This window comes from Brevundimonas sp. DW-iso22, from assembly GCF_058725425.1.
The window spans coordinates 557584-670028 of sequence record NZ_JBZXEB010000002.1 but is presented as its reverse complement, the minus strand read 5'-3'; the positions used below and the strand labels follow the sequence as shown (position 1 = coordinate 670028).

Below are 112445 nucleotides of genomic sequence, written 5' to 3'. Positions count from 1 at the left end.
CGGTCGCAGCGGGCCGGGTCAACAAGAACGACGCCATGACTTTCGGCGTCGTCCTGTCGATCTTCTCGGTCATGTTGCTGGGGATGACGACCAACTGGCTGGCGAGCGGTCTGCTGGCCATGACCATCGTCTATTATGCCGGCTTCTACACCCTGCTGCTGAAGCGGCGGACGCCCCAGAACATCGTCATCGGCGGGGCGGCAGGGGCCTTCCCGCCCGTGATCGGCTGGGCGGCGGCGACGGGTCAGATGCCTTGGCAGGCGTGGCTGCTGTTCGCCATCATCTTCCTGTGGACGCCGCCGCACAGCTGGGCGCTGGCGCTGTATTCGGCGGGCGATTACGCCAAGGCGGGCATTCCGATGATGCCGGTGGCGCGCGGTGCGAAATCGACCCGACTACAGATCCTGATCTATTCGCTGGTCTTCGTGCCCGTGGCGATCGCGCCGGGCTTCACCGGTCTGGGCGGGCCGGTCTATCTGGCGGTGTCCATCCTGGGTGGGTTGGGCTTTCTGCTTCTGGCTTTCCGCCTGTGGAAGTCTCGCGCAGGGGATGCGCCCGACAAGGCCGAGGCCGTGGGGCGAGAGGCCGCATTGTATGATGTGCGTGCAGAGGCCAAACCGGCACGAAACCTGTTCGCCTTTTCGATCCTGTATCTGATGGCGCTGTTCGCCGCCCTTCTGGTCGAGCGCCTGACCACCTTCGTGAGCCTGTGAGATGATGACCCTGCGTCTGACCCCCGAAGAGATGAGCGCCCGCAAGAAGCGCAACCTGGCCATCGCCGGCGTGCTGGTCGGCTTCATCATCCTGGTGTTCGGCGTGACGGTGCTGAACCTCAAGCGCAACATCGACGCGCGCAAGGAGGCCATCGCGGCCGGCCAGCCCGTCGGCTACGCGGGCTAGGGCGATGGAACGCAAGAACCTCATTGCCATCGCCTGTGCGGGCGGCGTCATGTTCATGACCGGGGCGGCCTTTGCGGCCGTGCCCCTGTATCAGATGTTCTGTCAGGTCACCGGCTTCGACGGCACGGTGAAGAAGGCGGACAAGGCCCCTGACGCCGACCAGGTGCTGGACGACACGGTCCTGATTCGCTTCGACACCAATGTGCGCGGTCTGCCGATGACGTTCCGGGCCGAACAGGTCAGCCAGCGGGTGCGCATCGGCGAGACGGGCATGGCCTTTTTCGACGTGACCAACACTTCTGACCAGCCGATTCAGGCGACCGCATCCTATAACGTCGTTCCCGAGACTGCCGGGCCCTATTTCCAGAAGCTGCAATGCTTCTGTTTCGACAGCCAGACGATCCAGCCGGGGCAGACGATGAAATTCCCGGTCAACTATTTCGTCGCGCCCGAGATCGCGACCGATGCCGAGAGCAGGGGGATCAGCGAAATCACCCTCAGCTACACCTTCTATCCGACCAAGGGTGCCGAAGTGGCGGCCGTGACGCCTTCTGCCTCTGGCGCAGCCGGATAGCGGGCGCTATAGCCCACCCTTACGATTTCGACCGTACAAGAGACCCTAGATGGCCGACGCCCACGCCGCTCCGCATCACGACTACCACCTGGTAAACCCCAGCCCGTGGCCGCTGGTCTCGTCCATGGCCACCGTGGTCATGATGATCGGGGCTGTCGTCTGGATGAAGGGCCTGGTCACCGTGGCCCCCGACGCAGAGATCACCCTGGCCGGGGCCCTGTTCGGCAAGGGCGAGATGGCGCTGTTCTTTGCCGGTCTGGCCGGCGTTCTGGTCGCCGCCTTTGCCTGGTGGGCCGATGTGATCAAGGAAAGCCGTCAGGGCGACCACACCCCGGTCGTGTCACTGGGCCTTCGCTACGGCATGGTGCTGTTCATCGCCTCGGAGGTGATGTTCTTTGCGGCCTTCTTCTGGATTTTCTTCGAGATGTCGCTGTTCAATGCGGCGCGCGAGAACGTGCCGGAAATCGGCAACTGGGCCGATACCGCCGCCGCCTGGTCGACCTGGCCGCCGCAGGGCATCGAGACCCTGGACGCCTGGCAGTTGCCGCTGCTGAACACCGTCATCCTGCTGCTCAGCGGCACGACCGTCACCTGGGCGCACCATGCGCTGCAACAGGGCGACCGCAACGCCACCAAGATCGGCCTGGCCATCACCGTGGCCTTGGGCATCCTGTTCACCGGCGTGCAGGTCTATGAATACGAACACATCATCCACGAGAACCTGTTCTTCAACGATGCCGCCGCCAACTCGGGCCTGTACGGCTCCATCTTCTTCATGGCGACGGGCTTCCACGGGTTCCACGTGCTGCTGGGCACCATCTTCCTGATCGTCTGCCTGTTGCGTCTTCTGGCCGGGCAGATGAGCCCGGAGAAGCATTTCGGCTTCGAGGCCGCCGCCTGGTACTGGCATTTCGTGGACGTGGTGTGGCTGTTCCTGTTCGCCTTCGTCTACGTGGTCTTCGGTTGAACCCAGACCCACAGTCTGTGACGCCAGCGCCGGCCCGGATCGATGCGATCCGGGCCGGACTGCTTTGCCGCTGCCCTCACTGCACCAAGGGGCCGCTGTTCGCAGGGTTCCTGAAGGTCGTCGACAGGTGCTCGGTCTGCGGGTTCGACTTCACCCGTCTGAATACCGGTGACGGCGCGGCCATCTTCATCATGCAGATCGCAGGCGGGATCGTGGTGTTCGGGGCCCTGTTCGTTCAGATCGCCTATGATCCGCCGATCTGGGCCATGCTGATCGTCTCCCTGCCGCTGGTGGCGGGACTGTCCCTGGGTCTGATGCGGCCGGGCAAGGGGTTGATGGTGGCCCTGCAGATGAACCATTCCTCTCCCAACGGGGGAGGGGGACCGCGAAGCGGTGGAGGAGGCAAGCCTCAAGCTCTGACATCTGCGGTCAGCCCCCTCCACCACCCTTCGGGCGGTCCCCCTCCCCCGACGGGGGAGGAATAGATGCGGCGACGCTTCCCCTTCGGGTTGACGATCGTCTGCGTCGTGGCCTTCGGCCTGCTGATCAGCCTGGGCAGTTGGCAGGTTCAGCGGTTGCAGTGGAAACAGCGACTGATCGCGCGGTCGGAGGCGGCGACGACATTGCCGCCCGTGTCTTTGGGAGCGCTGTCCCGACTGCCGGACCCTGAGTTCCGCAAGGCTGTCCTGACGTGCGACTTTCAGAACCAGCCCTTCGTCGAGCTTCAGTCCATTCATGACGGCCAGGCCGGGGTGCGTCTGATCTCTGCCTGCGAGGGTTGGCTGGTCGATCTGGGCTTCGTGGCCGACACGGTCAGTGCGCGTCCTGTCCGTCAGCCCGCCGCCATCCCTGCCATCGTCGCGGAGGCGCGCCGGGTAGAGGCCCCCAATGGCTTCGCTCCGCCGCCCGAAGGCAACCGCTTCTACGCCCGAGACACCGCCGCCATGAGCCGCGCCCTGGGCGTGCAGGGGGCGGTACGGCCCTATGTCCTGTTCGCTACCGGCTCGGCCTGGCCGCAATGGCAGGCCATCGAGCCTTCTGCTCCCCCAGCCGCCTTTTCGAACAACCACCTGGGCTATGCCCTGACCTGGTTCGGCCTGGCGCTGGCGGTGATCGCTTTCTACATCGTGCTGCTGAGGCGCAGACTGCGTACTGGCACCCCTGCCAAAGACATCGAAGAGAGTTCCACCTGACCACCCTTCACACCCTGTCCAATGGCGTCCGCGTCGTCTGCGACCCCATGCCGGGCCTGCGCACCCTGGCCCTGACCGTGGCCGTGCGCGGCGGGGCGCGGTGGGAGGACGAGGGGCGTTCGGGGTGGTCGCATTGCCTGGAGCATCTGGTGTTCAAGGGCGCGGGCGACATGGGTGCGCGCGACATCGTCGAGCGGGTCGAGGCCGAAGGTGGCTCCATCAACGCCTCGACCGGCTATGAGCGGACCAGTTTCGACATCCGGGCGCTGGACGGGTCTCTGCCTCTGGCCATGCAGGTCCTGTCCGACCTGGTGTTCCGCCCGACGCTGGATCCCGCCGAGATCGAACGCGAAAAGGATGTGGTCGCCCAGGAGATCGCAGAGGCCTTCGACACGCCCGACGACCATGTGTTCGAAATGGCCCAGACGCGGGCCTGGGCCGGTCAGCCGCTGGGCCGGCCGATTCTGGGGTCGGTCGAAAGCCTGAAGCCGCTGGATCGCGACAGCATCGGCCACTGGCGAGCCCAACTGTATTCGCCCGACCGCATGGTGGTGGTGGTGTCGGGGGCGGTGGACGAGACCGAACTGCTGGCCTTGGCCGAGCGCTGGTTCGGTGACCAGGCGGCGACGCCTGCCCAGATTCCGGATGCGCCGCGGTTCATCGGCGGCGACGCGGCCCTGACCCGGCGGATCGAGCAGGCCAATATCGTGTTTCAGCTGCCCGCCCCCTCGGCGCGGGATGCGACCTATACGGCCGCACGCCTGATGACCGAAATTCTCGGCGGCGGCATGGCGTCTCGCCTGTTCCAGAGCGCGCGCGAGCAACGCGGCCTGGCCTATGCCATCGATGCCTATCATGAGCCGTATGAGGACGCGGGCATTCTGGGGATCTATTCCGGAGCTTCCGCCGACCGCGCCGTCGAACTGGCCCAGGTGTGTGCCGCCGAGTTGAAGATGCTGGCAACAGAGGGGCCGACGGCCGTCGAGCTGTCGCGGGCCAAGGCCGTGCTGAATGCAGGCCTGTGGATGTCGGACGAAAGCCCGGCATCGCGCGCGGGACGGCTGGCGGCCCAGGTTCTGATCTTCGGCCAGCCCATTGCGTCCCAGACCATGGCCGACCGGACCCTGGCCCAAACCGTCGAGGACGTGCGGATGGCGGCAGCCACAACACTGAGTGCCGGCCTGGCCGCGACGGCCGTGCTGGGGCCGAAGGCGGCGGCTCCAGCGGGCCGGGCATTCCGGGACGCCCTTTTCGCCTGATCGTTCGCAGGTTAGTCTTTTCTCATGGCCCTGCTGGACTGGATCACCGAAGCGAGCGGGCCTGTGGTCAAGGGGCAGGGAGTCATCCTGCGCATGCCGAGGGGCTCGGACTATGAGGCCTGGGCCGAACTGCGTCACGCATCCCAGGCCTATCTCCAGCCGTGGGAGCCCTTGTGGCCCGATGACGACCTGACGCGCGGGGCCTATCGGCGGCGGATGTCGGTCTATCAGCGCGAGATGGAGGCCGGGAACGCCTGGCCGTTCTTCGTCTTCGCGGAGCGGGATCGCCAGTTGCTGGGGGCGATTACCCTGTCCAATGTCCGCCGCGGTGTGGCCGAGATGGCGACGCTGGGTTACTGGATCGGCCAGCGGCATGCGGGGCGGGGCTTCGGCACCGCCGCGGTACGAGCCGCCATCGACTATGCCTTCGACGGTTTGCGGCTGCATCGGGTCGAGGCGGCCTGTGTCCCGCATAACCACGCCTCGCGCCGTGCGCTGGAAAAGGCGGGGTTTGCACTCGAAGGACGTGCGAAGGCTTATTTGAAAATTAACGGCGATTGGGCAGATCATCTCCTGTTCGGCGTCGTGAATGACGGCACCAAACGCGGCGGCTGATTCCCGGCTGCCCAGTCAGGACCGGATTTTGCGTTGAACACTCGTTCCAGAAGTCTGGCCTGGGATGCGACGACGGCGATCGAGGCGCTGGCCGCCGCCGATACGGCGCTGTGGATCTGGACGCCCTCCGATGACCAGATGCGCTTCACCGGGGCGACGCGGGCGCTGGGTCTGGGGCCGCTGGCGCCGGATTGCACCGGCGCGGCCTTCTGTGCGGTGGCCATGCCTCAGGACCGGACCCTGGCCGAGCGGATACTGAAGCCGCAGGAGGAAGGCACCGAAGTCGCCGTACGCCTGCGCATGCGCGATGCCCAGACCTGTATCTGGCGCGGCGTCTGGCTGGAGGATGGCCTGCGGGCGGCGGGCGTCGTGGCGCTGGAAACGAAGTTCGCTGCGTCGGAGCGGGATGTCCTGACCGGCTTGCTGGACCGCAGGGCGTTCATCGCGCGGCTGGGCGAAACCCTGACGCAGAACGGCGAGTACGAGATCGTGGTGGCGGATGTGGATCGCCTTCGCCGGCTGAACGAGGCGCTGGGCCATGACCGTGCCGACATGGTGCTGGCGGCTCTGGGCTCACGCCTGGCCGCCGCCTTCGTCCAGAATGCCCACTGTGCCCGCATCGGCGAGGACGAGTTCGCCGTCGTCGTGCCGCGCGGCAACGGCAGTGCCTCGGAGCGGATGCGCGAGGCGCTGGAGCAGCCGCTGCGCATCGCAGGCTTCGACATCTATCCGACCGTGTCGATCGGGGCAGCGGCGGCCGAGGGCGGGCCCGATGCGGCGGATCCGTCCGAACTGCTGCGCCGGGTCGAACTGGCGGTCGAACAGGCCAAGAGCGTGGGGCGCGGCGGTATTGCCGCCTATGGCCGGGCGTTGGAGACCGACAGCCTGTCGCGCCTCGCGCTGGAATCCGACCTGCGTAACGCCTTCTTGCGCGGCGAGATCGAGCCCTTTTATCAGCCTGTCGTGAACCTTCAGACCGGGGCCGTGGCGGGCTTCGAGGCCCTGTGCCGGTGGCGGCATCCGACGCGCGGCCTGGTGCCGCCGGACGCCTTCCTGGGGCTGGCGGCCGAAATGGGGCTGATGAACGACCTAGGCCTGCTGATGATGACACAGGCGTCGCGGCAACTGGCCGAATGGCTGGCGCGGCATCCGTCGGCGGGCAAGCTGTTCTGCAGCGTCAACCTGTCGGTCGGAGAGATCGAGCGGCCGCGTCTGGTCGAGGATGTGACGCGCATCATCGCCGAGGCCAAGCTGCCGGCCGGCGCGCTGAAGCTGGAGGTTACCGAAGGCGACATCATGCGCGACACCAGCCGCGCCGCCGAGGTGTTGCAGCAGCTGAAGGATGCCGGTGCATCGCTGGCGCTGGACGATTTCGGGACCGGGTTCTCGTCCCTGACATGGTTGGCGAAGCTGCCGTTCGATACGCTGAAGATCGACCGCTATTTCGTTCTGACGATGGACAAGGACGAGGGCTCGGCCAAGATCGTCAAGTCGGTCGTCAACCTGGGCCGCGACCTGTCGCTGGAAGTCGTGGCCGAGGGGGTTGAGAACGCCGGCCTGGCCGCTCTGCTGCTGGACGCGCAATGCCACTACGGTCAGGGCTTCGGTTACGCACCGGCGCTGCCGGCTCAGGAAGCCGAGGTCTATCTGAACGAATCGCTGGCTGATGGCTCAGCGCCGATCAAGGCGCGGTCGGCTTGAAGCCGGTTCTGCCGCCGCTGCCACACAGAAACATTCACTGGGTCTATGCCGCACTCACTATTCTGATTGCGGTTGGTGTTTCATACGCGAGTAGTCAGAGGCAGCCGGGCTCTGTCAGGACGGCGCTGATCGAAAGCGATCCGACCCTGTCACGGCATACGATCGATCTCGAAAATACAGGTTCGTTCCGTGAGAGCGATGGCACCGTCCCCCGCAGGCAGCGACTGTGGTGCGGTACTGTTCGCGGACGCGAGAACGGAAGGGTCGCTGCCGTGGTGTACAAGGGCCGACGGTCACAGAGAGCGGAAGTTCTGGAACTGGCAGAAGAATGGGAAGCCCGGCTGGACGAACGCGAACTTTGGCTTCTCGCGGAATGTCGCCGACTGACCTAGGCCCGCCCGCTCTGTCCTGACAGTCGAGCCGGGTCGATGCCGAGAGTGCCTAAAGCCTTGGACCATTTGGCGTCGTAGTCGGTGTCGAAGATGAGATCAGCGTCGGCCTCGGTCGTGATCCAGACATTCTCGCCCAGTTCATCGTCCAGTTGACCCTCGCCCCAGCCGGCATAGCCCAGCAGAAGAACAGACCGGCGCGGACCTGTGATCGGGTCGGTCATGGCGATCAGGGCCTCTCGCGTGCCGGTCATGGCCAGACCCTGGCCGAACGCCAGCGAGGCGTCGTCGATCAGCCAGTCGTCCGTATGCAGCACGAAGCCGCGCTCGCGCTCGACGGGGCCACCAATCAGGACGGCGCGTTGGGCGCTGGCGTCGGGCGCGTCAGTCTTCAGCTTGGTCAGCACTTCCTTCAGGTCGATCCCCGGCGCGGGACGATCCAGCCGCAGGCCCATGGCATGGTCGGGCTCGTGCGCACAGACCAGGATGACGGCGTGCTCGAACCGCGGGTCGCTTATGCCGGGCATGGCCACCAGCAGCCGTCCGACAAGGGATTGGAAATCGTCCATCTGCTTATCATCGGGGGCACGGCGCGAAGGCGCAAGGTGTGCCGCCGCAGCATTCGCAAGCGTGGCCGCTTGGCGTGTGGACCCTGCGGGCCTATCTGGGCGTTGAGACCTCTCTCACCCCTACATCGGAGCCTGCCCATGACCATCCAGATCGGCGATCGCATCCCCTCGGCGACCCTGACCCGTGCCACGGACGACGGCCCCAAGCCGATTTCGACCGACGAGCTGTTCGGCGGCAAGACGGTCGCCCTGTTTGCGGTGCCAGGGGCCTTCACCCCGACGTGCTCGGCGCGTCACCTGCCGGGCTTCAAGGACCATCGCGGCGACCTGTCGGCGAAGGGCGTGGACACCATCGCCTGCCTGTCGGTCAACGACGGTTTCGTCATGGGCGCCTGGGCCGACAGCCAGGGCATCGGCAAGGATGACATCCTTATGCTGGGCGATGGCAATGGCGACTTCACCCGCCAGATCGGCCTGTCCATGGACGCCAAGGGCTTTGGCATGGGCGAGCGGTCGCAACGCTATTCGATGATCGTCAAGGACGGCGTCGTCGAGCAGTTGAATGTCGAGCAGGGCGGCGAGTTCAAGGTGTCGTCGGCCGAGCACCTGCTGGGCCAGCTCTAGTCCTGATCAGGCGGCGGCGCTGGTTTCCAGCGTCGCCTGCTCCATCGTCATCACATGGGTGATGGCCCCGATCAGCATGGGCGGCGTGATCGGCTTGGGCACGAAATAGGTCATGCCGGCGTCAGTGCAGTCCTGAATGTCGCGCGGCGAGGTGTCGGCGGTGACCGCGATGATCGGAGTACGGGCATTGGGGCCGTTGCCCGCCCGGATGCGTCGCGTGGTCTCGCGCCCGTCGAGTTCCGGCATCCTCACATCCATGAAGATGAGGTCGAAGGGGCTGGTCCGGCAGATGTTCAGTGCAGCCATGCCGTCGGCAGCCGTATCGATATCGCAGCCCAGCGGTTGCAGGATCAGCTGGATAGCACGGCGGTTGATGTCGTGGTCGTCCACGACCAGCACCCGCATAGGGCGGCCCTCTTCCTCTTCGACAGGAGAGGGTTCGGACGAGGTAGTTTCAGTTTCAGGCGCGGCAGGCACCGGCTCGGGAGCGCATGAGGCGGTCGCCGGTGCCGAGAATGCCGGCTGGGTCCTGTCAGCCAGTCCCTGGGCGATGACGTCGCGGCTGGCCTGATCCAGTACGGCTGAAATGGCCTGCGCGGTTTCGGCCGCCTCCAGATGCAAGGCGAGCGTGAAGGCTGCGCCCTGGCCGGGCCGACTGCGTGCCGTCAGTCGGCCGCCCATCAGATCGGCCAGTTGACGGCTGATAGCCAGGCCGAGCCCGGTGCCGCCGTGCGTCGCACTGATGCCGTCGATGGTCTGATCGAAAGGGGTGAACAGGCGCGATAGCTGGTCCACCGTCATGCCTGGTCCAGTGTCGGCAATCTCGATCAGGATCGCATGGCCGCTGGGCTCCTCGGCCCAGGCATTGAGACGAAGCGTGATCGCGCCGGTCTGGGTGAACTTCATCGCGTTGGAGACGAGGTTGTTCAGGATCTGGCGCAGGCGCATCGGGTCGCCGCGCACCATGGCCGGAACTGTCGCTGCACCTTCGACCCTCAACCGCAGGCCCTCGGCGCGAACGGGCCCGTCCCACAGACGGACGGTTTGGGTCAGAAGGTCACGCAGGTTGAAGTCGACCGCCTCCACGGTCATGTGGCCCGCATCCAGCTTGGCGTGGTCCAGCAAATCGTCCAGCAGCGCCTTCATCATGTAGCCGGCATCGCTGATCAGCCGCGCCTGGCCGCGTGCCGTGCCATCCGGCGCGCCTTGTTCCAGTTGCGATGCGCCGGTCAGGATCGCGCTGATGGGCGTGCGCAGGTCATGGCCGATGGCGGCCAGGAAGGCGCTGCGGCCTTCCATGATGCGTTCGGCCTGAAGCCGTTTTTCCTCGGCCTCGATGCGTGCACGGCTCTCGGAAGTCTGGGCGGCGTTCAACCGGGTCCAGACGGAAAAGGCGAAGCCCATGAAGACCGCGACAGAGATGGCGGCGGCTGCAACCAGGGCTGATGATGCCCCGTAGACGTACATGAACACCGGCGTCAGGATCATATAGATCGATTGGGGAACCATCGTCAGTGTCAGGACAGCGATAGAGCGCGGGGAATTGATGATCGAATATGTCGCCGCTCCGGTCAGCATGATGACCGCACAGATACCGCCCATGGGGCCGCCGACCAGCCATAAGGGGATTGTCAGGCTGCCGTAGTAGCTAGAATTGATCGTCAGGGTCAGCCAGCCGAGGGCGCGGCGCGCACCGGCGAGGTGAGGAGCTTCTTCCTTCAGGACGGGACGAAAGGTCCAGAGGTCCAGGCCCTGGATCGCAAAGTAGCCCAGCAGCCAGGCAAGACTGAAGGTGCCACCAAGGATAGGGCTGAACACCATGGCGGTGACGGCAGCGATGCTGAGCCGCTGCGTCAACGCCTTGCGGCGCTGGCGGATCGCGGCGGTCCATCCGTGGGTCGGCGCAGAGGATTTTTTGGCCGTGGCGAGCGCCATTCGAAGTCCCGGTTCAGGCAATGTCGCCCATCACCCGAACAATGGCAGACCTGCCCTAACGCTCCGTCAACGGGCGGTTCCCACGGCCTCGTTGACGCATGTGAAGCCATCGGCTCGGAGCCGTTCGGTCAGATCGCGCTTGATGCGCCCGACCAATCCAGGACCACCGTAAATCAGCGCGGAATACAGCTGAACCGCGCAGGCCCCGGCCCGGATACGAGCATAGGCCTCTGCCCCTGAATCGATGCCCCCGACGGCGATGAGGGGCAGTCGACCCGTCGACGCTGCGGCGGCGGCGGTCACAGCCGCACGGGCGCGGACCTGCAAGGGGCGACCCGATAGACCGCCCGCCTCCTCTCGGTCGCGTGACCGCAGGGTGTCGGGGCGATCAAGCGTGGTGTTGGACACGATCAGGGCGTCGATCCCGTGGTCGAGCGACGCCTCGACGATCAGGGCGATCTCGTCCGATGTCAGGTCGGGTGCGATCTTCAGGAAGACCGGCGTGCGGTCGCCACTCCGCGCCTCGGCCAGACGTCCCAGCAGATCGTCCAGGGCGGCGCGGCCCTGGAGCGCGCGCAGGCCCGGCGTATTGGGTGAGGAGACATTGACGGTGACATAGTCGGCCAGGCCCCTGAGCCGTTTCAGGCCGGCGACATAGTCCGCCGCCTTGTCCTCGGTATCCTTGTTGGCCCCCAGATTGGCCCCGACGACGGTGCCGGCCGGCCGGGTCTTCAGGTGCTTGGCGAACACCTCCAGCCCGGCATTGTTGAAGCCCATGCGGTTGATGATGGCCTGATCCTCGGTCAGGCGGAACAGGCGTGGCCGGGGGTTTCCGGGTTGGGCCCGCGGCGTTACGGAACCGCATTCCACGAAGCCGAAACCCAGACGCGACAGGCCCCGCAAGGCCTCGCCATTCTTGTCGAGGCCAGCCGCCAGCCCGACCGGATTGGACAGGTTGAGGCCGGCCAGCCGAGTACGCAGAACGGGATCGTCCGCACCAGGAGCAAGTAAGGGCAGTGTCTTCAGCGCCCGGATGGCCAGGCCATGGGCGGTTTCAGGATCAATCAGGCGAAGGGCGGCGGCCCCCATGTCGGACAGGCTCATCGCGCAGTTTCCCCACTGGGCCAGTCGGTCGAGCCATCAGCGAATCGAGGCTGGCCCTTATCGTCGACCGCCAGTCCGCGCACGGGCCCAGCGGCCGTCAGGGGCAGGTCACCATAGATGTGCGGGAACAGATCGCCGCCACGCGACGGCTCCCAGCGGACGCTGTCACCAAGGGCGGCAAGATCGACCGCGACCAGCCGCAGGTCACTGCGCCCCGCATAGTGTCTGGTTGCGGTGCCTGGCAGTTGCTCTGCCGTAGACAGGTGAATGAAGCCGTCGGCGCGATCCAGGACAGAGCCGCAGTAGACCCCTTCGGCACGGGCCGCCTGCCATTCCCGGCCATCGACCAGCTTGTAGGCGATCGGGGTCATAAGCCGCCCAGATCGCGGGGCTGGATGAAGCCCTCGAACGTGCAGCGCCCGGCCACATCCACGGTAAAGATGGCGGCGGCACCGGGCGGAAAGCCTCCGCTCATCCGGTCAAGAATGGCGGGAGAGGCCGCGCTTTCGATCAGATACTCGACTGCCAGCTGGTGCACGCCGGGATTGTGCGCCAGCAGCAGCAGGCAGCCGGCCTCGTCTTCGGCTGCCTCGACGGCCTGGCGCAGGGTGTTCGCACCGGCGTTGTATAGAGCCTCCTGTTCGCGCACATCGACGTCGCCGAATGCGTTGTGCGCCAGCTCCCAGGTCTGGCAGGTGCGGACCGCTGACGAGACCAGCGCTAGGTCAGGCCGCAGGCCTCTGGCCGCCAACTCTCGGCCCATGGCCACGGCGTCCGTCTGGCCCCGTGCGGAAAGGGCGCGGTCGCGGTCGTCGCCCGAGGCGGCGGCGCGCTGGGCCTCGGCATGGCGCATCAGGATCAGTCTTTGCATGGACAGCCCTTTACGGGCGTTCGGGCGGTACCGCCAGATCGCGCCGTGACCGCGAGGCGGGTTGAGGTTGAAGCGACGGTGTCTGGATCGGCACGGTGGCCACGGCCCCGCCTGGCCGCGCGCGTGCATAGGCTTGTCGTGTAGCCTCCAGCAGGATCACGCCAGCGGCATTCGGCATGACGTGGCGACCGATCTGCTCCAGCCCATCGGCCAGCGGCAAGAGCGGCCCCCAGGGCGGGACATAAAGGGTCTGTGACCAGGCGGTGGGCTCCAGTCCGGCTCCACGCACCAGGCCCTCCAGTTGCCGACGCGTGAAAGGGCGACCGTGACCAAAGGGTGTGCTCTCCGCCCGAGCCCACATACCGCCCCGCGCAGCGGTCACCAGAATGACACGCCCGGCTGGGGCGAGCGCGCGTACGGCCTCTGCCATCAGCGCCTGCGCATCGTCGGCCTCTTCAAGGGCATGGACCATCAGAATGCGGTCGAACGATCCCGCCGCGAAGGGCAGGGCGCGGTCGTCGATCAGGACGGTGCGGTTCTTTCCGACCGAAGGCCAATGTTCGACACCTTGCCCCCCCGGCATGGCCGCGACCAGTCGGCGTGCGCCAACGAAGGCATCCAGCCAGGGTGTGGCATAGCCTATACCCAATACATCGCTGTTGACCGCCTCGCCCCAGGCGTCGTCGAGCCGACGCGCCAACAGGCGACGGACAAGCGCCCCGGCTGGCTCGCCGTAGAAGGTTCGGAGTTCTTCGATACTGCGCCGCATGACCACACCATAGGCTGGACCGGATGGCGCTGCTAGGATGAGGCATGACCCTGGATGTTCGCCTGTTTCCTTGCCTGACCGACAACTATGGCCTGCTGGTACGAGACTCGCAGACCGGAGTTGTAGCCACGATCGACACACCTGATGCGGAGGCCATTCTGGCCGATCTGGAGGCCTCGGGCTGGGGGCGGCTGGATATGATCCTGAACACTCACTGGCATCCCGATCACACGCAAGGAAACGCGCGACTGAAGTCCGAGACGGGCTGCGAGATCGTGGGACCGGAGGAGGTGCGCAAGGTGGCACCGCTGGATCGCGTGATCAGGGGCGGCGACACGGTCATGCTGGGCGAAGTGGTTCTGGAGGTATCGGATGCGCCGGGCCACACCCTGGGCCACATCGTCTATCGTGCCGCGGATGAGGGACAGGCGTTCGTCGGTGACGTGCTGTTTCCGCTGGGCTGCGGGCGGTTGTTCGAAGGCACGCCCGAGCAGATGTGGGCCAGTTTGCAGGTCCTGGCGGCCTGGCCGGACGAGACGGTGATATGGTCGGCGCACGAATATACAGCGGCCAATGCTCGGTTTGCGATGAGTGTGGATAAGCGGACTCAGATGTCCGATCACGCGGCCAGCCTCTTTGCGGCGCGGAAGGCGGGTCAGCCCACTGTGCCGACGACGCTGGCCAGCGAGAAAGCCTTCAATCCATTCCTGAGAGTGACAAGTGCTGCCGAGTTTGCCGCACTCAGGGCAGCCAAGGACAGCTTCAGCGGCTAGCGACGCGGGGTTCAGGCAGCAGGGCGCGGATGACCCGCGACGAGGACGGGCGGCCTGCCTGACCCTGGCGGGGGTCGACGGTGACGACCAGGCGGCCCCGGCTATAGCTCACATTGGAGCGTACGCCCTCGTTGATGGTGATGCTGCGCAGGTCATTCAGTCTGGACCGCGCACTGGGCGAGCGGGCGATGCGGGCCACGGCGTCGGTGGTCACGATCAGAGCTTCGACGCATAGCGCCTCCGATTCGTCGCCGTCGAGATTGATCTCGACCAGCCGACCCAGGGCCTGGCTGAGCATGACGCTGCGACGTGCCATCAGATCGAACAGTCGCACGGGACCCAGCGACGGTGGAGCCAGGCTCTGTCCCGCGCCGGTATAGGAGGCAGGCGAGCCGCCGGGCGATCGGGGAGTAAAGACGGTGATGGCTCCCCCCTGAGTCACGCGCAGGACCTGCTCACCCGCGTCGTTGCGATAGATGACGTCGCCTCTCGGAGCCGCCATGGGGCGCAGAACCCAGGTCTCCTCGCGCCGGTCAAACCGCAGCAGGGGGCGCGATCCCGACCGGTCGATCATGAAGCCTTCGCCGGACTCCGACACATAGCGGCCGCTGGGGGGAAGCGTCGGAGAAGGCGCGCCCTGATTGCGCAGGCGGGCGCTCTGTTCGGCCTGGGCATTGCTGCGGGTCTGGGCAGACGCGGGCTCGACTATGGCCAGCAGGGACAGGGCCCCCGCCACGATGGCGAGCGCCATCGTGGTCGGAAGCGGCCTTCGCGCCCTTCTGACACTCGCCGAGTTCATGACGCGATTGGTGAAACCCCCCCGCGGCGGATTTTGGGCAGGTACGGGGTCAGCCGACCAGATACTGACCGCCGTTCAGCGACAAGGTGCAGCCTGTGACATATCCAGCACGCTCGCCGGACAGCCAGGACACCATATCGGCGATTTCTTCGCCTTTTCCGAGCCTTCCGACAGGGATCTGGGCGATGATGCCAGCCAGGACCTTTTCATCCATGGCCCCCACCATTTCGGTGTCGATGTAGCCGGGCGCGATACAGTTGACGGTGACGCCCTTGCGCGCGTTCTCCAGGGCAAGGGCCTTGGTGAAACCGATCATTCCGGCCTTGGCGGCGGAATAGTTGGTCTGGCCGATCTGACCCTTCTGGCCGTTGATCGAGGAGATGTTGACGATCCGGCCAAAGCCCCTGTCGCGCATGCCGGTGATCACCTGGCGCGTCATATTGAAGACGCTGTCCATGTTGACGCGGATCACGTCGGACCACTGGTCATGGCTCATCTTGTGGAAGAAGCCGTCGCGGGTGATGCCGGCATTGTTGATCAGGACGTCGACGGGGCCCAGTTCGGCCTCTACGTCAGCGACGGCCCGGGCACAGTCGTCGAAGCTGCCGACATTACCCTTGACGACCATGACGCCGAGCTCGCGCGCTGTGGCCTCGGCGGCTTCCGCATTGCCGGAATAGCCGGCGGCGACGGACATGCCGTCTTCCTTCAATCGCTGAACGATCGCCTTGCCGATGCCGCGGGTTCCACCCGTGACCAGAGCCACTCGTGCCATATGCATTTCCTGTCCTCGGGCGGGGGCCTCTGAAGCGGGCCCCCTGCCGTTGGACAACCCTAGACCGGCCTCGTCGCAGGCATCAACCGCAGCGGGGCAAAAAGCCGATGGGGATCAGGCCGCCAGTTTTTCGATATCCAGGACGAAGCGATAGCGGACGTCGGACTTCTCCATCCGCTCATAGGCCTCATTGATGCGGTCGGGCGCGATCAGTTCGATGTCGCAGGCAATGTTGTTGGCGGCGCAGAAATCCAGCATCTCCTGCGTCTCGCGGATGCCGCCGATCAGCGACCCGGCCACGCGCCGACGACGCCACAACAGGGGCATGGCGAACACCGGCATCCCATCCGTCGACAGGCCCAGCATGACCATGGTGCCGTCCTTGGCCAGCAGGTTCAGATGGCCCGCGATCTCGTGCGTGGCCGAAACGGTGTTGATGATCAGGTCGAACTTCTCGGCCGCCGCCTTCATCGCATCCTTGTCGGAGTTGATCAGGAAATGCTTGGCCCCCATCCGCTCGGCATCGGCCTTCTTGCGGTCGGAGGTGGACAGCACGGTGACCTCGGCCCCCATGGCCGCCGCCTGTTTGACCGCCATATGGCCCAGACCGCCCAGGCCGACGACGGCGACCTTCGAGCCCGGTCCGACATTCCAGGTCTTCAAGGGTGAATAGGTCGTGATGCCCGCGCACAGCAACGGTGCGGCGGCGTCCAGCGGAATGCTGTCGGGGATGTTCAGCACATAGTTCTGATCCACCACGATGGCGTCGGAATAGCCGCCTTGGGTAATCGTCTGGCCCACCTCGCTGCCCTTGGGATCGGGCGAGCCATAGGTCTGGGTCATGCCGGGGACGCAGTACTGCTCCTCGCCTTCCTTGCAGGGTGCGCACTGCCGGCAGCTATCGACCATGCAGCCAACGCCGACCCGGTCACCTTTCTTGAAGCGGGTGACGTTGGCCCCGACCGCAGTGACGATGCCGGCGATCTCGTGACCCGGCACGATGGGATAGCGGGTATTGCCTAGGTCGTTCTTCACGATGTGCAGGTCGGAGTGGCAGACGCCCGCGAACTTGATCGCGATGGCCACATCATCCGGACCCGGATCGCGCCGCTCGAAACTGTACGGAGCCAGCGGCTTGTCTGAAGCGGTAGCGGCAAAGGCGCGGGTGGCGATGGGCATGGGTGGACCTCCGTGATCTGTGGTTCAGGTGAGGCTGGCGGACCCGCTTCGCAACGCCATCAGCCCAGTTTCTTTATCAGCGCCTGCGCCGCCGCCGGGTTGCGCACCTTTGCGCCCGAGATGAAATAGGCGAAGACATCACCGCGTTTCGCCCAGGCCTTCGTTTGTTTCGCCACCGCATCCAGTTCGTCCGAGGTCATGCCCGTGGGCTCATCCTCGCGGCTGGACATCAGCCGGGCATAGGTGAAGTCGGCTGTCGGCTGGTCGATCCGGGGCCATTCGGGCGCTTCGTCATCGACGGCATAGACGATGGCTGCACCGTATTTTGCGGCTAAGTCGTAGAACTGCTGCGTGTCGAACGTCGGGCTGCGGACCTCCAAAGCGTGGCGCAGACGCAGGCCGTCCTTCTCGGTCGGCAATAGTTTCAGGAAGCCCTCGAAGTCCTCGGCATCGAACTTTTTGGTGGCCATGAACTGCCAGTTGATCGGCCCCAGCTTGTCGCCCAGCGCCGTCAGCCCCTGGTCCAGAAACCGGTCGAAACTCTCCTTGCCGTCGCTCAGCACCTTGCGATTGGTGCAGTAGCGGCTGGCCTTGACCGAGAAGACGAACCCTTCGGGCGTCTCGTCTCGCCATTTCATCCAGCTGTCGGGCTTGAAGGTGGAATAGTAGGTGCCGTTGATCTCGATGCTCGTCACCGCCCGGCTGGCGAACTCCAGCTCGCGTTTCTGGACCAGATCGGACGGATAGAAGACGCCTCGCCAGGGCTCATAGGTCCAGCCGCCGATGCCTGCGTAAATCTGACCGCTCATGTCCCGCCTCTTGTCCAGGAGACAGATTACGCATCGTCGATGGCACACGCCAGCGGATAGCGGTGTGGTTTCTCAGCCCGCGATCGCCGCCTGCATCCCGGCCAGCAGGCTGGCCGCGGTGATGGGTTTGGGGACGTGGTGATCGGCACCGGCGGCGAAGGCTTGATCCCGATGTTCGGCCATGGCGTTGGCGCTGAGCATGACGACGGGCGTACGCGGGCGGGCAGGGCTGCCGGCTTCGAGATCGCGGATCGCGCGCGTGGCGGTCAGGCCGTCCATCACCGGCATCTGCATGTCCATCAGGACGATGTCGAACAGGCCGCGCTGGAATGCCGCCAGGGCCTGCGCACCGTCGTCCACGGTGACTACCTCCGCCCCGTGTGTGCCCAGGATGAGCTGGACCACACGCTGATTGGTGGGATGGTCCTCGGCCAGCAGGACGCGTAGGGCGGGCAGGGGGACATCCGCGACCTCGGGCTGGCGAGGTTCGGCCCTGGCAAGGCCAGTCTCCAGGCGCACGAGCGGCAGCTCGACTATGAACCGGCTCCCGACACCGGGGGTTGAGGTCGCCGAGATGTGCCCGCCCATCAGCTCCACCAGGGCCAGGCAGATCGACAGTCCCAGACCCGAGCCGCCGAACCGCCGGGTGATGCTGCTGTCGGCCTGGCTGAAACGGTCGAACAGGCGTCGGGCGTGATCCGGACCGAAGCCCACCCCGGTATCCTCGACTTCGAAACGCAGCAGAGCGTGGCCGTCCTCGTCATCCGAGACGGCGAAGCGGACGGTGACCGAGCCGGTCGCGGTAAACTTGACGGCATTGGACAGCAGATTACCCAGCACCTGGCGGATACGGGTGCTGTCGCCGATGAAGGTGCCGTGAGCATCGGCCGGGCGCTCGACGATGAAGGCCAACTCGCGATCTTCGGCGCGCAGTCGCATCAGATCGAGGGGTGCGGCGATGGCTTCGTCCAGATCGAAGGCGCGGGCCTCGATGTCCAGCTGTCCGGCCTCGATCTTGGAGACGTCCAGGATGTCGGAGACCAGCCGTTCCAGTGTGCCGCCGGAGGCCGAAATCAGCGAGACCATCTCGGCCTGTTCGGGGCTGAGGGCGGTGCGGGACAGTGCGTCGACGATGCCGATGACACCGTTGAGGGGGGTGCGAATCTCGTGGCTCATATTGGCCAGAAAGTCGGACTTGGCGCGGTTGGCTGTTTCGGCGGCGGTCTTGGCCTCGATCAGGGCGCGTTCGGCAGCGACCTTCTCGGTGACATCGCGGGCCACGCCATAGATGCGGTCGCCAAAACGGTGGGCGCGCCATTCAAGGGTGACGTCGTGGCCGTCCCTGTGGCGATAGCGGTTCACGTGACCGACGACGGGGTCGCCTGGTCGGCGGTTTTCCACCTCGACGACGCTGTCCAGGGTGCCCGCCTCGTCCTCGGGATTGAGCAGGTCCAGCAGGCGCCGACCCTCGATCTCATGCGGGTGGTAACCCAGGACGGTGAACCAGGACGCGCTGGCCTTGACCACCAGACCGTCCAGATCGCGAACGACCAGCAGGTCGAGCGAGACGTCAAAGAAGGTGTCCAGATCGACCCGCGCAACGTCACCGGTACCGACGACGTCGGGCGAGGTGGCGAGGGTCAGACAGGTCATCGGCAACGCTTCCTACTGGGAACACCACTCATCTACCTGCGAGGGGTTAAGGTCACCTTTGCGGTGACAGATCAGTAGGCGAAATCACGGTAGATTCGCTCGACGTCGCCCTGCCAGTCGCCGTGATACAGCTCCAGCAGGCGTTCCGCCGGGGTGATGCCGCTGTCGGCGATGTCTTCCAGTTCGGACAGATAGCCGCGCTCGTCGACCATGCCGCCGCTGAAGCGGGCGCGGTTCTTGAGGCCCTGTTTGGCGATATTGACCAGGTCGACGGCGATGTCGCGCACACTGCGGCCCGCGACTTCGGCCTTGAGGCCCAGGCGGGTAACGTCGCGGCGCAGGCGTTCGTGGTCGGCGATGTCCCAGTCCTTGACCAGATCCCAGGCGGCAGCCAGCGATGGCGCATCATAAAGGATGCCGGCCCACAGCGCCTGCAGCGCGCAGATCCGACTCCACGGACCGCCGTCGGCCCCGCGCATCTCCAGATAGGCCTTCAGCCGGACCTCCGGGAAAAGGGTCGTCAGGTGGTCGTTCCAGTCCTTCAGCGTCGCGCGCTCGCCGGGCAGGGCGGGCAGGCCATCGGTCATGAAGCTGCGGAACGACTGTCCCGACAGGTCGACATAGGTCTCGCCGCGCTTGGCGAAATACATCGGCACGTCCAGCGCATAGTCGGCGTAGCGCTCGAAGCCGAACCCGTCCTGAAACACGAAGTCCAGCATGCCGGTGCGGTCTGGATCGGTGTCGGTCCAGACATTGGCGCGGGCGCTGAGGAAGCCGTTCGGCTTGCCCTCGGTGAAGGGCGAACAGGCGAACAGGGCGGTGGCGATCGGCTGCAGCGCCAGGGAGGTGCGGAACTTGGCCACCATGTCGGCTTCGCTGTCGAAGTCCAGGTTCGACTGAATTGTGCAGGTGCGCAGCATCATGTCCAGGCCCAGCGTGCCCTTCTTGGGCATATAGGCGCGCATGATGCCATAGCGGCCCTTGGGCATGATGGGCACGTCCTCGCGCCGCCACATCGGGTCGAAGCCTGCGCCCAGAAAGCCCAGGTTCAGCTGATCCGCGACCTGTTTGACCTCCATCAGGTGGCGGCCGGTCTCATCGCAGATTTCGTGCACATCCTTCAGTGGAGCACCGGACAGTTCGAACTGGCCGCCGGGCTCCAGGCTGATGGAGGCGGTCATGCCCTCTGAATTCTTGCGCTCCAGGGCGATGACGTGGCCAGCCTCCTCGACGGGGGTCCAGCCGAAGCGCTGCAGGCCGGTCAGCATGGCCAGTATGCCGCTGTCGCCCTCATAGGTCGGGCGCCGCAGGGTGGTGCGGTCAAAACCGAACTTCTCGTGCTCGGCCCCGATACGCCACTGGTCGCGGGGCTTGATGCCCTTCGACATGGCCCCGATCAGATCATCTCTGGAAAGCGGCGCGTGATCGGCCATCTGTAACCCCTGCTGTCGCGGCTAGATGGTGGGAAACGGCGGTTTCCTCAAGAGGGAGGATGCTGTTTGCCCTATCTCTCCCAATCGCCTGCCGCCGCCTGCCACAGGGTCATAGCCGCGATGGCGGCGGTGTCGGCGCGCAGGATACGCGGACCCAGCGATACGGCGGTGGTGAAGGGCAGGGCGCGGAGACGGTCTCGCTCTTCCGGTGAGAAGCCACCTTCAGGACCAATCAAGATGGCCCAAGGACCCGGCGCGGTGTCTTTGAGAGCCGTCATCACGGGCGCGCCGCCCGTTTCGTCGCAGAACATCAGGCGGCGGCCGTCCTCCCAGCCGTCGAGAATGTCCGACAGTTTCACCGGGTCGTCGATGACCGGCACGTCCAGACGACCCGTCTGTTCGGCGGCCTCTTCGGCGATGGCGTCCAGACGGTCCAGGCGGATGCGGTCGGTATTGGTGCGCTGGGTAAGCGTCAGCCGGACGCGGCGCGCCCCCAGTTCGGCGGCCTTCTCGACAATGGTTTCGACCCGCGCCTTCTTGACCACGGCCACGATCAGGTCGAGGTCGGGGCCGAAGGTCTGGGGCCGCACAAGTTCCTGCGCCTTCAGGATGACGCCCTTCTTGAGCACCTCGGCGACCACGCAGCGCCACTCGCCGTCCTGCCCATTGAAGACCAGCAGGTCGTCACCTGTCTTCAGCCGCATCACCTGGGTCAGGTAGCGCGACTGGTCGAGCGTCGGCGCGACTGCGGCACCGGCAGACACAGGCTGGGGGACGTGGAGGCGGATCATGACCGGCTCTGTGCCGTCAGAGCGTCCGTGCGATCAAGAGCTTCATGATCTCGTTGGTGCCGCCATAGATGCGCTGGACGCGGGCGTCCTTGTACAGCTGGGCGATCGGGTATTCGTTCATATAGCCGTAGCCGCCGTGAAGCTGGAGCATCTCGTCGATGGTCTCGCCCTGGATGTCGGTGACCCAGTATTTGGCCATGGAGGCGGTGGCGGCGTCGAGCTGACCCTTCAGGTGCAGACCGATGCAGTGGTCGGTGAAGACCTTGGCGACGGTCAGCTTGGTCTTGACCTCGGCCAGTTTGAACTGGGTGTTCTGGAAGTCGAGGATGCGTTTGCCGAAGGCCTTGCGCTCTTTCACATAGGCGATGGTCTCGGTCAGGCCACGCTCGGCGGCGGCGACGCCCTGGACGGCGATGTTCAGCCGCTCCTGCGGCAGTTGCTGCATCAACTGGACGAAGCCCTGGCCCTCGTTGCCGCCGATGATGTTCTCGGCCGGGATCTTCACATCGTTGAAGAACAGCTCGGAGGTATCGTTGGCCTCCATACCGATCTTGTGCAGGTTCCGGCCGCGTTCGAACCCTTCTGCACCGTCGGTTTCGACCACGATCAGGCTGGTGCCCTTGGCCCCTTCGGCGGGGTCGGTCTTGGCTACCACGATGATGAAATTGGCCAGTTGGCCGTTGGTGATGAAGGTCTTGGAGCCGTTCAGGACGTAGCCGTTGCCGATCTTGACCGCAGTGGTCTTGATGCCCTGCAGGTCCGAGCCTGCGCCCGGCTCGGTCATGGCGATGGCCCCGACCAGCTCGCCCGAGACCAGCTTCGGCAGCCAGCGCTGCTTCTGTTCCTCGGTGCCGTAGTGCCAGATGTAGGGCATCACGATCGCATTGTGCAGGCTGATGCCGAAGTGGTCGGCTCCCTTCCAGCCCAGCTGACGCATCAGCACGACTTCGTGGCGATAGTCGCCGCCCATGCCGCCGTCTTCCTCGGGCATGGAAATCCCCAGCAGGCCCGCGTCGCCCGCGTCGTTCCAGAGCTGGCGCGGGACGGAGCTGTCGGCGATCCACTGCGCGAACTTCTCGGGCGGTGCGTGCTCGTCGATCCATTTTCCTACGCTGTCGGAGAAGAGGGTGATCTCCTCATCCTGCATGAAGTCGGGGTCGGGGCTGTTGAGGATGTTCATGGCGTTTCCGGAGACTTCGAATTGAGTTGTTGCTCTGCGTTCCAGTTTTTTGGCGGCCGCTCGGTTTGTGACAACCAAGGTGCACCCGCCGCGATCCAGCGCCGGCGCAATTCCGCATGACTAACGGTTGCATCGTCGTATCCGGTCTGCGTCCCGCAACAGGCACATATCTCCTGATAACGTTCGCTTGAGCTTAGTACGTCAGGCAAGAGACAGACCGGACAACAATCGTCAGTCATTCGCTCAGAACGCCTCCGCCGGCAGCGCCATCAGCACGTCCGCGCCGGTCTTCATCTTTGTCAAATGGGCATGGGCGTCGGGCAGGATGCGTTCGACGAAATAGCGGCCGGTGGCGATCTTGTTGGCATAGAAGGGATCGTCGGAACCGGCGTCGATCTTGGCCTGGGCGGCCTTGGCCATCTGGGCCCAGAGGTAGGCCAGGGCCGTGATGCCGAACAGGTTCAGGTAATCGGTCGAAGCGGCGCCGGCATTGTCGGGATTGGCCATGCCGTTCTGCATCAGCCACATGGTCGCTTCCTGCAGCTTCTTCTTGGCATCGGCCAGACCCTCGACGAACGGCTGGACGGGGCCTTCGCCGCCATTTTCAGCCACGAAGGCGTCGATGTCGGCGAACCAGCTCATGATCGCACGACCGCCCTGCGACGGCAGTTTGCGGCCGACCAGGTCCAGCGCCTGAATGCCGTTGGTGCCTTCGTAGATCATGGTGATCCGCGCATCGCGCAGATACTGCGAGGCCTGGAAATGCTCGGTATAGCCGGACCCGCCGTGGACCTGCATGGCCAGGCTGGCGACGTGGAAGCCCTTGTCGGTCAGATAGGCCTTCAGCACCGGGGTGATCAGGCCCATGTAGTCATTGGCCTTCTGCGCTTCGGCGGCGTCTTCGGAGCGTTGCAGGTCGGCCTGGAGTGCGGTCCACAGAATGAAGGCCTGGCCCCCTTCGACGAAGGCCTTGGCCTCCATCAGCATGCGGCGCACGTCGGGGTGGACCATGATGCTGTCGGCGGGGCCGTCGGGGTTCTTTGGTCCAGTCAGGCTGCGGCCTTGCAGGCGGTCCTTGGCGAACTCGACGGCGGCCTGATAGGCGGCGTCGCCGATGGCCAGGCCTTGCAGGCCGGTGCCCAGGCGGGCCTCGTTCATGACCACGAACATGTTGTTCATGCCCCGGCCTTCCTCGCCGATCAGCCAGCCGGTGGCCTCGTCATATTGCATGACGGCCGTGGCGTTGCCGTGGATGCCCATCTTGTGCTCCAGGCCCGCGCACATCAGGCTGTTGCGCTCACCCAGGCTGCCGTCGTCGTTGACCATGACCTTGGGCACCAGGAACAGCGACAGGCCCTTGATCCCGGCGGGCGCACCTTCGACGCGGGCCAGGACGGTGTGGATGATGTTGTCGGTGAAGTCGTGCTCGCCGGCCGAGATCCAGATCTTCTGGCCGGTGATCTTGTAGGTGCCATCACCCTGCGGGACCGCCTTGGTCCGCACCATGCCCAGATCCGTGCCGCACTGGGGCTCGGTCAGGTTCATCGTGCCGCCCCACTCGCCGGTGGCCATTTTGGGCAGGTATTTGGTCTTTAGCTCTTCCGAGGCGTTGGCATGGATGCCGGCATAGGCCCCGGCGGTCAGGCCCGGATACATGGAGAAGGCGGCGGAGGCGGCGGCGGTGAACTGACCGAAGGCCATCGACACCACGGCGGGCATGCCCTGTCCGCCATAGGCCGGATCGGCGGCCAGCGCCGGCCAGCCAGCCTCGACCATGGCCTTGTAGGCCTCCTTCCAGCCCTTGGGACCGGTGACCACGCCATTGTCCCAATGGCAGCCTTCCTTGTCGCCCGAGTGGTTGATCGGGGCGATGACTTCCTCGGCGAATTTGGCCCCTTCTTCCAGGATCTGACCGACCAGATCGGACGAGACGTCGGCAAAGCCGGGCTGGTTGGCGTAGCGATCGATCTCCAGAACCTCGTTCAGGATGAAGGTCAGGTCGCGGACGGGGGCCTTGTAAGCCATGGGTCAGGCTCTCGCTTTGAAGGGGTGAAAGGTGTGGTCGGGGTTCATGCGGGCCTGAAGCAGGCTGGCATATTCTTCGGCACCGGGCAGCAGGTCGGGACGGTATTCGCCCAGCTTGCGCTCCATGACAGCGCAGGCTTCCTCGGCGGTCTCGATAGCGGCATCCAGGTCTTCGCGCTGCTGTTTCAGGGCGGCGATCTGGGCGCGGTGGCGACGCAGCGCCACGGCCATCTGATGGGTGTTGTGATCGTCATGATCGTAGAGATCGAGCATCTGCTGGATCTCGACCAGGGAAAAGCCGATGCGGCGTCCGCGCAGGATCAGCTTCAGCCGGGCGCGGTCGCGGGCGTCATAGACGCGGGTCTGGCCCTTGCGCGCAGGGGTAAGCAGGCCCTTGTCTTCGTAGAAACGCAGGGCCCTGGCCGTCGCGCCGAACTCTCGGCACAACTGGCGGATGGAGTAGGTGCGATGATCGTCGGCGGTCGCCATGGGCAACGTCATAACTTGACGTGCACGTAAAGGGAAGCCTTGGCGCGCTCAGGATGGTAGGGATGCGACAATGGCCCGCAAACACGTCAACGATGCCGGTACCGCCAAGCGCGATCTGCCCAGCAAGGTATGCGCGGTCTGCGGCCTGCCGTTTAGCTGGCGGCGCAAATGGGCGCGCGACTGGGACCAAGTGAAGGTCTGCTCGGACCGATGCCGCGCGGCGAAGCCGAAGGCCTAGCGGACCTCGCGGCCCCGGAACCACAGCACCGGCACGGTCATGGCGATCAGGATGGCATTGGTGATGGCCGGTCCGGCTTCCAGACCCAAGGCATGGACAACCAGCATGATGGTTTCCAGCGCCAGCAGGCCTGCGGCGGCGGTCAGCATCAGCGGACGGCCGTGCTTCCAGGACACGACCGGGGCCAGCAGCAGGATGGCCAGCACGATCTCGGCGACACCCAGGCCGCGCACCATGTTGGCGGGCATCAGGGCGGGCCAGCTCATCAGCTGGACCAGATTGGTCATCGGCTCGGTCAGCTTGGCATAGCCGGCGGCGGCGAAGAACATCGCCAGCCAGCCCTGCAGCGTCCACAGGGTGAGGTTGCGATAGCTCGCGAACAGGCGCGAACGTGCGGGGGTCAGAACCTGAGAGGTCATGTGATTATACGCCGGGGAGGGCGCTCGCTTCTTGATTGGTAACAGTCGCGATATCGGATTGAGCCCACCGGTTCGCAAGGGTCTTATAGCTGCGCTTGTGCGATTTGTCATCAGCAGATGACATCAGCTGATGACTTATTGTTTCGGGCGGCGGAAATGCCACACGGACCTGGCGGTCAGAGGCGTGACTGGCGGGCCTGTTCGATCCGATCCAGCTTGGCGTACAGAGCTGACCAGTCGTCACGATCGGCGATGTCGGCCCAAATCGTCTCGACCTCGTCGATCAGCATCTCTTCCGGCTCGGGCTGGGCGAAGACGGGGTGTTCCAGACGTTCGGGTCGGTCCGGCGTGTGTTCGAACAGAGCAAAGCGGAAGGCGTCAAAGGCTTCGCCCTGGTACAGCTTGCCGCGCGGCCCGCCGAGCGCCCGGGCCGAAGAGGCGAAGCCGGCGAACCAGTCGTGGAACAGTGGCTCCCAGCGCAGGGCCTCGCCGCCCTCCTTGAGCAGGGCCAGGGTCGCGTCCAGTAGCCGCTGGTCCGCCGCCTCGCCGAGGCTGAGCACGCCGAGGCGGGACAGGAAGGCCGCGCGCAGTTCGCGGATATAGGCGGGACCAAAGCCATTAAGGGCGTCGGTCAGGGGTTCGGCCTCGGCGACCAGTTTCAGCGCGCCGCCCAACTGGGTCAGAGCCCAGAACACGGCTTCGGGCTGGCGGGCGAAGGCATACAGGCCGGTCTGGTCGAAATAGGCGGCGGTGAACTCGGGCTGGTATGAGGGCAGGAAGCGCCACGGGCCGTAGTCGAAGCTTTCGCCCGTGACGTTCAGATTGTCGGTGTTCAGGACGCCGTGAACGAAGCCTGCCGCGACCCACCGCGCCGCCAGCCGGGCCGAGGCCTGAACGACGGCAGCATAGAAGGCCGGGGTGTCTCCCGCCGTGACGCCGGGATGGTAGAGAGCGCGCGCATGCTCGACCAGGGTCTCGACCAGGTCCGGCCGGTTCAGATAGGCCGCTCGCTGGAAGGTGCCGAACCGGATGTGGCTGTGCGACAGTCGCACCAGGACGGCGGACCGGGTCGGTGACGGCTCGTCACCGCGCTCCAGCGCCTCGCCCGTTTCGACCAGCGACAGGGCGCGACTGGTGGGCACGCCTTGCGCCTCCAGCATGGCGGCGGCCAGTACCTCGCGCATGCCGCCCTTCAGCGTCAGTCGCCCATCACCGCCTCGCGACCAGGGGGTAATGCCCGAGCCTTTGGTGCCGAGGTCGAGCAATCTCTGTTCTGGGGCGCTATCGTTCGCGACGCGATCGCTCTCTGCTGGAGCGCAGGATGTTTCGCGCATCTGGGCCGCCAGGAACCCGCGTCCGTCGCCAAGGTCGGCATTGTAGTGACGGAACTGGTGGCCGTGATAGCGCATGGCGATGGGGCCGGGCTGGCCGGGCAGGGGCTCGAACCGCCCGAAATGGGTGATCCATGCGGCATCGGTCAGTGTGTCCAGCCCGACCGTCGCAGCGGCCCGGTCGTTGCGAATACGCAGAATCGTTTGCGGAAAATCCGCCGGCTTCACGGCATCGCCAAACTCATCGCCTAGGGCAAAGAATTGTGGATCAGGGCGATAGGCGGACGAAACGGGCATCAGGCGCAGATGCGACCTGTATCCGTCCTGCGCAACCGTCCGTGGCCCGGATCGTACCCGAACCTGTGCTGCAGGGGCGTCTGCTTGGTGTCGATGCAGTTCCAGATCGGGCGGACGCTACTGTTGCGGGCGCGATCACGCCGGGATCCCCGGAGGGCGACGCAAGAAAGTGGTCGTCGCAGATGCGGATACTGAGGTCAGTCAGGCGAATATTGACCTAAGGTCATCGTTTTTTGTCGCTTTTGCGTCACAGTTTGGCGTCTCGGACGGTTGAAATGTGTCGTGATGTTGTGCGGCTCCTTGTCGCTGACTCTGGCTTGCCTTACCCAAAAGGTTGGACTTTCCGCGCTCCATCAGAAGAGGGCGGTCCAAGGGATCAGGAAACGCCGCGGTGACCGCTCAATGCGGGGCCCCGGCATAACGTCGGGGAAGCCATATGCGCCTTACCAATCTGCTTCGTTCCACAGCCTCGGTCGCCGTCGTCGGTGCCGTGGCCTTCGGCTTCGCCGGTGTCGCTTCGGCCCAGTCCGTGCCGCAGGACGGCCCTACCACCATCGACGACATCATCGTCACCGCCCAGAAGCGCGAACAGAACCTTCAGGACGTGCCGATCGTGGTCACCAGCCTGTCAGCCGAAACGCTGCAGGACGCGGGTGTGCGCGACATCAAGGACCTGCAGATCCTGACGCCGGGCCTGACCGTCACCTCGACGTCTTCGGAAGCTTCAACGACTGCGCGCATCCGTGGCGTCGGGACGGTGGGCGACAATCCTGGCTTGGAAAGCTCTGTCGGTGTCGTCATCGACGGCGTCTATCGCTCGCGTAACTCGGTTGGCTTCGGCGATCTGGGCGAGCTGAGCCGCATCGAGGTTCTGAAGGGACCGCAAGGCACCCTGTTCGGCAAGAACACCTCGGCCGGCGTCATCAACATCATCTCGGAAGCGCCCTCTTTCACGCCGGGCTTCAACGCCGAAATCGGCGTCGGCAACTATGGAGCGATGAATGCCTCGGGTTCGGTGACCGGCCCTATCAGCGATCAGCTGGCCTTCCGCGTGTATGCAGGTCGTCGTGTTCGTGATGGCTTTATGAATATCGACGTAGGTGACGGACCGCGTCCCGAGACTGACGACAACAACCAGGATTTTTCGACTGTCCGCGGCCAACTGCTCTGGCTGCCCAACGATAACACCTCCTTCCGCCTGATTGCCGACTACTCCAGCCGCGACGAGTATTGCTGCGTAGGCACCCAGATCCGGACCGGTCCAACCTATCCGTTCGTCGATGGTCTTTCGAACGGCACGGGCCAGCGTCCGCCCGCGACGGGCTTTGGACCCCTGCCGTTCTCGCGTACCGGCTACGCAAACCGCTCCAGCGGCCAGGAAGTCGAGGACAAGGGCGTGTCGCTTGAAGCCAACTTCGACATGCCGTCGCTGTTCGGCGGTGCCACCCTGACGTCGGTTACGTCGTGGCGTAAATGGACGTCGTCGCTGGGTCAGGATGTAGACTACACGGGCGCTGACCTGCTGTACCGCGTACAGGATGGCGATTATGGTTATTCCGTCGAGAACCTCACCCAGGAGTTCCGTCTCGCTGGCCAGACCGATCGATTCGACTGGCTGGTCGGCGTGTTTGCCACCAAGGAGGACATCGGTCGTACCGACAGCTACTACTTTGGCTCGGACTATACCCCCTACCTCTCGTTTATTCTCAGCGCGGCCTTAAACCGTGCCAACCCCGCGCTGCCGGTCAGCCCCAATGATATTGGCTGCTTCACCGCTGTGGGTCAGACGCCCGCTGGTCTGGGCGGCTGCCTGGCTACGGGCGGAGCGGCCGGCGGTGGTGGCATCGGCTTCATCACCGGCCAGGGCGTCGAGGACAACTACGATCAGGAATCGACCTCGATCGCACTGTTCACCAACAACAGCTGGCACGTCACCGACGCCTTCGACATCACCCTGGGCCTTCGGTACACCATGGATGACAAGAGCCTCGACGCGCAGCAGCGCAATGTGAACGGAAACGGCAACACCTGTAATGCCACTCTGGCCAACGCAGCATCGATCGGTGCCGTTCTGGGAGCGAGCGCACCGACGATCATTGGCAACATCTGCCTGCCGTGGGCCAATTCGGCCTACAATAACCGCGACATTTCGGAGAGCTTCGACGATACCGAATTGAGCGGTACCATCAAGGCAGCCTATCGCCTGAATGAGTCAGTTCTGGCCTATGTATCCTATGCTCGTGGCTACAAGAGCTTTGGCTATAACCTAGATCGCGTGCAGTCGGGCATCACCCCCTCCGCTTCGCTGCTCTTCGATTCCGAAGTCGTGGACAGCTACGAAGCTGGCGTGAAGATGACGCTGCTGGATCGTACCCTGCTGCTGAACGCCACCTACTTCGACCAGACGTTCGAGAACTTCCAGCTCAACACCTTCCTGGGTACCGCCTTCGTGGTGGAATCCATTCCTGAGCTGACCTCGCGCGGCGTCGATGCCGATTTCGTGTGGTTCTCGCCGGTCGAAGGTTTGAGCTTCCAGGGTGGTGTCACCTACACGGACGCCAAGTACGGCAACTTCACCGCCGCAGATCTGACTGCTCCGGGTAACTTCCCGCAACTGTCGCTGCTCCCGGGCGCACGCGCTTCGTTCGCTCCGGAATGGTCAGGTACTCTGTCGATCAATTACGATCGGAACCTGGGCAATGGCCTGCGCGGCGGGTTCAGCCTGGCCGGCAAGTATGTGACCGACTACAACACCGGCTCCGATCTTCTGCCCTACAAGCAGCAAGATGGCTTTGCTACCGTCAATGGTCGCATCATGCTGGGCACCGAGGACGAGCGTTGGACGGCCGAGTTCTGGGTCCAGAACCTGACCGACGAAGAGTATGTCCAGGTCGCGTACAACGCTCCGCTGCAAGGCTCGGCATTCCAGACCACGATCCAGCCTAACGGGACCTTCTATAACCCGGCGCTGGACACCCAGACCTATGATGCGTTCCTGGGTGCACCGCGGACCTACGGCGCGACCTTGCGCTTCAAATACTGATCCCGCCGGATTACGAGGAACAAGCTGGGCCGATCGGGAAACCGGTCGGCCCTTTTTGCTTCGCGGATGACGCAGCGCACCGGAGGCACCTGAGCGACTAGGCCGCCATTATTGGTCTTTGAAGGCCGCATCCCACCAGAGAAAGGCCCGCCGGTCTGACCGGCGGGCCTTGCAGTTCTTGGTCCGGAACGCTCTTGGCCTATTCGGCCGGCTGTGCTGTCGGCGCGCCAGTGCTGACCTTGCGCTGGCCCGCGAACATCCGGCCCAGGCGTCTACGGCCCCAACCCGCGACGTCATCCACGATGGTGAAGATGGCCGGGATATAGAGCAGCGAAAGGAAGGTCGAGGAGATCAACCCGCCGACCACGGCTATGGCCATGGGCTGGCGAAACTCGACATCAGCACCCCAGCCGATGGCGACAGGCAGCATGCCCGCGCCCATGGCGAAGGTGGTCATCAGGATGGGGCGTGCCCGCTTGTGTGCGGCATCCAGGATGGCCTCATGACGGGTCATGCCATCCTTCTCGGCGATGATCACATAGTCGACCAGCAGGATGGAGTTCTTGGCTGCGATCCCCATCAGCATCAGCACCCCGATCAGCGAGGAGATCGAGAAACTGGACCCGCCCAGCAGCAGGGCCAGGAAGGCCCCTCCGATGGCGAGTGGAAGGGCCGCCATGATGGTAATCGGATAGGCGAAGCTTTTGAACAGCAGGACCAGAACGGCATACATGAGCAGAATGCCGGTCAGGAAGGCGATGGAAAAGCCGGAGACCATCTCCTGAATGAACTCTTCGTCGCCGGCGGCGACCTGACGAACGCCCTCGGGCAGATTCTGTACGGACGGCAGTTCCAGGACCGCAGCCGAGGCCTCGCCAGACCGTATGCCGTTCAGTTCTGCAGTGATTGAGGCGATGCGTGAGCGATCCTGGCGCAGGACCTGTGACGGTCCGGAGCCGAACTGAATGTCCGCTACCGCACTGAGGGGAACTGTCGCGCCTGAAGCGGTGGGAACGCGAAGGTTCTCAATAACCGACAGGTCCTCTCGTGCCTCCGGGCTGAGAAGAATCCGGATTGGAATCTGACGATCGCCGAGATTGAATTTGGCCAGGGCCTGGTCAACGTCGCCGAGAGTAGCGACGCGCACGGCCTGGCTGATCGCCTGGGCCGAGACACCCGCCAATGCCGCCTGATCGGGTCGGGGTGTGACCACGATCTCGGGTCGGGCGATGGCAGCTGTATTGATGACGTTGGCCAGGCCAGGCACGCCGCGCATCTCGGTTTCAACCGCTCGGGCAGCATTGGCCAGTGTCTCCGGGTCGTCGCCCAGGAGGGCGAAGGTATAGGTGGTGCCGTCGCTGGGCCCACCGCCCGCGATGACGACGCCGGCCCCGATGCGGGCCCCTGGAATGGACTTCCAGCCGTCAACCATTTCGCGGGCGAAGGCCTGCTGGCTGAGGTCACGATCGCCCTTGCCCACCATGTCGGCATAGACGGTGGCCTGATTGACGTCCTGGCCGCCGATCGCGGCATAGACGGACACCACCTCGTCGCGGGCCTGAAGATCGCGGGTCAGGCGCTGAACGATAGCGTCCGTTTCACGCAGGGTCGATCCGGGTGGGGTCTCGATCGAGAAGGCCGCACGGCCTTGATCGCCGGAGGGCTGGAACTCAAACGGCACCCGCGTGGCGATGAAGCCTGAAAACAGGAACAGTCCGATGCCCATGGCGAACACCTTCCAGCGGTTCCCCAGGCACCACTTCAGCATCTTGAGATAGCGCGGCATCCACGACGGGTCGCGGTCTTCGTGGTTGGTGTGACGCAGCAGATAGGCCGCCATCAGTGGCGTCAGCGTCCGCGCGACCACCAGCGAGAAGGCCACCGAGATACAGGCCGCCAGGGCAAAGGCCTTGAAGAACTGCCCGATGATGCCGGGCATGAATCCGACGGGAGCGAAGACCGCGATGATGGTGGCCGTGGTGGCCACGACGGCCAGACCGATCTCGTCGGCCGCCTCCATCGACGCGTCATAGGGCGATTTCCCGTCCCGCATGTGCCGGACGATGTTCTCGATCTCCACGATGGCGTCATCGACCAGAATGCCGATGGTCAGCGACAGGGCCAGCAGGGTGACCACGTTCAGCGACTGGTTCAGTGGCTCCAGAATCAGGAAGGTGGGGATCAGCGACAACGGCATGGCCGTGGCCGCGATCAGGGTCGCCCGCCAGTCCCGCAGGAAAATGAAGACCACGACCACGGCCAGGGCCGCACCCAGCAGCAGGGCTTCCAGCGAGGCGAGGTAGCTCTCCTCGATATATTCCACGCTGGCCGTGACCTGTTCGATCTCCAGCTGGGGGTTGGCCTCGTCCAGTTCGGCGACGCGTTCGCGCACGCGCTCGGCGACCTGAACCTCCGACGCCTCACGCGACCGCAGGAAGCTGAAGGTGACGGCCTCCTGACCGTTGAGACGCGCCAGACGGCGTGGCTCGGTCCAGCTGTCGCTGACGGTGCCCAGTTGATCCAGGCGGATGGTTCGGCCACCCGACAGGGGAATCAGCGTCCCGGCCAGCTGGTCCACCGAACCGGCCGAGCCCAGGGTGCGAATGGCCCGCTCGGAGCCCGCCACGGTCACACGGCCGCCCGGCAGGTTGTTGTTGACCGCGGTCAGGGCCTGACTGACCTGGGCCGCCGTGACGCCGTAGGCACCAAGACGGCTGGGATCGAGTTCGACCCTGATCTCGCGATCCACGCCCCCGGAGCGATTGACCTCTCCGACGCCGGGAATAGCCAGAAGCTCTCGAGCAGCCGTATTGTCGATGAACCAGCTGATCTGCTCCGGGCTCATGGAACCCGAGCGAACGACATAGGTGATCAGGGCGTCGCCGGTGATGTCGATACGCGCGACCGTCGGCTCCTGCATGTCCTGAGGCAGGTCGGCGCGCAGTTGGCTGACTGCGTTTCGGGTATCGTTTGTCGCGCGCTCGACGTCGGTTTCCAGCTCGAACTGGACCGTGGTGATCGAGACGCCGTCCAGGATCTGGGAGCTGATCTGGCGCACGCCCGATTGGCCGGCCAGGGCGTCCTCGATCAGGCGGGTGACTTGTGTTTCCATCTCGGCCGGGGCTGCGCCGGGGCGTGCGGCTGTGATCGAGACCAGCGGGAAGGCGATGTCTGGGTTGTTGTTGATCCGCATCCCCATAAAGCCGACGATCCCGCCGACGGTCAGCAGGATGAACATCAGGATGATCGGGATGGGGTTCTTGATCGACCAGGACGAAATGTTGTTCATGACGTCACTTCCGAGCAGGCGCGGTCGTCTGTTGAGCCGGGGCGGCAGGACGTTGGGCGGCCTGGACGGTCACACGGTCCCCTTCATTCAGGAAGCCCGCGCCTGACACAACGATACGCGCGCCCGGCTGGACATTGGCCACGGCAGTTCGATCTGCGGAACGATTGACGACCGTCACGGGAATGAAGCGGACCGTGTTATTGGTCTGCAGGATGAACACGCCTGCGCGGTTGTCGCGGTACAGCACCGAGGCGGTGGGCACGGTCACCCCGGGTTGGGAGCCGACGTCGATCCGGGCGCTCGCAAACATGCCGGGCTTGAGCCCGCTGTTGGACGCCAGGGCGATGCGGGCGATGCCCAGCCGGGTCTCGGGATTGACTTCGGACGTCACGATGCGGACCGTCCCGCTGGTTTCGCCGGCCTGATCAGATGTAATTGCGGCCGTCATACCGGCCCGGATAAGGGGCAGGTCGGTCTCCGGCACCTGGGCATCCAGCTCCAGACGTCCGTCGCGGACCATGCGGAACAGCTCGGTGCCCGCGGCGACGATCTGGCCGCGGGTCACACTGCGGCTGATGATGAGGCCGGACACGGGCGCGCGTATGGTCGCCTGGCTGAGCTGGGTCTGGGATTGCGCCAGGGTGGCGCGGGCCTGGGCCACTCCGGCCTGTGAGCTGCGCTGGTTGGCCAGGGCCGTGTCCAGCGAGGCCTGGCTGAGGAAGCCGCGGTCCTTCAACTGCTGGGCGCGATCCAGGGCCGCGTCGTCACGGGCGGCATTGGCCTGGGCCGTCTGGAGAGCAGCCTGCTGCTGGCGCACGGCAGCCGAAAGGAGCGCGGTATTCAACTGCACCAGGGGCTGGCCCTGGCGCACATAGCTGCCTTCATCGACCAGGACGGCCGTGGCGACCAGTCCGCCGGTCTCGGCCCCGATCGGCACTTCTTCCCAGGCCGAAACGCTGCCCGACGCGGTCACGACGCGAGGCAAGGCGGTTTCGGTGGCGGTGGCGACGGTCACGGTCTGGCTGGACGCCCCGGCCCCGTCCTTCTTTTCGGCCTCGCCATGTCCGCCGCAGGCGGCGACAGTCAGTCCGAGGGCTACGACAAGGCCCAGGGCGCGGAGGGTTTGGGTTGAGCGCACGAGAAATCCCCTGAGATGCGGCATTGGGAGCCCGCAGCCCGTGTAGAAACAGAAGGCTTAAGTCATCAAGCGTTGATTACCCTGTTCATGGGCCGATCTCAAACGCTGACGCACACTCTTACAGCGAAGTAATCCGCAAGGCGGGATGGCGGCGGACGCCGTGCCGCTTTGGCGAACGGCACAGGCCGTGCTAACCGCGCCCCAGCATGACGACACCTCCTATCGACCGAATCCGCAACTTCTCCGTGGTGGCTCATATCGACCACGGCAAATCGACCCTTTCCGACCGCCTGATCCAGGTGACCGGCGGCCTGACGGCGCGCGAGATGTCGTCGCAAGTCCTTGATAACATGGACATCGAGAAGGAGCGGGGGATCACGATCAAGGCGCAGACGGTGCGCCTCAACTATCGGGCCCAGGATGGGCTGGACTACGTCCTGAACCTGATGGACACGCCGGGGCATGTGGACTTTGCCTATGAGGTCAGCCGGTCGCTGGCGGCGTGCGAGGGCAGTCTGCTGGTGGTCGATGCGTCGCAGGGGGTCGAGGCCCAGACCTTGGCCAACGTCTATCAGGCCATCGACAACAACCACGAGATCGTGCCGGTCCTGAACAAGATCGACCTGCCGGCGGCAGAGCCCGAGCGCGTGCGCCAGCAGATCGAGGACGTCATCGGCATCGACGCCAGCGACGCCGTCATGTGCAGCGCCAAGTCCGGCATCGGCATCGAGGATGTGCTGGAGGCCATCGTCACCCGCCTGCCGGCGCCCAAGGGCGACCCCAATGCGCCGCTGAAGGCCCTGCTGGTCGACGCCTGGTACGACGCCTATCTGGGCGTGGTCGTGCTGGTGCGCGTGTTCGACGGCACGCTGAAGGCGGGCCAGCGCGTCAAGATGATGCAGAACGGCTCGACCCACCTGATCGACCGGGTCGGCGTCTTCCTGCCCAAGAACACCCCGGTCGAGAGCCTTGGGCCCGGCGAGGTCGGCTTCATCACCGCCCAGATCAAGGAGGTCGCCCACGCCGCCGTCGGCGACACCATCACGGACGAGAAGAAGCCCACGGCCGAGCCGCTGAAGGGGTTCAAGGAAGTCCAGTCCGTCGTCTTCTGCGGTCTGTTCCCCGTCGATGCCGCCGATTTCGAGGACCTGCGCGCCGCCATCGGCCGCCTGCGCCTGAACGACGCCAGCTTCACCTATGAGATGGAAAGCTCGGCCGCCCTCGGCTTCGGCTTCCGCTGCGGCTTCCTGGGTCTGCTGCATCTGGAGATCATCCAGGAGCGCCTGAGCCGCGAGTTCAACCTGGACCTGATCGCGACGGCCCCCTCGGTCGTCTACAAGATCCAGAAACGTGACGGCACAGAGATCGACCTGCACAACCCCGCCGACCTGCCCGACGTGATGCAGATCGAGACGATCAGCGAGCCCTGGATCAAGGCCACCATCCTGACCCCCGACGAATATCTGGGCGGCGTCATCAAGCTGTGTCAGGACCGCCGCGGCAGCCAGATCGAACTGTCCTACGTCGGCACCCGCGCCCTGGTGGTCTATGAGCTGCCGCTGAACGAGGTGGTCTTCGACTTCTACGACCGGCTGAAATCCATCTCCAAGGGCTATGCCTCGTTCGACTACGAGATCACGGACTACAAGGTCGGCGACCTGGTCAAGATGAGCATCCTGGTCAATGCCGAGCCGGTCGACGCCCTGTCCATGCTGGTCCACCGCGGCCGGGCCGAGACGCGCGGACGCGGCATGGTCGAGAAGATGAAGGAGCTGATCCCGCCCCACATGTTCGTCATCCCGATCCAGGCGGCCATCGGCGGCAAGATCATCGCCCGCGAAACCGTCCGCGCCCTGCGCAAGGACGTGACGTCGAAATGCTACGGCGGCGACGCCACCCGCAAGAAGAAGCTGCTGGAGAAGCAGAAGGCCGGCAAGAAGCGCATGCGCCAGTTCGGCAAGGTGGAGATCCCGCAGGAAGCGTTCATCGCCGCGCTGAAGATGGATGAGGATTGACCGCCGACCGGCGGCGGGATCATTTTGGTGACGTCACCGAAATGATCACAGTGCTGCTGAAAAGACCATTTTGCCGACTACGGGAAATTGGTTGGCGACCATTTCAGTGGGGGCACGGAAAGGTGGTCCTCAAAAGATGTTCCTGACTTGTTCTCCTGGCATTAACCTGGCAATCTGCCACCTTGGACTGCCGGGGAATCGTCTATGTCGGAGTATGCCATCATGGTGAAGCAGGCAGGCCAGGCGGTGGCGGACAAGGCTGTCAGCCTTGGCTATATCGACGGGCCTGCGGAGCCAGCGGTCACCCAACCCAAGCTCAAGCTCGTGCGTGGTGACGAGGATTCCGCGCCAGCGGACTTCACATTCATCGACCTGTTCGCCGGTATCGGAGGATTACGTCGCGGCTTTGAATCCATCGGTGGCAAATGCGTTTTCACGTCCGAGTGGGACAAGTACAGCCAGAAGACCTACGCCGCTAACTTTCCGAACGACGATCACGAGATCAACGGCGACATTACCAAGATCGATGTCGAGGATATCCCTTCCCACGACGTTCTGCTGGCCGGATTTCCGTGTCAGCCGTTCTCGATTGCTGGTGTTTCCAAGAAGAACGCGCTCGGGCGCGCGCATGGTTTTGAAGACAAGACGCAGGGGACGCTGTTTTTCGACGTGGCGCGGATCATCGCCCATCACCGACCCGCGGCCTTCCTGCTAGAAAACGTTCGAAACCTGATCGGCCACGACAAGGGGAAGACGTTCCAGACGATCAAGGATGTTCTGACCGAAGAGCTAGGCTACACGATCGACTGGCGCGTTATCGACGGCCGATCGTGGACCCCGCAGCATCGCGAGCGGATTTTCATCATCGGGTTTCGTGAAGATCAGGAGTTCCGGTTCGCCGATTTAAAGCTACCGGATGCCAAACCGAAGCTGGGCGACATCCTGCACCCCGGCGACGGTTCAGAAGTGCCAGACCAGAGGTTCACCGTCGGCAACTCCGGGAGAGTGTCGGAGAAATACACCCTCACGGATCATCTCTGGAACTACCTTCAGCGCTACAAGGAGAAGCATCAGGCGGCCGGTAACGGCTTCGGGTTCGGCCTGGTTGGGCCTGACGACGTCGCGCGTACGCTTTCAGCGCGATACTACAAGGACGGTTCTGAAATCCTGATCAGACAGGAAGACGGAAAGGCGCCGAGGCGCCTGACGCCGAGAGAGTGCGCCCGTCTGATGGGATTTGACGAACCGCAAGGGAATGAATTCATCATCCCCGTCTCGGACACCCAAGCCTACCGCCAGTTCGGAAACTCGGTCGTCGTTCCTGCCGTAAAGGCTGTGGCTGAACACATGAAGCCGCACCTGTTCAGGGCGTTGGCGGCCAAGCGCAAGGTGGCGGTTGGCTGACGTTGTCGACCCGGTAACCCGCAGCCGGATGATGTCCGGCATTCGAGGCAAGAACACCAAGCCCGAACTGACCATTCGCAAGGCGCTTCACGCGCGCGGTTTTCGCTACCGGATTCATTGCAAGGACCTTCCGGGTAATCCGGATCTGTGCCTACCGAAGTATCGGGCGGTGATCTTCGTGCATGGGTGCTTCTGGCACGGGCACGATTGCCACCTGTTCAAATGGCCCAAGACAAGGCCGGAATTCTGGAAAGCTAAGATCGAGCGGAATCAAACTGTGGATTCACAAGTGAAGGATCGTCTTCTCTCTGCCGGTTGGAGAGTGGCTACCGTGTGGGAATGCTCACTGAAGGGGCGAGCAGCTGGCCAGCAGTTTGACAATCTCGTCCGTTCGCTATCGGACTGGATATGCACTGATGGGGAGTTGCTAGAGATCGTGGGCCTGCAATGAAGCGAGGAAACCTAGCCGATCATTTCGTCGGTGTCGGCGTTAAACGCCTCAGCGGAACGGAGGTAGATCCTCGGGTATCGAATGGTCACGAATTTCAAGGAACGAGAGTTCTGCAAGCCTTTCTTGGTATACCTGCAGATCGAATGGTCCTTCCGACCCGATACATCTGGCTAACGGACGACGCAGAACCGGAGGCTCTCGATGGCACAGCCACCTGGTATGATTCTCGCGCAAACCAGGCTCATCGGTCGGCCGAGCCGAGACTGTTATATACTGCCGAAGCAGAGCCCATCGTCTACCGCGCGGCCGAAGGAGACACGCTTTTCGTCTGCCTGACCAAGGCTCAGACCCTGCTGATTATCATCTGCCAAGCGGGTAGCGATATCGAGCAGCAACTCTTGTGGCTCTTCGGACTAGAAACTCCAACTGCGCGGTTCACGCAGACAGATTTCGGAGATGGTGGGCCTGAACTTGGCTTTGCGGCACGCCAAGTACTTGAAGAGATTGGGATCGAAGTTGAAGTCGCCGATGATCGGTGGCTTGATCTATTGACGGCTAAGTTTGGCAGCGCGTTCCCGACAACAGCAGTCTTTTCTAGCTTCGCACGCGCACACGCTGAGGTAGACGCTCATGGACAGCCGGACGCTGCGCTGATGAGTTGGATCGAAACGGAAGAGGCAATGTTTTATGCCTTTGAGCGCCATATAGTTTCGAAGCGCATAGCAGAAGGCTTCGTTGAAGCCGACGGAGCCACGGACGTTGATGGCTTTATGAAGTATTCTCTCAGCGTTCAGAACAGGCGGAAGTCGCGCGCGGGATATTCTTTAGAGAACCATCTGGTAGCGCTTTTTTCCGCTCACTCTCTAGCTTTTGATCACGGCAAAAAGACCGAGGCAAACAAGAAGCCTGACTTCCTGTTCCCCAGCTCTGCTGCGTATCAAGATGCAAACTTTGACTGTAGCCGACTTACCCTCCTTGGATCGAAATCCACCTGCAAAGATCGTTGGCGACAGGTTTTATCTGAGGGCGCACGCGTTCGGCAGAAACACCTCGTTACCCTAGAGCCGGGCATATCGCGGAACCAGACTGATGAGATGGCGGCCGAAGGCCTCCAACTTGTCGTACCACTCGCCATTCACGCTAGCTATTTGGAAAGCCAGAAGTTTTGGCTCTTCTCACTGAGCGCCTTCTTAGAAATGGTTCGCACCAAAGCTGGCTAAGACTCTTCCCACCACTCCGCGGTCGCTCTTCCTATAAGAGAATAAGGCAGGGTTGGGCGACGCCCGGTGAAGATTTCATCACCCCCTCCGTCACGTCGCCAAGGGGCGACGCGCCACCTCCCCATTCGCCAAGCGGCGAACGGGGAGGAGACGGACGTGCGAAGGCAGCATCGCTTCCAGATGGACACCATTGGATATCGCGCACTGGATATGTTGGTGACATGGGCGTTTGCGGGGCGATCTGTGCACTTTGCCCGCCATAGGTCGCGGCGGGGCTAGGCTTGTGGCCATGACACAGGCGAAACAGACGACTGAAACCGCGACCGACGAACCGGCGATGGCGAGGACCGATCCGCGGCGTGGGCGGGAGCGCAGGCCGTACAAGATCCGGGGGCCGGAGACATGGGCGCTGATCCGCGAGAGCTATCTGGCGGGGGCGTCGGCGCGGCAGCTGGCGGCGCGGTACGATGTGACGGAATGGGCCATATGGCGCCGCGCGTGGAAGAAGGGCTGGACCAAGCAGGACCGGGTCGAGCCGGTGCCGCCGCCTGCGCTGGGACCCCTGACGCCTGAGCTCGAAGGGGGTGCGGGCTCTGTCGATGGGCATGCCGATCCGGGCGCCCTGTCGCGCGAGGCGCTGGCCGGCGTGGCGCGGGCGATGAAGCAGAGCCGTCTGGATGAGGCACGCAAGCTGGCGCAACTGGCCGTGTCGCTGGGGCGGCTGGGGGAGGGGCCGGGGCGGGGCAACTTTACCCTGAACGACATGGTGCGGGTCATCTTCGATGACGCATACTGCGTCGAGGTGATGGGGATTGACCCCGATGGACCGCCGAACCCCGACAAGAGACTGTATTGGGAGCTGCTGCAGCAGACCCGCGAAGTCCGCGAGGAGGCGCAGGTGGAGTTGAAGACCGAGGGATATCGCGAAGGCCGGGCCGAGCTGAGAGCCGAGCTGGGGCTGGAGCCGGAAGCGGACCCGGAGCCGGGCGCGGAAGGGGCGGCGATCTACCGGTTCTATGGCGGCAGGGTGTATCGAAGGCGTCGGGCGTGAATGCCAGCCTCTGCACAGGCTCCCGGCACAGCGGCCCGGAACCCGATCCTCTCCTCACCATTTGAGCACCCATGAAAACAGCCATCGTCACCGGAGCCGCAGGCCTGATCGGCCGGGGGATTTGCCAGGCCCTGATCGCAGACGGCTGGACCGTCGCGGGCTTTGATCTGAAGCCGGGGCCGCAAGGGACGCGGTCGGTGATCTGTGACGTCGGGGACGAGGCGTCGGTGACGGCGGCGTTTGCCGAGTTGGGGTGGGCGGCGCTGGACCTGCTGGTCAACAATGCGGGGATCGCCCAGCCCGATCGGGGGCCGATGGCGGAGCTGTCGCTGGCCGAATGGCGCAAGGTGACGGACAGCCACCTGACCGGGGCGTTCCTGATGAGCCGGGCGGCGATACCGCTGCTGGGAGTGGCGGGGGCGGGGACGGGGGCCATCATCAACATGGTCTCCACGCGCGCCTTCATGTCCGAGCCGAACACCGAGGCCTATGCCGCCTCCAAGGGGGCGCTGGTCGCGCTGACGCACGCCATGGCGATCAGCCTGGGGCCGAAGGTGCGGGTCAATGCCATTGCGCCGGGCTGGATCACCGATGACGACGACCTGAGGCCGGTCGACCATCAGCAGCATCCGGTCGGCCGGGTGGGGCGACCCGAGGATATCGCCGGGGCTGTGCTGTATCTGGCCGGGGCGGGGTTCGTGACGGGTCAGGTGTTGAGCGTCGACGGCGGCATGACGCGCAAGATGATCTACGCGGACTGAGGCGTTCAGCGCCTGATGGAGCCGAGGATCGGCTCGAACAGGTGGCTGGCCAGGTGGCGCACGACGGGCACGACCACGCCGTCGCCGGTCAGGTGCAGGGCGTCGCCCTGGCCTGCCGGGAGGTGATAGCGGTCGGGAAGTCCCATCAGGCGGGCGGTCTCGCGCGGGGACATCAGCCGCGAGCGGAGGCGGTCGCCGGTGACCTCCAGCACGATCTGGCGGCTGGAGCCGCCGCCGGGGGTGCGCAGACAGCCGGCGATGCCGTCGAAACGGACCTCGGCCCGCTGGATGCGGTGGCCGTTCTCCTGGCGGGTGCGGCGGTAGGCCGTGCCGTGGGTCAGGGTTCCGTTGCGGCGGGCGGCGGCCAGCTTCTGAAAGTTCAGCGGGCTCATCTGGGACAGCAGGCGGGCGGTCTGGTCCGGGGTGTGCCAGGGGGTGGCGGGGCCGTCGGGTTCGATCAGGTCCGTCAGGATGAGAGTGCGTGGCGGAGGCGCGGGCAGAGACCAGCACAGGGTGCGGGCGGCGACCTCGGGCGGCAGGGCGTGGACGGCGCGGACGACGGCGGGCGTGTGGAAGGGGCCGTCTGGCTTGGCGCTGTGCAGGGAGGGATCGAGCGGGATGCGGTCGTGCACGCCGATGACGAACAGACGGGGTCGGGACTGGGGCAGGAACCGCTCGGCGTCGATGACCAGGGCTCCGGGGCGATAGCCGCCCTCGGACAGGGTGCGCATCAGCACGGCGAAGTCGGCCCCGCCGCGCGACGTCAGGGTGCCGCAGACATTCTCGATGGCGACGAGGGCGGGCGCGCGGTTGTCGGCGGCCAGACCCTCGATCACGCGCCAGAAGCCGTGAAAGGCTCCGGACCGGTGGCCTGCCAGGCCCCGGCCCGCGCCCGCCAGCGACAGGTCCTGACAGGGGAAGGAGGCCCAGGCGAGGTCAGCCTGACCGGGCAGTTGATGAGGCGTGATGTCGGCGACGTCGCCCAGGTGGAGTTCGTCGCTTCCCCAGTTGGCGCGATAGGCGGCGGCCTTCTTTGCGTCGATGTCGTTGGCGAAGCGGCAGGTCCAGCCCTGACCCAGACCGGCGCGCACCATGCCGCCGCCGGCGAAGAATTCGTAGACCTCAGCCACGGTCGTCGATGACGGTCAGCTCGGGCCAGCGGGCGCGGGCGCTGGCCACGGCCTTGTCCCAGCCCTTGGCGCGTGGGCGGTTCGGATTAGGGCGCAGGGTCATGGCGAACAGGTCGTCCAGGCCGAAGGGGGCGGCGACCGTGATGCGATCGTCGGACTCCAGCCGGATGCCGACCGCGAAGGCCGGGGCGACGAAGCGGGACATGGCCTGATCGGTGTCGGTCAGAGGCTCATACGGCTCGCCGAAGCGGTCATGGAACCACAGGTGGACGCGGGCCTGATTGCGGGCCTCGACGAGGTCGCGCAGGGGCGGCTGGAAGGCGGCGGCGACGCGGCGGATGACGACGTCCTCGGCATGGTATGAGGTGTCGGGGTCGAAATAGCCCAGGTCGTAGTCCTTGATGCCATAGCCGATCGCGCGGTCGGTCCGGGCGTTCCAGACAGCCTGATAGACCGCGCCGGAGAAGACGCGCCAGTCGGGCAGGTCGAGGGTGCGGACGGTGGTCAGGACCTGCATCAGTTGTGGCTGTTGCCGGACGATGGCGATGAGGCGGGTCTCCAGATCGTCCATTCTCAGCGGTCGCGCACGGGCCAGGCGTGATCCAGCGGGCCGTGACCGCCGCCCAGGCCCGGCGCGCGGCGGATGGCTTCCGAGACATAGGCCCAGGCGTTGGCGACGGCGGTCTCCAGCGGCAGGCCGCGTGCCAGACCGGCGGCGCAGGCGCTGGCCAGGGTGCAGCCGGTGCCATGGGTGTGCCGCGTCTCGATGCGCGGCCCCTCCAGCAGGGTCTCGCCGGTCGGGGTGATCAGGACGTCTATCACGGTCTCGCCCGGCACATGGCCGCCCTTCATCAGCACGGCCTGTGCACCCATGCCCAGCAGGAAGGCACCCGCCCGACGCTGACCGTCCAGGTCGGTGATGGTGAGACCTGTCAGGGCCTCGGCCTCGGGCGCATTGGGGGTCAGCAGGGCCGCGCGCGGGATCATCAGGCTGCGGACGGCGGCGACGGCGTCGGCGTCCAGCAGGGGGTGGCCGCCCTTGGCGATCATGACGGGATCGACGACGGCGGGGGCCGGGGTGGTGTCCAGAAGGGCGGCGACGCGCTCGATCACGGCGATGGAGCCCAGCATGCCGGTCTTCACCGCATCGGTGCCGATGTCGTCCAGCACGGCGCGGGCCTGTTCTTCGATGAGGTCCAGCGGCAGGGGATGCACGCCGTGGACGCCCAGGGTGTTCTGGACCGTGATGGCGGTGATCGCGGTGGCGGCGAACCCGCCCAGCATCGTGATGGCCTTGATGTCCCCCTGAATGCCCGCGCCGCCGCCGGAATCGGACCCGGCGATGATCAGGACGCGGCCGAGGTCGGCGGGGGGCGGCGGAGTGTGGGCGGGCATGGACCTGAGATGGCCGATGGAGGCGATCAGGGCAAGCGGTCGATGGCCGACAGCGCCGCCTGCACCTTCAACGCCTGGACCGTCTCGCGCACGTCATGCACCCGGATGACGGCGGCGCCGTTTCGGGCGGCCTCCAGGGCAAGCGCCAGTGAGCCGCCCAGCCGGTCGGTAGCATTCGTGGCGGTCGGGTCGATGGACTGGATCGTGCGCTTGCGGCTGGCTCCGTAGAGGATGGGCAGGCCGGTGGCGGTGAGGCGGTGCAGATGCCGGGTCAGGGCCAGATTGTGAGCGGCGGTCTTGCCGAAGCCGATGCCGGGGTCCAGCCAGATGCGGTCGGGCGCGAGGCCTGCGGCCATGACCTCTCCGGCCCGCGCGGCCAGCCAGTCGGCGACCTCGGCGACCACGTCGTCGTACTGCGGGGCGTCCTGCATGGTCTGCGGCTGGCCCTGCATATGCATCAGCACGACGTCGCATTGCAGCGCGATGGCGGTGGCGACGCTGTCTGGCGCAAAGCTCAGGGCGGTGACGTCATTCCAGATATTGGCCCCGGCGGCGACGGCGATGCGGGCGACCGGGGGCTTCATGGTGTCGATGCTGATGGCCCCCGACCATCCGGCGTCGCGCAGCCCGGCGATGACGGGGGCGGTGCGGGCGATCTCGGTGTCGACGTCCACGGGCGTCGCGCCGGGCCGGGTGCTCTCGCCGCCGATGTCGAGGATGTCCGCGCCCTGTTCGGCCAGCTTCAGGCCGTGAGCGATGGCGGCCTGCACGGTGTCGTGCCGGCCGCCGTCGGAGAAGCTGTCAGGTGTGACGTTGACGATGCCCATGACACGGGGGCGTTGCAGCGGTCGAAGACTCATCCCTTGCCGCCGATCAGACCGGCGATGGCGTCCAGATAGACGCCGAAGGCCTTGCGTCCGTCAGCCGTAATGGAGACGCGGGTCAGGGGCTTGTTGTCCTTGAAGCTCTTGGCGATGGCGACATAGCCGGCCTCTTCCAGCTTTTTCAGATGGACCGACAGATTGCCCTGGGTGGCCTCCAACGCATTCTTCAGCTCGGTGAAATCGGCCGTATCGGTATCGACCAGATAGACCATGATCCCCAGCCGCAGGCGGCCGTGGATGACGTCGTCGATCCGTCCGAGGTCGGCCAGGCCCATGCGTCAGGCCCGCTTTGCCGCGCGCGCGTCGCGGTACATGATCCAGCCGGGCAGGGCGAAGAGCAGGAACAGGGCGGCGGTGCAGACGCCCAGATACCAGTCGACCTGACGCACTAGCAGACCGAGCGCGACCGCCGTGACCCACCCGCCGATGGCGGTCGCCAGCATCCAGGGCTTGCGCTTCAGGGTATAGACCAGAAGCCAGGCCGACCCCTGAAGGCAGAAGACGACGGCGGGATAATACAGCCAGACGGCGAAGTCCTGATCCCGCATCGCCCCGACGCCGAAGATGATGATGACGGCGACATTGGCCATGCCCGCGCTGCTGAAGGCGGCGTTCAGGATGCGAGTCGCCAGGGGGCCGCGCGTGCCGCCGACCCCGTCGGCCTTGTCCTTGCGGATGGCCCAGATCAGGACGATCATGAAGGCCGTGCTGATGCCGATGACGAAGGCCAGATTGGCCAGATCGGGCCAACGGATGACGCCCGTCGCCTGACCGATGTGGAACAGGCATTGCAGACCATACAGAAGGCCGCCGGCCAGATAGGCGACGGCCAGGGTCAGTTGAGGCTTGCCGCCGCCCTCGACGATGGCGCGCATGAAGGCCAGGTCGTCTTCGGCGGAGTGAAGGCGGGACGGGGTGGGCATGCGGGTTTCTCCGGCAACCGGCTCGTCCCTGAGGTGAACGAGCCGGTTCGTAATGGCAAGCTATTCGGCGGGCACAGGGTGGGGAACGGGAGGCTTGCGCCACGGGACGCGGCGACCATTCAGGGCCTTGCCGACGAAGGTGTGGCGCACCAGCAGTTCATAGCTGATGAGAGATACGGCCATGACGCTCCCGACAACGGCTCCCAGCTTGCCCCACCAGGGCAGCGACACCTCCAGCATCAGCACCTGTCCCGCCATGACCAGCGGCAGATGGATCAGATAGATCCAGTAGGAGGCGTCGGCCAGATAGCGGCGCACGGCGCTGTAGCCACTCATGAACCGTAGCGACAGGCCGATCGCGGCGAAGGTCGCGGTGAAGACGGCGAAGGCATAGACGGCGGCGGCGAAGGCCTTCATCGACGGATCGGATATCGGCATCAGCGACGGGATGGGTCCGCCAGAAATCATCAGGGCTCCGGTGCCCGTGCCGATGGCCACGAGGCTGAACAGGGGCCACAAGCGCTCGATCCGGGACAGCAGGTCGCGGCGACGGTCGAGCAGGATGCCGAGCGTGAAAGCCAGGCCGAAGCCGGTGACAGCGGCAGGGTTGGGCACGAACCCCTTGTCCGGCGTCGGAATGCCGAAGAAGACGATCCAGTCGGGCGTCAGCCACAGGGCCAGGGCCAGGGGCGCGGCGAGGACGGCAGGTGTCAACGGACCGATCAGGATGTTGGTCAGGCGATCCAGATTCCTGACGAGGCTTCCGTCGCGGTCGATACGCTGGCCGATCAGGCGGACGGCGAGGAAGACGCCGTAGAAGAGCAACAGCACCCACAGGAACCACAGGTGTAGCAGGGGGAAGGTCTCCAGCGTCAGGGGCGGGGGTGGCGGGCCGTCGGTCGGGATGGAGCCACCGTTGTCGATGGCGGCCTTCCAGACGATGACCGCGATGACGGCAGGAAAGACAACCCACCATATGCCGAACATCGGATTGGCGATCCGTCCGGCTCGATCCTTGACGAAACCCCAGACGCCCCGGCGTCCCAGCAGCAGATGGGCGAACAGGCCTGCAATCAGGAAGAAGGTCGTCATCCGGAACAGGTGGATGGCGAAGAACAGCACACTGGCGACGGGCGAGGTCTGGTCGTCCGGAAAGAGCCAGATCGGCGTCGGCAGATAGGACAGGCTGGCGTGCAGGACGACGCCGAGTATCAGGGCGATGCCGCGCAGGGCGTCGAGTCCATGGAGGCGTTCGGAGTGTGGTGTGGTGGACGGCATGGGATTCCCCTCTCGGTCTGACCATGCAATACATAAGACAAGTTTGAAATGCAAACATGTTGATTCGGTCGTGTGTATGGTCTGGCTTTGTGCGTCGGTCGAAGGGCCTCGCATCTGAAAATATGCTCGACTTCCGTCAGGTCATCACGGAATGTTACAGACTGGTGGATCTGGAGATATTGCCCAATGCCCATGACATCGCGCGCCGGATTTCAGGTCGATGAGGCATTGGCGAGCTTCATCGAAACGGAGGCGCTGCCGGGGCTAGGGCTCGAGGCGGCGGGTTTCTGGAACGGCGTGGCTGACATTCTTGCCTGGGCTGCGCCTGAGAACCGGCGCTTGCTGGCCATCCGGAACGATCTTCAGGACCGCATCGACGGCTGGAACCGCGAGCGGAGGGGCCAGCCCTATGACGTGGCGGCCTCGCGCGCCTTTCTGACCCAGATCGGCTATCTGGTTGAGGAACCCGCGTCCTTCACCGTCGATCCGCGCAATGTCGATGCCGAGGTTGCGACCCTGGCAGGGCCGCAGCTGGTAGTTCCGATCCTGAACGCGCGCTTTGTGCTGAACGCCGCCAATGCCCGGTGGGGAAGCCTGTACGATGCGCTTTATGGCACGGATGCGCTGGGCGACCTGCCGCCCGCCGGACCCTTTGATGCGGCACGGGGGGTGCGGGTCGTAGCGCGCGCCAAGGCGTTTCTGGACGAAGCCGTGCCGCTGGCCGAGGGCAGTTGGGCCGACCTGGCCGCCCCGCTGGCCGGCATCGCTCTGCGTCACCCCGAACAGTATGTCGGACACAGCGACAGTTCGCGCCTGTTCCGACACAACGGCCTGCATATCGAGGTGGTGTTCGATCCAACCCATCCGATCGGCGCGACCGATCCGGCGGGCATCGCTGATGTCATCCTGGAATCCGCCCTGTCGACCATCGTGGATCTGGAGGATTCCGTCGCAGCCGTCGATGCGGCGGACAAGATCGCGGCCTACCGCAACTGGCTGGGCCTGATGAAGGGCGATCTGGTCGAGACCTTCGACAAGGGCGGGCGGTCGATGACGCGGGCGCTCAACCCTGACCGGATGTTCACCGACCCGGACGGGACGACCGTCACCCTGCCGGGCCGGGCCCTGCTGTTCGTGCGCAATGTCGGGCATCTGATGACGACCCCGGCGATGCGTCTGGCCGACGGCACCGAGGCTCCGGAAGGCGTGCTGGATGCCATCGTCACCAGCCTGATTGCCCTGCACGATGTGAAGGGGCAGGGGGCGTTCCGAAACAGCCGGGCGGGTTCAATCTATATCGTCAAACCCAAGATGCACGGGCCCGACGAGGCCGCCTTCACCAACCGCCTGTTCGACGCGGTCGAGGATCTGATCGGCGCACCGCGCCACACGATCAAGGTCGGGGTGATGGACGAAGAGCGCCGCACCTCGGCCAATCTGGCGGCCTGTATCCAGGCGGTGAAGGACCGGATCGTCTTCATCAACACCGGCTTTCTGGACCGTACCGGCGACGAGATTCACACCGCCATGCAGTACGGCCCGGTGGTGAGAAAGGGCGACATCAAGTCGGCCGCCTGGATCGCCGCCTATGAGGCGCGCAACGTCGCCATCGGCCTGAAGCACGGCCTGTCCGGACGGGCCCAGATCGGCAAGGGCATGTGGGCTGCGCCCGACCGCATGGCCGACATGCTGGACCAGAAGGCGGCGCATCCGAAGACGGGTGCCAACACCGCCTGGGTGCCGTCACCCACGGCCGCGACCCTGCATGCCCTGCACTATCATCAGACCGACGTGTTCGCGCTGCGAGACGCGATCGCTGGCACAGCGACGCCCGATCTGGACCTGCTGCTGACCCCGCCGCTGGCGGAAGGGCGCAATTGGTCAGACGCCGAGGTGGCCGAGGAACTGGACAACAACGCGCAAGGCTTGCTGGGCTATGTCGTGCGCTGGATCGATCAGGGCGTCGGCTGTTCAAAGGTGCCGGACATCCACGACGTCGGCCTGATGGAAGACCGCGCGACCCTGCGGATCTCGTCCCAGCACATGGCCAACTGGCTGCTGCACGGCGTCTGTACGCGCGAGCAGGTCGAGGCGGCGCTTTTGCGTATGGCGGCCAAGGTCGATGCCCAGAACGCGGGCGACCCGCTTTACCAGCCGATGGCCCGCGATCCCGAGGCCAGCCTGGCGTTTCAGGCGGCGCGGGCGCTGGTGTTCGAAGGGGTCGATCAACCGAACGGTTACACCGAGCCGCTGCTGCACGCCTACAGGCTCAAGACGAAGGCGGTGGGCTGACTACTCGCTGCCGGATCGCCACAGGTTGTTGGTCAGCGGCTCGATCAGATAGGCCAGCGCCGTGCGCTTGCGTAGCAGGACGACGACCTCGACAGGGGCACCCGGACGGATGGTGTCGGCCGACCGGCCCAGCTTGGCCAGTTCCTCGGCCGGTACCACGATCTCGACCCGGAAGAAGGTCTCGCCGGTCTGTTCGACGGTAAAGCTGTCGGCCGAGATACGCGTCACCCTGCCGTGGATGATGGGTGGATTGCTCTCGCGCAGGCCGGGGAACTTCACCTCGGTCTGCTGCCCGGGCTCCAGATTATCGACATCGTTGGGGCTGATCTGGGCGACGATGACCTGGGAGGCTTCGCTGGGCACCACCTCCATCAGCGTCTGGCCGGCCTGAATGACGCCGCCCTGGGTGAAGATGGTCAGGCCCACCACCTGGCCCGTAGCGGGGGCGCGGACCTCGCTGCGCGCGATCTGGGCGCGCAGTTCGGCCAGGCGCGGACGAAGTTCGTTCAGCTGGACATCGATCAGCCGGAACTGTTCGGCCACGTCCTCGCCCAGTTTCGTCGAGACGCCGGACATTTCCAGCCTGGCCTGGCCGATCGCTTCCCGGGACTGGGCAATCTGTGATCGCAGCGCGCCCTGTTCGCCATCCAGTTGGGCAGCGGCGCGTTCCAGCGCCCTGACCCGCGTCTGCGGGGCATAGCCTTGCGCCGCAAGACTGCGCATGCCGGTCAGCTCTTCCTGTATCAGACGCTGCTGTTCGACATTGGCGGCGATCTGACCCTGGTAGCCGACGATCTGCTCGTTCAGCTGGTTGACGCGCTGGCCCAGTACGCCGGTTTCGGTCGAGCGCCCGGTTCGGCGCGCGTTGAACTGGGCCTGCTGGATACGCAGCGATTCCTGGGCCAGGGCGGCGTCGTCGGCGTCGAGGCTGGCGAATTCGGCGGGGGTTGGAATGCTGGCCAGGCGATCGCGCTCTGCGACCAGCCGTGCCCGCTGGGCCAGCAGGGCATAGACCTGACCGGCCACGCCGCGCTCTGTCGCCGTCAGTTCGCCGGTGCCTACACGCAACAGGACCTGGCCCTGACGGACCGTGTCCCCCTCCTCGACCAGCAGGGCACTGACTACGCCACCGTCGCGGTGCTGGACCGCCTGGCGATTGCCGGACACGGCAACCGAGCCCTGGGCGTAGGCCCCCTGATCCAGGGGGGCAAAAGCGGCCCAGCCGAGGAATATCACGAAGAAGGCGACGATGATGGCTCCACCGATCATCAGCTCGCGGCGCGGCGCGTCTGTGACGACGGTGGGTTCGGGTGGTTGTGGGGCCGTGGGTTCAGCGGCTTGGGGGGCAGCGTGCGTCATGAAGCGGGTCGCGGGCCGCGCGGCTGATTCTGGAGTTGCTGAGCCTGGCTTTGGGATTGGCTCTGAGCCTGGGACGGCTGTTGCGGCTGGCTGGCCGGCGGGGTCGGGCGCCCGGCTGTGGCGCGCATCTTCTCCAGTACCTCTTCGCGTGGACCTTCCTGCTGAACCATGCCGTCTCGCATGACCAGAAGGCGATCGACGCGGGCCAGAACCCCGGCCCGGTGCGCGATCACGACCACGGCGGCTCCACGCGCGGCCGCGCCCAGGATGGCCTGCATCAGAGCGGCCTCGCCTTCCTGATCGAGGTTGGAGTTCGGCTCGTCCAGGACCAGCAGGACGGGTTCGCCATACAAGGCCCGCGCCAAGGCAACACGCTGGGCCTGACCTGCCGACAGGCCCTGGCCGAAAGGCCCCAGGATGGTGTCGTAACCCTTGGGAAGCCGCAGGATCAGCTCATGGGCACCCGCCGCCATTGCCGCCTTGACGGCACCGGCGTCCGCGACGTCCTGGGTTACGCCGGTGGCGGTGGCAAATCGCGAGATATTGTCCTTGATCGAACCGGCGAACAGGCTGGGTACCTGGGGCAGGTAGCCGATGTATCGAGCCAGTTCGTCGCCGTCGCGAGCATCGTATTCGGCCCCGTCCAGTCGGATGGCCCCGGCCTGGGGCTTGAACGCTCCGGCGATAACGCGGGCCAGGGTGGTCTTGCCCGAGCCGCTGGCCCCGACGATGCCCAGGGTCTGGCCCGGTTGCAGGGCGAAGGCGACGCCGCGCAACTGCGGCGTCTCGGTATCGGGGAATTTGACCGTAATGCCCTCGACCTGAAGCCGTCCGCGCGGGGCGGGAAGGGCCGTTCGTTCGCGCTCTACGCCAGCGGTGCCTGCAAACAGATCGGTCAGTGTCTTCCAGCTGGCGACGGCCTGGACCAGGCTGGGCCAGACGCCGACCAGAAGTTCGATGGGCGCGACCGCGCGGCTGAGCAGGACGGAGGCGGCGATGATCGAGCCCGGCGTGATGTCGCCCTTGACGGCCAGGTAGGCCGCCAGCCCCAGTGCCGCTGACTGCATCACCAGCCGCAGGAATTTGATCGCGCCGGAATAGCGCCCGCCGGCCAGCTGCGCGTCGGCCTGGGCGGCGGTCGCGTGTTGACGCTGGTCGATCTGGCGCGCGATCGACGACTGACGCATGCCCAGGGCGCGGACGACTTCAGACTGGCCGGCAATGCTTTCCTGGGCAGAATAGGCGTGGTTCTGGGACTGGATCGCCTTGTTCAGGCGGGGACGGGTGTCCCGCTCGTTCAGCCAGGCCAGCGCGAAAAGAATTATTCCACCGACGAGGGTCAGCACCCCGATCAGCGGATGGAGCAGGAAGCAGCAGGCCAGGTAGATAGGCGTCCACGGCGCATCGAACAGGGCCAGCATCCCCTGGCCGCCGATGGCCCCGCGCACATTGTCGAACTCGCGCAGGGCATGGGTGTTCGGGGACTTGCTCTGCAAATCCATGACCCGCGACAGGACCTTGCCAGACAGCATCCGGTCCAGACGAAGTCCGGCGCGCAGCATCAACCGACCGCGCAGCCAGTCCAGCCCGGACAAGGCGGCCAGGGCGAACAGGGCCACCACCGTGATCAGGACCAGCGTCGTCAGACCACCGGTCGGCACGACCCGGTCATAGACCTGCATCATATAGAGGGTCGGTGTCAGATACAGCAGGTTGACCAGGGCGGAGAACACCGCCGCCCAGACGAAATGGGTCCTGCACGCCTTCAGCGCCTCGGCCAGGGGCTCCGTGCCCGGTTTACTGGGAAGCAGGTTCTTGAACACGAAGGCGGACACAGTCCTTGCGATTGAGCAGATATTTTAGCGCGTTACCGCGATCACGGATAGCCGGAGGTCTTTCAGGAACGGCGCGAACCCGGTCCGGGATGCATCGCCCTTTTCAAACGCCAGCTTGACACCCTCACACAGTATGTAGCACACACTGTGTGTCACACACTATGTGACGTCTTCAATGCGAGCTTGCTGATGCCCGAGGGCACCGACATTTTCGAGACCATGCGGTTGGAGCTGCGGCGCGGGTCATTGGTCCTGGCCGTGCTGGCGTGTCTGCGTACCGAACGCTACGGCTACAGCCTGCGTCAGGCCCTGGCCGCCGACGGGCTGGAGATGGAGGAAAGCACCCTCTATCCGCTGCTGCGCCGACTGGAGAGCCAGGGTTTGCTGGATAGCGAGTGGCGCGAGGAGGAGAAGCGCAAGAAGCGTTTCTATCGCCTGTCCCCGCAGGGCGTGACCCTGCTGGCCGCCCTGACTGATGAATGGCGGGGCATCAATGCCTCGCTCGACAAGATTCTCTGACAAATCTGATCTGGAGGGGACCTGAGATGGACCTGATCGACCACTATCTGAACGCCGTCGCCGCCCAACTGCCGCAGGCCGAGCGCGACGACATCATCGCCGAACTGCGCGACCTGATCCTGAGCCGTTTCGAGGCGAAGGAGGAGGCGCTGGGCCGCGACCTGACCGATGAGGAAAGGGAGGCCATCCTGCGCGAAATCGGTCATCCGCTGACCGTGGCCGGGCGCTATCGCAAGGGGCCGCAGTCCTTGATCGGACCTGAGCTGTTTCCGTGGTGGCTGTTCGCGGTCAAGGCCGGGCTGCTGGTGATGATCGCCATTCAGGTGGTTGTAGCGGTGGTCCATGTGGCGACAGGCACCAGCGATGTGGGGGAGGCTATCGGCAATGCGTTCAGCGGCGCGTTCGAATCCGGCCTGTTCATCATCGGCCTGGCTACGGTGGCCGGGGCCCTGTTCGAGCACAACGGCTACAGGCCCGACTTCATGACCCATTGGCGGGTGAAGGACCTGCCGATGTTCAATCTGTCCGATCCCGACCGGTGGAGCGAGACCCTGCAAGGGCGATCGGGCCAAGGTCGATCAGGTCAGGGACGAACGGCCAGGCCTGCAAGATCGTCGAGCGGAGTGTGGCGGTCCCAGGCCGTGCAAGGTCGCTGGCCGGGCGGAGAGGCTGTGTTCGGTATCGTCGCCCTGCTGGTCTTTATTTCCTGGTGGACGGGGGTGTGGTCGATTTCGGACCTGGACAACATCGCGATTTCCGGTGGTCGGGCCGAGGTCGTTCCATCCTCGATCTGGCAGGCGAACTTCGTGCCGATTCTTCTGCTGGCCATTGGTCAGATGTGGATCGAGATCCTCCGCCTGTTCCGGCCGCAATGGGTGCGTTTCCGGGCTGCGCTTCAGGTGGTCGCCTCCGGCATCGGCCTGGCCATCGCCTGGACCATCTTTCAGTGGGGCCACTGGTTTACTCTCAGTGACAATGGGTCCTCGGTCCGGATTGCCGGGGACTGGGTGCTGCTTGATTTCGACCGGTTACACGCCGTAGGCGAGGGATCGCGTGATCTGGTCGGTGCCGGCAGCACCCTGTCGCTGATCCTGACCTGGGTCATGGTGGCGGTGATGATCTCTCTGGTCTTCTCGATGGCCCGCCATGCCTGGAGCGCGATACGCGGCTAGGTCCCATCACCGCCATGTCCGAAAACCGCGAGACATGGGGCGTGGCCCGGCGCATTCTTCGCTCATGGAAACGCCCGCCGACATCCTGGATCAGGAGGCCTGCTATCGCGCCGTGCTGACGCGGGATGCGCGGTTCGACGGACGATTCTTCGGCTGCGTGAAGACCACCGGCATCTACTGCCGTCCGGTCTGCCCGGCCCGCACGCCGCGGCGCGAGAACATGACTTTTGTCCTCAGCGCAGCGGCGGCAGAAGAGGCGGGGTTTCGCGCCTGTCTACGCTGCCGCCCCGAGACCGCACCGGACATGGGCGCCTGGCGTGGGACGTCGAATACGGTCAGCCGGGCCCTGGCCCTGATCGAGGCGGGGGCGCTGGACGAGGGCAGTCTGGAGCAACTGGCCGAGCGGCTCGGCGTCGGAGAGCGCCACCTACGCCGACTGTTCCGCCAGCACCTGGGGGCCGCCCCGATCAGCGTCGCCCAGACGCGGCGCGTGCTGCTGGCCAAGGCGCTGATCCATCAGACCGACCTGACCATGGCCCAGGTGGCCCTGGCTTCGGGCTTTGGCAGTGTCCGGCGTTTCAACGAGACGTTTCAGGCGCTGTATGACCGCCCGCCGTCGGCGCTGCGTCGCCGTGGCGAGCGGATGGGCGACGGCGGAGTGCGGCTCAGCCTGCCATACCGGCCACCCTATGACTGGGACGCGATGCTGGTGGCCCTGTCCGCACGCGGAGACACGGTCGAGGGTCTGCGCTGGTCGCGTTCGCTGAAGGATGCGATCGATGGAGCCGAAGGCTTGGTCTCGGTCCTGCCAGGAGCCGCTGGTCGCGTCGATGTGTGTGTGGAAGTCGACGACCTGCGCGCTGTGCCCGGCGTGCTGTCTCGCGTTCGCCGCGTCTTCGATCTGGCCGCCGATCCGGAGGCTATTGGGCGCGATCTGTCGGCCGATCCGGCTCTGGCACCCTTGATCCGGTCCCGGCCGGGACTGCGACTGGCGGGCTTATGGATCGACCCCGATCCGACGGCACCCAGCGACCGGCTCGAAGTCGCAACTCTGGCACCTCGCGCGGAGGCCTGGCGGCCCTGGCGTGCCTATGGGGTGCTGTATGTGAACCTGGCGGGCCTCACCGCCGCCGATCTGGAGGAGAGTGATGTCAAGAACGCGGCCTGAACCCTTGCCCCTGACGCTGGACCGCATCGACACGCCCGTGGGGCAGGTTTTGTTGATCACCGACGCAGCTGGAGCCGTCCGGGCGCTGGACTTTCACGATTACGAGGCACGCATGATGCGATTGCTGGCACGGCACTGCGGGCCTTTCGAGCTGCTGCCCGGCGAGGCTCCGGCCCGGGTGAAAGACGCAGTCAGGGCTTATTTCGACGGTGACCGGACGGCGCTTGGTGACGTGATGACCCAAACCGGCGGCACCGACTTTCAGCGCGCGGTCTGGGCGGCCTTGCGGGTAATTCCGGCGGGTCAGACCCGCACCTATGCCCAGATCGCCGAAGCGGCGGGTTCCCCCCGCGCCGTTCGTGCCGCCGGCATGGCCAATGGTCAGAACCCCATTGCCCTGATCGTCCCATGCCACCGCGTCATCGGGGCAGATGGTACTCTGACCGGCTATGCGGGGGGAGTGGAGCGCAAGCGTTGGCTGTTGGCGCATGAGGCTGCTCAGTCGGGCAAGAAGCCTTGACAGTTCATCCGCACACGGGGTGATCTGCCTCCGGGACGCTGGGGAGCACTTGAAATGAATTGGCTACTGTCCGCGGTCGTCGCCACGTCGTTAGTGGCGCAGGCATCAATGTCATCATCGCAAGACGTCGATGACTGGGAGTTTGACCAGAATGCAGCTGACGGCCGGATGGTCGCGGCGGTAAGGTACGACGGGGGCGCTGCACTGGTCGTGCAGTGCCGCGCCGGTGCCCTGACTGCGGTCGTCGCGGGTCTGGGCCAGGTCGATAAGCGGCTGGTGCTGTCAGCTACACGGGCCGATGGCAGAAGCGACACGCAGGTCTGGGCACCGGGCGGCGGGCCGGGCGTCTTGCGTAGTGAAATACCGGCCAGGGACATTCGCTTCATGCGTGGAGGAGGCCTGTATTCCCTGCGCGGAGCCGACGAGGACGGGTCAGGGGTCAGGGCCGACTTCGACCTGCCGACCCAGTCCGCCAACCTGGATCGCGTGCTTAGCGAATGTGGCTGGGCACTGACCGACGACCGTGATCAACTGACGCGTGCCAGTGTCGATGTCTCTCTGGTCGATCCAGCATCGCAGCGCCCCAGCAGGCTGTCCTCGGCAAGCCGACGTGGTGCGCCACGCGCTCGGGGGCCATCGCCATCCGACACGCCAGTCGCCGCACCTGCAGAAACCCAGATCAGTTGCGTGGTGCGCGAGCGGCGACTGTCGGATTGCAGACCCGACCACGCGCGCCTGGTGGAAACCCGGGCGAGCGAGCGGATCGTGGAGGCACTGGAGGGGCGCAACATATTTGCCTCCGACGCTGCAGCTCACGAAGGAGCCGTCTTCTACGCAGGGGGGGCGCGGACGATCACGGTCGTCGACTACATCACGGTACGGTCCCGCTGATCCACTCCGGAGGCTTGCATTTCTTTCACATGCGCCTAGATTATCGCCACTTATGCTAAAAGTGAGCATAAGCCCGCGAGGAGGCGGATATGGCGGACGGAATGTTTGGACTGTCGGACGAACTGGCGCATGAGACCGCGCCCGTCTGGGCCAAGGTCAAGGACCATGTCACGCCGATGGAGTGGCCCGCTCAGGCCGCGTTGATCCATGAGATCAACCAGCTGAAGCGCGAGCGGGACGCCGTCATCCTGGCCCACAACTATATGACGCCGGAGATATTCCACGGCGTCGGTGACTATGTCGGAGACAGCCTGGGCCTGGCCAAGGAGGCGGCGCGGTCGACGGCGAAGATCATCGTCCAGGCCGGAGTGCACTTCATGGCCGAGACCTCCAAGATCCTGTCGCCCGAGAAGATGGTGCTGATCCCCGATCTCAAGGCCGGCTGTTCGCTGGCGGCGTCGATCACCGGGGCGGATGTGCGGCTGATCAAGCAGCGCTATCCCGGCCTGCCGGTCGTCACCTATGTGAACACCACCGCCGATGTGAAAGCCGAGACTGACATCTGCTGCACCAGTGCCAATGCCGTTCAGGTGGTCGAATGGGCGGCGAAGGAATGGGGCGTCGACCGCGTCATCCTGATCCCCGACGAGTTCCTGGCGCGCAATGTGGCGGCCCAGACCACCGTCGGCATCATCGCCTGGCAGGGGCGCTGCGAGGTTCACGAGCGGTTCACAGCCGACGACATCGCGGAGATGCGCGCCGCCTATCCCAATGCCGAAATCCTGGCCCACCCGGAATGCCCTGAAGAGGTGCTGTCGGCCGCCGACTTCGCCGGATCGACCGCCGCCATGACCGACTATGTCATGCAGAGCCAGCCGAAGCAGGTCGTGCTGATCACCGAATGCTCCATGGCATCGAACATCAAGGGTGACGTGCCCGGCGTGGACTTCATCGGCCCGTGCAACCTGTGCCCCTATATGCAGAGGATCACCCTGACCAACATCCGCGATGCGCTGCTGCATCTGCAGTTCGAGGTGACGGTGCCTGAGGACATGGCCGAGCGCGCGCGCCTGGCGGTGCAAAGGATGGTCGATCTGCCGCCGCCGCTGGTGCCCGCCCGCTACGACCTGTTCAAGGCGCGTCACCATGTGGCGGTGGAGCTGATCTGATGCGGCGGGTGAGGCCGATCGTCAGGGGTGGCTTGTGGTCTCGCCGCGGAAAGGCCAGTTCGCAGGCATGACCGACACCAATACCCCCCGCCCGCGCGGCCCCTGGGACCCGCGTCCTGACGAGCCGAAAGCCGTCGAGACGCCTGCTCCCGCAGCGCGCAACGCCGTGGAAACCCCGCTCGACAAGGGTCAGCATCCAGCCTGGGCGCTGATCTCGACCCTGCTGCTGGGTGGTTTCATATGGTGGGTTAGCGGCAGCTGGGTCGTGGCCATGGCGGCGATCTTCGGCTTGTTCGTCCACGAATACGGGCATGTGCTGGCCATGAACGCCGTCGGTATGGGGCCGGCCCGCATCTACATCATCCCTTTTCTCGGAGGACTGGCCAAGGGTCAGCGTATGCCGGTTAGTGAGTGGCACGGCGTGCTGGTTTCTCTGGCGGGGCCAGCCTTTGGTTTGCTGGCGGCCATCCCGTTCTTTGCGCTGTATCTGACCGTCGGTGGCGGCGAGTGGCTGCTGGCGGCGGTGGTGATCGCGGCGATCAACCTCGTCAATCTCGCGCCAGCGCCCCCACTGGATGGGTCCAAGGCTATCGGTCCCGTGCTGGCGCGTATTCACCCGATGCTGGAGCGGGTGGCGATGATCGCGGTGGGCGCTCTGGTCGTCTATTGGGGCTTCGTGACGGGTCGCTGGATCCTGGCCGCCTTCCTCGCCATCGCCCTGTACGGCCACCTGCGTCGCGGAGCCTGGCGTCCGGAGGGCCGTCAGCTGACGGTCAAGGAGGCCGTCATGAGCGTGGGCCTCTTCCTCGCCACCGGCGTGGCCTGTGCCGCTGTGGGGGTCGCGGCGCTTATGCCTCTGGCTGAGGGTTCGCTATCTGAGGCCCTGCGCATCGCCGGGGCCTATCTGGGCATCCGCAGTTGAGCCGCATCCACCACGACGGGCCTCTGGTCATCGGCGGTGGGCTGGCGGGTCTGTCCGTCGCACTGGAGGCCGGGCCGCGACCGGTTCTGGTCGTCACGCCCGCGCCTCTGCTTCAAGCCTCGTCCTCGGCCTGGGCTCAGGGCGGGATGGCAGCCGCGCTATCGTTCAGCGACACCCCCGTGTTGCATGCCGCCGATACCCATGTGGCCGGGGCCGGTCTGGTCGAGCCCGAGGCCGTGCGCCTGCTGACCGAGGACGGCCGCGCCACCGTCGAATGGCTGGCCGCCCTGGGGGCCCCCTTCGACCGCGATGCCAACGGAGACTTCGCCGTCAGTCTGGAAGCAGCGCACTCCATGGCCCGTGTCGCCCGCGTGGGCGGCGACGGTGCCGGGCGGGCCATCCTGTCGGCGCTGGTCACGTCCGTGCGTGCCGCGCCGCATGTGACGGTCTGGGAGGACGCCCGCCTGCGCGGCCTCATCCAGGACGCCACCGGCCGTGTGCGTGGGGCCCTGATCGAACGCGCCGGAGGGCGACTGGTCGAGGTTCTGGCTCCTGCCGTGGTTCTGGCCACGGGTGGGGCAGGGGGCTTGTTCGCCCGCACCACCACGCCTGTCGCCCTGCTGGGCGAAGGCCTAGCCCTGGCCTGGCGGGCGGGGGCCGAGATCGTCGACCCGGAGTTCGTTCAGTTTCACCCCACCGCTATGGATGTCGGTCTGGACCCCATGCCGCTGGCCACCGAAGCGCTGCGCGGTGAGGGCGCGCGCCTGATTGATCGAAATGGCGACTATCTTCTGGGTCCCGAGCCTGATGCTGACCTGAAACCCCGGGATATCGTCGCCCGCGCCGTCCATCTGGCTGTGAGCGAAGGACGCGGCGCGTTTCTGGATGCCCGCATCGCCATTGGCCAGCATTTCCCGACTGAGTTTCCCGCCGTCTTCGCTGCCTGCATGCGGGCCGGTATCGACCCGCGCGAGAGCCCCATCCCGGTGGCCCCGGCGGCCCATTACCACATGGGCGGCATCGCGGCGGGTCCGGACGGGCACACGACTCTGGCCGGTCTCTATGCGGTCGGCGAATGTGCCTCGACCGGCGTGCACGGGGCAAACAGGTTGGCGTCCAACTCCCTGCTGGAAGCCGCTTCTTTCGGGCGCAGAACCGGACGTGTGGCGGCGGCCGAAACCCTGCGCGACGGTCCCGTGACCGTACCTGCCGCCCCAGCTGACCTGTCAGCAGACGCCTTGGCCCGTCTTCGTGGGGTCATGAGCGACGATGTCGGCGTGGTGCGCGATGCGACCGGCCTGACCCGTGCCCTTGCCGCCATGGCCGAGCTCGAGACCAAGACACCTGACGCCCTGCCGCTGCTGACGGCCCGCTTGATTGCGGCCTCGGCCTTGGCCCGGCACGAAAGCCGGGGCGGTCACTATCGTGCGGACTACCCAGAAACCCTTCCCGAACCCGTGCACACCCGGCTGATCAAACCGGCCGAGGTGCCGATGGCGGCTGAATGACCATGATCCGGACCCTTCCCGACCTGTTGATCGAGCCCATCGTCCGCATGGCCCTGGCCGAGGATCTGGGGCGGGCTGGCGACGTCACGGCCATGGCCTGTATTCCCGAAGGCGCGCGTATGCGGGCCGACTTCGTGGCGCGCAAGCCGGGCGTGGTGGCGGGTCTGGCCTGCGTGCGCCTGGCCGTCCTGGCCATGGACCCCAAGGCGACGATCACGTTGAAACTATCGGACGGCGATGCCTTCGAGGCCGGTGCCGTTCTGGCCGAGGTCGAGGCCGATGCCCGCGCCTTCCTGTCGGCCGAGCGGACGGCGCTGAACCTGCTGGGTCGTCTGTGCGGCATCGCCACCTTGACGAGCCGCTATGTCGCGGCGGTCGTCGGGACGAAGGCTCGTATCGCCGATACCCGCAAGACCACGCCCGGTCTGCGCGCACTGGAGAAGCATGCGGTGCTGTGCGGCGGCGGGGTCAACCATCGCTTCGGTCTGGATGATGCCATCCTGATCAAGGACAACCACGTCGTCGTCTGTGGCGGCGTGGTGCCCGCCGTTCAGGCGGCGCGCGCCTCGGTCGGACACCTGATGAAGATCGAGATCGAGGTCGACGGGCTGGATCAGCTGGACCAGCTGCTTCCCATGATCGATCAGGGCATCGGCCCGGATGTGATCATGCTGGACAATTTCGACCTGCCCATGCTGCGAGAGGCGGTATTGCGTGCCGCCGGACGGGTGACGCTGGAGGCGTCGGGCGGCGTGAATCTGCAAACAGTGCGCGGCATCGCCGAGACGGGCGTGGACGTGATCTCGGTCGGGGCCCTGACCCATTCCGCGCCATCGCTGGATATCGGTCTGGACGCCCGTATCGCGTCCTGAGGTCTATCAGGCGGTCGGCGAGACCACGACCGAGACGGTTTCCGCCGATGCTGGCGACGCCGTCGATACGCGCTGCGCATCGCGGGTAGGCGCAGGTGCCGCCTCGGTAGCGACGACGTCCGTATAGGCGACAGGACCTTCGGAGACATCCTGTGCGGTATTCAGGCTGGCTTGGACCACACGAGGGGCGCTGTCCGAGGCTGTCGAGGGACGGCCGGCATAGGCGAAGGCCGCACGCGAGCCTGCGCGTCCGCTGAAGCGATAGAACAGATGATCACCGACCTGGGCCACGCGCACCAGCGAATGGCGCCAGTTGGGGTTTACCGCGGTCGTGTGGAAGTGGGTGGCATTGCCGACGGTGCCGAACACCTGACCGGACAGGGCACCCGAGGCGATGGTGCGGGCCCGGTCCCAGGCGGCGGCGTTGCGGCGACCCAGAACATGGCGATTGCAGGTAAAGCTGAACTGGCAGCCCGAGCTGCGGTTCGAGCCCTGATAGACGACGCCGCAGACACTCTTGGGATAGGCCGGGTGCCGCACGCGGTTCAGCACGACCTGGGCCACGGCGCGCATGCCCTCACGGCCCTCGCCGCGCGCTTCGTAATAGACGGCTTCGGTCAGGCAATCGAGATCGCGCGAGGCCTCCAGCGCACCGCCGAGGCGGAAGGGTTGAGCGGGTGTGGTGCCGTCGGTCAGGCTGACACGGCGCAGGCCCGATCCGGCCTGGGTGGCACGCAGTTGTTCCAGGCGGGCAGTGAGAAGCTCGGCTTGACGGTCTCGTTGATCCGAACCGGCGACCAGATAGGGGTCATGACGGCGGGCGATGGACAGGGCACTTTCGTCCAGGCCCGCGGCGGCTGCGAGAGCCTCTTCGGTGAAGCCGGCAGCCGTTGCTCCCTGAATCCGCTCGGCTTGTGCCCGGACGGTCGTCGCCTTTGCGGTCGACCCTGCAAAATAGGCTCCGCCGATCGCCAGACCCACCAATGCGCCGAAAGTCGCCACTGCCGTACCGGGCCGAATCCTAGCTTTACGGTCGGCAGGTGACATCACGCGCAGGGGCGACGGGTTCGACAAAGGCTCAGTCCTGTACGGCAGGGCGCTATGCCGCCCCCGGGTAGTCTCGCCGCCGTGCGATCCGCAGGACCCGAACAGGGTGTGCGCCGCAGCAGCTGCAACCATATCGACGGTCGGTGAAATGCCCGTTCCGTCGAGGACGCGCCTTAAGCCAGCCGTTTATGGCCTCAATGTGTTTGATTCGCAAGATTTGTGTGCGGCGCAACATCGCGGTGCCGGCTTTGGGCAACGCCGTGTCATGCCCCGACGCGACTGTGACGGCGTCCAGAGTGGTCATGCCAAATACTGTATTCAAAGACATGGAAACTACACAGGAAGTGGCTTGGCCAAGCGATGCCGATTGAAGCGCATGAGCGACTATTATTTTCGGGCGCCGGTTGTGAAGCCGATTTACTGTCAGCCTTGCCCGCCGCATTCAGGCGGAACTCAGCCTCGTGGCTGACGTTCTGGCTTCACCATATTACTGGAGGATACGTGATGAAACGCCTTGCCCAGACACTCGCCCTTGCCACTCTCGCCGTCGGTGCCGCCGCCTGCGGCTCGACCATCGAACAGAAGGCTGCGACCGGAGCCGTCGCTGGAGCCGTCGTGGGCGGGCCCGTAGGCGCAGCCGTTGGTGGTGCCGCCGGAGCCGCTGTCGGCCAGGCCGAACGGCCGCGCTGATTTCAGTGTCGGGGTCAGGCGCGCCCGGTTGCCAGCGCGCCTGACCTTGATTTTTGCGGTCATATGGTCTTTAGGCCACCCGCTGGGCTGAGCGCCGCTCGCCTGTTGCGCAACGCGCATCCGGATACGATCAGGGATATCGACGACTCCACGCATGAGAGATTTGAAACAAACCGGCTTCAACGACCGCATCACGGCTCAACAGGAGGCCAAGAAGGCGCTGCTGGCCCGCTTCAAGCCCAAGCCTGCGGTGCCGGACCCCGAGTTCGACAAGCTGCAAGCCAAACGCGAGGCCGAAAAAGAGGCCATTCGCCAGCAGCACGAACTCGAAAAGGCCGAGGCCCGCCGCATCAAGGCCGACAAGGAGGCTGCCCGCATGGCTGCCGAACTGGAGGCCCAGGAAGCCGTCGATGCCGAGAAGCGCGCTGCACGCAAGGAGCGCAAGCAACTCACCAAGGAAGAGCAAAAGGCTGCTCGCGATGCCCGCTACGCTGCCCGCAAGGCGCGTCGCTAGGGTTTACTAGGACTGGGTGGTGTCGTCGGACCCACCCAGGATCCGGGCCAGTTCCTCGCCCGAATAGGGTTTTCGCAGGAACGGCCAAGGCGCGTCCTTCAGTGCCGCATCCACATCATCGCCCGCATAGCCGGACGTCAGTACGACCCGCATGGCCGGGTAATCGTGCGCCACCTTTTGCGCCAGCTCTATACCGGTCATGCCGCCGGGCATGACGATATCACTCAGCATGACATCGAACGTCTCGCCCGCCAGCAGTTCCAGGGCCCTGGGCGCGGTTTCAGCTGTCCTGACTTCAAATCCGGTTTCTTGCAACAGCTCCAGCGCCACGGCCGCGACGCTGACATCATCCTCGACGAGCAGCAGGCGGCGATTGGACACGCTGGCAGGGCGCGCTGCGACTTCTGGCTCCGGTACCGTCACACCGTCAGGAAGCGGCGGCAGATACAGCTTGATCTGGGTCCCCCGCCCGGGCCTGGATCTTACTCTTGCTGCACCGCCGCTCTGGCGAGCGAAACCGTAGACCTGGCTGAGGCCCAGACCGGTGCCTTTGCCAACAGACTTGGTGGTGAAGAAGGGCTCGAACACCCGTGCCATGACTTCGGCATCCATGCCCGAGCCATTGTCCGACACGGTCACGCAGACATACTGACCCGCCGGCAAGTCGACGACATCGCCGGTATGGACCTCGCAGCTCTGGGTTTGGATGCCGATGCGGCCACCGTCCTTCACGGCGTGGCGTGCATTGACCACCAGATTGAGCAGGGCCGCCTCGAACTGGGCGACATCGACGTTCACAGGCGCCCCGCCACGGCGCAGCCGCAGCCTCAGTTCGACCGCCTCGCCCACGGCGCGCTTCAACAAAGGCTCGCCTTCCTGAATATGGGCGTTCAGATCTACGGGCTGGGGCCGCAGGGTCTGGCGGCGCGAGAAGGCCAGTAGTTGGTGCGTCAGGCCCTCGCCCCGGCGGGCGGCAGCCAGGGCGGCCTCGCCCAGCTTCTGGCGCTTGGCTGCGTCATTGGGCGACCTCAGGATGATATCCAGCGCCCCGATGACGACGGTCAGCAGATTGTTGAAATCGTGCGCCACCCCGCCGGTCAGCCGACCAATCGCCTCCATGCGCTGGGCATGCATCAGGTCGGCCTCGGCCCGCGCCTTTTCTGCCAGCGCCTGATTGACCCGGTCTTCCAGCAGTTCGTTGATCCGCTTCAGATCGTCTTCGGCCCGGCGCGCCTCCGTGATGTCGAAGGCCACACCGACGAAGCCGATGACCTCGCCGCCCGAGCTCAGGCGCGGTCGCGAAAAGGATCGCAGCCAGCGATAGACGCCGTCCGCCCGGCGATATCGGGCCTCCATGGCGAACGGGCGTCCCGTCGCTTCGCCCTCGATCGACTGCTGCAGGATCAGTTCCTGATCCTCCGGATGGATCATGTCGCGCCAGTCGCCGGTTCGCGCGTCCTCATAGCTGCCACCGTGATAGGCGACATAGGCCTGGTTGACGAAGGCGCGTGTCCGATCCTGCTGGGTCACCCAGATCAGGACGGGAGCGGTATCGGCGATATCGCGGAACCGGCTTTCGCTTTCGCGCAGGGCCGCCTCGGCGCATTTGGCAGCGGTGATATCGACCAGCACGGCTACGAAGCCGATCACTTCACCTGACGCCGCCTCCAGCGCTCTCAGGCTTGTCACGGCCCAAACAACCGTGCCGTCAGGCCGGATATAGCGTTTCTCGACATGGCCTTCGCCGCCCGCCAGTGCCGCCTGAAGGGCATCCTGCGTCGGCGCGATGTCTTCGGGGTGGGTTACGTCGCTGGTTTTGACGCCAACCAGGGTTTCCGGCGTCCGACCGATGATCTGGGCAAACCGGGCATTTCCGGACACGACCCGGCCGTCCAGTCCGACCCGGGCGATCCCCGCTGCGGCCTGATCGACCATTGCGTGGAGTTGGGTTTCCGTCTCCGTGGCCCTGTTCTCGCTGGCTTTCAATTCGACGACCGACGCGTCCAGCCGTTTGACGATCTTGCGCAGGGCGGCCGCGACGATAGCGGCGAACAGGCCGACGATGATGAAGTTGATCGTGGTTACACGAGCCAACTGGTCCACAACGGCCTGACCGAACAGGGCGACGTCCAGCATCAGCCAGCCACCGACCAAACTGGCAAAGACGGCTGTCAGTCCAGCTATTCGACCCGCCGCCAGGCTGGCCACGATCACGCCGGGAAGCAGGATCATGAAACCGGGAATGTCGCCATAGATCATCGACAGCGTCTGTCTGACCGCCAGCATCACTGCCGCGCAGACCAAGCCGATGAGTGCGCATTGCCACCAGGCCAGCGCAGGCAGTCGCGCCAGGCGGGTCACGCCGGCGTCGATATCGAATGCGCGACCGAAAGGCTTGCTGTTGGCCATTATCCCCCTGGATGCCTCCTGGAGAGACAGCGTCGCAACGTATTGGACCGGATCGCGTTCCTGCAAGCGCGGCGGTTGCGGACCGTATGCCCAATCCCCAACTGCCAAGCTACATATTCATCGAAGGATCGACCATGACCGCCACCATTCATACCGGATTGACCAAGGCCGAACGCGGCGATGTGGCCGAGGAACTGACCAAGGTGCTGGCCGACAGCTTTGCCGTCTATCTGAAGACGCACGGCTATCACTGGAACGTCCGTGGCCCCGAGTTTTTCAGCTTCCACAATCTGCTGGAGCAGCAGTACACCGACATGTGGAACGCGCTGGACGACATCGCCGAGCGCATCCGTGCCCTGGGTGTGTTGGCCCCGCAGAGCTATTCGGCCTTCGGCAATCTGACCTCGATCAAGGACGGCGATCCTGAAAAGGAGGCCACCGACATGCTCAAGGAACTGATGCAGGACCACGAGACCCTGATCGCCACGACCCGCAAGGCTGTGGATATCGCTTCGGACGCCGGTGACGAAGCCTCGGCCGATCTGATGACCCAGCGCCTCGCCGCACACGAGAAGTTTGCCTGGATGCTGCGCTCGACCCTGGGCGGACGGTAACCGAACCGCGGTTCCCGGCCTGAAAACCGCCGCGCTTTTCGATCATGAAACGCAGCGGCCTGCACCCGGGCGGGCTTGGAGTTCGGTTTGAACAAGGTCTGGACAGCGATGAAGCGTGCGGCGCGGCCGCATGGAGTGGTGGCCGTCCTCGGGGCGGCCATCCTCGGCGCGACTCTGGCTGCCGGTTCGGCCCAGCCCCTGAAAAGCGACGCCCGGACCGAGGCCGTGCGCCGGCTCGCGCAGGGGGATCTGGGGCCCGAAGGGCTGGCCGCCATCCGCGCCAGGATGGACACATCCCAACTGGCGCTGGCCATTCGCCATGACCCGAACCTGCGCCGCGCCGCCTTCTATGACCTGACGCCCGGCTGGGAGACCCTGTCGCTGGGCGGCAAGCCGACACTGGATTTCGGCCAGTCGGGTCTGGAGGCGCAGCGGATCAATGCGGCCACGCCCGCCAGCGGCCTGCTGCGTCCGGCCCGGCCCTTCGTCTTCCGCCCGGCCAGTGCGGCCGACCGCCAGCGGGCTCTGCGCTGCCTGACCCAAGGCATCTATTACGAAGCCGCCCTGGAGCCGACGGAGGGCCAGGAGGCGGTGGCCCAGGTGATCCTGAACCGCGTCCGCGATCTGAACTATCCCAACAGCATCTGCGGCGTGGTGTTCGAGGGGGCCGATCGTACCACCGGCTGTCAGTTCAGCTTTACCTGCATGGGGGCCTTGGCCCAGGCCCCGGTCGGATGGGCGTGGAAGCGGTCACAGACCGTGGCCGAACGCATGCTGTCCGGCCATGTGGCGACCAAGGTCGGCACCGCGACCCACTATCATGCTGATTACGTTCACCCTTGGTGGGCCACGACCCTGAACAAGCTGACGCAGATCGGGGCGCACATCTTCTATCGCTGGAAGGGCATGAGCGGAGAGACATCGGCTTTTCGTCAGGCCTATTCGGGTCGGGAACCTGTGATCGACGAGGCCCGACTGTCGCGGCCTCGACTCCAGCTCGTCGCTACGGACGAGGCCGCCCTGGCCGAGGCGGCCGCCAACGGAGAGACGACCGGCCCGCGCACGGTCGAGATCAATGGCCAGACGCGTGTGGTCGGCGTCGTGTCCCTGGGCGGACGTCGCCAGCCGACACCGGAAGAGATCGCCGCCATCAACAAGCGCTTGGCGGACTATGAGCGGCCCGCAGAGCCCGCGGCCACGGCTCCTGCACCGGCGGGCGTCACGGTCATGCCGGTCGAGGAAGTCGGACGCCCCGTGCGCTGAACCGTCATTATTACGGCTCCGCTTTGCAACGGCTCCGTTTCATGTGCATTTCCCAACAAATCCCTTGGCGATAAATCGCCGCAGCCAGGCTCCTGTGTGTCCTCGACCTCGATTGAAACCGATGAGACGGCGCGCCTGTCTGCCCTGAAGGCCTATGGCGTCCTGTACACGGCACCGGAGGCGGCCTTCGATGACATCGTCGGATTGGCGGCGCAGTTGTGTGAAGCGCCTACGGCTCTGATCAGCCTGGTGGGCGAGCACGAGCAGTGGTTCAAGGCTCGCGTCGGGCTGGACGCCTGTTCTACGCCACGCGATGTCTCGTTCTGCGATCATGCGATGCACGGCGACGACATCATGGTCGTGCCCGATGCGACCCTCGATCCCCGCTTTGCTGACAATGCGCTGGTGACGGGCGAACCGCATATCCGCTTCTATGCTGGTGCCCCCCTGGTCAGCAGCGATGGGCAGCCTTTGGGGTCGCTGTGTGTCATCGACAGCCATCCGCGCCCCCAGGGTCTGACGGACCTCCAGGCCCACGCCCTGAATGTTCTGGCGAAACAGGTCCTGACTCAGCTGGAGCTGCGCAAGGCCCTGATCACGGGCCAGGCGACAGGCGTGCAACTGGCCGACAGCGAGGCACGATTTCAGGCCATCGCCGACTCCATGCCCCAGATGGTATGGTCCACTCTGCCGGACGGTTTCCACGACTACTATAATGCTCGCTGGTATGAGTTTACGGGCGTCCCGGCCGGATCGACGGACGGTGAGGGCTGGAACGGCATGTTCCATGCCGACGATCAGGAACGGGCCCGCCAGCGCTGGACCTATTCGCTGCAAACTGGCGAGCCCTATGAGATCGAATACCGCCTGCGTCGCCACGACGGTGTCTATCGCTGGACCTTGGGACGGGCGAACCCGATCCGCGATAACGAAGGCCGCATCACCCGCTGGTTCGGTACCTGCACTGACATCGACGATCTCAAGCGGGCCGAGCAGACCAAGGAACTGGTCAGCCAGGAACTCAGCCACCGGATCAAGAATATCTTCGCCGTGGTCTCGGCCCTGATCGCCCTGTCGGCCCGGCAGTATCCGGAGGCCAAGGGCTTTGCTGCTGCCGTACGCACCCGCATCAATGCCCTGGCCCAGGCGCATGAGTTCGTGCGCCCGCACAGCGACGCCTCCGCGCCTTCGGTGGGCGACACGACGCTGCATGCCTTTCTGAACGCCCTGTTCAGTCCCTATGCGCGACTGGACGGCACGCCCCGTGTGATCGTGGCGGGCGATAATGCCGTCTTTGACGACCAGGCCGCGACCTCGGTCGCCCTGCTGTTTCATGAACTGGCGACCAATGCCTACAAATACGGCGCATTGTCCGCACAGGACGGTCTGGTCACCCTGACGACACGGCAGGATGGCGACCGCTTCATCCTGGAGTGGGTCGAGCAAGATGGGCCGCCCGTGGAAGGAGAGCCGAAGCGCCAAGGCTTCGGGTCTTCGCTGGCTTCCTTGTCCGTAGAAGGCCAGTTGGGCGGCACACTGGTGCGCGAATGGCACAGCGAGGGTCTCAAGGTGGTGGCCAGCCTGCCTGCAACAGCCTTGTCCCGCCGCCGTGCGGCACAAAATGCCGCATGACGCCGGTTTCTGGAAACCGCGCATCATCGTCCGCGTTGTGATGGATAGCCGACACACGGTTCATTCAGCTTCGGAGCACTAAGGTAACGACTATGTCTGCGCGTATCCTCATCATCGAAGACGAGGCCATCGTTGCGATGGAACTTCGCTTCGTCCTCGAGGACCTGGGCTATCAGGTCGTCGGCACCGCTGCGGAAGCGCGCACGGCGCGTGAGATCGTGCGTGAGGAAGACATAGATCTGGCCTTGGTGGACATTCACCTCTCCGACGGTCCTACCGGTGTGGAACTGGGCCGCGAGTTGGGCCAGGAAAAGGGCGTCACCGTCCTGTTCATGACGGCCAATCCCGGCATGGTGCGTGGCGGTGTGATTGGAACGCTTGGGGTTCTGACCAAACCTACCGATGAACGTGCGGTCGAAACAGCCGTAGAATATGCTCTGCGCCGTCGCCAGGGTCGGCCCATCGAATACGCCCCGCCGGGCCTGCAGCTCTTCGCCTGACGCGAGTGGTCACCTCGCTGAGAACAAGCCACGGTGAGCTTGAACAGTTGATCTATGTCAGCACGGATACGCGCGCTGTCACCAACCCTCTACGCGCCGCTGACATTCTGGCCGAGGCTCGTCGCAATAATGCGCGTGATGACATCACGGGCGTGCTGACCTTTACGGGTGGCCAGTTCATTCAGGTTCTGGAAGGGCATCCCGATCAGCTGGAAGACCTGCTCGCCCGGTTGGTCGTGGATCATCGCCACCGAGATCTCAGAATTCTGGCGCGTCGCCCGATTGTTCACCGCGATTTTCGGGGCTGGGATATGGTCAGTCCGCGGCTAGCCCGCGCCCAGATCGACCGCCTGAACGCACTGCTGCCCCAGACGCCTACGGATCTCGACGCCTATGTCGATCTGCTGGCGGAAGCGGTCCATCGGCAGGCCAGCGCCCTTACCGAATACGGTTACGACCCAACACCGGAAGCGCGCGAGACCAAGTCGGACCAGTCACCGTCCGCCTGATTTACTTACCAGACGCCGATCTTTTCCGCTTCCTTGTGGCTGATCGGATTGTTGGCCTTGGCGTGATCCTCTTCCGCCAGGAACCGTACCGCCTCCAACGCCGCCATACAGCCCATGCCGGCTGCGGTGACCGCCTGGCGATAGATATCGTCGGTCACGTCGCCCGCAGCCCAGACGCCCTCAATGGCTGTGGCGGCCGTGCCGGGCTTCACCACCAGATAGCCGCCCTGCTTGGTCTCCAACTGGCCTGCGAAGAGCTCTGACGACGGCGCATGGCCGATGGCGATGAAGACGCCGTCGGCGGTCAGTCCGTGCGTCTGGCCGGTCTTAACGTTCTTGATGCGGGCACCCGTGACATTGACCCCGCCGAAGTCGTTGGTCTCACCCAGGATTTCGTCGATGGCGCTGTCCCAGATGACCTCGACCTTGGGATTGGACAGCAGGCGTTCCTGAAGGATCTTCTCGGCCCGGAACTCGTCGCGGCGGTGCACGACGGTGACCTTGGACGCAAAATTGGTCAGGAACAGCGCCTCTTCCACCGCCGTATTGCCGCCGCCGACCACGATCACGTCCTTGCCGCGGTAGAAGAAGCCGTCGCAGGTGGCGCAGGCGGAAACGCCAAAGCCCTGGTATTTCGCCTCGCTCTCCAGCCCCAGCCATTTCGCCTGGGCTCCGGTGGAGATGATCACCGTCTCGGCCAGCAGCTCCGTTCCGCTGTCGAGCGTCAGGCGGAATGGGCGCTGGCTCAGGTCGGCCTTGACCACGATGTCCTCGATGATCTCTGTGCCGACATGTTCGGCCTGGGCCCGCATCTGCTCCATCAGCCAGGGACCCTGAATGACGTCGGCGAAGCCGGGATAGTTCTCGACATCGGTGGTGATGGTCAGCTGACCGCCGGGCTGGAGCCCCGCGATCACCACGGGCTGCAACAGGGCGCGCGCGGCATAGATGGCGGCGGTCCAGCCGGCGGGGCCGGAACCGATGATGGCGACGCGGAGGGTACGGGGGGTGCTCATGACACCTATTTAGGCGGTGATTCCGCTTTGTGCGATGCTAGGCTGACGGTTCTTCACAGGCAGGGCAGGGTATTCACATGGAAGGTCGCAGTTCGATCGGGATCGGCGTCGCGCTGGGCGTCTGTATCGGGACGGCCCTTGGCGTGGCTCTGGACAATGTGGCCCTGTGGCTCTCGCTGGGTATCGCTATCGGCGTCGGCATAGGCGTCGCCTTCGATCAGCGGAGGGCCAAGGCGCACAAGGCTGACAAGGGCGGCGACGGTTCTGGATTCAGTGACGGCGGGGGCCGCGACAAGACGGTAGATACCAACGACGGCTCCGATGGCGGTGGAGACGGCGGCGGCGGTGGCGGCGATTAGGCCTCCAATCGCTCTGCGATGATCCGCGCTGCCCGTTCCGTTTCGTTCAGCGGCTCATAGCTCCAGTTTTCCAGTCGCCCGTCGAAAGGCCGGGCTGCACCCCGGTCACGCAAATCCTGATGCAGCCGCGCGAACTTGTCGGCCGGCTTGGTCGCCACCATCGGCAGGATGTGGACCGGTGTGCCGGTCGAGGCGGCCTCGGCGGCCATGTTGGCGCTGTCCTCGGTGACGAGGACGTGGTCGGCGAAATGCAGGAAGGCGAAATAGGGGTTCGGTCCCTCACCGTTCCAGATCAGGCCGGGCAGATGCCCCAGCCGGGCCGTCATCGTCGTCTTGGCCGCCTCTGGCGTGCGCCGGGAATAGGTCAGCATCAACGACCCGCCTGCCGCCTCGATCACATCGGCGATGCGGTCGGCCAGATCGGCGGCGTGAGCATCAGCCAGGTCGTGAGCACGGGACTTGCCACCGATCAGGACCGCGACACGGGGGTGGGGCAGGAGCTCCAGCGCATCTGAGAACGCCGCCGCGCCCTCGGCCAGACGGGCCGGCGAAATGCGATGCGGCGATCCTGTGATGGACAGGATGTTGGGACCCTCGATCGCGTCATGCCGGGGCGCGACGACCAGATCATAGTCCCCCGTCCGCCAACGCGGATCCTGCGTCTGGACCACGAAGGTCTTCCCGCCCGAGCGCCGTTTGGCCTCGATTGACAGCGGCAGGGTGGCCCGCCCCGTCGCGATCCAGACGTCCGGCCACGGCTCACTGGCGTGCGGAATGGGATCATCGGACGCCGCATCCAGCATCCACCTAGCCTTAAGCGCTGACGGCAGTTTGTCGAAGCCCTTACGCCAGCGCACCCGCTTCACGGTGATGACCGACGGCAAAAAGCGCTGGAGGGCTTCCGCCAACCCCAGCGCCTGATTTTCCATACCGGCCCGGCCGTCCGAGACGACCCAGAGCGAAAGCGGCGACCTGTCGGTCGCTACTTCCACTCGACCTTGAGGATTTCGTAGGCCTTGACGCCGCCGGGAGTGTTCACCTCGACCACGTCGCCGACCTCCTTGGAGATCATGGCGCGGGCGATCGGCGAGGCGACAGAGATCTTGCCCTGCTTCACGTCGGCTTCATGCTCGCCGACGATCTGGTAGCGGCCTTCGTCCTCGGTGTCTTCGTCCACCACGGTGACCGTGGCGCCGAACTTGACCTGGTTTCCGCTCAGTTTGGACACATCGATCACCTGGGCGCGGCTGATCTTGTCCTCGATGTCGGCAATCTGGCCTTCGATCCAGCCCTGTCGCTCCTTGGCGGCGTGATATTCGGCGTTCTCCGAGAGATCGCCATGCTCGCGCGCTTCCGAGATGGCCGAGATTACGCTCGGCCGCTCCACGGACTTCAATTGCTTCAGCTGATCGTCGAGGACACGGTAGCCCTCGGCCGTCATCGGCACTTTTTCCATATGTCGTGAGTTTCTTAGCTATCGCCCGACTGACAAATTGACCGGCACTTGTGGTCGCAGGGCGCTTGCGACCGGCCAAAGAGCGTAGGGCACCCCGTCAAAACGTTCAAGACCCTATGGCCGATTGGCGACCCGTGTTCCGGCAACGCGGCGACGGGACAGAGCCCGGATGTGTTTCATCAGGCTCCAGGCCAGCCAGCCGAGGATAGCCATGCCGATGGCCATGAAAGCCACGGACACGATGAAGATGCCGGCCGCAATGAAGGCGAGCACGAAGGACAGGGCGGCGGCCAGGGCGGCGACGATTTGAATGGTTTTCAGGCGCATGAAGCCGTTAACGTGCGATCGATCCCGCGGTTGCTGCCGTCCAGCTCAACAGCCTGTGACTGTGTCCTGTTTGCCGCTTCGGGCGCTCCCGTCAGGCGTAGCTGTAGGGCCCACCCCGCTCCAGCGCCCGCTGATAGGCGGGGCGGGCGTGGATCTTCTTCAGGAACGCTGTCAGACGCGGTTTGTCGGCGTAGGGTGCCCGGCTGGCACCCGCCTCGATGGGGAAGCTCATCATGATGTCGGCCGCGCTGAAATCGTCGCCCGCGAACCATTCCGACTTGCCCAGTTCGGCCTCCCAATAGGCCGTGTGGGACGCGATCTGTGGATCGATGAAACTGTCCTGGGCCTTGCCGCTGATCGCCTTGACCAGCGGCCGCACGAGGCCGGGCGAGCGTTCGGGAAGCTGGCCGAAGATCAGTTTCAACAACAGGGGCGTCATGGCCGAGCCCTCGGCATAGTGCAGCCAGTAGGTATAGCGCCGCCCGGCCTCGGTGCCGACGGCCGGACGCAGGGCGGCGCCGTCCGGACCCTCCAGCAGGTATTCAACTATTGCCCCCGTTTCGGCCACGCGGACCACCCCGTCATCGACGACCGGCGACTTGCCCAAGGGGTGGATGGCCTTCAGCTCGGGCGGTGCCAGCATGGTCGCGGGATTGCGTTCATAGCGTTTGACCTCATAGGGCCGTCCCATCTCTTCCAGCAACCACAGCACGCGCTGCGAGCGGGAATCGGCGAGGTGGTGGACGGTGATCATGAGGACGCTCCGAAAGCCTTCAGGCTGGGCGGCCACTCACGCATGTTGACGCTGCGTCCGTCCAGCCCTTTCGCGACACGTTGCGATCAGGCGCGGCGGCCGCTCCAGCGCTGACGCGGATGCGCTTTGGATTTGGCTCCGGGGGCCTTGGTGCCGGGGCGCTGGGATTGCGTCTGCGACGGGTTTGCTGTGCGGCGATCCCGGCGCGCCTCCCACAGCTGGAATGCCAGCGTCGCCAGGGCCAGCTTGCCCGCATGCCGTCCGGCCACGCGCCGACCGCCCTTGCTGAACAGCAGGCCGCCGACCAGGGTCACCAGGCTGGGCGAAATCTTCGGAATAGGCATGGATCAAGTCTCCTTCGGCGACCTAACGCGCCACAGCCTTGGCCGTTCATTGCGGCGCTCCCCTGCGACATCGCTTCGCAGAGGCCGATTCACACGCTAGCGTCACCGCATGGCCCAATCCCGCACCGCTGCCGTCATGTCGTCCCTCTCGCTCAGGGTGCTGGTCGCCCTGATCGCCGGCCTGGCCGCAGGGGCGGCGGCGCAGGCCTGGGGCATCCCCGGCGGCACGGCCAGCGTGGCGGCCATCGACGCCCTGGGCCAGCTTTGGCTGAACGCCCTGAGGATGACGATCATCCCGCTGGTCTTTGCCCTTCTGGTCACCGGCATCGCCTCTATCGCGGATGCGACCTCGACCGGACGGCTGGCGATCAAGGCGCTGATCGTCTTTGCCGTGCTTCTTGTCTTCGCCACCGTCTATGCCTTCGCCGCCTCCATGGGGCTGCACGCCATCTGGCCGATCAATATCGCTGAGGCCCAGGCCCTGCTGGCCGGCGTCTCCCCGGATCAGGCCGCAGCCGTCGCCGAGGGCGCCAAGTCCGGCGGCTTCGGGGCCTTTGTCGCAGGCCTGGCCCCGTCCAACCCGATCAAGGCTGCGGCGGACGACGCCATCCTGGCCATCGTGGTCTTCGCCATTGCGTTTGGGTTCGCCACCACCCGCCTGCCGGGCCGGTTGCGCCAGCCCGTGGCCATCTTCTTCGAGGCCGTGGCCCAGGCCATGATCGTGATCGTGCAATGGGTGCTGTGGGCCGCGCCGGTCGGGGTCTTCGCCCTGGCCATCGGCGTGGGCCTGCGGGCCGGTATCGGGGCGGCGGGGGTGCTGGCCCACTATATCGCCATCGTCAGCCTGGCCATCATCGGCCTGATCCTGATCCTCTATGCAGTGGCCACGCTCTGGGGCCGGATCGGCCTGGGCCGGTTCGCGCAGGGCATCGCCCCGGCACAGGTCGTGGCCTTCTCGACCCAGTCGTCGCTGGCCAGCCTGCCGATCATGGTCGAGCGGGCGGTCGGTCGCCTCGGTGTCTCGGCGGCCACAGCCGGACTGGTTCTGCCGCTGGCCGTGGCGGTGTTCCGCATCACTTCGCCGGTCGCCAACCTGGCCGTCGTCATCTATTGCGCCCACCTGTTCGGGGTCGAGATCACCCTGCCGGTCATGGTCGCAGGCGGCCTGACTGCCATGGCCATCAGCGTCGGCACCGTCGGCCTGCCGGGCCAGATTTCGTTCTTCGCCAGCGTCGCCCCGATCGCGCTGGCCATGGGCGTGCCGCTGGAACTTCTGCCCCTGCTGCTAGCGGTCGAGGTCATCCCCGACATCTTCCGCACCGTCGGCAACGTCACCGCCGACCTGACCGCCGCCCGCATCGTGGAGGGCCGCGACGCCGTCGCCGACCCGGAGGCGGCGGCGGGGATTTAGGACGCTCAGAATGATGAAGCCGACAAACAGACTGCCGGTCATCCGTGCGTCTGCATTCGGCCAGGGAGAATGCCAGGCTGCATCCCTGAACTGTCCATCGCAAAAGGGCGGCGCGAACGGTGAAATCTGTCTAGACTGTTCGTTCAGCCATCGTTCAGAGCCTGGGGCCTAATCACACCGTCATGTCACGGATTTTAGTCATTGCTGCTGCCGCCCTGATGGCCTGGGCCCCTCTGTCAGAGGCGGCTGCGCAGGATCGCGGGGCGCGTGGGCGAGGCCCTGAGCGCGAGCAATCGCGTGAGCCGCAGCGGGAGCGGCCGTCCATCAGTGCGGGTGAGGCTCTGTCCATTGCCCGGGGCCGTGCGCGCGGCGCACGTTTCGTCGGCACCATGGCATCCGGAGGCGGCACCTATGTGTTTCGCTTCGAGAGCCCCGAGGGCCGAATTTTCGATATTACCGTCGACGCCCGCACGGGCCGCGCGGGAGGAGGCTGAATGCGTGTTCTGCTGGTAGAAGACGACGTCGATCTGTCGCGTCAGTTGAAGACCGCCCTGGGCGATGCCGGCTATGCCGTCGACCACGCCGCCGATGGCGAAGAGGCGCATTTCCTGGGCGACACCGAACCCTATGACGTGGTGGTACTGGACCTGGGCCTGCCCAAGATCGATGGCGTGTCCGTGCTGGAACGCTGGCGCCGCGACGGCAAGACGACGCCGGTGCTGATCCTGACGGCGCGCGGGGCCTGGTCGGACAAGGTGTCGGGCTTCGACGCCGGGGCCGACGACTATCTGACCAAGCCGTTCCATACGGAGGAGCTACTGGCCCGCCTGCGCGCCCTGCTGCGCCGCTCGGCCGGGATCGCCTCGGCGACGCTGTCGTGCGGTGGCCTGCGCCTGGATCCGCGCGCGGCCCGTGCCACGGTCAATGGCGAGCCCCTGCGTCTGACGTCGCTGGAGTACCGCCTGCTGCATTACATGATGATGCATCAGGGCCGGGTCATCAGCCGGACCGAACTGGTCGAGCATCTGTACGACCAGGATTTCGACCGCGATTCCAATACCATCGAAGTCTTCGTCGGTCGCCTGCGCAAGAAGATCGGCTCCGACCGGATCGAGACGGTGCGCGGTCTGGGCTATCGGCTGACGCCGCTGGCGGGTGAGTCCGAAGCGGCGTGAGCCCAGCCGGCGATCAGGGGGGGGATCTGGCGGGGGCTGACCAGGCGTCCGAGCCCGCTGCCGAGCCGCGGTCCTGGGGACGATATTTCGGTCGGCCCGGGAGGTCGCTGACGCGGCGGCTGATCTGGCTGGCTTCGGCCTGGATCGTCGTGGCCCTGGTGCTGACCGGTTATGTCCTGACGTCCCAGTTCCAGGAATCGGCCCTGCGGCGGCTGGGCACCACCTTGCTGGACACCATCGACGAGACGGTGGTGGCCACCAATGCCACCGAGTTCAGTGTCGTGACCCGCCCCATCGGTGACGCCCGCACCCAGCGACTGCTGTCCGGAAAATACTGGGTCGTGGCCGAGGTCCGACCGAGTGGGGCGGTGCATTTCCTGTCGCGCTCGGCCTCTCTGCCGGGCGGGGAGCTGACCGTGCCGGCCGAACTGCCCGCGCGTCTCGCCGAGGCCAAGGGGCAGGTCATCAGCTATAATGACATCGGCCCCAAGGACGAGCCCCTTCGGGTCGCCGCCAGCATGAAGCAACTGCCGGGACGGACGCCGCCGGTCATCTTCATCGCTGCCATCGATCGCTCCGATGTGGATGCCGATACGCGCCAGTTTGCGCGCGTCACCTGGATCGCCCTGCTGATCCTGGGCCTGGGTCTGGTCGCGGCCGTGTTCATTCAGGTTCAGATCGGCCTGCGCCCCCTGTTCGGGCTGCGCAATGAGATCGCCGATGTCCGCAAGGGCCGGGCGGCCCGGGTGGTTCAGCACTATCCGATCGAGATCCAGCCGCTGGCTGAGCAGGTCAATCGCCTGCTGGATGCCAATCAGGAGACGGTGGAGCGCCAGCGCACCCACGTCGGCAACCTGGCCCATGCGCTGAAGACGCCTCTGTCGGTCATGCTGGCCGAGGCGGGAAATCAGTCGGGCCAACTGCCCGATCTGGTGCGCAAACAGTCCGAGATCATGAAGGCCCAGGTCGAGCATCACCTGCGCCGCGCCCGCGCCGCCGCCCGGGCCCAGAGCCTGGGCGAACGCACCCCCATCGGCGACGTGCTGGACGAGATGGCGGTGATGCTGGAGCGGGTGTTCGAAGAGAAGGGCGTCGAGATTGACTGGCGGGCACCGGACGACCTGGCCTTCCGCGGAGAGCGGCAGGACTTGCAGGAAATCCTGGGCAATCTGATGGAGAATGCCTCGAAATGGTCGAAGCGCCGGGTACGCATCTCCGCCGGCCCGACCGGTCTCGGCCAGATGGTGGTGGTCGTCGAAGACGACGGCCCTGGCCTGCCCGCCGATCAGCGCGAGGCGGCCCTGGAGCGCGGGGCGCGCTTGGACGAGACGACGCCGGGATCGGGCCTGGGTCTGTCGATCGTGGTCGAGCTGACCCGGGCCTACGGTGGGCGGATCACCCTGGGCGACAGCGACATGGGTGGGCTGAAGGTGCTGCTGGAGCTGCCCAGCGCCGAGCTTTGATGCGTTTCGACAGCGAATTTTAACTCCGGCATGATCAGAACGGCCAAGGTCGCATCGACCCTGGCTCTCGGGATTACAGTATGTCCGGGCTGACGAACGCCCAGCGCGAAGGCTTGCGTGCCCTGATGTCGGGGCTGAATGACGTTCGCCTGGGCAAGGTCGCCACGGCTGTTCGAGCCATGCCGGGCGAAACTGCGGAGGCCCTGCAGGTGATGATCGGCGTCGAACTGCGCGAGCGAAAGCGCAAGCTCAGGGTACTGGGGCCTCTGTTGCCCATGTTTCGTGCCCGGCGAGACGACGTGCAGGCGCTGACGTTTCCACCCGTTGTACTGGATCGGCTTTGGGCTGCAGCGCGGACGGCGGAGCCCGAACTGCTGACCCGCCTGGACGGAGGTGAGGCCGAGGCGGCGTTGGTGGCCGAGCGGTTGGGAATCGCGGCAGCGAACGCGGTGCGGGACAGGCCCGACGACATCTGGCCGGACGCCTATTTGGAGGCGTTGGAAAACTTGATCCTGTGTCTGGACCTGCTGGCCGTGGCGCGGCGGGCGGCGGCGGGTCTGGAGGGTTGGCTGAAACGCCCCGACGAGGAGCAACTTGCGGCCCTGCGTCTGGTACTGCGCGATGCGGAGGCGATCAGTCCCGAAGGGCCGCGCGCCCTTCTCGACATCCTGTTCGCCCACATGGACGATGCGGTGCTTGTCCTGCGTCTGCTGCCGCACTTGTCGGGAGCGGCAGCCTCGGTCTCGCTGATGAGCGGCTCGGAGTTCGGTGTTTTCGTCGACCGCCTTGTGGCCGCGATGCAGATGCGGGCCGGCCGGATCAATACCTTCCGACCAGGTCGAAACATGGCCGGCCTGGAGGCCGTCATGGACGATCTGGACTGGTGCGCCACCGTCCTGGCCGAGATGGACGTGGTCCTGGATCCCGAACCTCACAGCGCATGGGGCCAGGTCATGCGCAAGACCCGCCAATCGGTGGGAGGCACGCTGTCCAATCTGATCGCGGCCAGTGGCTCGGCGGTCGAGGCTGGCCTGCCGATGACACGCACGCCGCTGGCCGGGCGGATGACCCGGCGCACGCCGCGGCTGGATGCCGAGACGACGCCGGGACCCGATGCGGCAGGGCCTCTGTTGAAGTTCGTTGCCGGTTTGCGAAAGACCGCCCCGGTGTTCGGTTGCGCGGCCGAGCGCCAGAGACTGGTGGAGGCGCTCACCATTCGCTTGAGCGACTATGCCGACGAGGCCCTGACGCTCGTCAACAATGGCGACGTCGCGGACAAGCCAGGGGCCCTGAAACAGATCAAGCGGGCCGCGACCTGGCTGGCTCTGATCGAGGCCAGGGATGCGGCCCGGTCCGTGCGACGGCGGGTCGCGGTGGCCGACGGCGTCGCACCTGCCGACAAGGCCTCGTCCGACGCCGCCTGATCGGCTAAACGGCGCACAATGACGGTTTTCTGGATCATGACAGCCCTGGTTGCGGCCCTGGCCGGCCTGCTGGTGCTCAGTGCGGCGCGGCGCGGGGCCGATGCGGCGGGCGAGGCCGAGACGGTGGCGGCCGCCGTCGAACTGTCCGAACTGGATCGGCTGAAGGATCGCGGGCTGCTGGACGAGGCGGGTTGGACCGCCGCGCGGGCCGAGGCCGGACGGCGCATCCTGTCGGCGGAACGTCAGGCGGCACCCGTGATGGCGGGACGACAGGACCGGACCTGGGTGCTGGGCGGGATCGGTCTGGCGGTGGCGGCGACGCTGGGGCTGTATTTCCTGATCGCCACCCCGGGTCTGCCCGATCAAGGCTTCGAGAGCCGTGTCGACGACTGGGCCACCTCGCCCGAGACGCTGGAAGCCCCTCAGATCGCGGCCGTCGTGGCCCGCGTCGTGCGCGACCGACCGGACGATCGCCAGGCACTGCTGATGCTGGGAGCCGCGCGGTTCGAAGCCAATGATCCGCTGGCGGCGGCCTCGGCCTTCCGCCGTGCACTGGAGCTGGATGCGGAGGATCCGCAGGCCTGGGCGCGGCTGGGCGAAAGCCTGGTGCGGGCCAATGGCGGCATCGTGGGCGCGGATGCCGAGGCGGCGTTCAGGGAATCCCTGAACCGCGACGCCGATCAGCTGGGGGCTCGCTACTTCCTGGGCGAAGCGGCGCTGACGCGGGGCGAGACGACAGTGGTTCGCCAGATGTGGGTGCCGCTGATCGCGGCGCTCGATCCCGCCGATCCGCGCCGGGCCGATCTGGAGCTTCGCCTGCCCGTCGAGGGAGCCGCCCGATGAGCTGGCTGCCGAAATCGCCCAAGGCGCGGCGCAGGCTGTGGGTCGTGGCGGCCGTCGCGCCGATCCTGGCCCTGGCCGTCGGCCTGTCGCTGTATGCCATGCGTGACAGCGTCACCTTCTTCTTCTCGCCTTCGGAAGCCACGGTAGAAAAGGCTCCGGCGGGTCGCGTGGTTCGGTTGGGCGGCCTGGTCGAGGCGGGCAGCGTGTCCAACCCCGGCCCAGGTGAGGTCGCCTTTGCCGTCACCGACAACGTCGCCAGGACGCGCGTCGTCTATCGCGGCGACCTGCCCGACCTGTTCCGCGAAGGGCAGGGGATCGTGGCGCAGGGAGCCTTCCTGCCCGACCGCACCTTCCGCGCCACCCAGGTGCTGGCCAAGCACGACGAGAACTACATGCCGCGCGAGGTCTCCGACCGGCTGAAGGAAACCGGCGAATGGCGTCCGGCTGAGGCGAGCCAGCCGTGATTATAGAGCTTGGGGCCTTCGCCCTCATCCTGGCGCTCGTGCTGTCAGTGCTGCAGACGGGTTTCGCCGTAGCCGGGCGGCTGCGGCGCAGTCCGGTGCTGGCGGGTGCGGCCGAGGGTGCGGCTCTGGCGAGTGCGCTGACGGTGGCTCTGGCCTTCGCCGTCCTGATCTTCGCCTTCGTGATCTCGGACTTCTCGGTCTCCAATGTCGCGGCCAACAGCCACACCGACAAGCCAATGCTCTACAAGGTGGCCGGGGCCTGGGGCAGCCACGAAGGCTCGCTGGTGCTGTGGTGCCTGGTCCTGACCGGGTTCGGGGCGGTGCTGGCGCGGGCGCGCGGCCTGCCGTTCGGGCTGAAGGCCTGCGCCGTCGCCACGCAAGGCGCTCTGGGGGTGATGTTCATCGCCTTTGCGGTGTTTACCTCCAACCCGTTCGCGCGGCTGAACCCGGCCCCCTTCCAGGGGGCATCGCTGAACCCGCTGTTGCAGGACCCGGCCTTGGCCTTCCATCCGCCGCTGCTCTATGCGGGCTATGTCGGGCTGTCGGTCTGTTTCTCGCTGGCGGTGGCGGCCCTGATCGAGGGCCGGCCCAACTCCAGCTTCTGGCCTGCATGGGGGCGGTGGGTGCGGCCCTGGGCCCTGGCCAGCTGGGCCTTCCTAACCGTCGGCATCGGGCTGGGCAGCTTTTGGGCCTATTATGAACTGGGCTGGGGCGGCTGGTGGTTCTGGGACCCGGTCGAGAATGCCAGCTTCATGCCGTGGCTGGTCGCTGCGGCCTTGCTGCACAGCGCCGTGGTGACCGAGCGCCGAGGCGCGCTGGCCGGATGGACGACCTTCCTAGCCCTGCTGGCCTTCACCTTCTCCATGCTGGGGGCGTTCCTGGTGCGGTCGGGCGTCCTGACCAGCGTGCATGCGTTTGCGGTGGACCCTCAGCGCGGCCTGATGCTGCTCGCCATTCTGGGCGTCACGGCGGGGCTGGCATTCGCTCTGTTCGCCTGGCGCGCGCCCAAGCTGAAGGGTGGCGGCCTGTTCGCGCCAGTCAGTCGTGAAGGCGCTCTGGTCCTGAACAACCTGTTCCTGACGGCGGCGGCGGCGACAGTGCTGCTGGGCACCCTGTATCCCCTGCTCCTTGAGGCGACGTCCGGCGCGACCATCTCGGTCGGCCCGCCCTATTTCGCCCTGACCTTCACGCCCTTGATGGCCGTGGCCTTCCTGATCCTGCCCGCCGGGCCCCTACTGGCGTGGAAGCGGGGCGATCTGAGAGGCGTGAGCCAGCGTCTGATCGTGGCGGCGGGGCTGGCGCTTCTGGTCGCGCTGTTGGGCTGGATGGCGTTCGAGCCGAAGAAGGCGCTGTCGGCGCTGGGCATCGGCCTGGGTGGCTGGCTGATCCTGGGCAGTCTGGCGGAATGGGCCGAGCGGGTGCGGCTCTTCCGGGTGCCGGTGGCCGAGACCTGGCGGCGGGCCCGGGGCCTGCCGCTGGGGGCCTGGGGCATGACCCTGGCGCATGCGGGTCTGGGCGTCTTCGTCCTGGGGGCGGTGGTCGAGACGGGATATCGGCTGGAGGCTGCGCGCCCGCTGGCTATCGGCCAGTCGATCGAGGCCGGACCCTGGATCGTGCGTCTGGATGCGGTGCAGGTGGTCGAGGGTCCCAACTATCTGGCGGAGCAGGGGCGTCTGACGGTCGACCGTGCTGACGGCCGCTCGCCCTCGACCGTGACCGCCGAACGGCGCTTCTTCCCGGCGGGAGGGCAGACGACGACCGAGGTGGGGCTGGATTTCCGGGGTCTGGACGACGTTTATGTGGTGCTGGGCGAGCGGGCGCGGGCGTCCGATGGCGCGGCCGCCTGGAATGTGCGGGTCTGGTGGAATCCGTGGGCGCGGCTGATCTTCCTGGGGCCGACGATCATGGCCCTGGGCGGGGCGCTGTCGCTGTTCGACCGGCGGCTGAGGGTCGGGGTGGGCAGGCGACGGACTTCGGCTAAGGCGGTGAAGGCGTGAAGCGGATTTTGCTCATCGCCGCGACGTGCTTCGCATTGACTACGCCCGCCTTGGCCCAGGAGCCGCCCGCCGCGCCCGATCGGCCCTTGCCCGATGCCGCCCAGGAAGCCCGCGCCCAGGCCCTGTTCGACGATATCCGCTGCGTGGTCTGTCAGCATGAGGCCATTGCCGACAGTCCGGCAGGGATTGCAGGCGACATGCGCGGCCTGGTGCGGGACCAGATCGCCGATGGAGCCAGCGACCAGCAGATCCGTCAGGACCTGGTCCGGCGCTATGGCGACTTCGTCCTGTTCAAGCCGCCGGTGCGGGGCGGGACCTGGCTGCTGTGGTTCGGGCCGCTGATCCTGATGCTGGCGGCCGGTGCGCTGATCCTGTGGCGCGGTCGCCGACGTCCGGTCGAGGTCGCGCCCCTGACACCGGAAGAGGACTCCCGTCTCAGCGTTATTTTGAAGCAGGAGGCGGTTCGCCGCGATCCTGACGCAAAGCCGTCCAACGACTAGCGTTTCGCGGCGGCAGGATTGCCCCACGGGGACAGTGCGTTAGGCTGTCGCTTCTGACTGATGACTGAGCGGGCGCATCCGCGTTCGCCAAGGGAAGACAAGGCTGTCGATGATGAAGCGTAAGGAGTTCATGCTGGGGGCCGTCGCGGGTCTCTTCTTTGCCGCCGCCGCCACGGCGGGCGGGGTGATCGACTGGCCGACCGCTGAGGCCGGGCCCGTCGCGGGCGTCTCGGGCCGGGTCAATGCCAGTGCCGGGGCCAATGGCGTCGCCTTCGCCCCGCCGCAGGGGGCTCCCCTCAGCTTCGCCGACATCTTTGCCCAAGTCTCGCCAGCGGTCGTCCAGATCGAGGTCGAGACGCGGCGCGAGGCTGGTCCTCAGGACAGCCTGATCCAGATTCCGGGCCTGCCCTTCGCCATCCCCAATCCAAATCAGGGCCAGCAGGACGAGGACGGCGGCGTGCGCGGTCGCGGGGCCGGCTCCGGCTTCTTCATCTCCGCTGACGGCTTCATCGTCACCAACAACCACGTGGTCGAAGATGCGACGGAGATCACGGTCAAGCTGGCCGACGGTCGCGAGATCAAGGCAACGGTCGTCGGCCGCGACGAGGAAACCGATCTGGCCGTCATCAAGGTCGATGGCTCCGACTATCCGTTCGTCAGCTTCGAGGAGTCGGCTCAGCCGCGCGTGGGTGACTGGGTCGTCGCCGTCGGCAATCCCTTCGGCCTGGGTGGCACGGCCACGGCCGGCATCGTCTCGGCCCTGGGTCGCGGCAGCCTGGACAGCCGGACGCCCTATACCGACTACATCCAGATCGACGCGGCCATCAACACCGGCAACTCCGGCGGCCCGACCTTCGACATCTATGGTCGCGTGATCGGCGTGAACTCGGCGATCATTTCGCCCGGCATGAACGGGGGCTCGGTCGGCATCGGCTTTGCCATTCCCGCCGCGGTCGCCAAGCCCACGACGGACCGGCTGATGCGCGGCGAGACGATCGCGCGTGGCTATCTGGGCGCGACACTTCAGACCCTGGGTCGGGCCGAATGGCGCGCGCTTGGGCTGCCTGACGATTTCAAGGGAGCCTATGTCGCCGAGGTGACACCCGGTGCGCCGGCCGCCGAGGCCGGCCTTCGCCAGGGCGACTATATGGTCAGCGTCAACGGCAAGGTCGTGGACGGCAGCACCGAGGCGACCCGCGAAGTCGCGCGCGCCCGTCCCGGCGACAACATCCGCCTGGAGATCATCCGCGACGGTCGCCGTCAGACGCTGAACGTCCGCTCGGGCACGCGCCCGACGCCTGCCGAACTGGCGGCACTAAACTCGGGAACCGGGGGCGCAACGACTCCGGGTCAGCCGCCCGCCGCTGCCGGTCAGGTCGTCGAGGGTCTGACATTGTCGGCCATCACGCCCGCCTTGCGTCAGCGCTACGAGATTCCGGACACGGTGTCCGGCGTCGTCATCACCGATGTTGCCCGCGGATCGGCGGCAGCCAGCGAGCGCCTGCAGGCCGGACTGGTAATCACAAGGGTCGACAACAAGGTGGTCAATACGCCCGCCGAGGCAGAAGCGGCTATTGAAGCCGTACGCGCCTCAGGTCGTCCGGGCGTCCTGCTGTTCATCCGGACGCCACAGGGCGGAGTGCCGATCGTCCTTCCGCTCGCGGACGACTGATCGTCCGAAGTCTGTCCAAGCCTTAACTCACGGGTTCGCCGCCGATGCGCTAACATCGGCGGCGAATCTGTATCTGGGAGGGCTGAACATGCGCATTCTGGTCGTCGAGGACGATGCCGAGGCCGCGACCGCCATGGTCCGGGGCCTGACCGAGGCGGGGCACGAGCCGACCCATGCCGTGGACGGGGCCTTTGGACTGCTGGAGGCGCAGAAGGGCGGCTATGACGTCTATGTCGTGGACCGGATGATGCCGCGCCTGGACGGGATCGGCATGGTCGAGACCCTGCGCAAGGACGGCGACCAGACCCCGGTCCTGTTCCTGTCGGCCCTGGGCGAGGTCGACGACCGCGTCGCGGGCCTGAAGGCCGGGGCCGACGACTATCTGGTCAAACCCTATGCCTTCTCCGAACTGATCGCCCGGGTCGAGGCCCTGTCGCGCCGCCGCGAGACCGGCAGCGTCGCCACCATGCTGAAGGTCGGCGATCTGGAGATGAACCTGATCAGCCGCGACGTGCACCGCGCGGGCCGCGAGATCGACCTGCAGCCGCGCGAGTTCCAGCTGCTGGAGTTCCTGATGCGCCACGCCGGCCAGTCGGTGACCCGCACCATGCTGCTGGAGAAGGTCTGGGAATACCATTTTGACCCCCAGACCAATGTCATCGACGTCCACATCAGCCGCCTGCGCGCCAAGATCGACAAGGGCTTCGACCACGCCATGCTGCAGACCGTGCGTGGAGCGGGTTATAGGTTGGAGGCCTAGGCCCCACAGCTTCAGATGCGTCTCCCCTCCCTCCTTCGCCGCACACCCTTCCGGCTGACGCTGCTGTTCCTCGCCCTGTTCGCCGCTGCGGCCAGTGCTATCCTGGCCTATGTCTATTTCGCATCGGCTTCGGAGGCGCGGACGGCGGCCGAGCAGAATGTGCGCGGCGAGATGCAGGTGCTGCGCGGCATCTATGACCAGCGCGGCCTGGACGCCCTGAACCGGGCTCTTGTCGATCGCAGCCTGACGCGCAGTTCCTACCTCTATGTGCTGGCAGATCAGACCGGCTCAGTCGTCACCGGCAGCCTTACGGACCTGCCTGTCGCGGATCAGACCGAGACGAGCGTCTGGACCACCTTTCCCTTCACCGAGACGGATGCGGACGGTCGCGTCGTCAGACCGCAGGCGCGAGGGGTTCAGGTCAGGCTGTCAGGGGGCGAAACCTTGATGGTGGCCCAGTCGATGGGCGACACGGACGCCTATCTGGCGCGGCTGACCCAGGCCCTGTGGGGGGCGATGGGGATCGTCCTGCTGCTGGGTCTGGCAGGCGGTCTGCTGATCAGCCGCAATCTGGAGCGGTCGATGCGTCGGCTGCAGACGGTGGTCACCGGTGTGCAGGAGGGCGATCTGAAGGTCCGCGCCGCCGTGCGCCAGAACGGCGACGAACTGGACGAACTGGGCCAGGGGCTGAACACCATGCTGGACAGGCTGGAGGGGTCGATGGCCTCGATCCGGCATGCGGGCGACGCCATCGCCCACGATCTGCGCTCGCCTCTGACCCGGATGCGGGCCAAGCTGGAGGTCGCGCTGATGGACGCCGAGGACGGCAAGATCGACGGTGTTGATGCGGTCCAGCTGGCCCTGGACGAAGCGGACAGCCTGCTTAAGACCTTCAACACCGTGCTGGCCATCGCCCGCTTGCAGGCGGCGGCGGGTCATACGCCGGACCCGAAACTGTTCGACGCCGCCGACCTGGCCGCCGACATGGCCGAGCTGTACGAGCCCGCCAGCGAGGACAAGGGGCTGGAGTTCTCGGCCGAGATCGAGCGCGGCCTGATGATCGAGGCCAACCAGCCCTTCCTGGCCCAGGCCCTGGCCAACATCATCGACAACGCCATTAAATACACCCCGACCGGCGGGGCCGTGATGCTGAGGGCACGACGTCGCTCGTCGGGCGAGATCGAGTTTTCGGTCACCGACACCGGCCCGGGCGTGCCCGAAGACGACCGTTCGCGCGTCACCGAGCGGTTCGTCCGTCTGGACAACAGCCGCACCGAGGCGGGGTCGGGCCTGGGCCTGTCGCTGGTCGCGGCGGTGATGGAGGCTCACGGCGGGCGTATCCAGCTGGACGAAGGCCCCGGCGTTTACAACGGCTTCGGCCCCGGCCTGCGGGTGGCCCTGGTAGTCCCGGCGGCGGGCGGATGAGGCTGGCGGACAGTCTGCGCCCCTGCGGGCCTTTGGTCAGTGCCGAAGCCGCCGGTCGTGCGCACGAGCGGCTGACCGAAGCGGCGAACGACGGCGGGTGGGCCACGACGCTCGAGACCGCCTGGCCTGCTCTGGCTCCGGTCTTTGCCGCCGCTCCCTATCTTTTCGGTCTGGCGCGTCGGTGGCCGGACACCTTGCGGGCCTTGCTGGCGAGCGAACCCGATCAGGCGCTCGACGCCCTTCTGGCCCGCACAGAAGCGCTGACCGGTGGGGCGGACGATGTCCGTGCGCCCCTGCGTCGTCTCAAGGCCGAACTGCATCTGCTGACCGCCCTGTGTGACCTCGGCGGTGTCTGGGACCTGGATCAGGTGACAAGTGCACTCAGCCGGTTCGCCGACACCTCGACGCAGGCGGCTCTGCGCGCCGTGGCCCAGAACCAGCACGAGCGGGGCAAGCTGGTCTCGCCGCCCGACGATCCGCGCGGCCCCGTCCCCGGCCTGTTCGGCCTGGCCATGGGAAAGCATGGCGCGTTCGAGCTGAACTATTCGTCCGACATCGACATCAGCCTGTTCTGGGACCCCGACGCCCTGATCCCGGCCCTGGCCGAGGAGGTGGAGCCCCAGCGGTTCGTCGACCGCATGGCCCAGGCCCTGTCGACCCTGATGCAGGAACGGACGGGCGACGGCTATGTGTTCCGCGTCGATCTGCGGCTGCGGCCCGATCCGTCCTCGACCCCGCCGGTCGTCGCCGTACCCTTCGCCCTGTCCTATTACGAAGGCGTCGGCCAGAACTGGGAGCGGGCGGCCTTCATCAAGTCGCGCGCCATGCTGGGCGACATCGGCGCAGGGCAGTCTTTTCTGAAGGCGCTGAAGCCTTTCATCTGGCGTCGCAGTCTCGACTATCCCGCCATCCTCGACATCCAGTCGATCAAGCGACAGATCCACGTCCACAAGACCGGCGAGGGCCTGGAGGCGGCGGGGGCAAACTTGAAGCTGGGGCGTGGCGGGATCCGCGAGATCGAATTCTTCGCCCAGACCCAGCAGCTGATCCTCGGCGGGCGCGACCCCGTCCTGCGCAGTCCACGGACCGTCGATGCCCTGGGCCTATTGCGCGATGCCGGTCATGTGAGCGCCGAAGCCTGCGCCGAGCTGACCGCCGCCTATGTGCGCCTGCGCGGGCTGGAGCACCGGGTCCAGATGCTGGACGACGAACAGACCCACAGCCTGCCGGTCGACCCGGTACGCCGGGCCATGGTCGCCGCCCTGACCGGAGAGGGCGATCTGGCCGCCTTCGATGCCGACGTCGAGACCCTGCTGGTGCGGGTCAACACCCGCTATGGCGAGCTGTTCGAAGGCGAGGAGGCGCTGTCGTCCTCCTATGGCTCGCTGGTCTTCACCGGGGTGGAGAACGATCCGGAGACCCTGGCCACTCTGGGCCGGATGGGGTTTGCCGAGCCCGCCTCCGTCGCAGACACGATCCGCAGCTGGCACCACGGCCGCATCCCCGCGACCCGCAGTGCCCGGGGACGCGAGCTGTTCACCCGTCTGGCCCCGCGGCTTCTGACCCAGCTGGCGGATCTGTTTCAGGACGATCCCGGCGCGGTGGATCCCGCCTTCCGCCGCTTCGCCGTGTTTTTCTCGGGCCTGAACAGCGGCGTTCAGGTCCAGTCCCTGTTCCTGGCCCAGCCAAAACTGTTCGATCTGGTGCTGGGCCTGCTGGCGTTCGCGCCGCGCCTGGCGCGCACGCTGGGGCGCTATCCTGTGGCGCTGGACAGTATGCTGGATGCGCGGTTCCAGACGACGCTCGGCGTCAATACCGGCCTGTTCGACCAGATGGCATCCGAAGCCCGCGCCGCCCCCGATTTCGAGGAGGCGATGAACGCCGTGCGCCGCCTGCACCGCGACCAGATGTTCCGCATCGGGGTGCAGGTCCTGACCGGCCGGATCGATCCAGAGGAAGCGGGCCGCGCCCATGCCGCCCTGGCCGATGCGGTCATCACGGCCCTGGCTCCCGTCGCCATGACCGAGACGGAGCGTCAGGGCGGACGGCTGCCCGGCGGCGTCGTCGCCGTCGTCGCCCTGGGCAAGGCCGGCTCGCGCGAGATGACGGCCAGCTCCGACCTGGACCTGATGACTGTCTATGATGCGCCGGACGAGGTGGTGTCCGATGCCAAGGGCTGGGCGTCGGGCGTCTTCCAGGCCCGATTCACCCAGCGGCTGATTGCGGCCCTGTCGGCGCATACGGCAGAGGGCGGCCTTTATGAGGTCGACATGCGGCTGCGCCCTGGCGCGGCCAAGGGGCCGGTGTCTCTGCGGCTGTCGGCCCTGGTCGACTACTATGCCAGCGACGCCGACACCTGGGAGTTCATGGCCCTGACCAGGGCCCGCGTCGTCTGGGCCAGCGATGCGGGTTTTGGCGAGCGGGTGACACAGGCCTTGGCCGACATCCTGCGTCGCCCCCGTCCGGGCATCGATGTAATCGCAGACGCAAGACGCATGCGCGACCTGATGAGCCGCGAGCGGCCGGGGCAAGGGGCCTGGGATCTGAAACTGGCCCCCGGCGGTCAGGTCGATGCCGAGTTCGTGGCTCAGGTGCGTCAACTGGCGAAGGCGGCATCGGGAGGCGAACTGACGGTCTCGACGCTGAAAGCCCTGTCGAACGATCCGGCCCTGGCCGAGGCCTGGCGGTTACAGCAGGGGCTGAGCCAGCTTCTGGGAGCCGCCTTCGACGAGCGTCCGGACCCGTCGCAGGAACCTGCCGGGCTGCGCCGGCGCCTGGCCGAGGCAGCGGGATGCGCAGATTTCGAGGTCCTGACTAACCGACTGGCGCAGGTCCGGAGCGAGTCACGGGAAGCGTTTGAAAGAGCGCTGCCGCCGCCTGCGACGGAATGACGACACTAGGCCGTTTGATCTCCTGACAAGGGCGAACCGACCGCCGAGGCGGTTTCAGGAGAGAACCACATGAAGAAGACAGTCGTGATCGGTGGCATGGTCGCCGTGACCTTTGCCGCCTTGGCCGGCGGCGTCATGGCGCAGCAAGCCAATCGCCCGGCGCGTGCGCAGGCCGAGATGACCCAGGCCGCATTCGTCGAAGCCCGCGTGGCCCGTCTGACGGCCGCAGACGCCAACAACGATGGCACCGTGACCGCCGAGGAACATCAAGCCGCTCGTCAGGCGAAGCATGCCGAGCGCTCCGAGGCCCGCTTTGCTCGCATGGACACCAACGGTGACGGCTCCATCAGCCGGGCCGAGTTCGACGCGCCGCGTGAAGCTCGTGCCGGGCGTGGACCGCGTGCCGAGCGCGCAGGCATGCGTGGCCCAAGTGGCGGTCGCGGTGGCGATCGCGCCGCTCGCATGGCGGATCGTGGCCCGGTGGTGATTGCCGATGCTCGCACCAAGGCCGAGCAGGCCTTTGCCCGCATGGATGCCGATGGCAACGGCGTCGTGACCGCCGCCGAGCGTCAGGCTGTTCGTGGCGAGCGCCGGGCCCGCATGAGCGAGCGCCGCGCCGAGCGCGCAGCACCGCCTGCGCCTGCACCGATGGCGGAATAGCCCATGTCCGGGGCGGCGATCAGCGCGGTGATGCAACTCGCCGCCCCGGCGCGTGTTTCGGCTCGACCCGGATCAGGATTCTGGTCCAGAACAGCGCTCTGGCGGGAGCGAACCGATGAGGCCGGATTGGCGCTGACCGCCGACCCTGATGAAGATCTGGTGCGCCGCGTGGGTCAGGGTGATCCGGCGGCCATTCAGGCGATGGTGGCGCGCAAGCTGCCGCGTATGCTGGCGCTCGCCCACCGCATGCTGAACGACGCCACCGAAGCCGAAGACGTGGCCCAAGAGGCGATGTTGAGGGCCTGGAAACAGGCCCCGCGCTGGACGCCGGGGACGGCCAAGTTCGACACCTGGCTGCACCGGGTGGGGTTGAACCTCTGTTATGATCGCCTGCGCAGGCGACGCGAAATCGCCACTGACAGCCTGCCTGATCGTGCTGACGACGGCCCAGCCCCCGATCGCGGACTGATGGCGGCGGACACCGGCGCACGGGTGGAGGCGTCCCTGGCCCGGTTGCCGGATCGCCAGCGCGAGGCCATCGTGCTGTGCCACTATCAGGAACTGACCAATATCGAGGCTGCTGCATTGATGAAGATCAGCGTGGACGCGCTCGAAAGCCTGTTGTCACGCGGACGGCGGGCATTGAGACTGGCTTTGGCCGATATCCGGCCCGGAGCCGAAGGAGCATGACGACCATGACCCCGGCGCGATTTATCGCCCTGACAGAGGCTTACGGTGCGGACCGCCGGCGCTGGCCCGAGGCCGAGCGCGCGGCGGCCGATGCCTTCGTGGTCCAGCATCCTGATATGGCCGGGCAGGTTCTGTCCGATGCGGACGACCTGGATGCCCTGCTGTTCGCCTCGCGTCCGATGCAGCCGTCGGCGGCCCTGCGTGATCGCGTGATCGCGGCGGCTACCGTGCGTGCTCCGCGCAAGAGCTGGCTGAGCCGTTTGGGCCTAGCCATGGGCGCGGGTTGGGCGGCGGCGGCCTGTGCGGGCGTGGTGGCCGGCGTGGTCATGACGGATCAGTTCACCGCCAATGCCCAGGCGGATGCCGTGCTGTACCAATCGATGCTGGTCGGCGTCGATGACACCGAGGTTCTGGGTTGAGGTCGCGCGGGCTTAAGATCGCCCTGGGCGTTTCGGTGGCGCTGAACCTGTTCGCGCTGGGTGCGGGCGCGACTCTGTTTGTGTCGCAGGCGCGCATCGCCCAGCAGGTCGAGGCCCAGACCCGGCCCCAGCGCGAAGGCTCGCCGCAGCGTTTGTTTGACCGACTCTCTGCCGAAGAGAGGCCCCGCATCCGTGCCGCGATGCGGGCCTCGGCCCTGGCCGCCCGTCCTGATTTCGAGATGGCCCGCGAGCGGCGTCGGGAGGCGATCGCCATGGCGGCCACTGAGGATTTCGATCCGGACCGCCTGACGGCCTTGCTGGCGGACTCGCGCGAGGCGGACCAGCGGGGGCGGGCGCGCATGGAGCGCGACACCGTCGCCCTGCTGGCGACGGTCGAGGGCCAGGACCGCGTCGTCCTGGCGGAAATTCTCAAGAAGCGCCGTGAGCGCAGCCGTTCTTCCAGCAATGGAAGGGGTGCGCCCCCACAGCCCGGAACCAACTAGGTCTCAGGCCGCGCGGGCCTGTGCCGGAGCGGTGGCGGGTTGTGCTGCACCTGGCCGCACGATCGGAATGTCGAAGCTGACCGTCGTACCCCGACCCGGCTCGCTCTCCAGCAGCAGTTTGCCGCCGTGCAGTTCGATCAGAGACTTCGTTAAGGCCAGGCCCAGGCCGGTGCCCTGGGTCGTCTTGGAATGCTGGCCTTCGACCTGTTCGAACGGTTGGGCCAGACGCGCCAGATCCTTGGCGGCGATGCCGATGCCGGTGTCGGTGACCGCGACGCGCAGGCGTTCGTCATCCAGCTGGGACAGGGCCACAACGATGTCGCCGCCCTCTGGCGTGAACTTCACGGCGTTGGAGATCAGGTTCAGCATGACCTGTTTCAGCCCGCGCTGATCCGCCTCAATGTCGGGCAGATCGGGGGCGTCGATGATCAGCTTCAGACCCGACTCCTCGATCTTGCCGCGCATCAGCAGGGCGGCATCGGTGGCCACCTCCTTCAGCGATACCCGTTCATAGTGCAGGGTGACCTTGCCTGCCTCGATCTTGGCCATGTCCAGAATGTCATTGATCAGGCTGAGCAAATGCTGGCCTGATTTCAGGATGTCTGCGGCATAGCCCTTGTATTTTTCATGCCCCAGCGGCCCGAACATCTCGTTGAACATGATCTCCGAGAAGCCGTTGATGGCGTTCAGCGGCGTGCGCAGTTCGTGGCTCATATTGGCCAGGAACTCTGACTTGGCCTGGTTGGCGGCCTCGGCGCGGGTCATGGCCACTTCGTATTTGCGAGCCAGCAGGCGCAGCTTGTCCTCGCGGTCCTCCAGTTCGGTGATGGTGGAGTGCAGGGTGTCGGTGACGCGCTGCCGCTCGGCCTCCTTGTTCTTGATGGCCGTGATGTCGGCGGCGGTGACGACCGAGCCGCCGTCGGAGGTGTAGCGCTCGATCATCTGCAGCCAGCGGCCATCGTTCAGCTCGATCTCGCGCGCGCCGGCCCGGCCACCTGTGGCCGGCTGATCGGATTTGATGGCCAGTGCGGCGATCTGGTTCAGATCCTGCTTGAAGGCACCGCGGCGCAGAACGCCTTCTCCGAAGTCGAAGGTGTCCTGGAATGCCTGGTTCCACAGGATCAAGCGTCCGCCCTTGTCGAACAGGACGAAGGCGTCGGATACGCTTTCAATGCCGTCGCGCAGGCGCCCCTCGGCAGCCTGGGCCTGCGCCTTGGCCCGGCGGGCCTCTGTGGTGTCCAATGCGATTCCCAGAACATTGGTGAAGCCCTGCTCGCCGCGGTCTCCGCGCGCCTGGCCCCTCGCATCGATCCACCGCGCCTTCCCCTTGGCGTCCGGTACCGGAAAGCTGACATCGAAGGTGCCGAACATCTGGGCCTGTTGCAGGGCGTGCAGGACTGCGGCGTGATAGCTGTGGTGGATCTGGGCCAGCACGGTCTTCACGGGCAGGGACCCGCCTTCTTCCAGTCCAAGAAGACCTGCCATGAAGTCCGAGACGGTGATGATCTCGGCCTCCGTATCCCATTCCCAGACGCCACAGCGAGATGCCTCGACGGCCCCGCGAAACCGTTGCTCCGAAGCGGCCCAGGCCTTGCTGATACCTTGCTGACGTCGCTCGACCATCAGAACGAGCGCAATCACCGCGATGCCAAGGCCGGCGGGTATGATGAAGATCCAGATATTGCTCAGCAGCCCGGCCGGTCCGGTACCCTTGGCCGATGTGGCAACCGCGATCAGGCTCGAGTCGCCGATTGGTATGGCTGTTCGACGAACCAGCCCCTCGCCAATTCTGAGCTCATCGGCTTGGCCGTCAGCCCGGATCGGGCGGATGGTCAAACCCAGAGAGCGCCCATCGCGCGAGGAACTGGCCAGCACCGCAGAGGTGCCTGACATAAGCCAGAGTTCAGCACCCTTGCGAGGCTCCAGCGCCGGCAAGCTGACACGGGCGATCAGGTTCGACCCACCGTCAAAGCTGCGCCGGATCAGCAAGGCCTCGCCGTCGCGAGACAGGTCGGGCCGGTTGGTCATGGCTTCAAAAGCATCAGGCTGTGCGCCCGCGCTGGCCAGGACGTCGCCCGATGCGTCTATGACGGCGAAGGCGCTTTCAGGTGCAGCGGCCCGGGCTACGGCTACCATCTGCGATGCATTGCCGGAGGCTGCTACAGCGGCGCGGCCAGCAGCCTGGGCCGGCGCAATTTTCCGTGCCGTGTCCAGCGCGAGCAGCCGTGCCTCGCGGTCGACCGCCTCCATGCGCAGCCCGTCCTGCTCCAGATCGGGCCGGGCCATTTCACGCGCGAACAGCATCACGCCCAAGGCAATAACCAGGGTCAAGGCCAGGATGCCGACCCTCAGCCAAGCGGGCGCGCCCTGGCGACGGTCGGTCGCGCGACGCCCCTCGGCAGTTATGCGGCGCTCGGTGCTCCGCAAGCGATCATCCCCCAACCCAAATCAGTAGAAGCAGAATCTAGGCTGCGTCGCGGATTCGTGTCGAGGACTGGTTTACCGATCGTCAACGCTTTCAGGCGGCGTGTGACTCGGAAGACTCTCGCCTTGTGGACTTGGTCTTTGGCCGGGCCAGAACGTCGGTGATGGTTTGCAGCAGACTGCGGGCCTGCCGGGCCAGTTGTACCATTTCCGGCGGTGCGTCGTCGGGGTCCTGGTCGACCGATTCCACCAGTTGCGAGGCGATGACCATCAGCTTGGGAGCCGCTGCAATCAGCCGGGCCTGAAACTCGATATGGTCAGGGTCGCGGTCGTACTCTGCGCCCGGTACACGCCAGCCACCCCAGTCCATGCGGTCGGTGACCACGACGGGATAGGTGCCGGGGAAGGGATGATGGGCGCAGTCTTCAGGTTGCTGCCACTTGTTGCGTACCCGCATCAGCCGCCACAGGCCCATGTTGGCAGAGGAGGCGTCCTCGGTCGGGACAAACAGCTCATTGGCCTGGAACTCGCGTCCCAGGCCAACTTCATAGGTAACCCGGATAGGTTCGGAAAAGCCTTTGGCCCAGACCGGCTTCACCTTCTCGACCTCGGCCCACGCCCCGACGCACTTCACCCAGACGGTCTGACCCTTTTGAAACTGTGCGAGCGCCATGTTCGATGTCCTCTTTCGAGGCCACCGTGCCAATCAGCCGTGAACAGTCGGTTCCGCAAAAAGGTTAAGGGCGTGCAGGCCCAGCCTAGCGGGAAATAGATTCCAGGGCTTCGCCCGCATACTTTTCCTTCACACGGGTCGACAGGTCGCCCAGCGAGACGACGCCGACCAGACGCCCATCCTTGTCCAGAACCGGCAGGCGGCGGATCTGACGGCTGGCCATGGCGTCCAGCACGGTTTTCAGATCGTCGTCGGCCCGCGCTGTCATCGGATCGCGAGACAGGCATTCCAGCACCGTGGCGGTCGCCGCCGCTCCCGAGGCCAGGCCGCGCACGACGATGTCGCGGTCGGTAATCGTCCCGATCAGCTGATCGCCGTCGGCCACGGGCATGAAACCGAAATTGCCATCCTTCATGCGCACGGCCACTTCGGGCAGGGTGTCGGTGGGCCGGGCGACCTGGACGTCCTTGCTCATTACGTCACGGACTTTCATGGGGTGTCTCCTGCAGTTTCGATTGCAGGCACAACCCTTGCCGTGGGCTGGGGTTCCGAGATGCTGCCGTCAGGGCCGCGCCTGGGCTGGCAATCCCTGCGCCGCCCGCACCATCTGGACGAACTCCGCGCGCTGGCCATAGGCATCCTCTCCCCGGGCGGCCTGCGCCTGTGCCAGGATCGCATCCCAGCCATAGCCCGCGTCCATCCACGGATCGTCGCGCAGCTTCTGACCGAAGGCGGCGACGGCCAGGGCCCAGCGGGTGCTCTCCGGTGGCGAGCCCGCACCATTACCGCTGTTGGACAGGACGCGCTGGATCAGGCGCGAGGTGTCGCCGCCCGGCGGCTTGAACCGGACCTGGACGAAGCCGACCTCGCTCTCCGGATCGCCGCCGCCGACACCGATGGAGCGATTGGCCTCATAGCGGCGCTCCGGGATCTGGCTGGGGCCACCCACGGGCGTGATCTCATACAGCGCGGTGACGGAGGCCCCCGACCCGACCTCACCCGCATCGATGCGGTCGTTGTTGAAATCTTCCTCGTTCAGCAGCCGGGTCTCATAGCCGATCAGTCTGTATTCGCTGACGCGGGCGGGGTTGAACTCGACCTGGATCTTGACGTCGTCGGCGATGGGAAAGGCCCCTTTGTCGAAGGCCGGGCCAAACAGACGACGCGCCTCGTTCAGGTTGTCGACATAGGCGGCGGTGCCATTGCCGGCCTGGCTGATCGCCTGCATCCGCGCGTCCTGATAGTTGCCGCGCCCGAAGCCATAGACCGACAGATAGATGCCGGTTTCCCGCTTGCTGGCGACATAGTCCTCCAGCCGCTGGTTGTCGGTCTGGCCTACATTGAAGTCGCCGTCGGTGAACATCAGGATGCGGTTGACCTTGTCGCGGGCAAAGCCGGCCTGAGCCTGGTCATAGGCATTGGTCATGCCCGTCGCGCCTGCCGTTCCGCCCGAGGCATACAGGCTGGCGACCGCGCAGCGCAGCTTCAGTTTCTGGTCGCCCGGCGTCGGTGCCAGGGTCGTGCCTGCCCCTTCGGCATAATAGGTGACCGCAACCGTATCCTGGGGGCGCAGGCGGTCGATGATCAGGTTCATCGACTTCTGCGCCAGGGCCAGCTTGTCCGTGCTGTTCATCGAGCCGGACACATCTACGAGGAAGGTCAGGTTCAGCGGACGCCGCTCGCCCTCGGGCAGTTCATAACCTTGCAGGCCGATATGGACGATTTGGCGACCCGGCGACCAGGGCGAGGCGACCACTGCCGTGGTGATGGCGAACGGTTCGGACGCCGAACGCGGCAGGGCGTAGCCATAGTCGAAATAGTTGACCATCTCCTCGATCCGCACCGCATCGACCAGCGGACGACGCCCCTCGTCCACGAAGCGGCGAACATTGGCATAGGCGGCGGTGTCGACGTCGATGGAGAAGGTCGAAACGGGCTCGTCGGCCACGCGCTTGACCGGATTGGGCGTAGCGTCGGGATAGCGCTCTGTGTCGGCGGGACGGGGCGGAATGCCGGGCGGCAGGGGGCGATGAACCGGGGGCGGCGCATAGGTAGATCCGCTTGCTGCCGCTTCCGACCGCTGCACACGACTGCCGGTGACGACGACACCGTCGAGCGTCGTCTGGCCGTTGGGCAGTGTCTGTACAACAAGCGGACGCGCGGGCGCGGGCGGGGGCGACAGGGGCATGGGGGGCGATGGCGGCGGCGGTGTGAGGCGATAGCGCGTGCGGTCATCCCCATCACCGGCTACCGGGAGGATGAAGCCATAGGGTCGGCATGCGGCCGCCGACACTGCACCATCGACGGGCTTGTTCGCATCGAAGCTGTCCCGGTTTTGCGCGGCGACGGAGAACGTAGCCCCCGGCGCGGTCAGGCTGAAGGCCATCACGGCCGTGACGGCGGCGGTCATTGGGCGGTCGATCATGGCGGGGCCTTCCCTGTCGTCTGATGTCGATGAGGCAGACCGCCGTTGGGCGAAACTGTGGCGGCCTCCGGACGAGAGATGCGGTCCCGTCCTGTCCCTCACAGGGTGGCGCAATCGGGCCACAGCCCCCACTATCGGAATCTGACGGACCAGGGGGACACGATGGCCGAGGCGAGCACAGGCGTTCAACTGGTCCAGGTGGCGGCCTTGCTGGGGGCCGGCGTCGTGGCCGTGCCGCTGTTTCGCAAGCTGGGACTGGGCTCGGTCCTGGGTTATCTGGCCGCCGGACTGGCTATCGGCCCGTTCGGATTCAAGCTGTTCGCCGAGCCGGAGACTGTGCTGCACGTCGCAGAATTCGGCGTGGTCATCTTCCTGTTCATCATCGGGCTGGAGATGCGGCCCGCGAAACTGTGGAATCTGCGACGCGAAATTTTCGGCCTGGGCGTGGCCCAAGTGGGACTCAGCGGGCTGCTGCTGACCCTGGCGGCGATCGCCTTCGGCGTGCCTGCGCATATCGCCTTCATCGTCGCCATGGGCTTCGTCCTGTCATCCACCGCGGTCATCATGCAGGGTCTCGATGAGCGCAATGAGCTGAACACCCCGGCGGGTCAGCGGGCGGTGTCTATCCTGCTGCTGGAAGACCTGGCCATCGTGCCGTTGCTGGCCATCGTCGCCATTCTGGCCAGCACCATGGGCACGGCGGTCGACGGTCCGCCGCTTTGGCAGACCATCGCTCTGGGCCTGGGGGCCATCGTCGCGGTGGTGGTGGCGGGGCGTTATCTGCTGAACCCGGTGTTTCGTTTCCTGGCCCGGCATGGCGGGCGCGAGATCATGAGCGCCGCCGCGCTGCTGGTGGTCGTGGGGGCCGCGCTGATCATGACCCTGGGCGGACTGTCCATGGCCATGGGGGCCTTCCTGGCCGGGGTGCTGCTGTCCGATTCCAGCTTCCGCCATCAGCTGGAAGCCGATGTCGAGCCATTCAGGGGCCTGTTGCTGGGCATCTTCTTCGTCAGCGTGGGCATGTCGCTGAACCTGGCTGTGGTGCTGGCCGACTGGCCGATCATCGTCGGCGGACTGGCCCTGTTCATGGTCGTCAAGGCCGCGGCCATCTATGGCGTGGCGCGGCTGCTGAAGGCCTCCAATCGCGAGGCCGTCGAACGGGCCGCCATGTTCGCGCAAGGCGGCGAGTTCGCCTTCGTCCTGTATGCCGCCGCCCTGGCCGCGGGGGTGCTGGATGCCCGGTCCAGTGCCATCGCCACCGCCCTGGTCATCCTGTCCATGGCCCTGACGCCGCTGACGACGCTGGTCGTGCGCCGTTTGATGCCCCCTGCGCCGGAACTGTCGCCGGACGAGGCCGAGGGTGTCGATCACGCCAGCGGCCTGCGCGAGCGCGTCCTGATCATCGGCTTCGGCCGTTTCGCCCAGGTGGTGTCCCAGCCCCTGCTGGCCCGCGACGTCGACGTGTCGATCATCGACTACGACGTGGAGATGATCCAGGCCGCCGGGAACTTCGGCTTCAAGGTCTATTATGGCGACGGGGCGCGGCTGGACGTGCTGCGGGCTTCGGGTGCCGCCAAGGCCGAGACCATCCTGGTCTGCGTCGACAAGGCCGAAGTGGCCGACCGTATCGTCGAACTGGTCAAGGCCGAATTCCCCCTGACCAAGCTGTTCGTGCGGGCCTTCGACCGGGGCCATTCGATGCGTCTGGTTCAGGCCGGGGTGGAGTATCAGCTGCGCGAAACTTTCGAGAGCGCGCTGGTCTTCGGCCATCAGGTGCTGATCGACCTGGGCTTCAGCCAGGATGAGGCCAGCGAGACCATCGAGGATGTCCGTCGCCGCGACGAGGAGCGGTTTACCCTGCAACTGGCGGGCGGCCTCGCTGCCGGACGCGGTCTGATGCGCGGCAATGCCGTCACGCCCCAGCCCGCCCCCTACATCAAGCCCCGCCGCGAGGGTCAGGCACTCAACGAGGAAGCGGCTGAGGCTCTGGAGGAAGAAGATGCCCGCGAAAAAGCCGGTGTCTGATGACACCGGCTCCTTCATTCGGTCATTGACGCAAGCGTTTACATCGCGGCCTTGATCTGTTCGGCCATACGCAGGTGGCCTTCGATCGCGGGCACGACCTTGCGGGCGTGGGCGGCCAGCGGCGAGTCTGCATCGGCGAAACCGCGATGCAGGGTCAGGGCCTCGTTGTGCGCAGCGATCTGCTGATCGATGAAGACGCGGTCGAAGTCCGCGGCCGAGGCCGACCGCAGATTGTCGATCAGCCCCTGGCGACGCTCGTCCAGATCGGTCGGGGGCGTGGTGTCAGGCGCAGCTTGCGGCAGCATGGCCTTCATCTCGTTCGAGGCGGTGGTGTGGTCGGTCTTGATCATCTGCGCCAGTTCCTTGACCTGGGCATTCTGTGACCGCTCCAGGGCGATGTCGGCGGACTGGATCTCGTACATGTCGCCCATGGCGGCGTTGGGGATATAGGCCGACTGCATGTTGGACCCCATGACGGCTGCCGAGGTCTGGCCGACGGGCGCGGACATGGCGTCCTGGGCTGCATCGACAGGTTCGGACGCTTGTTCGGAGTTGCAGGCGCTCAGCAGGGCCAAGCAGGCGGTGCCGGCGAGAAGGGTTCTGATCATCGGTATTCCTCCAAAGTGGGGACAGGACCACAAAACCGTTCGCCAGCCTGATCGTTCCTGTGTCCGATGTCAGACATAGGGTGAGCATCTCCAGGGTTCGCCAGCGGCCCCGGCATGGTGTAGACGCCGCCCCGATGAACCGCCGCCTTTCGATCGCCCCGATGATGGACTGGACCGACCGGCACTGCCGGGCGTTCCATCGCACCCTCACGACCCGGGCCCTGCTCTATACGGAGATGGTCACGGCCCCCGCCGTGCTCCACGGCGATCAGGCGCGGCTGCTGGGCTTTGACGCGGTCGAGCATCCAGTGGCGTTGCAACTGGGCGGGTCGGACCCGGATCAGCTGGCCCAGGCCGCGCGGATCGGGGAACAGTACGGATATGACGAGATCAATCTGAACGTCGGCTGCCCGTCCGACCGGGTCCAGTCGGGCCGGTTCGGGGCCTGTCTGATGCGCGAGCCGGAACTGGTCGCCGACTGCATGGCCGCCATCAAGGGCGCGGTCGCCGTGCCCGCCACCGTCAAATGCCGCATCGGCGTGGATGATCAGGACCCGGAGCAATCGCTTTTCGCCACGGTCGATGCCTGCGCTGCTGTCGGCATCGACACCTTCATCGTCCATGCCCGCAAGGCCTGGCTGAAAGGTCTGTCGCCCAAGGAAAACCGCGACGTCCCGCCTCTGGACTATGCCCTGGTTCGGCGGCTGAAGCGCGAGCGGCCGCATCTGTCGATCAGCATCAACGGCGGCATCGCTTCGCTGGACGAGGCCGAGGCCCATCTGGACGACACCGACGGTGTGGCTCTGGACGGCGTCATGCTGGGCCGCGCCGCCTATCACGAGCCCGGTCTGCTGGGTCAGGCGGATCGCCGACTGTATGGAGCCGATACGGCGGACGTGGATGCCTTCACCGCCATCGAACGCTACAAGCCCTATCTGGCCGCGCGGCTGGAGGAGGGGGTGTCGCTGCCGTCGATGACGCGCCACATGCTGGGCCTGATGCATGGCCGACCCGGAGCGCGGGCCTTCCGCCGCATCCTGACGGTCGAGGCCCTCGGTCCGAATGCGGGGCTGGAAGTCCTGGACCGCGCCGCCGACGCGGTGCGCGAGGCGGAGGAACGGCGACAGGCCGCATGACGCCGCCGCACCGTTAATGATGCGCGGGCGACACGCCCGGCGCGCGATGTATGGCTACGCTTCGAGGAATTGTGGCGAGGATGAGGCGTTCGCGTTAACGTCTGCATCTGGAGCCACGCCATGTCAGACACGCCGCCTGTCAACTCGAAAGCCGCCCTCAGGATCGTCCCCGGCGAGGCCGAAATCTATGATCTGATGCGCCAGCCGGAGACCACCTCCGAGCGTGTCAAACGCCTCCAGCAGGAGGCTCGCGCCTTGGCCGTCGAACAGGTCGAGGCGCTGGAAATCCTGCTGATGCAGGCGTCGCAACTGGCCCGCGAGATTGCCGAGGGTGGCGACGCCTATCCGGTCGGCGCGCGCGAACTGGCCGGGCGCATGGCCTCGGACCTGCCGACCAAGGTCGAGACGCTGAAGGCCATCATCAGCCGCGTCTAGACGGCTGTGCGTACCGGTCGATCGCGGATCCGCTTCGCCAGCCGGAACACCACGATCGCCAGGATCACCAGCACCAGCGGGATGATCACCGGGGCCAGGAAGGCCACGATCACCGTCAGCACCGCCAGGACATCCTCGATCAGCGACACGATCGGATTGCCCAGCCCTCCGGTCGTGGCGGTCGAGCCGACCCGCACCCCGGTCTGGGCCGCATTGAAGGCCAGGGCCGTGGGGGCCCCCACAATGATGCCCGCCACCGCCGCCGTGGCGGGATCGACACCCCAGAAGACGCTGCCTGCCGCCACCGCGCCCGCAATCGGTCGGGTGACATAGCCGACGGCATTCAGCGCATGGTCCACCGCCGGGACCTTGTCGCCCGCAAACTCGGCCACCGCCGCGACGGCCAGAGCCGAGATCGCGGGCCATGATCCCAGCCAGTCCATCTGGTCGTTCAGGCGGATGCCGAACATCTCGAACTTCGCCGCCAGGGCCAGCATCAGCAGCGGCAGAAAGGTGCGCAGACCCGTCGCCGAGGCCAGCCCCAACCCCAATAGCGCGGGCAGAACCCAAGTCTGAAGCGGGCCGACAGCCGCGCCCACCTCTGTCAGATCCAGTCCCGGCATGGCCCTTCCTCCTCACGCATCTGTGTGACTGAACGCATGATGCGCGGGAACGGCGCGTCGCTCCACGGTCTTTTCAAGAGACCCCCGAACTGATGCGCCAACAGGAGCCCGCCATGACCGACCGTTTCGAACCCCGTGCCGAAAACATTGCTGACCAGGAACGCGACATCCAGTCCGGCATCGACGCCAAGGCGAGCGGCGGATCAGACGACAAGAACAACGGGGCCATGCAGGCCGGCGCGCGCCGCTATCCGGAACCGCCCTTTCCGAAGCAGCACCAGACCAAGCCCGGAGACGAGGCCGCCCTGGATCCCGCGCCGATGTACGATGCGCCGTTCTGGAAAGGGTCGGGCAAGCTCGATGGCATGGCGGCCATCATCACAGGCGGTGATTCCGGCATCGGTCGCGCGGTCGCCGTCCTGTTCGCACGCGAAGGCTGCGACGTCGCCATCTGCCATCTCGACGAGGACAAGGATGCCGAGGACGCCCGCACCGCCGTGGAGGCTGAGGGCCGCCGGGCCATCGTTCTGAAAGGCGATGTCTCCGACCCGTCCTTTTCGGAAGCCGCCGTCAAGGCCACGCTCGATGCCTTTGGCCGGCTGGATGTCGTGGTCCCCAATGCGGCCTTCCAGCAGCATGTCGAGGCGCTGGAGGACCTGACGTTCGAGCATTTCGACCGGACGCTGAAGACCAACCTTTATGGCTATTTCAACCTGGTGAAGGCGGCGGTTACGCACATGAAGGCGGGCGGTTCGATCGTGATGACCGGCTCGGTGACCGGCATGATGGGCAGCAAAAATCTGCTGGACTATTCGATGACCAAGGGCGGCATTCACGCCTTCGCCCGATCGCTGGGCACCCATCTGGCTCCGCGCGGCATTCGTGTGAACGTGGTCGCGCCCGGCCCGGTCTGGACGCCACTGAACCCCGCCGATCAGGAGGCTGACAAGGTCGCCCAGTTCGGAGGCGACACCGTCATGAAACGCCCCGCCCAGCCCGAGGAGATGGCCCCTGCCTATGTGTTCCTGGCCTCACCTCAGATGTCGAGTTACATCACTGGCGAAGTCCTGCCGTTGATTGGCGGTTACGGCGGAGGGTGAAGAGGCCGCGTCTGGTTGATTTTTTCGACCGCGCTGGAACGTCAGGCCAGGATGTCCAGCAGAGTGCCGGTCATTTCATTGGCCGACCGCAGCACTACCGCATTGGCCTTCAGCGCCACCTCCGCCTGGATGCGTTCGACGCTTTCCGCGGCCAGGTTGTCGAGCGGAGCGACTGCCGTGCGCCGGGCGCTGGCGTCGAAGCGGGCGGTGGCGGCGGCGATACCCGAGGCGGCAACTGAAAAGGCCTGCATGGCGCGGCTCCGTTTCTTGGAGCCGGGATTGTGCACATCCTTGATTATCGCAGTGCTGATGAGGATGGTGAACGGGCTTCAGCCGCCCTTTTGCCCAGGAAACCGCCCGACCTTGGTCGGTCCACCGCGTCCGAAGCGGACCATGCGGTAAGGATATCCGGGATAGAGGGCCGCTATGTGCCTTACGCCCTGCAAGGCTACGGTGGGATGTTCGCCCCCGCCCATGGTCAGAACAATGGTGTCGCCGCCGGAACCCTCTTCGTAGGTCGGCTCATAGCCCTCTTCAGTCCAGCGACGGGCGACGTCTGCGGATGTCACGGCCCAGAAGGTGAAGCCCACGACGCGTCCGTTCTCCGACGCCAGGACATAGTGGCCGCGACGCACCGCCGCCGACAGGGTGTCGACCATACGACCGAAAGGCAGATCACTGAACGGCTTGCGCCCCGCCATGAAGATGACGGCAGCGGCGAAAGCCGCGTCCGAGCGCTCCATGCGTCCGATCTTCAGTGCCATTGTACCTCACGTTCTCGTTACCGGGATAATGAATTGCATCCGTCGTCTCGAACAATTCGTAGATGCGGTTGCTAGCAACCGAATACCAAGCCTTGCTATTGCATACAACAAGCTATGCCATAGTCTTAAAGATTTATTGTGCCAATCTGAAACTATTGTCGCCGAGACTCCGTTACCTGCCCCAATGACCAATTCAGGTCAAAAATCGGCGCGCTTTGTGCCGTTTTAGGGAGTGGGACATGCCTACATTCAACGGGACAGCCGGAAACGATTTCTTACTGGATACTGCGGGCGACGACATCCTGAACGGCCTGGGCGGCCTGGATGTCGTCAGCGTCAATACAGGCCGCGACGTCGTCGACGGCGGCGAGGATTTTGACCGGCTGCTGGTCAACTACGGATCGGCCACCACGGGCATCGTGAACTTCGCCGACAACGGTTTCGACAACGCGGCCGGCAACAGCACCAACAGCGTGCGCTTTACCAATGTCGAATCCCTCGTGGTGACGACGGGTTCGGGCGACGACAGCATCCGCACCTTCTTCCGCCCCGACAGCAACAGCGACACCATCGTGTCCGGCAACGACTTCATCAGCCTGGGGGCCGGCAACGACCGCGGTGTCGGTGGTGGCGGAGACGACACACTCTACGGTGGAGACGGCAATGACGTGCTGGACGGCGATGGTTCGATCTTCGGCAAGTTCGGGGCTTCACGCACCATCGGCGACCGCTCCTTCACCGGTAACGACACCCTGTTCGGCGAGGGCGGAGACGATCTGCTGCAAGGCGGTGCGGGCGACGACATCCTGGATGGCGGGATCGGCAACGACACGCTTCTCGGTGACGGTGTTGTGCTGAGCTATACCGACCGGTCCAACAATGGTGGTGGCGGTACGCTGAATCAGGTCGATCGATTTGGCGGCAATGATTCAGGCAACGACACCCTGCGCGGCGGCGACGGTGACGACATCCTGGAAGGCCGTCTGGGCAATGACGTCATTTTCGGCGACGCAGGCAACGACCTGGCTCGCTTCAACATCTCGCGCGACGGCAGCGACCTGACCGACATGGGCACAGGCGACGATGTTGTCGAGATTGACGTCAACGCCAACTCCGATCGCTCAAGCGCCATTCGCGTGACCTTCACCAGCGCCGAGGTCGGCAACGGCAACGCCAACGACGGCGGTACCATGACCAACCAGGACGGCGGACTGGCTGTACGCATGCAGTCTGAGGACTACAATGACGGCCTGTTCGGCGAAGTCAGCCGGTTCGATGATGAAGGTGTGACCTTCGTGGCTCAGGGCTCTGCCCTGTTCGACGTGCGCGATCTGGTCTCCGGAGCCCAGCGCGGCAATCTGTTCAGCACGGTGACATTGGGCACGAACGTGGCCGACACCTATGCCGGGACGGACAATGCCGACTACGTCAATGCCGGTGCAGGTGACGACGTCGTCACGACCGGTGCAGGCAACGACTTCCTCGTCGGCGGTGGCGGCAACGACACCCTGGACGGCGGAATCGGCAACGACACCTTCATCGGCGGGGGCGGTGACGACATCATGATCGGTGGTGACGGCATCGATACGGTCAACTATGGCCCGGCGACAGCAGGGGCCACCGTGCGTCTGTTCGGCGGCACCAGCTCGGACGGGCAGGGCGGCACGGACACCCTGACGGGCATTGAGAACGCCGTCGGCGGTTCGTTCAATGACGTCCTGATTGGCAGCACGGCAGACAATGACCTGACCGGCGGCGCGGGCAATGACGTCCTGGTCGGCCTGGACGGTAACGACACCTTGCGTGGCGGTGCGGGATCCAACGAGATGTACGGTGGTCTGGGCAATGATGCCTATGTCGTCGAAAACGAAGGCGACACGATTGTGGAGCTCGCAGGCGAAGGTACGGATACGGTGCTGACGGCGTTGGGCACCTACAACGCCCTGGCCGCCAACGTCGAGAACCTGACCTTCACCTCGGCCATCGACCACGTGGGCTTCGGCAATGCGGGTGACAACATCATCACCGGCTCCACTGGGCGCGATGTCCTGCTGGGTCTGGACGGCAACGACACGCTGATCGGCGGGTCGGGCGTGGCCAATGAGCTCTACGGCGGTGCAGGCGACGACACCTACATCCTGACGACCGTCGGCGACACCATTGTCGAGGCGGCAGGCGGCGGTATCGATACCGTCCGTACCACGGACAACAACACGACCCTGGGTGCCAATGTCGAAAACCTGATCTACACGGGTCAGGGCGGAGCTATCCTGAGCGGCAATGCCGAGGCCAACACTATCACCGGCGGTTCGGGGGCTGACACCCTGACGGGCGGGATGGGCAACGACATCCTGAGCGGTGGTGCGGGAACCGACGTCGCCGTGCTGTCCGGCGTGCGGGCCGACTATACCGTCGTCCTGACCGCCAACGGCTATCAGGTGACCGACAATACCGCCAATCGCGATGGCATCGACCAGTTGTCCGGGGTCGAGAACGTGCGCTTCTCGGATGGCACCACGGTCGCTCTGGCGGACCTTGTCGCTCCTGTGCCTTTCGTCGCAGACGACTTCGTCATGAAGTCGGGTTCGGACATGCCGGACGTCATGCCGCTGTCGTTCGACGACGAACTGTTTGATCGTCCCGACAGCATGTCCGGATTGTTCGTCGATCAGGGCGGTACCCAGTACGATCCGATGCTGGGGTCTTGGACAGATCATGTGCTCGAAGCGCGTCATGATGGCCACGACGCCTGGGGTCTGTAGGCCTCCCACTTCCAAATCCCCGGCGTAAAGCAGAGGGCCGGTGTTTCGCACCGGCCCTCTTGTCTGTCAGATTGCGCACTTGCCGTGCCGGATCAGCGGGGGCAGGATTTCGATCATGAGCACGCCGCACATTCACACGCCCGCTTCCGGTGAACGTTTCGCCTCGTTCAGCCAGTTCTACCCGTATTACATCCACGAGCATTCCAACCGGACGTGCCGGCGGATCCATGTGGTGGGGTCGGCGCTGGTGATCGGGGTGGTAATCCTGGCGTTGGTGACGAGGAATGCCTGGTGGCTGCTGGCCATGCCGGTGATCGGCTATGGCTTTGCCTGGGTCGGGCATTTCTTTTTCGAGAAGAACCGGCCCGCCACGTTCAAATACCCGCTGTGGAGCCTGATGGGCGACTGGCGGATGTTCTTCGAGACTGTGTCTGGCCGGCGGAGATTCTGAGATGCGCGGACTGTTGATCGCAGCCGTGATGGCGGTCCTGGCGGGGCCTGTCGCGGCTCAGGACGCACCGTCGGCGACCACGCTGCGCAACGGTCTGGCCGGATCGTGGAGCGGGGCGCTGGGGTACCGCGACTATCAGTCCAATGAGCTGTTCGAGATACCGGTCGCCACGACGATCGAAGTCGTCGCCGATGGCGTGACCCAGATCAGACGCTCGCTATTCGACGATGGACCGGACAATCCGGTCTGGATCACGACGATCAGCCTGGACGACCCGGCGGCGGGCACTGTGACATCGTCGTCCTATCGTTCCGGCCGCCCGGTCGAGTTGTCGACTCAGACGGTCAGCGTGGCCAGTTATGTCGATGCGACCCACTGGTCCATCATCTATGAGCGGACCGGACGGGACGGCGATGCGGACGCCGAAATCCGCGTCACGGAGACGCGCGATGGCGGCGAGTTGCTGGAGATCAAGGAAGTCCGGCCCGTGGGATCGAGCGAAGCCTGGGCCTATCGAAACCAGACGCGGCTGACGCGCATCGAAGAGTGAGGCCTAGTCCGAGACGCCGACCGATGACCCGGTGCCCGCGTTTGAAGCCATCTGGGTCGACCGGCTGGGGGTCGCGTCCCACGACGGCGGGCAACCGTCAAAGCGGCCGGCATCGGCGATGGTCAGGGTGCGGATATTCAGGTGCATCGCCTGGCGCATCGAGCCACGACCGTGGCCGGTATAGAGATCGACCTTCTGGCCCTTGATGCCGCCGCCGATGTCGGATGCGTACCAGTAGCCGTCATGGATGGTGCCGTCGGCCATGCGCAGACCCACGGTCTCGCGGATGAACAGGCGGGTGCGGCGGGGAATGTAGCGTGGGTCCACGGCCACGGTCCGCATGGCGATCGGGCGGCAACCGAGCGAATCGTTGCCCGTCGCTCCACCACCCCCGGCGTGATACAGGCGCGCCGAGGCGCTCCAGCGGGCATCGCCCTGCATGTGGGCCAGCTGATCGGCGGTCAGGGCAGCCTCGGCATCGCCGCTGTCGGAACCTTCGATTTCGGAGGGGGTTGTCACAACAGCGCGGTCGGCAGCGACCGCAGCTTCGTAGGACACCGGTTCTCCGGAAACGGGGAAGGCCATCGCCCACAAAAGGGCGAGCGCAGCGGCTGTGCCGAGCATGGTGATACTCATTGAATCACCGGTCCCGACGCGTCCGGCCCGGCGCTTGTCGTTTCTAATTGTGGCAAAAACCGGACATTCGGGGCTAGCTGCGACCTCTCGCCCGATTCAGCCGTGGAAAACCACAGGTTCGTAGTGATCAGCGTGGGGTGCCGCTGACTATGTGGGTCGCACCGATAAGCAGTATTCGCAGTCTATGTGTATTTTGCTGTACGGATATGCTCGACGAAGATGAGGCGTTGTTCTGCATTCGCGTGCGTGATTTTTGTATTGGCAACGCACCACTACCGATGTCGCCAATTGACTGTCCGCCCCGCCTGGAGCTGTGGATAACTCTGACCTGTGTGAGCGGGAACCGAGGCGTGGTTCGACCTGCAACGAAAATGGTCTAAGGGCAGGAATTATCGATCCCGGGAGCCTGTCCATGAAGCGTTTCGTCGTTGCCGCCGCTGCGGCCTGTGCCCTAGCCGTTGCGGCTGCGCCTGTCGTGGTTTCGGCGTGGGGCAACACCGGACACCGGCTGATCGGCGTGGCGGCGGTGCGCGCGCTGCCTGACGATCTTCCCGCCTTCCTGCGCACGGCGGCCGCCGCGACCGAGGTCGGTGAACTGGCGCGCGAACCCGACCGCTGGAAAGGCGCAGGTCAGCCGCACGACCGCGAGCGCGACACGGCCCACTTCGTCGACATGCTGGATGACGGCCGCATCATGGTCACGGGCGGTCCGTCCATAGACGCCCTGCCGGAGCTGAAGCACCAGTACGACGCCGCCCTCATCGCCGCAGGCAGCTCGGTGAACGAGGCGGGCTATCTGCCCTATGCCATTATGGACGGCTATCAGCAGCTGGTGCGCGACTTCGCCTATTGGCGCGTGCTGAATGCTATCGAGGCGCGCGAGACCGATCCGGGTAAACGGGCCTGGTACCGTGAGGACCGCATCCGGCGCGAGGCCCTGATCCTGCGCGACATGGGCGTGCTGGGCCACTATATCGGCGACGGCTCGCAGCCGCACCATACGACGATCCACTACAATGGCTGGGACCGGAACACGCCCAATCCCGAGGGCTTCACCACCTCGCGTCAGACGCATGGCCTGTTCGAGGGGGACTTTACCGCCCGCGTCGCGCGCCTCGATCTGGTCGAGGCGGGCATGGCCGCGCCGCGCGTCGACGGCTTCGACATGAAGGCGCGGGTACCGGCCTATCTGAAAACTACCCTGGCCGAGGTGACCCCCTTCTATCGGCTGGAGAAGGACGGCGGCTTCCGTGACGGCGACCCCCGCGGCGCGACCTTCACCGTGGCCCGTCTGTCAGCAGCAGCGGCGGAGCTGCGCGACTTCTACACCGCCGCCTGGCGGGCCTCGGCGGACGTTTCCATCGGCTGGCCGGCGGTCAAGGTCGCAGAGGTCGAGGCCGGGACGGCCGATCCCTGGCTGGCCATGTATGGCGAGGACTGATTGTCCGAGCCTTCGATCCTGACGCCTCCGGTCGTCATCCTCGACAAGTCCCAGATGGCGGAGAACATCGGGGCGGTGGCCAGGGTGATGGCCAACTTCGGCCTGTCGGAGCTGCGGCTGGTCGCGCCCCGTGATGGCTGGCCGCAGGAGCGGGCCTGGGCGACCGCCTCGGGCGCGGACTGGGTGCTAGAGGGCGTCCGGGTGTTCGAGACGGTGGCCGAGGCCATCGGCGATCTGAACGTCGTCCACGCCGCCACCGCCCGCCCGCGCGAGACACGCCAGCCCGTGCGCACGCCACGCGAAACGGCGCGCACCCTGTATGACGACCGGGCCTCGGGTCTGAACGTCGGCCTGCTGTTCGGGGGCGAACGGGCGGGGCTGGAGACCTCCGACATCGCCCTGTGCCAGGGCATCGTCACCATCCCCATCGACCCGCGCCACCAGAGCCTCAACCTGGCCCAGGCTGTGGCGATCAATGCCTATGAGTGGCGGGCGACCGTGCTGGACGCGCCCCCGCCCAACTTCCGCGAGGCCGAGCCGCCCGCCGACGGTGCCCTGACATTGGGCATGTACGAACATCTGGAGCGGGAGCTGGACGCCGCGGGCTTCTTTCACCCGCCCGAGAAGTTCCGCTCGATGAGCCAGAACCTGCGCGTCATGCTGGGCCGTGCTGCTTTCACGGCCCAGGAGGTGGCGACGTTCAGGGGCGTGATCACGGCCCTGTCCAAGGGGCGCGGCCGGGTACTGGCGCGGCTGGCGGCGGAAACACATTCCTCCCCCCTTGGGGGAGG

General features: G+C 65.7%; 110 protein-coding genes (1 of these 110 running past the window's edge). 64 read left to right on the top strand and 46 right to left on the bottom strand.

Going from position 1 to position 112445, the window contains the following annotated elements; translation table 11 throughout:
• The 10 genes in view from cyoE to AC4PRM_RS03215 are tightly spaced (at most 49 nt apart) and all read left to right on the top strand, a layout consistent with a single transcriptional unit that may run on beyond the window.
• Positions 1–713: the 3' portion of a heme o synthase gene (gene cyoE, locus AC4PRM_RS03260; protein WP_492038766.1), read on the top strand. Its footprint begins 253 nt before the window's first position; the window shows 713 of its 966 coding nt (coding positions 254–966); the start codon falls outside the window, past its left edge; it ends in the stop codon at positions 711–713.
• A gap of 1 nt (position 714) precedes the next feature.
• Complete coding sequence (locus AC4PRM_RS03255; protein ID WP_373256147.1) at positions 715–900, top strand: cytochrome c oxidase system small membrane protein; 186 nt, start codon at positions 715–717, stop codon at positions 898–900.
• Between the two features lie 4 nt (positions 901–904).
• Entirely contained in the window at positions 905–1474 is a 570-nt protein-coding gene (locus AC4PRM_RS03250; RefSeq protein WP_373256146.1) for a cytochrome c oxidase assembly protein, read from the top strand.
• A gap of 49 nt (positions 1475–1523) precedes the next feature.
• Positions 1524–2441 (top strand): cytochrome c oxidase subunit 3, encoded by a 918-nt coding sequence (locus tag AC4PRM_RS03245; RefSeq protein ID WP_373256145.1) that lies wholly within the window; start codon positions 1524–1526, stop codon positions 2439–2441.
• Between the two features lie 17 nt (positions 2442–2458).
• Positions 2459–2926: a DUF983 domain-containing protein gene (locus AC4PRM_RS03240; protein ID WP_492038765.1), complete on the top strand. Its 468-nt coding sequence runs from the start codon at positions 2459–2461 to the stop codon at positions 2924–2926.
• Positions 2927–3634, top strand: a complete 708-nt coding sequence (locus AC4PRM_RS03235; protein ID WP_492038764.1) for an SURF1 family protein — start codon at positions 2927–2929, stop codon at positions 3632–3634.
• Between the two features lie 47 nt (positions 3635–3681).
• A complete protein-coding gene (locus tag AC4PRM_RS03230) occupies positions 3682–4893 on the top strand; it encodes a M16 family metallopeptidase (protein ID WP_492038763.1) in 1212 nt (403 codons plus the stop codon).
• 24 nt (positions 4894–4917) lie between these two features.
• Entirely contained in the window at positions 4918–5508 is a 591-nt protein-coding gene (locus AC4PRM_RS03225; RefSeq protein ID WP_492038762.1) for a GNAT family N-acetyltransferase, read from the top strand.
• Between the two features lie 33 nt (positions 5509–5541).
• The gene (locus tag AC4PRM_RS03220) at positions 5542–7209 is read left to right on the top strand and encodes a putative bifunctional diguanylate cyclase/phosphodiesterase (protein WP_492038761.1); all 1668 of its coding nucleotides are present in this window, start codon (positions 5542–5544) and stop codon (positions 7207–7209) included.
• Positions 7206–7601 carry a hypothetical protein gene (locus AC4PRM_RS03215; RefSeq protein WP_492038760.1) on the top strand — a complete coding sequence of 132 codons (396 nt, stop codon included), beginning with the start codon at positions 7206–7208 and terminating at the stop codon, positions 7599–7601. Before AC4PRM_RS03220 ends, AC4PRM_RS03215 begins: the two co-directional genes overlap by 4 nt.
• Here AC4PRM_RS03215 and AC4PRM_RS03210 read toward each other — a convergent pair.
• Positions 7598–8167: a YqgE/AlgH family protein gene (locus AC4PRM_RS03210; RefSeq protein WP_373256138.1), complete on the bottom strand. Its 570-nt coding sequence runs from the start codon at positions 8165–8167 to the stop codon at positions 7598–7600. The genes AC4PRM_RS03215 and AC4PRM_RS03210 overlap by 4 nt on opposite strands.
• A 138-nt stretch (positions 8168–8305) precedes the next feature.
• Here AC4PRM_RS03210 and AC4PRM_RS03205 point away from each other — a divergent pair, with 138 nt between their 5' ends.
• The gene (locus AC4PRM_RS03205) at positions 8306–8791 is read left to right on the top strand and encodes a peroxiredoxin (protein WP_373256137.1); all 486 of its coding nucleotides are present in this window, start codon (positions 8306–8308) and stop codon (positions 8789–8791) included.
• 6 nt (positions 8792–8797) lie between these two features.
• Here the strand turns inward: AC4PRM_RS03205 and AC4PRM_RS03200 are convergent, their stop codons facing one another.
• The 5 genes from AC4PRM_RS03200 to AC4PRM_RS03180 all read right to left on the bottom strand — a co-directional run bounded on the left by AC4PRM_RS03200 (position 8798) and on the right by AC4PRM_RS03180 (position 13470).
• Entirely contained in the window at positions 8798–10726 is a 1929-nt protein-coding gene (locus AC4PRM_RS03200; RefSeq protein ID WP_492038759.1) for an ATP-binding protein, read from the bottom strand.
• Between the two features lie 66 nt (positions 10727–10792).
• On the bottom strand, positions 10793–11830 hold the full coding sequence (locus AC4PRM_RS03195; RefSeq protein ID WP_492038758.1) for a quinone-dependent dihydroorotate dehydrogenase: 1038 nt from the start codon (positions 11828–11830) through the stop codon (positions 10793–10795).
• Complete coding sequence (locus AC4PRM_RS03190) at positions 11827–12201, bottom strand: DUF952 domain-containing protein (protein WP_492038757.1); 375 nt, start codon at positions 12199–12201, stop codon at positions 11827–11829. Before AC4PRM_RS03190 ends, AC4PRM_RS03195 begins: the two co-directional genes overlap by 4 nt.
• Positions 12198–12701 carry a SixA phosphatase family protein gene (locus AC4PRM_RS03185; protein ID WP_492038756.1) on the bottom strand — a complete coding sequence of 168 codons (504 nt, stop codon included), beginning with the start codon at positions 12699–12701 and terminating at the stop codon, positions 12198–12200. The genes AC4PRM_RS03190 and AC4PRM_RS03185 overlap by 4 nt, the downstream gene beginning before the upstream one ends.
• Positions 12702–12711: 10 nt before the next feature.
• Positions 12712–13470: a class I SAM-dependent methyltransferase gene (locus AC4PRM_RS03180; RefSeq protein ID WP_492038755.1), complete on the bottom strand. Its 759-nt coding sequence runs from the start codon at positions 13468–13470 to the stop codon at positions 12712–12714.
• A gap of 44 nt (positions 13471–13514) precedes the next feature.
• Between AC4PRM_RS03180 and gloB the strand changes: the two genes are divergently transcribed.
• Positions 13515–14243 (top strand): hydroxyacylglutathione hydrolase, encoded by a 729-nt coding sequence (gene gloB, locus AC4PRM_RS03175; RefSeq protein WP_492038754.1) that lies wholly within the window; start codon positions 13515–13517, stop codon positions 14241–14243.
• Here gloB and AC4PRM_RS03170 read toward each other — a convergent pair.
• The 10 genes from AC4PRM_RS03170 to AC4PRM_RS03125 form a co-directional block, all read right to left on the bottom strand.
• On the bottom strand, positions 14233–14994 hold the full coding sequence (locus AC4PRM_RS03170; RefSeq protein ID WP_373256122.1) for a DUF4908 domain-containing protein: 762 nt from the start codon (positions 14992–14994) through the stop codon (positions 14233–14235). The two genes, gloB and AC4PRM_RS03170, sit on opposite strands and share 11 nt — an antisense overlap.
• 97 nt (positions 14995–15091) lie before the next feature.
• The gene (phbB, locus tag AC4PRM_RS03165; protein ID WP_373256121.1) at positions 15092–15817 is read right to left on the bottom strand and encodes an acetoacetyl-CoA reductase; all 726 of its coding nucleotides are present in this window, start codon (positions 15815–15817) and stop codon (positions 15092–15094) included.
• A 114-nt stretch (positions 15818–15931) separates the two neighbouring features.
• A complete protein-coding gene (locus tag AC4PRM_RS03160; protein WP_492038753.1) occupies positions 15932–16996 on the bottom strand; it encodes an NAD(P)-dependent alcohol dehydrogenase in 1065 nt (354 codons plus the stop codon).
• 59 nt (positions 16997–17055) lie between these two features.
• Positions 17056–17805: a DUF72 domain-containing protein gene (locus tag AC4PRM_RS03155; protein WP_492038752.1), complete on the bottom strand. Its 750-nt coding sequence runs from the start codon at positions 17803–17805 to the stop codon at positions 17056–17058.
• A 72-nt stretch (positions 17806–17877) separates the two neighbouring features.
• Positions 17878–19458 (bottom strand): ATP-binding protein, encoded by a 1581-nt coding sequence (locus AC4PRM_RS03150; RefSeq protein ID WP_373256116.1) that lies wholly within the window; start codon positions 19456–19458, stop codon positions 17878–17880.
• Positions 19459–19529: 71 nt separating this feature from the next.
• Positions 19530–20891, bottom strand: a complete 1362-nt coding sequence (locus AC4PRM_RS03145) for a glutamate--cysteine ligase (protein ID WP_373256114.1) — start codon at positions 20889–20891, stop codon at positions 19530–19532.
• A 71-nt stretch (positions 20892–20962) separates the two neighbouring features.
• A complete protein-coding gene (locus tag AC4PRM_RS03140) occupies positions 20963–21682 on the bottom strand; it encodes a 16S rRNA (uracil(1498)-N(3))-methyltransferase (RefSeq protein ID WP_492038751.1) in 720 nt (239 codons plus the stop codon).
• A 16-nt stretch (positions 21683–21698) separates the two neighbouring features.
• Positions 21699–22862 carry an acyl-CoA dehydrogenase family protein gene (locus AC4PRM_RS03135; protein WP_492038750.1) on the bottom strand — a complete coding sequence of 388 codons (1164 nt, stop codon included), beginning with the start codon at positions 22860–22862 and terminating at the stop codon, positions 21699–21701.
• A 243-nt stretch (positions 22863–23105) separates the two neighbouring features.
• Entirely contained in the window at positions 23106–24887 is a 1782-nt protein-coding gene (locus AC4PRM_RS03130; RefSeq protein WP_492038749.1) for an acyl-CoA dehydrogenase C-terminal domain-containing protein, read from the bottom strand.
• Between the two features lie 3 nt (positions 24888–24890).
• Entirely contained in the window at positions 24891–25376 is a 486-nt protein-coding gene (locus AC4PRM_RS03125) for a MerR family transcriptional regulator (RefSeq protein WP_373256108.1), read from the bottom strand.
• A 70-nt stretch (positions 25377–25446) separates the two neighbouring features.
• On the opposite strand from AC4PRM_RS03125, the gene AC4PRM_RS03120 reads away from it, so the two are divergent.
• The gene (locus AC4PRM_RS03120) at positions 25447–25614 is read left to right on the top strand and encodes a DUF2256 domain-containing protein (RefSeq protein ID WP_292174362.1); all 168 of its coding nucleotides are present in this window, start codon (positions 25447–25449) and stop codon (positions 25612–25614) included.
• On the opposite strand, the gene AC4PRM_RS03115 is transcribed toward AC4PRM_RS03120, so the two are convergent.
• Both AC4PRM_RS03115 and AC4PRM_RS03110 read right to left on the bottom strand, forming a co-directional pair.
• Complete coding sequence (locus AC4PRM_RS03115) at positions 25611–26033, bottom strand: DoxX family protein (RefSeq protein ID WP_487922765.1); 423 nt, start codon at positions 26031–26033, stop codon at positions 25611–25613. The genes AC4PRM_RS03120 and AC4PRM_RS03115 overlap by 4 nt on opposite strands.
• Before the next feature lie 176 nt (positions 26034–26209).
• Positions 26210–27661 carry a protein adenylyltransferase SelO family protein gene (locus tag AC4PRM_RS03110; RefSeq protein WP_492038748.1) on the bottom strand — a complete coding sequence of 484 codons (1452 nt, stop codon included), beginning with the start codon at positions 27659–27661 and terminating at the stop codon, positions 26210–26212.
• Between the two features lie 436 nt (positions 27662–28097).
• Between AC4PRM_RS03110 and AC4PRM_RS03105 the strand changes: the two genes are divergently transcribed.
• A complete protein-coding gene (locus tag AC4PRM_RS03105) occupies positions 28098–30704 on the top strand; it encodes a TonB-dependent receptor (RefSeq protein ID WP_492038747.1) in 2607 nt (868 codons plus the stop codon).
• Between the two features lie 199 nt (positions 30705–30903).
• On the opposite strand, the gene AC4PRM_RS03100 is transcribed toward AC4PRM_RS03105, so the two are convergent.
• Together AC4PRM_RS03100 and AC4PRM_RS03095 are read right to left on the bottom strand one after the other, a co-directional pair.
• The gene (locus tag AC4PRM_RS03100) at positions 30904–33993 is read right to left on the bottom strand and encodes an efflux RND transporter permease subunit (RefSeq protein WP_492038746.1); all 3090 of its coding nucleotides are present in this window, start codon (positions 33991–33993) and stop codon (positions 30904–30906) included.
• Between the two features lie 4 nt (positions 33994–33997).
• Complete coding sequence (locus AC4PRM_RS03095; protein WP_492038745.1) at positions 33998–35131, bottom strand: efflux RND transporter periplasmic adaptor subunit; 1134 nt, start codon at positions 35129–35131, stop codon at positions 33998–34000.
• 206 nt (positions 35132–35337) lie between these two features.
• Between AC4PRM_RS03095 and lepA the strand changes: the two genes are divergently transcribed.
• The 6 genes from lepA (at position 35338) to AC4PRM_RS03065 (ending at position 42033) form a co-directional block, all read left to right on the top strand.
• Complete coding sequence (gene lepA, locus AC4PRM_RS03090) at positions 35338–37146, top strand: translation elongation factor 4 (RefSeq protein WP_373256097.1); 1809 nt, start codon at positions 35338–35340, stop codon at positions 37144–37146.
• Between the two features lie 204 nt (positions 37147–37350).
• On the top strand, positions 37351–38550 hold the full coding sequence (dcm, locus tag AC4PRM_RS03085; RefSeq protein WP_492038744.1) for a DNA (cytosine-5-)-methyltransferase: 1200 nt from the start codon (positions 37351–37353) through the stop codon (positions 38548–38550).
• Positions 38543–39001 (top strand): very short patch repair endonuclease, encoded by a 459-nt coding sequence (locus AC4PRM_RS03080; protein WP_492038743.1) that lies wholly within the window; start codon positions 38543–38545, stop codon positions 38999–39001. The genes dcm and AC4PRM_RS03080 overlap by 8 nt, the downstream gene beginning before the upstream one ends.
• A gap of 143 nt (positions 39002–39144) precedes the next feature.
• Complete coding sequence (locus AC4PRM_RS03075) at positions 39145–40221, top strand: type II restriction endonuclease (RefSeq protein WP_492038742.1); 1077 nt, start codon at positions 39145–39147, stop codon at positions 40219–40221.
• 289 nt (positions 40222–40510) lie between these two features.
• On the top strand, positions 40511–41272 hold the full coding sequence (locus tag AC4PRM_RS03070) for a hypothetical protein (RefSeq protein WP_492038741.1): 762 nt from the start codon (positions 40511–40513) through the stop codon (positions 41270–41272).
• 71 nt (positions 41273–41343) lie between these two features.
• On the top strand, positions 41344–42033 hold the full coding sequence (locus tag AC4PRM_RS03065) for an SDR family NAD(P)-dependent oxidoreductase (RefSeq protein WP_492038740.1): 690 nt from the start codon (positions 41344–41346) through the stop codon (positions 42031–42033).
• Positions 42034–42038: 5 nt separating this feature from the next.
• On the opposite strand, the gene AC4PRM_RS03060 is transcribed toward AC4PRM_RS03065, so the two are convergent.
• From AC4PRM_RS03060 to AC4PRM_RS03030, 7 genes are read right to left on the bottom strand one after another with little or no spacing between them, the layout of a single operon-like run.
• Positions 42039–43163: a DNA cytosine methyltransferase gene (locus AC4PRM_RS03060; protein ID WP_492038739.1), complete on the bottom strand. Its 1125-nt coding sequence runs from the start codon at positions 43161–43163 to the stop codon at positions 42039–42041.
• On the bottom strand, positions 43156–43734 hold the full coding sequence (locus AC4PRM_RS03055) for a nucleotidyltransferase family protein (RefSeq protein ID WP_492038738.1): 579 nt from the start codon (positions 43732–43734) through the stop codon (positions 43156–43158). Before AC4PRM_RS03055 ends, AC4PRM_RS03060 begins: the two co-directional genes overlap by 8 nt.
• Positions 43735–43736: 2 nt before the next feature.
• Complete coding sequence (thiD, locus tag AC4PRM_RS03050) at positions 43737–44558, bottom strand: bifunctional hydroxymethylpyrimidine kinase/phosphomethylpyrimidine kinase (RefSeq protein WP_492038737.1); 822 nt, start codon at positions 44556–44558, stop codon at positions 43737–43739.
• A 26-nt stretch (positions 44559–44584) separates the two neighbouring features.
• Entirely contained in the window at positions 44585–45418 is an 834-nt protein-coding gene (gene folP, locus AC4PRM_RS03045; RefSeq protein WP_492038736.1) for a dihydropteroate synthase, read from the bottom strand.
• The gene (locus AC4PRM_RS03040; RefSeq protein WP_492038735.1) at positions 45415–45717 is read right to left on the bottom strand and encodes a winged helix-turn-helix domain-containing protein; all 303 of its coding nucleotides are present in this window, start codon (positions 45715–45717) and stop codon (positions 45415–45417) included. The genes folP and AC4PRM_RS03040 overlap by 4 nt, the downstream gene beginning before the upstream one ends.
• Positions 45718–45720: 3 nt before the next feature.
• Positions 45721–46365: a hypothetical protein gene (locus AC4PRM_RS03035; RefSeq protein ID WP_492038734.1), complete on the bottom strand. Its 645-nt coding sequence runs from the start codon at positions 46363–46365 to the stop codon at positions 45721–45723.
• A 60-nt stretch (positions 46366–46425) separates the two neighbouring features.
• A complete protein-coding gene (locus tag AC4PRM_RS03030) occupies positions 46426–47643 on the bottom strand; it encodes an acyltransferase family protein (protein ID WP_492038733.1) in 1218 nt (405 codons plus the stop codon).
• Between the two features lie 186 nt (positions 47644–47829).
• Between AC4PRM_RS03030 and AC4PRM_RS03025 the strand changes: the two genes are divergently transcribed.
• Positions 47830–49935, top strand: a complete 2106-nt coding sequence (locus AC4PRM_RS03025) for a malate synthase G (protein WP_492038732.1) — start codon at positions 47830–47832, stop codon at positions 49933–49935.
• Here the strand turns inward: AC4PRM_RS03025 and AC4PRM_RS03020 are convergent, their stop codons facing one another.
• Both AC4PRM_RS03020 and AC4PRM_RS03015 read right to left on the bottom strand, forming a co-directional pair.
• Positions 49936–51294 carry an HlyD family type I secretion periplasmic adaptor subunit gene (locus AC4PRM_RS03020; RefSeq protein ID WP_492038731.1) on the bottom strand — a complete coding sequence of 453 codons (1359 nt, stop codon included), beginning with the start codon at positions 51292–51294 and terminating at the stop codon, positions 49936–49938.
• Positions 51291–53117, bottom strand: coding sequence for a type I secretion system permease/ATPase (locus AC4PRM_RS03015; protein ID WP_492038730.1), 1827 nt, complete (start codon positions 53115–53117; stop codon positions 51291–51293). The genes AC4PRM_RS03020 and AC4PRM_RS03015 overlap by 4 nt, the downstream gene beginning before the upstream one ends.
• A gap of 201 nt (positions 53118–53318) precedes the next feature.
• On the opposite strand from AC4PRM_RS03015, the gene AC4PRM_RS03010 reads away from it, so the two are divergent.
• The 9 genes from AC4PRM_RS03010 (at position 53319) to nadC (ending at position 61870) form a co-directional block, all read left to right on the top strand.
• A complete protein-coding gene (locus tag AC4PRM_RS03010; RefSeq protein ID WP_373256044.1) occupies positions 53319–53648 on the top strand; it encodes a PadR family transcriptional regulator in 330 nt (109 codons plus the stop codon).
• Between the two features lie 26 nt (positions 53649–53674).
• Entirely contained in the window at positions 53675–54820 is a 1146-nt protein-coding gene (locus AC4PRM_RS03005; RefSeq protein WP_492038729.1) for an HAAS signaling domain-containing protein, read from the top strand.
• Positions 54821–54884: 64 nt separating this feature from the next.
• Positions 54885–55988: a bifunctional transcriptional activator/DNA repair enzyme AdaA gene (locus AC4PRM_RS03000; RefSeq protein ID WP_373256040.1), complete on the top strand. Its 1104-nt coding sequence runs from the start codon at positions 54885–54887 to the stop codon at positions 55986–55988.
• Positions 55969–56508 (top strand): methylated-DNA--[protein]-cysteine S-methyltransferase, encoded by a 540-nt coding sequence (locus AC4PRM_RS02995; RefSeq protein ID WP_373256038.1) that lies wholly within the window; start codon positions 55969–55971, stop codon positions 56506–56508. The genes AC4PRM_RS03000 and AC4PRM_RS02995 overlap by 20 nt, the downstream gene beginning before the upstream one ends.
• Before the next feature lie 108 nt (positions 56509–56616).
• Positions 56617–57399 (top strand): hypothetical protein, encoded by a 783-nt coding sequence (locus AC4PRM_RS02990; protein ID WP_492038728.1) that lies wholly within the window; start codon positions 56617–56619, stop codon positions 57397–57399.
• An 89-nt stretch (positions 57400–57488) separates the two neighbouring features.
• A complete protein-coding gene (gene nadA, locus AC4PRM_RS02985; RefSeq protein ID WP_492038727.1) occupies positions 57489–58568 on the top strand; it encodes a quinolinate synthase NadA in 1080 nt (359 codons plus the stop codon).
• 67 nt (positions 58569–58635) lie between these two features.
• A complete protein-coding gene (locus tag AC4PRM_RS02980) occupies positions 58636–59490 on the top strand; it encodes a metalloprotease (protein WP_373256034.1) in 855 nt (284 codons plus the stop codon).
• A complete protein-coding gene (locus tag AC4PRM_RS02975; RefSeq protein ID WP_492038726.1) occupies positions 59487–60998 on the top strand; it encodes an L-aspartate oxidase in 1512 nt (503 codons plus the stop codon). The genes AC4PRM_RS02980 and AC4PRM_RS02975 overlap by 4 nt, the downstream gene beginning before the upstream one ends.
• Before the next feature lie 2 nt (positions 60999–61000).
• Positions 61001–61870, top strand: a complete 870-nt coding sequence (nadC, locus tag AC4PRM_RS02970; RefSeq protein ID WP_492038725.1) for a carboxylating nicotinate-nucleotide diphosphorylase — start codon at positions 61001–61003, stop codon at positions 61868–61870.
• 6 nt (positions 61871–61876) lie between these two features.
• Here the strand turns inward: nadC and AC4PRM_RS02965 are convergent, their stop codons facing one another.
• Positions 61877–62872 carry a cell wall hydrolase gene (locus AC4PRM_RS02965; RefSeq protein WP_492038724.1) on the bottom strand — a complete coding sequence of 332 codons (996 nt, stop codon included), beginning with the start codon at positions 62870–62872 and terminating at the stop codon, positions 61877–61879.
• 549 nt (positions 62873–63421) lie between these two features.
• Here AC4PRM_RS02965 and AC4PRM_RS02960 point away from each other — a divergent pair.
• Together AC4PRM_RS02960 and AC4PRM_RS02955 are read left to right on the top strand one after the other, a co-directional pair.
• Complete coding sequence (locus tag AC4PRM_RS02960) at positions 63422–63607, top strand: hypothetical protein (protein ID WP_492038723.1); 186 nt, start codon at positions 63422–63424, stop codon at positions 63605–63607.
• Between the two features lie 154 nt (positions 63608–63761).
• The gene (locus AC4PRM_RS02955) at positions 63762–64121 is read left to right on the top strand and encodes a DUF6481 family protein (protein ID WP_373256028.1); all 360 of its coding nucleotides are present in this window, start codon (positions 63762–63764) and stop codon (positions 64119–64121) included.
• A gap of 6 nt (positions 64122–64127) precedes the next feature.
• Here AC4PRM_RS02955 and AC4PRM_RS02950 read toward each other — a convergent pair whose 3' ends face one another.
• Entirely contained in the window at positions 64128–66530 is a 2403-nt protein-coding gene (locus tag AC4PRM_RS02950; RefSeq protein WP_492038722.1) for a hybrid sensor histidine kinase/response regulator, read from the bottom strand.
• A 134-nt stretch (positions 66531–66664) separates the two neighbouring features.
• Between AC4PRM_RS02950 and AC4PRM_RS02945 the strand changes: the two genes are divergently transcribed.
• The 5 genes from AC4PRM_RS02945 (at position 66665) to AC4PRM_RS02925 (ending at position 71048) form a co-directional block, all read left to right on the top strand.
• Positions 66665–67144 carry a Dps family protein gene (locus AC4PRM_RS02945; RefSeq protein WP_373256026.1) on the top strand — a complete coding sequence of 160 codons (480 nt, stop codon included), beginning with the start codon at positions 66665–66667 and terminating at the stop codon, positions 67142–67144.
• A gap of 87 nt (positions 67145–67231) precedes the next feature.
• A complete protein-coding gene (locus tag AC4PRM_RS02940; protein WP_492038721.1) occupies positions 67232–68407 on the top strand; it encodes a cell wall hydrolase in 1176 nt (391 codons plus the stop codon).
• Positions 68408–68503: 96 nt separating this feature from the next.
• A complete protein-coding gene (locus tag AC4PRM_RS02935; protein WP_492038720.1) occupies positions 68504–70039 on the top strand; it encodes a PAS domain-containing protein in 1536 nt (511 codons plus the stop codon).
• Between the two features lie 44 nt (positions 70040–70083).
• Positions 70084–70539 (top strand): response regulator, encoded by a 456-nt coding sequence (locus tag AC4PRM_RS02930; protein WP_373256779.1) that lies wholly within the window; start codon positions 70084–70086, stop codon positions 70537–70539.
• 47 nt (positions 70540–70586) lie between these two features.
• Positions 70587–71048, top strand: a complete 462-nt coding sequence (locus AC4PRM_RS02925; protein WP_373256022.1) for a BLUF domain-containing protein — start codon at positions 70587–70589, stop codon at positions 71046–71048.
• A gap of 5 nt (positions 71049–71053) precedes the next feature.
• Here AC4PRM_RS02925 and trxB read toward each other — a convergent pair whose 3' ends face one another.
• Positions 71054–72064: a thioredoxin-disulfide reductase gene (gene trxB, locus AC4PRM_RS02920; protein ID WP_373256020.1), complete on the bottom strand. Its 1011-nt coding sequence runs from the start codon at positions 72062–72064 to the stop codon at positions 71054–71056.
• Positions 72065–72141: 77 nt separating this feature from the next.
• On the opposite strand from trxB, the gene AC4PRM_RS02915 reads away from it, so the two are divergent.
• The gene (locus tag AC4PRM_RS02915; RefSeq protein WP_492038719.1) at positions 72142–72423 is read left to right on the top strand and encodes a glycine zipper domain-containing protein; all 282 of its coding nucleotides are present in this window, start codon (positions 72142–72144) and stop codon (positions 72421–72423) included.
• Here AC4PRM_RS02915 and AC4PRM_RS02910 read toward each other — a convergent pair.
• The 5 genes from AC4PRM_RS02910 to AC4PRM_RS02890 all read right to left on the bottom strand — a co-directional run bounded on the left by AC4PRM_RS02910 (position 72420) and on the right by AC4PRM_RS02890 (position 75304).
• Complete coding sequence (locus AC4PRM_RS02910; RefSeq protein WP_492038823.1) at positions 72420–73352, bottom strand: mitochondrial fission ELM1 family protein; 933 nt, start codon at positions 73350–73352, stop codon at positions 72420–72422. The two genes, AC4PRM_RS02915 and AC4PRM_RS02910, sit on opposite strands and share 4 nt — an antisense overlap.
• Before the next feature lie 53 nt (positions 73353–73405).
• A complete protein-coding gene (gene greA, locus AC4PRM_RS02905) occupies positions 73406–73879 on the bottom strand; it encodes a transcription elongation factor GreA (protein WP_492038718.1) in 474 nt (157 codons plus the stop codon).
• A 114-nt stretch (positions 73880–73993) separates the two neighbouring features.
• Complete coding sequence (locus AC4PRM_RS02900; protein ID WP_373256016.1) at positions 73994–74206, bottom strand: hypothetical protein; 213 nt, start codon at positions 74204–74206, stop codon at positions 73994–73996.
• Between the two features lie 91 nt (positions 74207–74297).
• Positions 74298–74960, bottom strand: coding sequence for a glutathione S-transferase (locus AC4PRM_RS02895; protein ID WP_492038717.1), 663 nt, complete (start codon positions 74958–74960; stop codon positions 74298–74300).
• Positions 74961–75046: 86 nt separating this feature from the next.
• Positions 75047–75304 carry a cysteine protease gene (locus tag AC4PRM_RS02890; protein ID WP_487922801.1) on the bottom strand — a complete coding sequence of 86 codons (258 nt, stop codon included), beginning with the start codon at positions 75302–75304 and terminating at the stop codon, positions 75047–75049.
• 109 nt (positions 75305–75413) lie between these two features.
• On the opposite strand from AC4PRM_RS02890, the gene AC4PRM_RS02885 reads away from it, so the two are divergent.
• The 17 genes from AC4PRM_RS02885 (at position 75414) to AC4PRM_RS02805 (ending at position 93601) form a co-directional block, all read left to right on the top strand.
• Positions 75414–76715, top strand: a complete 1302-nt coding sequence (locus AC4PRM_RS02885; protein WP_492038716.1) for a dicarboxylate/amino acid:cation symporter — start codon at positions 75414–75416, stop codon at positions 76713–76715.
• A gap of 182 nt (positions 76716–76897) precedes the next feature.
• Entirely contained in the window at positions 76898–77209 is a 312-nt protein-coding gene (locus AC4PRM_RS02880; protein WP_492038715.1) for a PepSY domain-containing protein, read from the top strand.
• Positions 77210–77890 (top strand): response regulator transcription factor, encoded by a 681-nt coding sequence (locus AC4PRM_RS02875; protein WP_292173049.1) that lies wholly within the window; start codon positions 77210–77212, stop codon positions 77888–77890.
• Between the two features lie 107 nt (positions 77891–77997).
• Entirely contained in the window at positions 77998–79353 is a 1356-nt protein-coding gene (locus tag AC4PRM_RS02870) for a sensor histidine kinase (RefSeq protein WP_492038822.1), read from the top strand.
• Between the two features lie 80 nt (positions 79354–79433).
• Positions 79434–80777, top strand: coding sequence for a hypothetical protein (locus tag AC4PRM_RS02865; RefSeq protein ID WP_492038714.1), 1344 nt, complete (start codon positions 79434–79436; stop codon positions 80775–80777).
• Between the two features lie 36 nt (positions 80778–80813).
• Positions 80814–81620 carry a c-type cytochrome biogenesis protein CcmI gene (gene ccmI, locus AC4PRM_RS02860; RefSeq protein WP_492038713.1) on the top strand — a complete coding sequence of 269 codons (807 nt, stop codon included), beginning with the start codon at positions 80814–80816 and terminating at the stop codon, positions 81618–81620.
• The gene (gene ccmE / locus AC4PRM_RS02855) at positions 81617–82084 is read left to right on the top strand and encodes a cytochrome c maturation protein CcmE (RefSeq protein WP_492038712.1); all 468 of its coding nucleotides are present in this window, start codon (positions 81617–81619) and stop codon (positions 82082–82084) included. Before ccmI ends, ccmE begins: the two co-directional genes overlap by 4 nt.
• Positions 82081–84081 (top strand): heme lyase CcmF/NrfE family subunit, encoded by a 2001-nt coding sequence (locus AC4PRM_RS02850; protein ID WP_492038711.1) that lies wholly within the window; start codon positions 82081–82083, stop codon positions 84079–84081. Before ccmE ends, AC4PRM_RS02850 begins: the two co-directional genes overlap by 4 nt.
• Complete coding sequence (locus AC4PRM_RS02845) at positions 84078–84581, top strand: cytochrome c-type biogenesis protein (protein ID WP_492038710.1); 504 nt, start codon at positions 84078–84080, stop codon at positions 84579–84581. The genes AC4PRM_RS02850 and AC4PRM_RS02845 overlap by 4 nt, the downstream gene beginning before the upstream one ends.
• 109 nt (positions 84582–84690) lie before the next feature.
• The gene (locus tag AC4PRM_RS02840) at positions 84691–86253 is read left to right on the top strand and encodes a trypsin-like peptidase domain-containing protein (protein WP_492038709.1); all 1563 of its coding nucleotides are present in this window, start codon (positions 84691–84693) and stop codon (positions 86251–86253) included.
• An 88-nt stretch (positions 86254–86341) separates the two neighbouring features.
• Positions 86342–87013, top strand: a complete 672-nt coding sequence (locus tag AC4PRM_RS02835; protein ID WP_373256000.1) for a response regulator transcription factor — start codon at positions 86342–86344, stop codon at positions 87011–87013.
• 15 nt (positions 87014–87028) lie between these two features.
• The gene (locus tag AC4PRM_RS02830) at positions 87029–88438 is read left to right on the top strand and encodes a sensor histidine kinase (protein ID WP_492038708.1); all 1410 of its coding nucleotides are present in this window, start codon (positions 87029–87031) and stop codon (positions 88436–88438) included.
• Positions 88435–91329, top strand: a complete 2895-nt coding sequence (locus AC4PRM_RS02825) for a bifunctional [glutamine synthetase] adenylyltransferase/[glutamine synthetase]-adenylyl-L-tyrosine phosphorylase (protein WP_492038707.1) — start codon at positions 88435–88437, stop codon at positions 91327–91329. Before AC4PRM_RS02830 ends, AC4PRM_RS02825 begins: the two co-directional genes overlap by 4 nt.
• A 69-nt stretch (positions 91330–91398) precedes the next feature.
• Complete coding sequence (locus AC4PRM_RS02820) at positions 91399–91989, top strand: EF-hand domain-containing protein (RefSeq protein WP_492038706.1); 591 nt, start codon at positions 91399–91401, stop codon at positions 91987–91989.
• 126 nt (positions 91990–92115) lie between these two features.
• Complete coding sequence (locus AC4PRM_RS02815) at positions 92116–92679, top strand: RNA polymerase sigma factor (RefSeq protein ID WP_492038705.1); 564 nt, start codon at positions 92116–92118, stop codon at positions 92677–92679.
• Positions 92676–93098: a hypothetical protein gene (locus AC4PRM_RS02810; RefSeq protein ID WP_492038704.1), complete on the top strand. Its 423-nt coding sequence runs from the start codon at positions 92676–92678 to the stop codon at positions 93096–93098. Before AC4PRM_RS02815 ends, AC4PRM_RS02810 begins: the two co-directional genes overlap by 4 nt.
• Entirely contained in the window at positions 93095–93601 is a 507-nt protein-coding gene (locus AC4PRM_RS02805) for a periplasmic heavy metal sensor (RefSeq protein WP_492038703.1), read from the top strand. The genes AC4PRM_RS02810 and AC4PRM_RS02805 overlap by 4 nt, the downstream gene beginning before the upstream one ends.
• A gap of 3 nt (positions 93602–93604) precedes the next feature.
• On the opposite strand, the gene AC4PRM_RS02800 is transcribed toward AC4PRM_RS02805, so the two are convergent.
• From AC4PRM_RS02800 to AC4PRM_RS02785, 4 genes are all read right to left on the bottom strand, one after another.
• Complete coding sequence (locus tag AC4PRM_RS02800) at positions 93605–96028, bottom strand: PAS domain-containing sensor histidine kinase (protein WP_492038702.1); 2424 nt, start codon at positions 96026–96028, stop codon at positions 93605–93607.
• A 91-nt stretch (positions 96029–96119) separates the two neighbouring features.
• Positions 96120–96698, bottom strand: a complete 579-nt coding sequence (locus AC4PRM_RS02795) for a hypothetical protein (protein WP_373255991.1) — start codon at positions 96696–96698, stop codon at positions 96120–96122.
• An 85-nt stretch (positions 96699–96783) separates the two neighbouring features.
• Positions 96784–97191 carry a CBS domain-containing protein gene (locus AC4PRM_RS02790; RefSeq protein WP_492038701.1) on the bottom strand — a complete coding sequence of 136 codons (408 nt, stop codon included), beginning with the start codon at positions 97189–97191 and terminating at the stop codon, positions 96784–96786.
• 69 nt (positions 97192–97260) lie between these two features.
• Complete coding sequence (locus AC4PRM_RS02785; RefSeq protein ID WP_492038700.1) at positions 97261–99123, bottom strand: vWA domain-containing protein; 1863 nt, start codon at positions 99121–99123, stop codon at positions 97261–97263.
• 162 nt (positions 99124–99285) lie between these two features.
• On the opposite strand from AC4PRM_RS02785, the gene AC4PRM_RS02780 reads away from it, so the two are divergent.
• Entirely contained in the window at positions 99286–101148 is a 1863-nt protein-coding gene (locus AC4PRM_RS02780) for a monovalent cation:proton antiporter-2 (CPA2) family protein (RefSeq protein WP_492038699.1), read from the top strand.
• 38 nt (positions 101149–101186) lie between these two features.
• On the opposite strand, the gene AC4PRM_RS02775 is transcribed toward AC4PRM_RS02780, so the two are convergent.
• Positions 101187–101756: a DUF4142 domain-containing protein gene (locus tag AC4PRM_RS02775; RefSeq protein WP_373255987.1), complete on the bottom strand. Its 570-nt coding sequence runs from the start codon at positions 101754–101756 to the stop codon at positions 101187–101189.
• Between the two features lie 134 nt (positions 101757–101890).
• Here AC4PRM_RS02775 and dusA point away from each other — a divergent pair, with 134 nt between their 5' ends.
• Together dusA and AC4PRM_RS02765 are read left to right on the top strand one after the other, a co-directional pair.
• Entirely contained in the window at positions 101891–102892 is a 1002-nt protein-coding gene (gene dusA / locus AC4PRM_RS02770; RefSeq protein ID WP_373255986.1) for a tRNA dihydrouridine(20/20a) synthase DusA, read from the top strand.
• A 120-nt stretch (positions 102893–103012) separates the two neighbouring features.
• Entirely contained in the window at positions 103013–103327 is a 315-nt protein-coding gene (locus tag AC4PRM_RS02765; RefSeq protein ID WP_373255985.1) for a hypothetical protein, read from the top strand.
• Here AC4PRM_RS02765 and AC4PRM_RS02760 read toward each other — a convergent pair.
• Positions 103324–103950, bottom strand: coding sequence for a DUF4126 domain-containing protein (locus AC4PRM_RS02760; RefSeq protein ID WP_492038698.1), 627 nt, complete (start codon positions 103948–103950; stop codon positions 103324–103326). The two genes, AC4PRM_RS02765 and AC4PRM_RS02760, sit on opposite strands and share 4 nt — an antisense overlap.
• Positions 103951–104063: 113 nt before the next feature.
• Between AC4PRM_RS02760 and AC4PRM_RS02755 the strand changes: the two genes are divergently transcribed.
• On the top strand, positions 104064–105050 hold the full coding sequence (locus AC4PRM_RS02755; protein WP_492038697.1) for an SDR family oxidoreductase: 987 nt from the start codon (positions 104064–104066) through the stop codon (positions 105048–105050).
• A 41-nt stretch (positions 105051–105091) separates the two neighbouring features.
• Here AC4PRM_RS02755 and AC4PRM_RS02750 read toward each other — a convergent pair whose 3' ends face one another.
• Both AC4PRM_RS02750 and AC4PRM_RS02745 read right to left on the bottom strand, forming a co-directional pair.
• Positions 105092–105301, bottom strand: a complete 210-nt coding sequence (locus tag AC4PRM_RS02750) for a flagellar hook protein FlgE (protein WP_492038696.1) — start codon at positions 105299–105301, stop codon at positions 105092–105094.
• Between the two features lie 78 nt (positions 105302–105379).
• A complete protein-coding gene (locus AC4PRM_RS02745; RefSeq protein WP_492038695.1) occupies positions 105380–105814 on the bottom strand; it encodes a hypothetical protein in 435 nt (144 codons plus the stop codon).
• 239 nt (positions 105815–106053) lie between these two features.
• Between AC4PRM_RS02745 and AC4PRM_RS02740 the strand changes: the two genes are divergently transcribed.
• From AC4PRM_RS02740 to AC4PRM_RS02730, 3 genes are all read left to right on the top strand, one after another.
• Entirely contained in the window at positions 106054–108576 is a 2523-nt protein-coding gene (locus tag AC4PRM_RS02740; protein ID WP_492038694.1) for a beta strand repeat-containing protein, read from the top strand.
• A 115-nt stretch (positions 108577–108691) separates the two neighbouring features.
• Positions 108692–109027 carry an Mpo1-like protein gene (locus tag AC4PRM_RS02735; RefSeq protein ID WP_492038693.1) on the top strand — a complete coding sequence of 112 codons (336 nt, stop codon included), beginning with the start codon at positions 108692–108694 and terminating at the stop codon, positions 109025–109027.
• Position 109028: 1 nt separating this feature from the next.
• Entirely contained in the window at positions 109029–109577 is a 549-nt protein-coding gene (locus AC4PRM_RS02730) for a hypothetical protein (RefSeq protein WP_492038692.1), read from the top strand.
• A 3-nt stretch (positions 109578–109580) separates the two neighbouring features.
• Here AC4PRM_RS02730 and AC4PRM_RS02725 read toward each other — a convergent pair whose 3' ends face one another.
• Positions 109581–110201, bottom strand: a complete 621-nt coding sequence (locus AC4PRM_RS02725) for a 3D domain-containing protein (RefSeq protein ID WP_492038691.1) — start codon at positions 110199–110201, stop codon at positions 109581–109583.
• A gap of 424 nt (positions 110202–110625) precedes the next feature.
• Here AC4PRM_RS02725 and AC4PRM_RS02720 point away from each other — a divergent pair, with 424 nt between their 5' ends.
• A complete protein-coding gene (locus AC4PRM_RS02720) occupies positions 110626–111654 on the top strand; it encodes a phospholipase C/P1 nuclease family protein (RefSeq protein WP_492038690.1) in 1029 nt (342 codons plus the stop codon).
• 54 nt (positions 111655–111708) lie between these two features.
• Positions 111709–112445 (top strand): RNA methyltransferase (locus AC4PRM_RS02715; RefSeq protein WP_492038821.1); only part of this gene is annotated, 737 nt, incomplete at its 3' end.

Coding starts and splice junctions, on each gene's coding strand:
- AC4PRM_RS03255 (WP_373256147.1), top strand. CDS start 715: ATGATGACCCTGCGTCTGACCCCCGAAGAGATGAGCGCCCGCAAGAAG.
- AC4PRM_RS03250 (WP_373256146.1), top strand. CDS start 905: ATGGAACGCAAGAACCTCATTGCCATCGCCTGTGCGGGCGGCGTCATG.
- AC4PRM_RS03245 (WP_373256145.1), top strand. CDS start 1,524: ATGGCCGACGCCCACGCCGCTCCGCATCACGACTACCACCTGGTAAAC.
- AC4PRM_RS03235 (WP_492038764.1), top strand. CDS start 2,927: ATGCGGCGACGCTTCCCCTTCGGGTTGACGATCGTCTGCGTCGTGGCC.
- AC4PRM_RS03230 (WP_492038763.1), top strand. CDS start 3,682: ATGCCGGGCCTGCGCACCCTGGCCCTGACCGTGGCCGTGCGCGGCGGG.
- AC4PRM_RS03225 (WP_492038762.1), top strand. CDS start 4,918: ATGGCCCTGCTGGACTGGATCACCGAAGCGAGCGGGCCTGTGGTCAAG.
- AC4PRM_RS03210 (WP_373256138.1), bottom strand. CDS start 8,167: ATGGACGATTTCCAATCCCTTGTCGGACGGCTGCTGGTGGCCATGCCC.
- AC4PRM_RS03205 (WP_373256137.1), top strand. CDS start 8,306: ATGACCATCCAGATCGGCGATCGCATCCCCTCGGCGACCCTGACCCGT.
- AC4PRM_RS03200 (WP_492038759.1), bottom strand. CDS start 10,726: ATGGCGCTCGCCACGGCCAAAAAATCCTCTGCGCCGACCCACGGATGG.
- AC4PRM_RS03195 (WP_492038758.1), bottom strand. CDS start 11,830: ATGAGCCTGTCCGACATGGGGGCCGCCGCCCTTCGCCTGATTGATCCT.
- AC4PRM_RS03190 (WP_492038757.1), bottom strand. CDS start 12,201: ATGACCCCGATCGCCTACAAGCTGGTCGATGGCCGGGAATGGCAGGCG.
- AC4PRM_RS03185 (WP_492038756.1), bottom strand. CDS start 12,701: ATGCAAAGACTGATCCTGATGCGCCATGCCGAGGCCCAGCGCGCCGCC.
- AC4PRM_RS03180 (WP_492038755.1), bottom strand. CDS start 13,470: ATGCGGCGCAGTATCGAAGAACTCCGAACCTTCTACGGCGAGCCAGCC.
- gloB (WP_492038754.1), top strand. CDS start 13,515: ATGACCCTGGATGTTCGCCTGTTTCCTTGCCTGACCGACAACTATGGC.
- AC4PRM_RS03170 (WP_373256122.1), bottom strand. CDS start 14,994: ATGGCGCTCGCCATCGTGGCGGGGGCCCTGTCCCTGCTGGCCATAGTC.
- phbB (WP_373256121.1), bottom strand. CDS start 15,817: ATGGCACGAGTGGCTCTGGTCACGGGTGGAACCCGCGGCATCGGCAAG.
- AC4PRM_RS03160 (WP_492038753.1), bottom strand. CDS start 16,996: ATGCCCATCGCCACCCGCGCCTTTGCCGCTACCGCTTCAGACAAGCCG.
- AC4PRM_RS03155 (WP_492038752.1), bottom strand. CDS start 17,805: ATGAGCGGTCAGATTTACGCAGGCATCGGCGGCTGGACCTATGAGCCC.
- AC4PRM_RS03150 (WP_373256116.1), bottom strand. CDS start 19,458: ATGACCTGTCTGACCCTCGCCACCTCGCCCGACGTCGTCGGTACCGGT.
- AC4PRM_RS03145 (WP_373256114.1), bottom strand. CDS start 20,891: ATGGCCGATCACGCGCCGCTTTCCAGAGATGATCTGATCGGGGCCATG.
- AC4PRM_RS03140 (WP_492038751.1), bottom strand. CDS start 21,682: ATGATCCGCCTCCACGTCCCCCAGCCTGTGTCTGCCGGTGCCGCAGTC.
- AC4PRM_RS03135 (WP_492038750.1), bottom strand. CDS start 22,862: ATGAACATCCTCAACAGCCCCGACCCCGACTTCATGCAGGATGAGGAG.
- AC4PRM_RS03130 (WP_492038749.1), bottom strand. CDS start 24,887: ATGGCTTACAAGGCCCCCGTCCGCGACCTGACCTTCATCCTGAACGAG.
- AC4PRM_RS03125 (WP_373256108.1), bottom strand. CDS start 25,376: ATGGCGACCGCCGACGATCATCGCACCTACTCCATCCGCCAGTTGTGC.
- AC4PRM_RS03120 (WP_292174362.1), top strand. CDS start 25,447: ATGGCCCGCAAACACGTCAACGATGCCGGTACCGCCAAGCGCGATCTG.
- AC4PRM_RS03115 (WP_487922765.1), bottom strand. CDS start 26,033: ATGACCTCTCAGGTTCTGACCCCCGCACGTTCGCGCCTGTTCGCGAGC.
- AC4PRM_RS03110 (WP_492038748.1), bottom strand. CDS start 27,661: ATGCCCGTTTCGTCCGCCTATCGCCCTGATCCACAATTCTTTGCCCTA.
- AC4PRM_RS03105 (WP_492038747.1), top strand. CDS start 28,098: ATGCGCCTTACCAATCTGCTTCGTTCCACAGCCTCGGTCGCCGTCGTC.
- AC4PRM_RS03100 (WP_492038746.1), bottom strand. CDS start 33,993: ATGAACAACATTTCGTCCTGGTCGATCAAGAACCCCATCCCGATCATC.
- lepA (WP_373256097.1), top strand. CDS start 35,338: ATGACGACACCTCCTATCGACCGAATCCGCAACTTCTCCGTGGTGGCT.
- dcm (WP_492038744.1), top strand. CDS start 37,351: ATGTCGGAGTATGCCATCATGGTGAAGCAGGCAGGCCAGGCGGTGGCG.
- AC4PRM_RS03075 (WP_492038742.1), top strand. CDS start 39,145: ATGGTCCTTCCGACCCGATACATCTGGCTAACGGACGACGCAGAACCG.
- AC4PRM_RS03070 (WP_492038741.1), top strand. CDS start 40,511: ATGACACAGGCGAAACAGACGACTGAAACCGCGACCGACGAACCGGCG.
- AC4PRM_RS03065 (WP_492038740.1), top strand. CDS start 41,344: ATGAAAACAGCCATCGTCACCGGAGCCGCAGGCCTGATCGGCCGGGGG.
- AC4PRM_RS03055 (WP_492038738.1), bottom strand. CDS start 43,734: ATGGACGATCTGGAGACCCGCCTCATCGCCATCGTCCGGCAACAGCCA.
- thiD (WP_492038737.1), bottom strand. CDS start 44,558: ATGCCCGCCCACACTCCGCCGCCCCCCGCCGACCTCGGCCGCGTCCTG.
- folP (WP_492038736.1), bottom strand. CDS start 45,418: ATGAGTCTTCGACCGCTGCAACGCCCCCGTGTCATGGGCATCGTCAAC.
- AC4PRM_RS03040 (WP_492038735.1), bottom strand. CDS start 45,717: ATGGGCCTGGCCGACCTCGGACGGATCGACGACGTCATCCACGGCCGC.
- AC4PRM_RS03035 (WP_492038734.1), bottom strand. CDS start 46,365: ATGCCCACCCCGTCCCGCCTTCACTCCGCCGAAGACGACCTGGCCTTC.
- AC4PRM_RS03030 (WP_492038733.1), bottom strand. CDS start 47,643: ATGCCGTCCACCACACCACACTCCGAACGCCTCCATGGACTCGACGCC.
- AC4PRM_RS03025 (WP_492038732.1), top strand. CDS start 47,830: ATGCCCATGACATCGCGCGCCGGATTTCAGGTCGATGAGGCATTGGCG.
- AC4PRM_RS03020 (WP_492038731.1), bottom strand. CDS start 51,294: ATGACGCACGCTGCCCCCCAAGCCGCTGAACCCACGGCCCCACAACCA.
- AC4PRM_RS03010 (WP_373256044.1), top strand. CDS start 53,319: ATGCCCGAGGGCACCGACATTTTCGAGACCATGCGGTTGGAGCTGCGG.
- AC4PRM_RS03005 (WP_492038729.1), top strand. CDS start 53,675: ATGGACCTGATCGACCACTATCTGAACGCCGTCGCCGCCCAACTGCCG.
- AC4PRM_RS03000 (WP_373256040.1), top strand. CDS start 54,885: ATGGAAACGCCCGCCGACATCCTGGATCAGGAGGCCTGCTATCGCGCC.
- AC4PRM_RS02995 (WP_373256038.1), top strand. CDS start 55,969: ATGTCAAGAACGCGGCCTGAACCCTTGCCCCTGACGCTGGACCGCATC.
- AC4PRM_RS02990 (WP_492038728.1), top strand. CDS start 56,617: ATGTCATCATCGCAAGACGTCGATGACTGGGAGTTTGACCAGAATGCA.
- nadA (WP_492038727.1), top strand. CDS start 57,489: ATGGCGGACGGAATGTTTGGACTGTCGGACGAACTGGCGCATGAGACC.
- AC4PRM_RS02980 (WP_373256034.1), top strand. CDS start 58,636: ATGACCGACACCAATACCCCCCGCCCGCGCGGCCCCTGGGACCCGCGT.
- nadC (WP_492038725.1), top strand. CDS start 61,001: ATGATCCGGACCCTTCCCGACCTGTTGATCGAGCCCATCGTCCGCATG.
- AC4PRM_RS02960 (WP_492038723.1), top strand. CDS start 63,422: ATGAAACGCCTTGCCCAGACACTCGCCCTTGCCACTCTCGCCGTCGGT.
- AC4PRM_RS02955 (WP_373256028.1), top strand. CDS start 63,762: ATGAGAGATTTGAAACAAACCGGCTTCAACGACCGCATCACGGCTCAA.
- AC4PRM_RS02950 (WP_492038722.1), bottom strand. CDS start 66,530: ATGGCCAACAGCAAGCCTTTCGGTCGCGCATTCGATATCGACGCCGGC.
- AC4PRM_RS02945 (WP_373256026.1), top strand. CDS start 66,665: ATGACCGCCACCATTCATACCGGATTGACCAAGGCCGAACGCGGCGAT.
- trxB (WP_373256020.1), bottom strand. CDS start 72,064: ATGAGCACCCCCCGTACCCTCCGCGTCGCCATCATCGGTTCCGGCCCC.
- AC4PRM_RS02915 (WP_492038719.1), top strand. CDS start 72,142: ATGGAAGGTCGCAGTTCGATCGGGATCGGCGTCGCGCTGGGCGTCTGT.
- AC4PRM_RS02910 (WP_492038823.1), bottom strand. CDS start 73,352: ATGGAAAATCAGGCGCTGGGGTTGGCGGAAGCCCTCCAGCGCTTTTTG.
- greA (WP_492038718.1), bottom strand. CDS start 73,879: ATGGAAAAAGTGCCGATGACGGCCGAGGGCTACCGTGTCCTCGACGAT.
- AC4PRM_RS02900 (WP_373256016.1), bottom strand. CDS start 74,206: ATGCGCCTGAAAACCATTCAAATCGTCGCCGCCCTGGCCGCCGCCCTG.
- AC4PRM_RS02895 (WP_492038717.1), bottom strand. CDS start 74,960: ATGATCACCGTCCACCACCTCGCCGATTCCCGCTCGCAGCGCGTGCTG.
- AC4PRM_RS02890 (WP_487922801.1), bottom strand. CDS start 75,304: ATGCCTATTCCGAAGATTTCGCCCAGCCTGGTGACCCTGGTCGGCGGC.
- AC4PRM_RS02885 (WP_492038716.1), top strand. CDS start 75,414: ATGGCCCAATCCCGCACCGCTGCCGTCATGTCGTCCCTCTCGCTCAGG.
- AC4PRM_RS02880 (WP_492038715.1), top strand. CDS start 76,898: ATGTCACGGATTTTAGTCATTGCTGCTGCCGCCCTGATGGCCTGGGCC.
- AC4PRM_RS02875 (WP_292173049.1), top strand. CDS start 77,210: ATGCGTGTTCTGCTGGTAGAAGACGACGTCGATCTGTCGCGTCAGTTG.
- AC4PRM_RS02865 (WP_492038714.1), top strand. CDS start 79,434: ATGTCCGGGCTGACGAACGCCCAGCGCGAAGGCTTGCGTGCCCTGATG.
- ccmI (WP_492038713.1), top strand. CDS start 80,814: ATGACAGCCCTGGTTGCGGCCCTGGCCGGCCTGCTGGTGCTCAGTGCG.
- ccmE (WP_492038712.1), top strand. CDS start 81,617: ATGAGCTGGCTGCCGAAATCGCCCAAGGCGCGGCGCAGGCTGTGGGTC.
- AC4PRM_RS02840 (WP_492038709.1), top strand. CDS start 84,691: ATGATGAAGCGTAAGGAGTTCATGCTGGGGGCCGTCGCGGGTCTCTTC.
- AC4PRM_RS02835 (WP_373256000.1), top strand. CDS start 86,342: ATGCGCATTCTGGTCGTCGAGGACGATGCCGAGGCCGCGACCGCCATG.
- AC4PRM_RS02830 (WP_492038708.1), top strand. CDS start 87,029: ATGCGTCTCCCCTCCCTCCTTCGCCGCACACCCTTCCGGCTGACGCTG.
- AC4PRM_RS02825 (WP_492038707.1), top strand. CDS start 88,435: ATGAGGCTGGCGGACAGTCTGCGCCCCTGCGGGCCTTTGGTCAGTGCC.
- AC4PRM_RS02820 (WP_492038706.1), top strand. CDS start 91,399: ATGAAGAAGACAGTCGTGATCGGTGGCATGGTCGCCGTGACCTTTGCC.
- AC4PRM_RS02810 (WP_492038704.1), top strand. CDS start 92,676: ATGACGACCATGACCCCGGCGCGATTTATCGCCCTGACAGAGGCTTAC.
- AC4PRM_RS02795 (WP_373255991.1), bottom strand. CDS start 96,698: ATGGCGCTCGCACAGTTTCAAAAGGGTCAGACCGTCTGGGTGAAGTGC.
- AC4PRM_RS02790 (WP_492038701.1), bottom strand. CDS start 97,191: ATGAAAGTCCGTGACGTAATGAGCAAGGACGTCCAGGTCGCCCGGCCC.
- AC4PRM_RS02785 (WP_492038700.1), bottom strand. CDS start 99,123: ATGATCGACCGCCCAATGACCGCCGCCGTCACGGCCGTGATGGCCTTC.
- AC4PRM_RS02780 (WP_492038699.1), top strand. CDS start 99,286: ATGGCCGAGGCGAGCACAGGCGTTCAACTGGTCCAGGTGGCGGCCTTG.
- AC4PRM_RS02775 (WP_373255987.1), bottom strand. CDS start 101,756: ATGATCAGAACCCTTCTCGCCGGCACCGCCTGCTTGGCCCTGCTGAGC.
- dusA (WP_373255986.1), top strand. CDS start 101,891: ATGAACCGCCGCCTTTCGATCGCCCCGATGATGGACTGGACCGACCGG.
- AC4PRM_RS02765 (WP_373255985.1), top strand. CDS start 103,013: ATGTCAGACACGCCGCCTGTCAACTCGAAAGCCGCCCTCAGGATCGTC.
- AC4PRM_RS02760 (WP_492038698.1), bottom strand. CDS start 103,950: ATGCCGGGACTGGATCTGACAGAGGTGGGCGCGGCTGTCGGCCCGCTT.
- AC4PRM_RS02755 (WP_492038697.1), top strand. CDS start 104,064: ATGACCGACCGTTTCGAACCCCGTGCCGAAAACATTGCTGACCAGGAA.
- AC4PRM_RS02750 (WP_492038696.1), bottom strand. CDS start 105,301: ATGCAGGCCTTTTCAGTTGCCGCCTCGGGTATCGCCGCCGCCACCGCC.
- AC4PRM_RS02745 (WP_492038695.1), bottom strand. CDS start 105,814: ATGGCACTGAAGATCGGACGCATGGAGCGCTCGGACGCGGCTTTCGCC.
- AC4PRM_RS02740 (WP_492038694.1), top strand. CDS start 106,054: ATGCCTACATTCAACGGGACAGCCGGAAACGATTTCTTACTGGATACT.
- AC4PRM_RS02735 (WP_492038693.1), top strand. CDS start 108,692: ATGAGCACGCCGCACATTCACACGCCCGCTTCCGGTGAACGTTTCGCC.
- AC4PRM_RS02730 (WP_492038692.1), top strand. CDS start 109,029: ATGCGCGGACTGTTGATCGCAGCCGTGATGGCGGTCCTGGCGGGGCCT.
- AC4PRM_RS02725 (WP_492038691.1), bottom strand. CDS start 110,201: ATGCTCGGCACAGCCGCTGCGCTCGCCCTTTTGTGGGCGATGGCCTTC.
- AC4PRM_RS02720 (WP_492038690.1), top strand. CDS start 110,626: ATGAAGCGTTTCGTCGTTGCCGCCGCTGCGGCCTGTGCCCTAGCCGTT.